The organism is Caballeronia sp. LZ035, from assembly GCF_031451175.1.
Taxonomy (GTDB): Bacteria; Pseudomonadota; Gammaproteobacteria; order Burkholderiales; family Burkholderiaceae; genus Caballeronia.
On sequence record NZ_JARUXS010000002.1, the window covers coordinates 1 to 115,343 of the forward strand.

Annotated in this window: 92 protein-coding genes; 57 read left to right on the forward strand and 35 right to left on the reverse strand. The window is 64.3% G+C overall.

All coding sequences use genetic code 11. The annotated features are described in order from the left end of the window. From QCE88_RS15580 to QCE88_RS15615, 8 genes are all read left to right on the forward strand, one after another. On the forward strand, positions 1-1,582 hold a 1,582-nt coding region (locus QCE88_RS15580; RefSeq protein WP_309903665.1), incomplete at its 5' end, for an ABC transporter permease subunit. Further along, on the forward strand, positions 1,575-1,838 hold the full coding sequence (locus QCE88_RS15585) for a hypothetical protein (RefSeq protein ID WP_309903667.1): 264 nt from the start codon (positions 1,575-1,577) through the stop codon (positions 1,836-1,838). The genes QCE88_RS15580 and QCE88_RS15585, both read left to right, overlap by 8 nt. A 206-nt stretch (positions 1,839-2,044) precedes the next feature. Then, complete coding sequence (locus QCE88_RS15590; RefSeq protein ID WP_309903669.1) at positions 2,045-2,806, forward strand: enoyl-CoA hydratase/isomerase family protein; 762 nt, start codon at positions 2,045-2,047, stop codon at positions 2,804-2,806. 40 nt (positions 2,807-2,846) lie between these two features. Then, a complete protein-coding gene (locus QCE88_RS15595; RefSeq protein WP_309903671.1) occupies positions 2,847-3,908 on the forward strand; it encodes an ABC transporter substrate-binding protein in 1,062 nt (353 codons plus the stop codon). A gap of 10 nt (positions 3,909-3,918) precedes the next feature. Then, positions 3,919-4,980 carry an ABC transporter ATP-binding protein gene (locus tag QCE88_RS15600; protein ID WP_309903674.1) on the forward strand — a complete coding sequence of 354 codons (1,062 nt, stop codon included), beginning with the start codon at positions 3,919-3,921 and terminating at the stop codon, positions 4,978-4,980. A 9-nt stretch (positions 4,981-4,989) separates the two neighbouring features. Then, positions 4,990-6,771 carry an ABC transporter permease subunit gene (locus tag QCE88_RS15605; protein ID WP_309903677.1) on the forward strand — a complete coding sequence of 594 codons (1,782 nt, stop codon included), beginning with the start codon at positions 4,990-4,992 and terminating at the stop codon, positions 6,769-6,771. A 27-nt stretch (positions 6,772-6,798) separates the two neighbouring features. Beyond that, the gene (locus QCE88_RS15610) at positions 6,799-8,340 is read left to right on the forward strand and encodes an AMP-binding protein (protein ID WP_309903678.1); all 1,542 of its coding nucleotides are present in this window, start codon (positions 6,799-6,801) and stop codon (positions 8,338-8,340) included. Between the two features lie 81 nt (positions 8,341-8,421). Continuing rightward, positions 8,422-9,264, forward strand: a complete 843-nt coding sequence (locus tag QCE88_RS15615; protein WP_309906459.1) for an IclR family transcriptional regulator — start codon at positions 8,422-8,424, stop codon at positions 9,262-9,264. Positions 9,265-9,273: 9 nt separating this feature from the next. On the opposite strand, the gene QCE88_RS15620 is transcribed toward QCE88_RS15615, so the two are convergent. Further along, positions 9,274-11,043 carry an FUSC family protein gene (locus QCE88_RS15620; RefSeq protein ID WP_309903680.1) on the reverse strand — a complete coding sequence of 590 codons (1,770 nt, stop codon included), beginning with the start codon at positions 11,041-11,043 and terminating at the stop codon, positions 9,274-9,276. Positions 11,044-11,357: 314 nt separating this feature from the next. Here QCE88_RS15620 and QCE88_RS15625 point away from each other — a divergent pair, with 314 nt between their 5' ends. The 4 genes from QCE88_RS15625 (at position 11,358) to QCE88_RS15640 (ending at position 14,536) form a co-directional block, all read left to right on the forward strand. Further along, positions 11,358-11,756 carry a VOC family protein gene (locus QCE88_RS15625; RefSeq protein WP_309903683.1) on the forward strand — a complete coding sequence of 133 codons (399 nt, stop codon included), beginning with the start codon at positions 11,358-11,360 and terminating at the stop codon, positions 11,754-11,756. 94 nt (positions 11,757-11,850) lie between these two features. Next, a complete protein-coding gene (locus QCE88_RS15630) occupies positions 11,851-12,495 on the forward strand; it encodes a twin-arginine translocation signal domain-containing protein (RefSeq protein WP_309903684.1) in 645 nt (214 codons plus the stop codon). 43 nt (positions 12,496-12,538) lie between these two features. Beyond that, complete coding sequence (locus QCE88_RS15635; protein WP_309903686.1) at positions 12,539-14,122, forward strand: GMC family oxidoreductase; 1,584 nt, start codon at positions 12,539-12,541, stop codon at positions 14,120-14,122. Positions 14,123-14,209: 87 nt separating this feature from the next. Continuing rightward, positions 14,210-14,536, forward strand: coding sequence for a ribbon-helix-helix domain-containing protein (locus QCE88_RS15640; protein WP_309903688.1), 327 nt, complete (start codon positions 14,210-14,212; stop codon positions 14,534-14,536). A gap of 43 nt (positions 14,537-14,579) precedes the next feature. Here the strand turns inward: QCE88_RS15640 and QCE88_RS15645 are convergent, their stop codons facing one another. The 7 genes from QCE88_RS15645 to QCE88_RS15675 form a co-directional block, all read right to left on the reverse strand. Then, the gene (locus QCE88_RS15645) at positions 14,580-15,800 is read right to left on the reverse strand and encodes a glycosyl hydrolase (protein WP_309903690.1); all 1,221 of its coding nucleotides are present in this window, start codon (positions 15,798-15,800) and stop codon (positions 14,580-14,582) included. Between the two features lie 116 nt (positions 15,801-15,916). Further along, the gene (locus tag QCE88_RS15650) at positions 15,917-16,813 is read right to left on the reverse strand and encodes a helix-turn-helix domain-containing protein (RefSeq protein ID WP_309903692.1); all 897 of its coding nucleotides are present in this window, start codon (positions 16,811-16,813) and stop codon (positions 15,917-15,919) included. 130 nt (positions 16,814-16,943) lie between these two features. Beyond that, positions 16,944-17,417: a MaoC family dehydratase gene (locus QCE88_RS15655; RefSeq protein ID WP_309903694.1), complete on the reverse strand. Its 474-nt coding sequence runs from the start codon at positions 17,415-17,417 to the stop codon at positions 16,944-16,946. Beyond that, positions 17,414-18,607 (reverse strand): CoA transferase, encoded by a 1,194-nt coding sequence (locus tag QCE88_RS15660; RefSeq protein WP_309903696.1) that lies wholly within the window; start codon positions 18,605-18,607, stop codon positions 17,414-17,416. Before QCE88_RS15660 ends, QCE88_RS15655 begins: the two co-directional genes overlap by 4 nt. A 27-nt stretch (positions 18,608-18,634) precedes the next feature. Further along, positions 18,635-19,798, reverse strand: coding sequence for an acyl-CoA dehydrogenase family protein (locus QCE88_RS15665; RefSeq protein WP_309903698.1), 1,164 nt, complete (start codon positions 19,796-19,798; stop codon positions 18,635-18,637). Then, positions 19,795-20,583: an enoyl-CoA hydratase/isomerase family protein gene (locus QCE88_RS15670; protein WP_309903700.1), complete on the reverse strand. Its 789-nt coding sequence runs from the start codon at positions 20,581-20,583 to the stop codon at positions 19,795-19,797. The genes QCE88_RS15665 and QCE88_RS15670 overlap by 4 nt, the downstream gene beginning before the upstream one ends. 4 nt (positions 20,584-20,587) lie before the next feature. After that, entirely contained in the window at positions 20,588-21,013 is a 426-nt protein-coding gene (locus QCE88_RS15675) for a MaoC family dehydratase (RefSeq protein WP_309811853.1), read from the reverse strand. Between the two features lie 323 nt (positions 21,014-21,336). Here QCE88_RS15675 and QCE88_RS15680 point away from each other — a divergent pair, with 323 nt between their 5' ends. The 4 genes from QCE88_RS15680 to QCE88_RS15695 all read left to right on the forward strand — a co-directional run bounded on the left by QCE88_RS15680 (position 21,337) and on the right by QCE88_RS15695 (position 26,841). After that, positions 21,337-22,371: a TRAP transporter substrate-binding protein gene (locus tag QCE88_RS15680; RefSeq protein WP_309903702.1), complete on the forward strand. Its 1,035-nt coding sequence runs from the start codon at positions 21,337-21,339 to the stop codon at positions 22,369-22,371. A 50-nt stretch (positions 22,372-22,421) separates the two neighbouring features. Beyond that, complete coding sequence (locus QCE88_RS15685) at positions 22,422-22,955, forward strand: TRAP transporter small permease (protein ID WP_309833859.1); 534 nt, start codon at positions 22,422-22,424, stop codon at positions 22,953-22,955. Between the two features lie 18 nt (positions 22,956-22,973). Continuing rightward, positions 22,974-24,245 carry a TRAP transporter large permease gene (locus QCE88_RS15690; RefSeq protein ID WP_309811861.1) on the forward strand — a complete coding sequence of 424 codons (1,272 nt, stop codon included), beginning with the start codon at positions 22,974-22,976 and terminating at the stop codon, positions 24,243-24,245. A gap of 634 nt (positions 24,246-24,879) precedes the next feature. Beyond that, the gene (locus QCE88_RS15695) at positions 24,880-26,841 is read left to right on the forward strand and encodes an ATP-binding protein (protein WP_309903704.1); all 1,962 of its coding nucleotides are present in this window, start codon (positions 24,880-24,882) and stop codon (positions 26,839-26,841) included. 21 nt (positions 26,842-26,862) lie between these two features. On the opposite strand, the gene QCE88_RS15700 is transcribed toward QCE88_RS15695, so the two are convergent. Beyond that, positions 26,863-27,909 (reverse strand): PHB depolymerase family esterase, encoded by a 1,047-nt coding sequence (locus QCE88_RS15700; protein ID WP_309903705.1) that lies wholly within the window; start codon positions 27,907-27,909, stop codon positions 26,863-26,865. A gap of 31 nt (positions 27,910-27,940) precedes the next feature. Further along, complete coding sequence (locus QCE88_RS15705) at positions 27,941-28,357, reverse strand: CopG family transcriptional regulator (RefSeq protein ID WP_309906461.1); 417 nt, start codon at positions 28,355-28,357, stop codon at positions 27,941-27,943. Between the two features lie 407 nt (positions 28,358-28,764). Between QCE88_RS15705 and QCE88_RS15710 the strand changes: the two genes are divergently transcribed. Both QCE88_RS15710 and QCE88_RS15715 read left to right on the forward strand, forming a co-directional pair. Further along, positions 28,765-30,087, forward strand: coding sequence for an autotransporter strand-loop-strand O-heptosyltransferase (locus tag QCE88_RS15710; protein ID WP_309903707.1), 1,323 nt, complete (start codon positions 28,765-28,767; stop codon positions 30,085-30,087). Between the two features lie 92 nt (positions 30,088-30,179). Further along, on the forward strand, positions 30,180-40,328 hold the full coding sequence (locus tag QCE88_RS15715; RefSeq protein WP_309903709.1) for an AIDA repeat-containing protein: 10,149 nt from the start codon (positions 30,180-30,182) through the stop codon (positions 40,326-40,328). A gap of 96 nt (positions 40,329-40,424) precedes the next feature. On the opposite strand, the gene QCE88_RS15720 is transcribed toward QCE88_RS15715, so the two are convergent. Then, the gene (locus tag QCE88_RS15720) at positions 40,425-40,766 is read right to left on the reverse strand and encodes a YciI family protein (protein WP_309903711.1); all 342 of its coding nucleotides are present in this window, start codon (positions 40,764-40,766) and stop codon (positions 40,425-40,427) included. Between the two features lie 31 nt (positions 40,767-40,797). After that, positions 40,798-41,847, reverse strand: a complete 1,050-nt coding sequence (locus tag QCE88_RS15725; RefSeq protein ID WP_309903713.1) for a LacI family DNA-binding transcriptional regulator — start codon at positions 41,845-41,847, stop codon at positions 40,798-40,800. 203 nt (positions 41,848-42,050) lie between these two features. Between QCE88_RS15725 and QCE88_RS15730 the strand changes: the two genes are divergently transcribed. The 8 genes from QCE88_RS15730 to QCE88_RS15765 all read left to right on the forward strand — a co-directional run bounded on the left by QCE88_RS15730 (position 42,051) and on the right by QCE88_RS15765 (position 51,370). Then, positions 42,051-43,061 (forward strand): TRAP transporter substrate-binding protein, encoded by a 1,011-nt coding sequence (locus tag QCE88_RS15730; protein ID WP_309903715.1) that lies wholly within the window; start codon positions 42,051-42,053, stop codon positions 43,059-43,061. 40 nt (positions 43,062-43,101) lie between these two features. Further along, positions 43,102-44,979 (forward strand): TRAP transporter large permease subunit, encoded by a 1,878-nt coding sequence (locus QCE88_RS15735; RefSeq protein WP_309903717.1) that lies wholly within the window; start codon positions 43,102-43,104, stop codon positions 44,977-44,979. Positions 44,980-45,084: 105 nt separating this feature from the next. Beyond that, on the forward strand, positions 45,085-45,624 hold the full coding sequence (locus QCE88_RS15740) for a VOC family protein (RefSeq protein WP_309903719.1): 540 nt from the start codon (positions 45,085-45,087) through the stop codon (positions 45,622-45,624). Further along, positions 45,621-46,895 (forward strand): ribulose-bisphosphate carboxylase large subunit family protein, encoded by a 1,275-nt coding sequence (locus QCE88_RS15745; protein WP_309903721.1) that lies wholly within the window; start codon positions 45,621-45,623, stop codon positions 46,893-46,895. Before QCE88_RS15740 ends, QCE88_RS15745 begins: the two co-directional genes overlap by 4 nt. Beyond that, a complete protein-coding gene (locus QCE88_RS15750) occupies positions 46,892-48,172 on the forward strand; it encodes a four-carbon acid sugar kinase family protein (protein WP_309903724.1) in 1,281 nt (426 codons plus the stop codon). The genes QCE88_RS15745 and QCE88_RS15750 overlap by 4 nt, the downstream gene beginning before the upstream one ends. Positions 48,173-48,310: 138 nt before the next feature. Then, positions 48,311-48,997 carry an isochorismatase family protein gene (locus QCE88_RS15755; protein ID WP_309903726.1) on the forward strand — a complete coding sequence of 229 codons (687 nt, stop codon included), beginning with the start codon at positions 48,311-48,313 and terminating at the stop codon, positions 48,995-48,997. A gap of 84 nt (positions 48,998-49,081) precedes the next feature. Further along, positions 49,082-50,416, forward strand: coding sequence for an MFS transporter (locus tag QCE88_RS15760; RefSeq protein ID WP_309903728.1), 1,335 nt, complete (start codon positions 49,082-49,084; stop codon positions 50,414-50,416). Positions 50,417-50,452: 36 nt separating this feature from the next. Further along, complete coding sequence (locus tag QCE88_RS15765; RefSeq protein WP_309903730.1) at positions 50,453-51,370, forward strand: LysR family transcriptional regulator; 918 nt, start codon at positions 50,453-50,455, stop codon at positions 51,368-51,370. Here the strand turns inward: QCE88_RS15765 and QCE88_RS15770 are convergent. Next, positions 51,367-52,620 (reverse strand): cation:proton antiporter, encoded by a 1,254-nt coding sequence (locus tag QCE88_RS15770; RefSeq protein WP_309903732.1) that lies wholly within the window; start codon positions 52,618-52,620, stop codon positions 51,367-51,369. The two genes, QCE88_RS15765 and QCE88_RS15770, sit on opposite strands and share 4 nt — an antisense overlap. 67 nt (positions 52,621-52,687) lie before the next feature. Then, positions 52,688-53,596, reverse strand: a complete 909-nt coding sequence (locus QCE88_RS15775; RefSeq protein WP_309903735.1) for a LysR family transcriptional regulator — start codon at positions 53,594-53,596, stop codon at positions 52,688-52,690. Positions 53,597-53,756: 160 nt separating this feature from the next. Between QCE88_RS15775 and QCE88_RS15780 the strand changes: the two genes are divergently transcribed. The 4 genes from QCE88_RS15780 (at position 53,757) to QCE88_RS15795 (ending at position 58,260) form a co-directional block, all read left to right on the forward strand. Continuing rightward, on the forward strand, positions 53,757-55,082 hold the full coding sequence (locus QCE88_RS15780; protein ID WP_309903737.1) for a cation:dicarboxylate symporter family transporter: 1,326 nt from the start codon (positions 53,757-53,759) through the stop codon (positions 55,080-55,082). Between the two features lie 47 nt (positions 55,083-55,129). Then, positions 55,130-56,407: an aminotransferase class V-fold PLP-dependent enzyme gene (locus QCE88_RS15785; RefSeq protein ID WP_309903739.1), complete on the forward strand. Its 1,278-nt coding sequence runs from the start codon at positions 55,130-55,132 to the stop codon at positions 56,405-56,407. Between the two features lie 261 nt (positions 56,408-56,668). After that, a complete protein-coding gene (locus QCE88_RS15790; RefSeq protein WP_309903741.1) occupies positions 56,669-57,730 on the forward strand; it encodes a catalase family peroxidase in 1,062 nt (353 codons plus the stop codon). Continuing rightward, complete coding sequence (locus QCE88_RS15795; protein ID WP_309903743.1) at positions 57,727-58,260, forward strand: cytochrome b; 534 nt, start codon at positions 57,727-57,729, stop codon at positions 58,258-58,260. Before QCE88_RS15790 ends, QCE88_RS15795 begins: the two co-directional genes overlap by 4 nt. A 10-nt stretch (positions 58,261-58,270) precedes the next feature. Here QCE88_RS15795 and QCE88_RS15800 read toward each other — a convergent pair whose 3' ends face one another. The 8 genes from QCE88_RS15800 to QCE88_RS15835 all read right to left on the reverse strand — a co-directional run bounded on the left by QCE88_RS15800 (position 58,271) and on the right by QCE88_RS15835 (position 68,849). Further along, positions 58,271-59,788: a PLP-dependent aminotransferase family protein gene (locus QCE88_RS15800; protein ID WP_309903744.1), complete on the reverse strand. Its 1,518-nt coding sequence runs from the start codon at positions 59,786-59,788 to the stop codon at positions 58,271-58,273. 132 nt (positions 59,789-59,920) lie between these two features. Then, positions 59,921-61,234: an MFS transporter gene (locus QCE88_RS15805; RefSeq protein ID WP_309903746.1), complete on the reverse strand. Its 1,314-nt coding sequence runs from the start codon at positions 61,232-61,234 to the stop codon at positions 59,921-59,923. Positions 61,235-61,273: 39 nt separating this feature from the next. Further along, positions 61,274-62,947, reverse strand: coding sequence for a choline dehydrogenase (locus QCE88_RS15810; RefSeq protein WP_309903748.1), 1,674 nt, complete (start codon positions 62,945-62,947; stop codon positions 61,274-61,276). A gap of 218 nt (positions 62,948-63,165) precedes the next feature. After that, a complete protein-coding gene (locus QCE88_RS15815; RefSeq protein ID WP_309903750.1) occupies positions 63,166-63,996 on the reverse strand; it encodes an IclR family transcriptional regulator in 831 nt (276 codons plus the stop codon). Positions 63,997-64,002: 6 nt separating this feature from the next. Further along, positions 64,003-65,016, reverse strand: coding sequence for a phosphate acetyltransferase (gene pta / locus QCE88_RS15820; RefSeq protein ID WP_309903752.1), 1,014 nt, complete (start codon positions 65,014-65,016; stop codon positions 64,003-64,005). 67 nt (positions 65,017-65,083) lie between these two features. Continuing rightward, entirely contained in the window at positions 65,084-66,919 is a 1,836-nt protein-coding gene (gene xsc / locus QCE88_RS15825) for a sulfoacetaldehyde acetyltransferase (RefSeq protein ID WP_309903754.1), read from the reverse strand. A gap of 213 nt (positions 66,920-67,132) precedes the next feature. Next, complete coding sequence (locus tag QCE88_RS15830; protein WP_309903756.1) at positions 67,133-67,981, reverse strand: IclR family transcriptional regulator; 849 nt, start codon at positions 67,979-67,981, stop codon at positions 67,133-67,135. Positions 67,982-68,096: 115 nt separating this feature from the next. Further along, positions 68,097-68,849, reverse strand: a complete 753-nt coding sequence (locus QCE88_RS15835; RefSeq protein WP_309903758.1) for an IclR family transcriptional regulator — start codon at positions 68,847-68,849, stop codon at positions 68,097-68,099. A 161-nt stretch (positions 68,850-69,010) separates the two neighbouring features. Between QCE88_RS15835 and QCE88_RS15840 the strand changes: the two genes are divergently transcribed. Further along, positions 69,011-69,997, forward strand: a complete 987-nt coding sequence (locus QCE88_RS15840; RefSeq protein WP_309903760.1) for an AAA family ATPase — start codon at positions 69,011-69,013, stop codon at positions 69,995-69,997. Further along, positions 69,994-71,739 carry a cobaltochelatase CobT-related protein gene (locus QCE88_RS15845; protein WP_309903762.1) on the forward strand — a complete coding sequence of 582 codons (1,746 nt, stop codon included), beginning with the start codon at positions 69,994-69,996 and terminating at the stop codon, positions 71,737-71,739. The genes QCE88_RS15840 and QCE88_RS15845 overlap by 4 nt, the downstream gene beginning before the upstream one ends. On the opposite strand, the gene QCE88_RS15850 is transcribed toward QCE88_RS15845, so the two are convergent. From QCE88_RS15850 to QCE88_RS15865, 4 genes are read right to left on the reverse strand one after another with little or no spacing between them, the layout of a single operon-like run. Continuing rightward, entirely contained in the window at positions 71,662-72,630 is a 969-nt protein-coding gene (locus QCE88_RS15850; RefSeq protein ID WP_309903764.1) for a GTP-binding protein, read from the reverse strand. The genes QCE88_RS15845 and QCE88_RS15850 overlap by 78 nt on opposite strands. Beyond that, a complete protein-coding gene (locus QCE88_RS15855; RefSeq protein WP_309903766.1) occupies positions 72,627-74,285 on the reverse strand; it encodes an amidohydrolase in 1,659 nt (552 codons plus the stop codon). Before QCE88_RS15855 ends, QCE88_RS15850 begins: the two co-directional genes overlap by 4 nt. After that, on the reverse strand, positions 74,282-75,685 hold the full coding sequence (locus QCE88_RS15860; RefSeq protein ID WP_309903769.1) for a sodium:solute symporter family protein: 1,404 nt from the start codon (positions 75,683-75,685) through the stop codon (positions 74,282-74,284). Before QCE88_RS15860 ends, QCE88_RS15855 begins: the two co-directional genes overlap by 4 nt. A 14-nt stretch (positions 75,686-75,699) precedes the next feature. Further along, positions 75,700-75,909, reverse strand: coding sequence for a DUF3311 domain-containing protein (locus tag QCE88_RS15865; protein WP_309833905.1), 210 nt, complete (start codon positions 75,907-75,909; stop codon positions 75,700-75,702). A 319-nt stretch (positions 75,910-76,228) separates the two neighbouring features. Here QCE88_RS15865 and QCE88_RS15870 point away from each other — a divergent pair, with 319 nt between their 5' ends. The 3 genes from QCE88_RS15870 to QCE88_RS15880 all read left to right on the forward strand — a co-directional run bounded on the left by QCE88_RS15870 (position 76,229) and on the right by QCE88_RS15880 (position 79,547). Then, positions 76,229-77,578: an FAD-binding oxidoreductase gene (locus tag QCE88_RS15870; protein WP_309906463.1), complete on the forward strand. Its 1,350-nt coding sequence runs from the start codon at positions 76,229-76,231 to the stop codon at positions 77,576-77,578. Positions 77,579-77,608: 30 nt separating this feature from the next. Beyond that, complete coding sequence (locus tag QCE88_RS15875) at positions 77,609-77,998, forward strand: nuclear transport factor 2 family protein (RefSeq protein WP_309903771.1); 390 nt, start codon at positions 77,609-77,611, stop codon at positions 77,996-77,998. 115 nt (positions 77,999-78,113) lie between these two features. Further along, complete coding sequence (locus QCE88_RS15880; RefSeq protein WP_309903773.1) at positions 78,114-79,547, forward strand: amino acid permease; 1,434 nt, start codon at positions 78,114-78,116, stop codon at positions 79,545-79,547. Between the two features lie 13 nt (positions 79,548-79,560). Here QCE88_RS15880 and QCE88_RS15885 read toward each other — a convergent pair whose 3' ends face one another. After that, a complete protein-coding gene (locus QCE88_RS15885) occupies positions 79,561-80,325 on the reverse strand; it encodes an IclR family transcriptional regulator (RefSeq protein WP_309811956.1) in 765 nt (254 codons plus the stop codon). A gap of 212 nt (positions 80,326-80,537) precedes the next feature. On the opposite strand from QCE88_RS15885, the gene sauS reads away from it, so the two are divergent. The 7 genes from sauS to QCE88_RS15920 all read left to right on the forward strand — a co-directional run bounded on the left by sauS (position 80,538) and on the right by QCE88_RS15920 (position 89,255). After that, positions 80,538-82,013, forward strand: a complete 1,476-nt coding sequence (sauS, locus tag QCE88_RS15890) for an acylating sulfoacetaldehyde dehydrogenase (protein WP_309903775.1) — start codon at positions 80,538-80,540, stop codon at positions 82,011-82,013. Beyond that, positions 82,010-83,620 (forward strand): AMP-binding protein, encoded by a 1,611-nt coding sequence (locus tag QCE88_RS15895; RefSeq protein WP_309903777.1) that lies wholly within the window; start codon positions 82,010-82,012, stop codon positions 83,618-83,620. Before sauS ends, QCE88_RS15895 begins: the two co-directional genes overlap by 4 nt. 61 nt (positions 83,621-83,681) lie before the next feature. After that, positions 83,682-85,025 carry an MFS transporter gene (locus QCE88_RS15900; RefSeq protein ID WP_309903779.1) on the forward strand — a complete coding sequence of 448 codons (1,344 nt, stop codon included), beginning with the start codon at positions 83,682-83,684 and terminating at the stop codon, positions 85,023-85,025. A 104-nt stretch (positions 85,026-85,129) separates the two neighbouring features. Next, positions 85,130-86,239, forward strand: coding sequence for a nucleoside hydrolase (locus QCE88_RS15905; protein WP_309903782.1), 1,110 nt, complete (start codon positions 85,130-85,132; stop codon positions 86,237-86,239). A 102-nt stretch (positions 86,240-86,341) separates the two neighbouring features. Next, the gene (locus QCE88_RS15910; RefSeq protein WP_309903784.1) at positions 86,342-87,205 is read left to right on the forward strand and encodes a sulfite exporter TauE/SafE family protein; all 864 of its coding nucleotides are present in this window, start codon (positions 86,342-86,344) and stop codon (positions 87,203-87,205) included. Continuing rightward, positions 87,202-87,513: a DUF1634 domain-containing protein gene (locus QCE88_RS15915; RefSeq protein ID WP_309903786.1), complete on the forward strand. Its 312-nt coding sequence runs from the start codon at positions 87,202-87,204 to the stop codon at positions 87,511-87,513. Before QCE88_RS15910 ends, QCE88_RS15915 begins: the two co-directional genes overlap by 4 nt. A 119-nt stretch (positions 87,514-87,632) precedes the next feature. Next, complete coding sequence (locus tag QCE88_RS15920; RefSeq protein WP_309903787.1) at positions 87,633-89,255, forward strand: FAD-dependent monooxygenase; 1,623 nt, start codon at positions 87,633-87,635, stop codon at positions 89,253-89,255. Between the two features lie 4 nt (positions 89,256-89,259). Here QCE88_RS15920 and QCE88_RS15925 read toward each other — a convergent pair whose 3' ends face one another. Continuing rightward, a complete protein-coding gene (locus tag QCE88_RS15925) occupies positions 89,260-90,078 on the reverse strand; it encodes a methyltransferase domain-containing protein (protein WP_309903789.1) in 819 nt (272 codons plus the stop codon). A gap of 190 nt (positions 90,079-90,268) precedes the next feature. Here QCE88_RS15925 and QCE88_RS15930 point away from each other — a divergent pair, with 190 nt between their 5' ends. Next, on the forward strand, positions 90,269-91,015 hold the full coding sequence (locus QCE88_RS15930; protein WP_309903790.1) for a glucose 1-dehydrogenase: 747 nt from the start codon (positions 90,269-90,271) through the stop codon (positions 91,013-91,015). On the opposite strand, the gene QCE88_RS15935 is transcribed toward QCE88_RS15930, so the two are convergent. After that, positions 91,012-92,487 carry an MmgE/PrpD family protein gene (locus tag QCE88_RS15935; RefSeq protein ID WP_309903792.1) on the reverse strand — a complete coding sequence of 492 codons (1,476 nt, stop codon included), beginning with the start codon at positions 92,485-92,487 and terminating at the stop codon, positions 91,012-91,014. The genes QCE88_RS15930 and QCE88_RS15935 overlap by 4 nt on opposite strands. Before the next feature lie 29 nt (positions 92,488-92,516). Beyond that, positions 92,517-93,995, reverse strand: coding sequence for an MmgE/PrpD family protein (locus tag QCE88_RS15940; RefSeq protein ID WP_309903794.1), 1,479 nt, complete (start codon positions 93,993-93,995; stop codon positions 92,517-92,519). A 130-nt stretch (positions 93,996-94,125) separates the two neighbouring features. On the opposite strand from QCE88_RS15940, the gene QCE88_RS15945 reads away from it, so the two are divergent. After that, on the forward strand, positions 94,126-94,797 hold the full coding sequence (locus tag QCE88_RS15945; RefSeq protein ID WP_309903796.1) for a GntR family transcriptional regulator: 672 nt from the start codon (positions 94,126-94,128) through the stop codon (positions 94,795-94,797). A gap of 206 nt (positions 94,798-95,003) precedes the next feature. Continuing rightward, positions 95,004-97,589: a bifunctional aconitate hydratase 2/2-methylisocitrate dehydratase gene (gene acnB, locus QCE88_RS15950; protein ID WP_309903798.1), complete on the forward strand. Its 2,586-nt coding sequence runs from the start codon at positions 95,004-95,006 to the stop codon at positions 97,587-97,589. Positions 97,590-97,682: 93 nt separating this feature from the next. On the opposite strand, the gene QCE88_RS15955 is transcribed toward acnB, so the two are convergent. Then, positions 97,683-98,081: an FKBP-type peptidyl-prolyl cis-trans isomerase gene (locus QCE88_RS15955; RefSeq protein WP_309903799.1), complete on the reverse strand. Its 399-nt coding sequence runs from the start codon at positions 98,079-98,081 to the stop codon at positions 97,683-97,685. A 189-nt stretch (positions 98,082-98,270) separates the two neighbouring features. Here QCE88_RS15955 and QCE88_RS15960 point away from each other — a divergent pair, with 189 nt between their 5' ends. Together QCE88_RS15960 and QCE88_RS15965 are read left to right on the forward strand one after the other, a co-directional pair. After that, the gene (locus QCE88_RS15960) at positions 98,271-99,440 is read left to right on the forward strand and encodes an ATP-binding protein (protein WP_309903801.1); all 1,170 of its coding nucleotides are present in this window, start codon (positions 98,271-98,273) and stop codon (positions 99,438-99,440) included. A gap of 284 nt (positions 99,441-99,724) precedes the next feature. Beyond that, the gene (locus tag QCE88_RS15965) at positions 99,725-100,357 is read left to right on the forward strand and encodes a LysE family translocator (RefSeq protein WP_309811988.1); all 633 of its coding nucleotides are present in this window, start codon (positions 99,725-99,727) and stop codon (positions 100,355-100,357) included. Between the two features lie 6 nt (positions 100,358-100,363). On the opposite strand, the gene QCE88_RS15970 is transcribed toward QCE88_RS15965, so the two are convergent. Next, positions 100,364-101,326: a 3-hydroxyacyl-CoA dehydrogenase gene (locus tag QCE88_RS15970; protein ID WP_309903803.1), complete on the reverse strand. Its 963-nt coding sequence runs from the start codon at positions 101,324-101,326 to the stop codon at positions 100,364-100,366. Between the two features lie 30 nt (positions 101,327-101,356). Further along, positions 101,357-102,118 carry an SDR family NAD(P)-dependent oxidoreductase gene (locus tag QCE88_RS15975; protein WP_309903805.1) on the reverse strand — a complete coding sequence of 254 codons (762 nt, stop codon included), beginning with the start codon at positions 102,116-102,118 and terminating at the stop codon, positions 101,357-101,359. A 132-nt stretch (positions 102,119-102,250) separates the two neighbouring features. Here QCE88_RS15975 and QCE88_RS15980 point away from each other — a divergent pair, with 132 nt between their 5' ends. Continuing rightward, the gene (locus tag QCE88_RS15980) at positions 102,251-103,186 is read left to right on the forward strand and encodes a LysR family transcriptional regulator (protein ID WP_309903807.1); all 936 of its coding nucleotides are present in this window, start codon (positions 102,251-102,253) and stop codon (positions 103,184-103,186) included. A 6-nt stretch (positions 103,187-103,192) separates the two neighbouring features. On the opposite strand, the gene QCE88_RS15985 is transcribed toward QCE88_RS15980, so the two are convergent. Continuing rightward, positions 103,193-104,587, reverse strand: coding sequence for an MFS transporter (locus QCE88_RS15985; protein WP_309903809.1), 1,395 nt, complete (start codon positions 104,585-104,587; stop codon positions 103,193-103,195). A 352-nt stretch (positions 104,588-104,939) separates the two neighbouring features. On the opposite strand from QCE88_RS15985, the gene QCE88_RS15990 reads away from it, so the two are divergent. The 5 genes from QCE88_RS15990 (at position 104,940) to QCE88_RS16010 (ending at position 110,200) form a co-directional block, all read left to right on the forward strand. Next, entirely contained in the window at positions 104,940-105,797 is an 858-nt protein-coding gene (locus QCE88_RS15990; RefSeq protein ID WP_309903812.1) for a CoA ester lyase, read from the forward strand. Beyond that, positions 105,794-107,224, forward strand: coding sequence for an MFS transporter (locus tag QCE88_RS15995; protein WP_309903814.1), 1,431 nt, complete (start codon positions 105,794-105,796; stop codon positions 107,222-107,224). The genes QCE88_RS15990 and QCE88_RS15995 overlap by 4 nt, the downstream gene beginning before the upstream one ends. A gap of 11 nt (positions 107,225-107,235) precedes the next feature. Then, positions 107,236-108,117 (forward strand): CoA ester lyase, encoded by an 882-nt coding sequence (locus QCE88_RS16000; protein WP_309903816.1) that lies wholly within the window; start codon positions 107,236-107,238, stop codon positions 108,115-108,117. A gap of 28 nt (positions 108,118-108,145) precedes the next feature. Continuing rightward, complete coding sequence (locus QCE88_RS16005) at positions 108,146-109,369, forward strand: CoA transferase (protein ID WP_309903818.1); 1,224 nt, start codon at positions 108,146-108,148, stop codon at positions 109,367-109,369. A 90-nt stretch (positions 109,370-109,459) separates the two neighbouring features. Further along, a complete protein-coding gene (locus tag QCE88_RS16010; protein ID WP_309903820.1) occupies positions 109,460-110,200 on the forward strand; it encodes a GntR family transcriptional regulator in 741 nt (246 codons plus the stop codon). Here the strand turns inward: QCE88_RS16010 and QCE88_RS16015 are convergent, their stop codons facing one another. Beyond that, positions 110,201-111,163, reverse strand: a complete 963-nt coding sequence (locus QCE88_RS16015) for a LysR family transcriptional regulator (RefSeq protein WP_309903821.1) — start codon at positions 111,161-111,163, stop codon at positions 110,201-110,203. A gap of 163 nt (positions 111,164-111,326) precedes the next feature. Between QCE88_RS16015 and QCE88_RS16020 the strand changes: the two genes are divergently transcribed. From QCE88_RS16020 to QCE88_RS16035, 4 genes are read left to right on the forward strand one after another with little or no spacing between them, the layout of a single operon-like run. Beyond that, entirely contained in the window at positions 111,327-112,694 is a 1,368-nt protein-coding gene (locus QCE88_RS16020; protein ID WP_309903823.1) for an acyclic terpene utilization AtuA family protein, read from the forward strand. After that, positions 112,691-113,029 carry a DUF4387 domain-containing protein gene (locus QCE88_RS16025; RefSeq protein WP_309903825.1) on the forward strand — a complete coding sequence of 113 codons (339 nt, stop codon included), beginning with the start codon at positions 112,691-112,693 and terminating at the stop codon, positions 113,027-113,029. Before QCE88_RS16020 ends, QCE88_RS16025 begins: the two co-directional genes overlap by 4 nt. Before the next feature lie 52 nt (positions 113,030-113,081). Continuing rightward, positions 113,082-114,440, forward strand: coding sequence for an MFS transporter (locus QCE88_RS16030; protein WP_309903827.1), 1,359 nt, complete (start codon positions 113,082-113,084; stop codon positions 114,438-114,440). Beyond that, positions 114,437-115,315, forward strand: coding sequence for an MBL fold metallo-hydrolase (locus QCE88_RS16035; protein WP_309903829.1), 879 nt, complete (start codon positions 114,437-114,439; stop codon positions 115,313-115,315). The genes QCE88_RS16030 and QCE88_RS16035 overlap by 4 nt, the downstream gene beginning before the upstream one ends. Positions 115,316-115,343: the final 28 nt, after the last annotated feature.

Genomic DNA, 115,343 nt, shown 5'->3' on the forward strand with positions numbered 1-115,343 from the left:
GGTGTATGTGGAAGTGCTGTGGGTAACGATGAAGATATCGCTGCTCACGACCTTCTTCTCGGTGCTGGTGGGCTATCCGGTCGCGTACCTGATCTCGGCGGCTACACGCGAGCGCAAGAACCGGTTGCTGTACTGGGTGCTGCTGTCGTTCTGGACGAGCTTTCTGGTGCGTACGTTTGCCTGGGTCGTGCTGCTCGGTCGCAACGGCGTGCTCAACTGGGTGCTGAAGCACCTCGGTCTGGTCGATTCGCCGCTCGGGCTGCTGTACAACCTGCCGGCCGTGATCGTGGGCATGACGCACGCGCTGATGCCGATTGCCATCATGACGATGCTCTCGGTGATGGAGAACATCGACCGGCGTCTGCCGAGTGCAGCATCGACACTGGGTGCGCGTCCGGGCATGGCGTTCTGGAAGGTGTATTTCCCGCTGTCGTTGCCGGGCGTGTTTGCCTCTGCGTTGATGGTGTTCGTGACGGCAATCGGCTTCTTCATCACGCCGACGCTCCTGGGCGGACGTCACGAGACGATGATTACGCAGCTGATCATCGATCAGGTGTTGCAGGCGCTGAACTGGGGCTTTGCGGGTGCGATCTCGGTGCTGCTGCTGGCGGTGGTGCTGGTGGTGTTCGTGGTGTATGACCGGATGGTGGGTCTCTCGACGATGACCGGTGGAAGCAGTGCGGCTCGTGGCCCGCAGAAGAGCGATGGCTTGGGCCGCAAGTTCGGCGACGCGCTTCTCACGCTGCTGGCCAACGCAACGGACGCTTTGCTTGCCTTGCTTCCGAAGCGCAAGAAACGCGCAGGCGACGGCAACGGCATGACGCTGCGCACCGTCGTCACGCTGATCCTGGTGTTCCTGAGCGCGCCTGCGTTCCTGATGATCCCGCTGTCGTTCGATTCAGCTTCGGGCCTCGCCTGGCCGCCGCACGGCGTGTCGCTCCAGTGGTACCAGCAGGTGATGGACTCGCCCCTGTGGATCCAGGCCGCGACCCGTTCGCTGGTAGTAGGCGTGGGCACGGGTGTGCTGTCGATGGCGATCGGCACGCCCGCGGCCTTCCTGCTGGTGCGGGGCGGCTTGCGCTGGAATGCAACGATGCTGGCGTTCGTGCTGGCGCCGATCGTGGTGCCGCGCATGATCCTGGCGGTGGGCGTGTTCTATTTCTTCGCGAAGATTGGCTTGGTGGGTTCGTCGCTGGGACTGGTGCTGGCACACACGGTGGTCGCAGTGCCGTACGTGGTGATCACCATGATGGCGGTGCTGCGCAACTACGACACGCGTCTGGACCTCGCCGCGCAGAGCATGGGCGCACGCACCTTCACGACCCTCAGACGCGTAACGTTCCCGATCCTGAGCGCAGGCATGCTTTCGTCGTTCCTGTTCGCGTTCGCGACTTCGTTCGATGAATTGACCATCGCGCTGTTCTCCTCAGGCGGACTGAGCACGACCTTACCCAAGCAGTTCTGGGACGAAACCACGATGCAGATCTCACCGGTCATTGCAGCTGTCTCGACGCTGCTGTTCGTGTTCATCTCGATTCTGATCTCGCTGGCGGACCGTCTGCGGCGCAGGAGCCTTGCCTAGACCCACGGCCATGCATCTGAACGTAAGGGACCGCGCCGTGGCTGCCGCCGGCGCGAACGCCGAGGACGCGGAAGTCTGGCGCTGGTTCTCGCTGCTCATGCAGGACCGGCGCGTGCGCTGGTGCCAGGCGGATGAACGATGGTTCGTCAGCGTCGACAACCGCCACGTGGCGACCGAACCGTCCTTCGACGAAGCCATCCGGCGCGCGAAAGAACGCGTTGAACAGCAGGGCGCCCTGAAGCGGCGTCTTCGCTGAACTCGATGTTCGACTGAAGCGAACGCGTCGAATCGATTAAAACCCGCATTCTCAAGACCTCGTTGCCTCTTCCGGCACGAGGTCTTTTTTCTTTTCGCCGCAGCTTTTCCTGCCGAATCGCAGCGACTTCGCGTAAACCCGCTTGCAACACATTTTTGACAGTCTTATATTAAATTTCACCATTAACTATCTCTATGCGATAAAACATGAGCGAAGACGTCCTGTTCTCGAACCACGGCCGCGTGGCGGTCATTACGCTGAATCGTCCTGAACGCCTGAATGCGTGGACCACGCCGATGCGCAACAAGATCATCGAGGCGCTGGACCGCTACAACGCCGACGACGGAGTCGCGGCGATCATCATGACGGGGGCGGGCAATCGCGCGTTCTCGGCGGGACAGGATCTGTCGGAAGCACATGACTTCGACGGCGAACGCGCGGTCGCATGGGTCAAGGAATGGCAGATCTATTACGCGGCGCTGCGCAACCTCTCCAAGCCGCTCGTGATGGCGCTCAACGGCACGGCGGCAGGCTCCGCGTTCCAGGTCGCGCTGCTGGGCGACATCCGCGTGGGACATCCGGGCGTGCGCATGGGTCAGCCGGAAATCAATGCGGGCATCGCCAGCACGACCGGCCCGTGGATCATGAATTCGATGCTCGGCATGTCGCGCACCATCGAACTGACGCTGACGGGCCGTCTGATGGACGCGGACGAATGCCATCGCATCGGGCTGATTCATCACCTCGTCGATGAAAGCCGAGTCTTCGAAAAGGCGCTGGAGATCGCGACCGAACTCGCCGCGAAGCCGTCCGTCGCCATGCGCCTGGACAAGCAGCGCTTCCGTGAGATGACCGAGCCGGGCTTCGTGGATTGCATCGAGGCGGGCATGCGCATTCAGCGCGAGGCGTACGACTCCGGTGAACCCGCACGCATGATGGAAGAGTTTTTCAAAAAGCGCGCGAAGTAAGCACTCTTCATCCACCTACCCAGTGCGGGAGACCTGAATCATGACCCAAGAATTCAACCCGGCGCGACGCCGGATTCTTCACGGCGCGGGTGCGCTGGCCGTCGCTGGCGCCATGCCATTGGTGGCGCGTGCGCAGAGCAAGCAAATCGTCGTCTCGGACCCGGGCGGTCCTTACACGACGGCGTATCGCGAGGCCTTCTACGATCCCTTCGAGAAAGCGACGGGCATCAAGGTGGTAAGCGTCGCGCGCGAATCGCAACCGGTCGCGCAGTTCGCGGCGATGGTGCAGACCAAGAACTACGTGTGGGACGTGACCACGCTGACGCTGTCCGCCGACATTCCCTACCTCGAATCGAAAGGCTTGCTCGAACCCATCGGCCTGAAGGCGAGCGACTATCCCGACATCATGCCGGAAGCGATCACGCCGAACTGGCTGGGCGTGGACGTATATTCGACGGTGCTCGCCTATCGCACGGACAAGTTCAAGGACAACGGGCCGAAGTCGTGGGCCGACTTCTGGGACGTAAAGAAGTATCCGGGCCGTCGCTGTCTGCGCCGCAGTCCGCTCGACACGCTCGAACAGGCCCTGCTCGCCGATGGCGTGCCGCTCGACAAGCTCTATCCGCTCGACGTGGACCGCGCATTCAAGAGCCTCGACAAGATCAAGCCGCACATCAACATCTGGTGGACCTCAGGCGCACAGGCGATGCAGGCGATCCAGAGCGGCGATGTCGACATGATCTCGGCCTGGAACGGGCGTGCGCAAGCAGCGAAGGACGGTGGCGCGCCGGTGCAGATCGTGTGGAACCAGGGCTTGTATTCGATCGAAGGCTGGGGCATTCCGAAGGGCACGCCGCGTGCGGATGCCGCGAAGCAGTTCGTCAAGTTCTGCGCCGACGCGAAACGGCAGGCGCTGCTCACGCGCACGCTGGCCTACGGTCCGACCAACAAGAAGTCGTTCGAGAGCATCACGAAGGAGCGCGCGACGCTGCTGCCGACGGCCCCGGACAACATCAAGGACATGAAGCTGCCGAGCCCGCAATGGTGGGAAGAGAATCGCCAGAAGGTCACCGAGCGCTTCAATTCGTGGATCATCTCCTGAGGACGACATCATGAGCTCGAAACTCGAGGCGATCGGCATCGCCAAGCGCTATGGCGATGCGGTTGCGCTGGAACCGACGGATCTCGCCGTGCAGGCGGGCGAATTCCTGACGTTGCTCGGTCCCTCGGGTTCGGGCAAGACCACGTTGTTGCAGATGATCTCCGGGCTGGTTGCGCCGAGCGCGGGGCGCATCGAGATCGATGGCCGCGACGTCACGCATGTGGAGCCGGGCAAGCGCGGCATCGGCATGGTGTTCCAGAGCTATGCGCTGTTTCCGCACATGAGCGTGTGGGACAACGTGGCCTATGGCCTGCGCATGCGCCGCAAGTCCCGCGATGAAGTGCGTGCAGCGGTGGACGATGCCCTCGCGATGGTGCGCATGGGCGAGTACGCGAAGCGCTTTCCGAAGGAACTCTCGGGCGGGCAGCAGCAGCGCATCGCTCTGGCACGCTGCTTCGCGTACCGGCCCTCGGTGATTCTGCTCGACGAACCGCTCGGCGCGCTCGACAAGAAACTGCGCGAGCACATGCAGTCGGAGATTCGTCGCCTGCACAAGGAACTCGGCGCGACCTTCGTGTATGTCACGCACGATCAGGACGAAGCATTGACCTTGTCCGACCGCATCTGCCTGATGAACCAGGCGCGCATCGAACAGGTGGGTACGCCCGCCGATCTCTACGACCGGCCTGCCACGCGCTTCGCGGCCGGCTTCATCGGTCATTCGAACCTGCTCGAAGGCGAACTCGATGCCACTCGTGGCGCCAGCGGTGAACCCATCCTGCTGGCGGCGGGCGGGCGCATTCCGTTGCCGGTGGGCGCATCGATTGCGCCTGCCGCGCGTCATACGTTGCTGGTGCGGCCCGAGGCGCCGCGTCTTGTCGAACCGCAGGGCGGCTATGTCGACGGCACGATTTCGGATGTCGTGTTCTTCGGCAGCGACACGCGCGTACAACTCTCGATGAACGACGGCAGCGAACTCACCGTGCGTTGCGAGCGCAGCCTGTCGCCGCGCATCGGCGACAAGGTGGGCCTGACGTGGGACCCGTATCGCACGACCTTGCTGCACGCCTGAGGAATCGTCATGACTCTTGCACTACACGCCCAGCGCGAGCATGAAGGCGCGCGCCGCGGCTGGTCCGTCGCGCTGGCGCGCTGCGCCCGCTTCCTGCCGGTCGTGCCCACGCTGCTGTTCCTGCTGGTGTTCTTCATCGTGCCGGTGGGCGAGATCCTGCAAGGCGGTCTCGTCAGCGCCGACGGCCAGTTCGGCTTCGCGCAGTTCGAGCGCATCGCGCGCACGCCGGTGTACGCGAAGGTGCTATGGATTACCTTCGCCATCTCGTTCCTGACCGCTGCGCTTTCCATCCTGCTCGGCTATCCGGTGGCGTACATGCTGAGCCGCCTGTCCGAACGCGTGCGCGAACGCTGGCTACTGTGGATCATGCTGCCGTTCTGGACGAGCTATCTCGTCAAGACCTATGCATGGATGCTGCTGCTTTCGAAGACCGGCGTGCTGTCGACCATCGCGCTTGCGCTCGGACTAGTGCGTGAGACTTCAGGCACGATTCCCTCGCTGACGGGCGTGCTCATCGGCATGGTGCATTCGATGCTCCCGCTCGCCGTGATGACCATGCTGCCCGTGATGCGCGGCATCGACGACCGTCTTGCGCAAGCGGCCGAAACGCTCGGCGCGGAACGCAGCACCAGTTTCTTCACAGTGTTCCTGCCGCTGTCTTCGCCGGGCGTGGCGGCGGCGGGACTGCTGGTGTTCATCTCCAGTCTCGGCTTCTTCATCGTGCCCGCGCTGCTCGGCTCGCCGAAGGAAACGATGATCGCGCAACTCGTGATCTCGTCGGTGCTCGAACTGTTCGACATGCGCTTCGCGGGCGCGCTGTCCACGGTGCTGCTCATCTGCTCCATCTTCATCTTCTTCGTCTATGACCGCATGGTGGGCCTGACCTCGCTGACCGGCGAGACCAGCGAGAAGACGCGCGGTTCGCGTGCGGCGGGCGTCAGGCTGGCGTTGCTGATGACGGCGGGCCGCGTGTGCGCGCCGTTCGTGATGCGGCGCCGGACGCATGCCGAGCCGGTGGCGCGCGCGGCCAGTCCGCTCGGGCTGTACACCTGCATCATCATGGCGCTGCTGGTCCTGCCGGTGCTCTCGGTGATTCCGTACGCGTTCACGAAGAGCGATTACATCGGCTTTCCGCCGAAGCTTTTCAGCATGAAGTGGTTCGGCACCTTCATGGATTCGCCGGTGTGGCACAGCGCGGTGATCCGGTCTTTCGAAGTGGGTTTCGGCACGGCGGTGCTCTCGCTGCTGCTCGGCTTCGGCGCCACGCTCGCGATGACGCGCATGCCGCGCCGCGCAAGCAAGCCTTTGTTCGCGCTGCTGGTGGCGCCGCTGATCGTGCCGCGTATCGTCGTGGCGGTCGGGTTGCTGTATCTGTTCGGGCGCTTTGGCCTGACGGGCACGAACCTGGGCCTCGTCATCGGTCATACGGTGCTGGCGATTCCCTATGTGGTCGTCACGCTTGCTGCGGGCTTCCAGCGTTTCGACTGGCGTCTCGACGATGCCGCGCGCGTCATGGGCGCGTCGCCGCTGCGGCGCATCACGTCGATTGTCCTGCCCCTGCTGATGGCCAGCGTGACGGCAGCGTTCCTGTTCGCGTTCCTCGTCTCTTTCGACGATCTGACCATCGCCATCTTCGTGAGCGGCGGCATCAACTCGACCTTGCCGAAACAAATGTGGGACGACATCCAGCTGGCGATCACGCCGACGCTTGCTGCCGTTTCCACCACGCTCATCATCCTGATCGCGCTCGTCGTCGCGGTTTCCTCCTGGCTCAAGCGCCGTGCGCGCTGAACCCCGGGCTCTCAAATCGGTTGAACCATGCATCGCTACTCGGAATACTTTGCCCATCGCCACGCAGAAGATGAACTCGACTGCGTTCCCCTGCTCGCGGCAGGACTGCGCCGCGATCCCGCGCGCATTGTTGCGGACTTCGACGGTCACGCCATCACCTGCGGCGACGTCGCGCGGCGCGTCGTGCAATTGCAGCGCTGGTTCGCACAGGAAGGCCTCGTGCCGGGCGACCGTGTTGCCGTCATGCTCGGCAACAGCGCGGAACACGTTCACCTCATCTATGCGCTGGTGCTGAGCGGCCTGGTATGGGTGCCCGTGAACACGAAGCTGCGCGCGGCGGGCCTCGAATACCTGCTGCGCCACGCCGAACCGAAGCGCTTCATCATCGAAGACGAGTTCGATGCAGTGACGGCGAACATCGATTGCGGCGAGTCGCAGCGCGTGCGTCTGCCCGCCTTCGATCCGCGCGACGACGCGACCGCTTTCACGACGCCGGCCATCGGCATTCATGATCCGCTGTGCGTCATCTACACGTCGGGCACCACGGGCGCGCCGAAGGGCGTCGTCTTCACGCAGCGGATGATGCGCATTGCAAGCGAGGCGGCGTTGCGCGTCGCGGACGTGCGCGAGGGCGATCGTCTGTTCCTGTGGGAGCCGCTGTGTCATATCGGCGGCGCGCAGATGTTGCTGCTGCCGTTCCTCGAAGCGATCACGCTGCACGCGGTGCCGCGTTTCTCGGCATCGCAGTTCTGGTCGCAGGTGGAACGCGCGGGCGCGACGCAACTGCATTATCTCGGCGGCGTGCTCGACATCCTGATGCAACTGCCGCTCGATGCCCAGCCCAACGCGCACACATTGCGCGTCGCCTGGGGCGCGGGCGTGAGCGCCGCCGCATGGGAGCCGATTCAGGACCGCCTCAAGGTGCGGCTGCGCGAGTGCTACGGCATGACGGAGTGTTCGAGCTTCGCCACCGCCAATGCCACGGGCAAGCCGGGCTCGATTGGCCGCGCGTTGCCGTGGATCGAGATCGAACTGCTGGATGAACATGCGCAGCCGGTGAAAGAGGGCGAAGCGGGCGAGATCGTGTTGTCGAGCAAGGTGGAGGGCGCGTTCCTGCCGACCTATCTCAAGAATCCCGAGGCGACGGCTTCCGCGCTGCGCAACGGCAAGCTGCATACCGGCGACCGCGCGCGCCGCGATGCCGATGGCGATCTCTACTTCATCGGCCGCCAGACGGACAGCATGCGGGTGCGTGGCGAGAATGTGTCGGCATGGGAGATCGAACGGATCTTCGCGGCGCATCCGGCCGTGCGCCTGAGTGCGGCGATTGGCGTGGCATCGCCGATCGGCGAACAGGACATCCTGCTCAACGTGCAGTTCAAGGATGCGCCGGTGGAGTGGGAAAGCATGCACGCGTGGGCGCGCGAGCGTCTGGCGAGCTTCCAGTTGCCGCGCTATTACCGGGCGGTGGAAGGCTTCGAGCTGACGGCGAGCGAACGGATCAAGAAGCATCTTCTGCCGCGCAGCACCGGCGATGCATGGGACCGGCTCGAGAAGGCGCAAGCGTGATGACACCATGAATATCGCCTAAAGATAGCGTGTTAGGGCTATGCGATAATTCGTCGACAATCGAAAACGATGAACCACGTGATGATCGAAGAGCCCAAAGTGCCGCGCAAGCGCAAGAGCCCCGCAGCGAAGGCGCGCGGCGAGGCGGCGGACCCGAGCGCGTCTTCGCTGTATGTGCAGTCGGTCGAGAAGGCGATGAAAGTGCTCACCGCCTTCGACGGCAGCAAGCGCCAGCTCTCGCTCTCCGAAATCGCCGCGCTGACCGGCTTCGACATGAGCGCGACGCAGCGTTTCGCCTATACGCTCGCGGCGCTCGGCTATCTCTTCAAGGACCCCGACAGCCGCAAGTACGAACTGTCGCCTCGGCTGCTGGACTTCACGTACCACTATCTGACGTCGAACGACCTCGTCAGCCGCGCCACGCCTTATCTCCAGCAACTCGGCTCGGAGACCGAGGAGGCAACCAACCTCACCGTGCTCGACGATACCGACATCGTCTTCGTCCTGCGTATCGTGAGCCGCAACGTGTTCAATGCGCATGTGATCGTCGGCTCGCGTCTGCCGGCCTACTGCACGGCGCCCGGACTCGCGATTCTCGCCACGCTGGCCGACGGCGAACTCGACGATATCCTCGCGCGCACGAACCTTGTTCCCTATACGGGATCGACCGTCTATCAGCCGCGCAAGATCAAGGAGCGCATTGCGCAGATCCGCAAGCAAGGCTATGCGCATACGGAAGACGAGTACTTCGTCAGCGATATCTCCACGGCGGCGGCCATCACGAATGCGCATGGACGCGGCATCGGCGCGGTGAACATCGCGGTGGCGCGTTCGCGCTGGCACGCGGACCGCGACGAAAAACGCTTCGCCGATCTCGTGATCTCCACCGCGTCGGCCATCTCGACGCGGCGGCGGATCGAATAGCCGGTCTGTTCAAGCTGCACGCTCGCGCAACGGAGAAGGTGCATCGCTGAACCCGCCGATGCGCTGCGCGAGCAACGCAACGGCGCCGTCGAGCGAGGCGGCCATGCCTGTGGCCGCCGGCATGCCCTTCATGCCTCTCATGTTTGTACGCGTGCAGCCCGCGCGAATCGCTTCCAGACGTTCGAGAATGCTTTCGATACCGCTTCGATCCTGCATGGCGTGAGGCTGCCGCAGCAAGGTGCGTACGTTGTGAACGCAGCACGACAGCGCACCGGCAACGAGGTCATCATGGGTTGCCCACACAAACACGCGCCGCGGCCGCAATGCCAGCCGGAATGCTTGCCAATGACTGTCCAGTGAGCGCACCGCCGCGCCGGCTTGTGCGTTATCCGCGCTGCGCACGCCCGCGATCATCGCGTCGATGACTTCCACGAAGCGCGCCTCAATATGCCGGCTCGTTTCGAGCGGCTTGATCGTGAACGCGGCCACCAGCGACGCGATACAACCGATCGCGACTTCGCCGATACGCAGTTCGACGAGCGGTTGGACCGCATGACCGAGCATGCCGTACACGAGGCTCACCAGCACGGTGATGCAGAACACGCCCGGCCCATAGGCGCTCAGGATGAAATACGCCCAGCCGAAGACGCACAGCAGCATGGCGCAGGCAATCGCGACCGGTTCGCTGTGCAGCGAAGTCACGAGCAGCGCGCCCACGATTGCACCGGCCAGCGTCCCAGCAATCCGTTGCATCGCGCGATGCACGGTATCGCCACGGGAACGTGTTCCGAGCAACACGACGAAGGTGGTGATGACGGCCCAGAACCATCGTTCGGAGGAGAGCCAGTGACCGGCGAACAGCGCCATCGACGCTGCCGCCGCCATGCGCGCGGCGGGCCACCATGAAAGGCTTGCAGGTCCGCTTTGCTGCGAAGCGCGGGCAGCATGAACACGCTTCGTTGCCCATTGCCTCGACGCCATCCATTCCAGCGTCGCAATGGCGCTGCGTAAGCGCGCTTTGCGATCCGGACGCGCGGTTTCATCGAACACATATTGATTCGCCGCCACTTCCAGCGCGATGAGCGCGTCGCGAACATCGTCCGTATCGCCGGATTCGAGTAGCGCGAGGCGGTCTTCCAACGAGATCGCGGCTTCGTTCAGCGCAGTGAGCGCCGTATGCAAGGAGGCCGCGCGGGGCGCATTACCAAGCAGCCTTCGCGCGCGCACGGTCACCGTCCGCACTGCAAGCCGCAGCGCCGCGTCATGACGCGGCGGAATGATCCAGCGCGCGACGCACACGGTCACGCATGGCGCAATCAAGGACATCGCCATCGTGAGCTGCGTCATCGGCATGGTCGGATGAAGATAGGAGCCGAGATAGAACGCCACGAGCGCAAGCAGCGCGCTGCCGAGCGCACGCGGACCGCACGCCTGGATCAGCATGCCGCCGCACAGCAGCGCGATGAACGCGGCATCGGCGAGCGCGGGCCACGCGGACAGTGCGCTCGCCAGCGCGAAGGAAGCCAGCGCGACGACATAGAGCAATAGCAGGGATGCAAGCCAGCCTCGCAGCGTGCCGTCGCGCAGGAACAAAGGCGCGACCATCACGAACAGGATGCCGAGCCCGGCGACGGTCGGCGGCGCATCGAGCCGCGCGGCCAGCGGAAGGCAGATTGCCGCGGTGAGCAACGTGGCGAGCGTCGCGCGCAGGGCCGTGACGAAGCGCGCGAGTCCGGGGTCCGCGACGAGCAGGCGATCGGCCGCTCGCGTGAAGAGCATTGCAATCATCGGGGCGACATTCAGGCGGTGACGGACGCGGCTTGTGGCCGGAGTCCATCGAGGGAAGTTGCCGTGCACTGCCATTCACGCAGGATCGCCGGCGAATGGAAGCTACGGGTTTTCCCGGATCTTAGCGTGTCAAAAAAACCATGGCGATTGAAGCGCGTGCGTGCCCTTCAATTGGCCTTCAGTGCACGGACAGGGTTAACGCCCGGATTTAACGAGCTATTACCTCGGCCTGCGCACCGGTCGCTAAATTCACGATGAACGCTGGAGCGCGGCGGCTCGCAGCGATATTCAGCACAGGAGGATCGATGGCCAAACTGATTCATACCATGATTCGCGTGAAGGACCTGGACCGGTCGCTCGGGTTCTACGCGTCCGCGCTCGGCCTGACGCCGAGTCACCGGCTCGATTTCGATGACTTCTCGCTCGTCTATCTGCGCAACGAAGAAACCGAAGCCGAGATCGAATTGACCTGGAACAAGGGACGCGATATCCCCTATACCCATGGAGACGGCTATGGACATTTCGCCGTCGTCGTCGATGACGTTCATGCGGAGCGTGAACGGCTTGTCGGCCTCGGCCTGACGCCGAAGGACGTGAAGGAATTCAAGGACGGCAAAGGCGAACTGATTGCGCGCTTCTTCTTTATCGAAGACCCGGACGGGTACAAGATCGAAGTGCTGGAGAAGCATGGACATTATCGCTAGCGCGTCCCGAAGCACCCGAGCGTCACGCAGATGACGCACCGGCAATCCCTGAGTACGACCATAAGCTGTTGCAGCACCCCACAAGGAGACAGACATGCGAGACACGATCATCCCGATCGTCGCGCCACGGCGCGCGCACGACGACGGACATCCACACGAGCACGCCGGGCCTGACGCCGCTCCACCCCGGATCGCGCTGACGCGGCGCGAGTTTCTGCGCGGCACCGGCGTATTGGTGGGCACGATCGCCGCCTCGTCCATCTTTGCGAGCCTCGCGCCGAGCCGCGTCTGGGCGCTCGAAATGCAAGGGCTCAGTACACATCAGGGCGAAGTGCTGCTGCAGGTCACCCGGCAAATCTATCCGCATGCGACGCTCGATGACGCCGTGTATGCGCTCGTCGTGAAAGATCTCGACGCAAAGGCGAAGGCCGATCCCGCCGTGCGCCAGCAACTCGCCGACGGCGTCGCGCAACTCGACGCCCAGGCCGGTTCCGACTGGACCAAGCGCGGCCCCGCCGACAAGGCGCACGACATCGCCGCGCTGGCCGGCACGCCGTTCTTCAACACGGTACGCAGCACGGCCGTGGTGTCCCTGTACAGCAACGCGATGGCCTACGAGCATTTCGGCTATGGCGCGGGGCAGGGCGACGGCGGTTATCTCTATCAGGGCTTCAACAACCTTTCATGGCTGCCCGATCCGCCCGCGGCCGACAGCGGCCCGATTCCGAAAGACGGCTGATCCAGTCGGTTTGAAATCGGTCGAAGGGATAACGGAGACAGACATGTACACAGAGAACAAGGTGCAGTTCAAGCATAACGACGACCACGTGGTGGTGGTCATCGGTTCGGGTGCGGGCGGCGGCACGCTGGCGAACGAACTCGCGCAGAAGGGTATCGACGTGGTGGTGCTGGAGGCAGGCGCATTGCATACGCAAGGCGATTTCTCCACCGAAGAATGGAACGCGTTCAAGCAACTCTCGTGGCTCGACAATCGCACGACGTCCGGTTCGTGGCGCGTCGCGAAGGACTTTCCGAACCTGCCCGCGTGGATCTGCAAGACAGTCGGCGGCACGACGGTTCACTGGGCGGGTGCGAGCCTGCGCATCCAGCCGTACGAGTTCAAGGCGAGGACCACGTACGGCGACATCAAGGATGCCAACCTGCTCGACTGGCCGGTGACGCGCGCGGACCTCGATCCGTACTACAGCCGCGCGGAGAAGAAGATGGGCGTGACGCGCACCAATGGCTTGCCTGGTCTGCCCGGCAACAACAACTTCAAGGTGATGTCCGCCGGGGCCATGAAGGTCGGCTACAAGGAATGCAACACCGGTCACATGGCGATCAACAGTACCGTGCGCGACGACCGCACGCACTGCTTCCAGCGCGGCTTCTGCTTTCAGGGCTGCCGCATGGGCGCGAAGTGGTCGACCCTGTACACCGAGATTCCGCATGCGCAGTTGACCGGTCACATGGAATTGCGGCCGCAGGCGCATGTGGTGAAGATCGAGCACGATTCACGCGGCAAGGTGTCGGGCGTCGTCTACTACGACAAGGACGGCAAGATCCAGCGCCAGAAGGCGCGTGCCGTAGCCGTGGCGGGCAATGCGATCGAAACGCCGCGCCTGTTGCTGAACTCGCAGTCGAGCAAGTTCCCCGATGGCCTCGCGAACGGCTCCGGTCAGGTGGGCCGCAACTACATGCGGCATACCACGGGCTCGGTGTACGGCGTGTTCGACGACAAGGTCGAGATGTACAAGGGCACGACGATGGCGGGCATCATCGAGGACGAGGCGAAGTTCGACCCGAAGCGCGGCTTCGCGGGCGGCTATCACATGGAGACGATCTCGCTCGGCCTGCCGTTCTATGCGGCGTTTCTCGATCCGGGCGCATGGGGCCCGAACTTCACCGAGGCGCTGGACCGCTATCAGTACACGGCGGGCATGTGGATCGTCGGCGAGGACATGCCGCGCGAGTCGAACCGCATCACGCTCAACAGCGACGTGAAGGACCAGTACGGCATGCCGGTGCCGAACGTCCACTTCGACGATCATCCGAACGACGAAGCCATGCGCGAACACGCGTTCAAGCAGGGCAGCGCCGTGTACGAGGCGGCGGGCGCGAAGGCGACGTATATCGTGCCGCCCTATCCGTCGACGCACAATCTGGGCACGGCGCGCATGAGCGCGAAGGCCGATGACGGTGTCTGCAACGCGCACGGCCAGGCGCACGAGGTGTCGAACCTGTTCATCTCTGATGGCAGCCAGTTCACGACGGGCGCGGCGGAAAACCCGACGCTCACCATCGTCACGCTGGCGATCCGTCAGGCCGACTTCATTGCGGGCCAGATGAAGCAGCGCAGGGTTTGACGCCATTGCCGGCGTGAGGGTGGAGGGGTAGCTTGAGCCATGGCCGTCGTGCGAGCGCGCGGCGGCCGCATATTGGAGGATGACGTCATGTGCAGGGTGTATATCAACGCCGATCCGATCCTCTATGAATCGCGCACGCGTTCGCTGCGTATTCATGGCGTGATTACCACGGTGAGGCTCGAAAACCTCTTCTGGGACGTGCTGCAGGAAATTGCCGGGCGCGAGAACCTGACGACCAGTCAGTTTGCCGTCAAGCTCTACGATGAACTGATCGCGCTGCGCGGCGAAGTGCCGACCAATTTCGCATCGTTCCTGCGGGTGTGCTGTCTGCGCTATCTGTCGATGCGCGAGGCGAAGCAGCCCGTGGAAAGCGAGGCGGCGGGGGTGGCGCTGAGGGTGTTGAAGACGGGGTGAACGGCGATAGGCCGGTATCGCGCGACACCGGCCCTTACATGATTCACCCCAACGCGATACGCGCCTCATCCAGCGGCCGCAGCTTGCCCGGATGCACGACGCGGCACAGCGCTTCCACAAAGAAGAAATCACCGAACATGGTCGCGCCGTCGACGCCAATGTTATGCGGCTTCGAATAGCACGAGTTGTGCAATAAGCCGTGCTCGCCTTCCTTCGTGAACTCTTCGCGGCACAAGGCTTCCAGCATCGCGACGCCATGACGCTGCCACTTCGCGGCGGCCTGTGCATCCGGATGCAGACGCGCCAGTTCCAGCAGCGCCGACGCGACGATCGCCGCTGCCGCCGTGTCCTTGATCTCGGCGTCGCGGCCGGTGGCGTCGAAGTCCCAGGGCGGCACCTGACGTCCGTCGAGACGGCGCAGATAGTATTCAGCGAGCCGTTCCGCGAGATCGAGATACCCGCGCTTGCCGGTCTCGCGCGCCGAGTTCACGTAACCATAGATCGCCCACGCCTGGCCACGACTCCATGCGGATTCATCGAATGCGCCCTGGAAGGTATAGCCGCGCACGCGCGCTCCGCTTGCCACGTCGTATTCAACCGCGTGATACGTCGAGTCGTCATCGCGCACGAAGGCGCGCGCGGTCATTTCGGCGTGGGCATCGGCGGCGTGGCGGTAGCTGCCGTCGTCGGCGTGATTCGCGGCCCAATAGAGCAGCGAGAGATTGGCCATCGTGTCGATCGCGGATGCGCTGCGGCCGCGCGGATCGGAGAGCGGCCCCCATGACGCGAGATAGGCGCCGTCGCGCGTCGTGACGAGCCGCGCGCGCAGCTTGTCGGCCGCTTCCAGTGCGATGTTCGCGAACCACTCGTCACCGGTGATGTGATGCGCAGGCACCGCGCTGCTGTCGAAGATGAAGCCGATGTCATGCGTGTTCGGATCCTCCGCGCGCTGTTCGACCAGACGCATGCGGGCACGCGCCCATTCCATGAAGCGCGTCTCACCGGTATGCAGATAAGAGGTCAGCAACAGCCCGATCCAGAAGCCGCAGAACCAGTTGCCGTGGCTCCAGGCGTCGCCGTCATAACCGGCTGACAGCGAGGCGGGCAGCCGCACCCATTGACCATCGGGGCCGGTGACTTGCGGAAATTCGACGCCGAAGGTCAGCTCGTCAGCGGCGACCTTTCGCGCGGTCTTGTCGAGCGTTTCGCGGAACAGCCTGATCTGTTCGTCGGAAAGCGCCAGCGGGTTGTTTGCGTTCGACACGGTGTCTCCTTGAGTTCGTCATGCGCAGGACGATTCTAAGAAGCGCCCGCATGGCGGCGTTAGGATGAAACGCGTGAACAGTTGGACATTCCCACGCCGGCGCGTGGTTCTTCGCATCAGATGTGCAGCTTCTCGAGACTGCGGCGATAGTCGATCGGCGAACGGCCCGTGTGCTTGCGAAAGCAGCGGCTGAAATAGGCGGGATCGTCGAAGGACAACATCGCTGCGATCTCGGCGATGTTCACCTCCGAGTGCAGCAGCAGACGCTTCGCCTCCAGCATCACGCGTTCGCGTATCAGCTTGGGCGCCGTGCTGCCGAGTGCCTGGCGCGTCGCCTCGTTGAGCGCGCGTTCCGTCACGTTGAGCAGGCGCGCATAGTCCGCCGCTTCGTTGACGGAGCGAAAGTGCTTCTCCAGCAAGCTCTTGAAACGGCGTGACAGCAACACGCTGCGCGAGGCGGCGGCGTCGCGCATCGCGGCGGCGTCGCACATGCGCGCCACCTTGATGAGAAACACATGCAGCCAGGCCCAGATCGCGTCCGTATAACCGATCTGCTCTTCCTGATACTCCTGGCGGATGCCTTCCATCACGCGGCTCAGGTCGCGCACCTGGGCATCGGTCAGATGAAGACACGCGTCGAGCTGTTCGAAGTTATAGACCGGCACTTCGGTTTCGGTGTGACGGTTCTGCACCCGGAACGCGAAAAACTCGGAAGAGAAGCTGATGCTGTATCCGAGCGTGTCGGCGGACAGATCGAGATCGTGGATCTGTCCCGGCGTCATGAAGTAGAGCGTGTTCGGCCGGACGTCGTAACGAACCGAGTCGATCACATGCGAGCCGCTGCCTGCAAGAACCCACATCACATGATAGAAGTCATGCCGATGCGGATACACCAGCGTCGATTTCAGCGCTTCGATCGGTGCGAGATGAAAGTCGGGCGTCTTGACGTGAGCGCCGTATTCGTAGTCCTCGATGCGGATGACCGGGACATGACAACAACAAGCGGTATCCAACTGTCTCCTCCGGTTGGCGGCGCTTGTGTTTCGCGCCTGCCAGCAAGCCCGGCACGTCCGGGTCCCTGAGCGAGTTTAGCCGCGCAGGAGCCCGCACGTTACTGGCATTTACACCATGCGATGCGGTGACTCATGCTGCGACATGGCGCGCCATCATCTCCTCGTCGAAACGCAGTTCCTTCAGCGCGGACAGCCCGCTCAGCACCACGCGCCCTTGCTGGTTGCGCACGGTGGTATCCATGACCAGGATGCGCTTGGCGGGCTTCTTTTCGACGACGCAAACGTTGATCGTCACCGTATCGCCGATATACACCGGCCCAAGGAAGCGCAGCTCCTGCCCGACATACGCGAAGCCCGGACCCGTCAGTTGCGTGTGCGCCGCCGAGACCAGCGCGGCCGTCAGCAGCCCGTGCACCACGCGTCGTCCGAAGGGCGAGCAGCCGGCGAAGGCATCGCTCATGTGCAGCGGGTTCAGGTCGCCCGAGAGATGACCGAAGGCGTTCACTTCGGCTTCGGTGACCGTATGCTCGATGACCTGTGTGCGGCCGATCTCGGCATCGTCGAAGCGCAGCAGCGCCGGCCAATTGTTCGGTTCTGCGCTCATGCTTCTCTCCTCGATGTCAATGCAATGCCGCCTTCGACATAAGCGTCGATCTCTTGCGGCGTGTAGCCCAGTTCCGCGAGCACCTCGCGGGTGTGTTGTCCCTGCTTCGGCGGATGACGGCGCAGCGCCGGCGCCGCGCCGTCGTAGCGCACCGGATGCGCCAGCACGCGCACGGGTCCCGCTTCCTCATGCTCGAACGACAGGATCATCTGGTTGTGCGCGACTTGGGCGTCGTGCTCGACCTGCTCGTAATCGTTGACCGGCGCGAACCAGATGTCGTGTTCTTCGAAGGTCTGCATCCACTCGGCGGTGGTGCGGGTCTTCAAGGTGTCGTACACGAGACGATTGATTTCCTCGCGCCGCGTCACGTTGTCTTTCGGATGCTGGAATTCGGCGAGCGCGGGACACGACAGCGCACCCGCAAGCTTTTGCGTTGGCGTGAGCGACATGGCGATATAGCCATCGCTCGTCTGATACACCCCATACGGTGCGGGATGAAAGCGGCTGCCGGTGGGCGGATGCGTGCGCGCCCAGAGCGGCCCTTTGTTCATGTAATACGTGAACGGTTCGATCTGGAGATCGAGCGCGGCATTGAGCAGATTGCTCTCGACGCGCGTGCCCTGGCCCGTGCGTTCGCGCGCCTGCAACGCGGCCACGACGCCGAAGGCAGCCAGCACGGCCGCGTGCTGATCGACGATGGCGGAGCCGACCGGCGTCGGCGGCGACTCAGCATCACCCGACAGCATGGTCATGCCGCTCATCGCCTGCAACAGCAGATCCTGACCCGGCCGCTTCAGATAGGGGCCGGACGAGCCATAGCCGGTGCAGGAGCAGTAGACCAGACGCGGATTCACCTCATGAACCTGCGCATAGCCGAAGCCCATCTTGTCGAGCACGCCGGGCCGATAGTTCTCGATCAGCACATCGGCTTCGCGAATCAGCTTCCAGACAATCTCGCGCGCGGCTTCTTCGCGCAGATCGAGCGAGATGCTGCGCTGATTGCGGTTGCCGAGCAGAAAGAACACGCTCACGCCTTCAACGAATGCATCTGCGCCGGTCCAGCTCCGTTCGAACGCGCCGCCGGGCGGCTCGATCTTGATGACATCCGCGCCGACATCGGCGAGCATCTGCACGGCGGCCGGGCCTTGCAGAAAGTGCGTGAAGCTCAATACCTTGATGCCTTCCAGCATAAACACTCCCCTCGGTTTCGCGCGCGTTCAGGCAAGCAAGGTGCGCGCGATGATCATGCGTTGGATTTCCGATGTGCCTTCCACGATCTCGAGCACCTTGGCATCGCCGAACGCGCGGGCGACGGGAAACTCCGCCATCACGCCGTAGCCGCCGTGAATCTGCAACGCCTGGTGCGCGGCCTGCATCGCGCGTTCGCTGGCGAAGAGCTTGGCTTGCGATGCCTGCGTGTCGAACGGTGCGCCCGCATCCTTGAGCGCGGCGGCGTCATACAGCATGAGACGGGCAGCATGCGCGTCGGTGGCCATGTCGGCGATCTTGAATTGCAGACCCTGGAATTCGGCGATCGCGCGTCCGAACGCGCGGCGCTCCTTCATATAGGCGATGGAGCGGTCGAGCGAACCTTGCAGGATGCCCAGCGCGAGCGCGCCAATCAGGATGCGCCCCGTGCTGATCTGCGCGAGCGTCTGGCGCAGGCCCGCACCGCGTTCACCGAGCAGATGATCGGCGGGAATGGCGCAGCGCTCGAAGAACAGTTCGTGCGTGATCGACGCGCGCCAGCCGATCTTGCGCAGCTTGCGTCCACGGTGATAACCCGGCGTCTCCTGCGGCACGATGAAGCTGGAGATCTCCTTGCGGCCGTCGGGACGCGTGCCGGTCACGGCGGCAATCACCGTGGGTCCGCCGATCTCCGTGCCCGAATTGCTGATGAAGGTCTTGGCGCCGTCAATGATCCAGTGCTCGCCATCGAACACCGCGCGCGTGCTGATGTTCGCCGCATCCGATCCGGCATCCGGCTCCGAGAGCCCGATGGAGCCGATCTGCGCACCTTCGAGAATGGGCCGGAGGAAGCGGGCTTTCTGTTCGGGCGTGCCGTAGTTGTTGAGCAGGCTGGCGACCGTCGAGTTGGCCATGAGTGCGTTCGCGACCGCGCAATCCACGCGCGCGAGTTCTTCCAGCACGATCACGAACGACAGCCAGTCGCCGCCGCCACCGCCGAATGCTTCGGGATAGGGCAGGCCGGTGAAGCCGAGTTCGCCTGCCTGACGCCAGAGCGCGTAGGGAAAAGCCTCTTGTTCCCAGAGCGTCTCCGACTGCGGCGCGACTTCCTTCTCTGCAAAGCGTCGTACCGCTTCGCGAATCATCGCGTGCTGTTCGCCGAGCCAGTGAGGTTGCCTGAGCGTCGTCGTCATGACGTCACCGTTGCGGCGGATCTGCGCGCCATGAAGTGCCGCAGCCCGGCGCGCGCGCCTTCGCTTGCGAAGTTGACCGCATAGTGCGCGGCTTCGAAATCGAGTCCTGCCGCAAGCGGCAATTCGCCGGCGCGGTTCAGTGCACGCTTGGCCATTTCGACCGCGAAGGGATCGAAGGCCGCGAGCGTCTTGGCGAGTTGCTGCACTTCGTCGAACAGCGCTTCGGGTGCCGCGAGCGCATGAATGAAGCCGAACGCCTCGCATTCTTGCGCCGAGAAGCGCTTGCCGCTCATGACGAAACGCTTGGCACACGCCAGCCCCATCTTGGCGACGGCGAGTTGCGTGCCGCCCCAGCCGGGCATCGTGTTCAGCGTGATCTCCGGGAACGCGAAGCTCGCACTCGTCGATGCCACGATGAAGTCGCACGCCAGCGCCAGTTCAAAGCCGCCGCCGAGTGCATAGCCGTTGACCATTGCGATGGTCGGCTTGGCGCACTCGTGCAGGCGCAGCATGGTGCGCTGACCGGCCAGCATGTCGCGATACGCGGCGGGGCTGTCCATCGAGACAAGGCGTTCGATGTCGTTGCCGGCCGCAAAGGCCTTCGCCCCGCTGCCGGTGATGGCGATCACGCGGGTGGCGTCGTCGGCGAGGGCGTCATCGAGACCGGCGTCGAGCGAGGCGAGCATCTCCGGCGTGAAGGCATTGAGCTTGTCGGGGCGATTGAGCGTCAGGACACGCAGTGCGCCATGCTGCGTTGCAAGAACGGGAGGCGGAGCTTTCTGCATGGCGTTACAGCACTTTCAGGTAGGTCTTGCCCGAGGCGACCACCACGCCGTCCTGACGCGTGACGTCGGCGGCGAAGATGCACACGTTGCGCTCCTCGTCCTTCTCTTCGAGCGTGAGACGCGCGGTCACGGTATCGCCGATGAACACCGGCGCATTGAAGGTGATGTCATAGCGATACGACACCGCGCCCGGGCTGGGCGCCTTCTGGGCCATGAGGCCCATCACGGTGGAGAGAAAGCCTACCGACAGACAACCCTGCGCGATGCGCTTCTCGAAGCGCGTGCCCTTCGCGTATTCCTCGTTGAGATGCACGGCATAGAAATCGCCGACGATGCCGGCAAAGCCATAGATGTCGTACTCGGAGACGGTCTTGGCGAAGTCGGCGGTGTCGCCGATCGCATAGCAATCCATATGGGGGCGTTTGGCCATGTCGATGGGTCTTCTTGAATGGTTGGCTGAACGCGGCGCGTTGTGTTGCGGTACGGTGCCGTCAGCGTGGAAGTCACTTTAAAGAGGCGCCTCATTCAACGGGTAGGACGGTTCGCGCGATCTTTTGGACTTTTTTGCAGCACGCCGCGCGAACGGCCGGGGTGCCGTTAAAAAGTCCAAGAAATCCGAAGACTGGTCCTAACGCACCCTTGCAGCGATCACAAATACTTGCGTCAACCCGCCAGCCTGCTCGCACTTTGGGAATCCCATCGGGCGATGCGAGGCACACGCAAGGCGGTGCCCATATCGAGCAAGGAGACAACATGAGTTCGCTTTTCAAGGCGCAGGGCATGCTGCGCACAGCGATGAGCGCGGCGTTCGCCGCACTGTGCGTGGCGGCATCGTCGGGTGCAATGGCACAGGACAAGGTCGTGATGAAGCTCGGTCACACCCTGGCCCCCGACAATCACTATCAGCTCACGGCGCAGGTGTTCGCGAAGGAAGTCGCGGCGCGCACGCATGGTCATGTGGAAGTCCAGTTGTTTCCGCAGTCGCAGCTCGGCGGCGAAGTGCAGATGGCGCAAGCCTTGCGCACCGGCACACAGGATCTGATGATCTCGGCGCAGGCGCCGATCGACAACACGATCAAGCAATGGCAGATCTTCGATTTGCCGTATCTCTTCTCCAGCATGGACGAAGCGAACAACGTGCTGCAAGGACCGGTCGGCCGCAAATACCTCGACATGATGAAGCCGGTGAACATGGTCGGTCTCACGTGGCTCGCGGTGGGCGAGCGCAATCTCTTCACGACCAAGCGGCCCGTGACGTCGCTGGCGGACATGAAGGACCTCAAGGTGCGGGTGATGCAGAGTCCGGGCTATATCGCCGGTTATAAGGCGCTGGGCGCGAATCCGACGCCGCTGGCCTATAACCAGTTGTTCCTCGCCCTGTCGCAAGGGCTCGTGGATGGCGCGGATACCTCGCCGGAGCAGTTCGTGCAGGACAAGTTCTCCGATGTCGCCAAGCACTTTTACGTGACGCACGTGAACTATCTGCCGGTGGTGCTGGCGATGAGTAAGGCATCGTGGGACAAGCTCTCGCCTGCTGATCAGAAGGCCTTCCAGGAATCGGCGAAAGTGGCCGCCGACTTCGACCTGAAGGAATACAAGCGTGAGTACGATGCCGCCATCGCCACGATGAAAGCCAAGGGCATCCAGGTGACGGTCGTCGACACCGCGCCGTGGCAGCAAGCCACCAAGGCCGCGCGCGACGAACTGGTCGCGAAGATTCCCGACGGCCCCGCGCTCTATCAGGAAATCAACGCGGCCAAGCAGGCTTCGGCGGTTGCATCGAAATGACGGATGCGAACGGCGGCCGTGGTTCCAACCCGGCATCGGAGGCGACACCCATGGAGAAGCTCGCGCGCGGCCTGATGTGGATCGACGACATCGTGCTTAAGATCAATCTGTTCGTCTGTAGCTGCCTGCTGCTCGGGGCGGTGATCGTGGCCGGTCTCGGCGTGATCTTCCGCTTCGTGCTGCACGATTCCTTGTCATGGTCCGATGAGGTCTCGGCTTACCTGTTCGTGTGGCTCACCTGTCTGGGCGCGGCGGCCGGTGTGAAGCTGCGCGCGCATCCGGAAGTGCGCGTGCTGGCGGACCGCGTTCCGGCTGTGGTCGCGCCCTTGCTCAAGGACTTCACGGACTGCGCGATCCTCGCGCTCGGCGCGGTGTTCGTGCTGTACGGCACCGACATGCTCGAACTGATGGGCACCGAAACGGCCACGTCCATTCCGATTTCGATGGTCTATCCGTATCTCTCGATCCCGCTATGCGGCGCGCTGCTCGCGTTTCATTCGCTGGTGCGCATCGTGGTGTCGCATCTGGCGCCGCAGGCGCAGTCCGATGCGACGCTGGTCGAAGGCGTGTCCGATCATCTCTAGATCTCGAGGATAACCATCATGTGGGCAATCGCTTTTGGAGCAGGGCTGCTCGGGCTGGGGGTGCCGGTGGCCATCTGCATCGGCATCGCGGCGACCATCGCGCTTTCGGTGAACGGCACGCCGTTGCTCGTGATTCCGCAGCAGCTGTTTTCCAACCTCAACAACGTGGGGCTGCTGGCTATTCCGTTCTTCATGCTCACCGGCGCGATCATGGATTCGGGCGGCGTGTCGAAGCGCATCATCGAGTTTTCGCAGGCGCTCGTGGGGTTCATGCGCGGCGGGATCGGGCAGGTGACCATTGTGGCCAGCATGTTCTTCGCGGATCTCTCCGGATCGGCTACGGCGGATACGGCGGCCATCGGTTCGGTAATGATTCCGGGGATGGTGAAGAAGGGCTATAACCGGGCGTTCGCGGTGGCGTTGCAGTCGGCTGCGGGATCGCTCGGGCTGCTGTCGCCCGTGTCGATGAGCATGCTCGTCTATGCCTACACCGCGAACGTCTCGGTGGGCACGATGTTCATCGCGGGCATCATCCCGATGCTGCTTGTGGTCGCGTCGTTCATGATCGTCAACTATGTGACGGCGGTGAGGAACGACTACAGCGCGGTCGAGCCGTTCGATGCGCGCAAGCTCTGGACCACGTTCCGCGAGGCGTTCTGGGCGCTGCTCACGCCGGTCATCATTCTGGGCGGGATTCTTGGCGGGATCTTTACGCCTGTCGAAGCGGGGGTGGTGGCGGCGGTCTATGTCACGCTGGTGAGCGCTTTCGTGTTTCGCACGCTCAAGCTGTCGCACTTCAAGGACATCCTCGTGCGGACGTCGGTGAATACGACGCGGGTGTCGTTTCTGCTGGGGCTGGCGTTCGTGCTCGGGCGCTATCTCATCGAAGCGCAGATTCCGCTGCATGTCGCGAACAGCTTTCTCGCGGTGACGACCAGTGCGATCGTTCTGCTCATCCTGATCAATCTCTTTTTGATCGCGGCGCATACGGTGCTGGAGACGATATCGAGTATCGCCGTGGTGATCCCGGTGTTTCTACCGCTCGTCGTGCAGATGCATATCGATCCGATCGTGTTCGGCGTCATCGTGCTGATCAACTCGGCTATCGGCATCAACCTGCCGCCGATCGGCTTCTGTCTGTTCACGGCGGCTTCGATTGGCGGCGTGTCGGTCGAGAAGGCGACCAAGGCCATCTTGCCCTTTATCCTTGCGCTGGTCATCGACTTGCTGTTGATCATCTTCTTCCCGCATATTCCGCAGTTCCTGCCGCATCTGGTGGGGGCGAAGTAAGCGGGAGAAAGCGGCGCGGGGCATGGCATGTCCCGCTGCCCGCTGTCTTCAGGCGGCGAACGCACCTTCGAGTTGCGCGCCGTTCGACTCGATATAGCTACGCGCCCAAAGCACGGCTTCGTACTCGGCAGCCCGACTGGTCTCCATGATTGACGGGCTGATCTTCACCACTCTGGGGACCATGCCTCCGGCTCTGTGATCCCTCATTCGCGAAAAGCGCACGATACATCGCCATCCGTAGTCATCATCCCGGGTGGCAATGCATTCGACGAAATAGTCGCCAGCCTTATACATCGTCTCGTCCTCAACGCGTCATGACCTTGCGCGCGTTTCAATCAATCCACATTCGGCGGCCGTTGGATACCTTAGCAGGTGTAAGGCGATCCCGAAGCGGCAGGCGACGTCCGCATGGCGTGCCCGGCTATCGGGGCCAGCGATTGAGGCACGCTGACTTCCACGACTATCGCAACGTCCGGAATGCACCGCTTGATGACTGCCGCAAAGGCCGGTTCTGGCATGGGTGAACTGCTAAGCTAGATTGTCGGAAAGAGAATTAAAGCGCCTATAGGCGTGGCTGTTTCGAACCACGCCGTCGGCTCCGGTGCGTACGCCCAATACGTGAGGACTGGCTGACATGGTCGACGGCTTCGATAGGGACGCAGAGCCGGATGCAGATCCCGAACAGATCAGGCTTCGCGACACCGATAGCGCCAAAGGTATTTTCGAGTCGCTGCCGGTGCCGTTGCTGATCTTGCTTCCGGATAAGGACTTCACGGTAGCAGCGGCGAGCGAAGGCTATCTCAGCGAAACGCGGAGTCACCGCGACGACGTTGTCGGGCAATCGATTCTGGATGTCTACCCGCACAGTGCGTTTCCCTTCAACTCGGCGGAGACGGCGGATCTTCACGCAGCGTTGACCTCGATGGCGACGTGGAAGTCAGCCAGCGACAAGGCTGATCAACGCTTCAAGATCTCAGCGCGAGAAGGTGAAGCAGCCTCGAGATGGCGGGCCGTACAAAGGCCGGTCTTGACCGACGAAGGCGAACTTCTCTGTATCGTGCACTGGCTCGAAAAGCTGTCCAGCGCGCAACGGCTCTCTCTCGACGCGGCCCGCGAGCCGAACTACAGACGCATCGTCGACTCGCTTCCGCAATGCATATGGACTGCCCGTCCGGACGGATACATCGACTACTACAATGCGCGGTTCCGCGAGTTCATGGGAGCAGAACCGGAAGCGGCGAAAGACGGACTGTGGATCAACTTCGTTCATCCCGACGACGTAAGCCGTGCCAAACGCGAGTGGCAGGAAAGCGTGCAAAGAGGCACGCCACACGAGTCCACCTTCCGCGTGCGCTACCACACCGGCGATTACCAATGGACGCTTGTCCGCGCGATGCCGGTTCGGCAAGGAGCTGACATCGTCGAGTGGGTCGGCAGCAACACGGACATCGACGCACGCATGCTTGCCGAGGTGGAAGCGCACGTGTCGAACCGACGCAAGGATGAATTCCTCGCGATGCTCGCACACGAACTGCGCAATCCACTCGTGCCGATCAGGGCCGGCGCGGAGATGATGGCACGGCTCGGCAAGGACGACGACCGCATCGCTCACGTCGGGGACATGATCCGTCGCCAGGTGGCGCATGTGTCGACACTCATCGACGACTTGCTGGAAGCGTCGCGCGTGAACCAGAATCGTGTTTCGCTCGAAACCCATACCGTCGACTTAAAACGAGTCGTGCATGAGTCGTCCGAGCAGGTGCGCCCGCTTGTCGAAGCGCACAAGCATCGATTGACCGTCCATCTGCCGATGGAGCCGGTCTGCGTGTGCGGTGACCACAATCGCCTCGTGCAAGTGTTCAGCAATCTGCTCACGAACGCCGCGAAATACACGCCGGACGGCGGAAGCATCTCGGTCTCGGCATCGCGGGAAGACGGAGAGGCAGTCCTCAAGGTGAAAGACAATGGCAACGGCATGGAGCCGGACCTGCTGAGACGTGCATTCGATCTCTTCGAGCAGGGCGCACGAAGCGCCGCGCGCACCGAAGGCGGTTTGGGACTGGGACTCGCGCTGGTGAAAGGACTCGTCGAGCGCCAGCATGGCACGGTGACGGCGGCGAGCGAAGGACCGGGCAAGGGCAGCGAGATCACCGTGCGACTTCCGCTCGTCGCTTCCCGGGCCGACCGGATGACACCGTCCGCGCCGCCTGAGCCAATGCACGACGTCCGTCGACATCGCATTCTCCTGGTTGAGGACAATGTCGACGTTGCAGATTCGGTGGGCATGGTGCTGGAGATCCTTGGGCACGATGTCGCCATCGAGCACAACTCTCACAGTGCGATCGAGCGTGCCAGACGGGAGTCGTTCGACCGCTGCGTGCTCGATATCGGACTGCCCGATATGGATGGCTATCATCTCGCGCGCGAACTGCGCGCGCTTCCGGGCACGCGCAACGCCGTCTTCATCGCGCACACGGGCTATGGGCAGCAGGACGATAAAAAACTGTCGGCCGAGGCGGGCTTCAAACATCATCTCGTCAAGCCGGCAGCGATCCCCGACCTCGAACGCGTGCTCGCGGATGAAACGGTGACCTAGCGCGCCCTCAACCCACGAGCGTCACTCAGCCTGCCGAGGATGATTGAGAAAGAATCGAATCATCTCGGCGCTGGCGTCGGGGCCGGACGGATCCGTGTAGCTGCCGCTCGACGAGCCTCCGGCCCATGCATGCGGCGCCCCGTGAATCACCCATAGTTCGGCATCGGCGCCCGTTTGTGACGTCATGATTCGCACCGTGTGCTTTCTCGCGCTCGACGCTCCATCGGTGATGACTTCGCTTGCCGAGAACTCGCGTACCAGTTCGTTGGCGTTGGCGAGATGCACGGTTGCGTCGGCATCGCCGTGAAAGACAATCAGCGGGCATGGATGGCTGTCCGCTCGTGCGCTTCTGCGTGCATGGGACCGGGGCTGTCCACCGCGCATCGCCGCCAGCGCCGACGGCAAGTCGTGCGCGCAACCCACCGGCAGGCCCGAGTGAACGCCTGCTGCCGCGTACAGGTCGGGATAGGTTTGCGCGAGAACCGCGGCCATCGCGCCACCGGCGGAGAGGCCCGCCACGTAGACCCGTTTCGGATCGATGTTGTGGTTCGCCATGATCTCGCGCGTGATGCCCGCAATCAGTGACGGCTCTCCCTGATCGCGCTGCTGATCGGAGGGCTTGAACCAGTTCCAGCATTTCGATGCGTTCGCGCTTTGCGGCTGAACCGGATAAGCGACGATGAAGCCGTGCGTGTCGGCAAGCGCGTTCATCCGGGTGCCGGCGGCGAAGTCGTCGGCGTCCTGGGTGCAGCCGTGCAGCATGATCACCAGAGGTAAGGGTTCACTGCGAGGTAATGTCGGAACGTAGATTTTGTAATCACGTTGACCGACGGCGCTGACATGACGTTGCGTGCTGAACTGCCCTTGCTGTCCGGTTTGCTCGTTGGTGGCGCGCCGCCGGGGCTGCAAAAGGTCTGCGAAGCCGGTCTTGTCACGCGGGTCTGCCGCGTCCGTCTTTTCGCCATGCATGGCGCGTTTGACGACCTCCGCGGCCGCCGCAGGGTCATTGCTGCGAAAGAGGGCGAAGGCCTCTTTCATCGAATCCAGAAATCCGTCGTTGAGTTTCATTTTTCTTCCATGAGCGGGAAACACGAGAGCATTAGCGGATGCGATCCGCCAATGCCGCCTTGACCGCAGGTGACGCATGAAGCGCGCCGCGAACCAGGATGGAGTCGATCGCGGCCAGCGCGAGTTCGGGCGAGACATCGGAAGCGATGCTCGCGAGGCCCAGCACCTGAATCCTGAGTCGCTGATTGGCTGCGCACGCTGCTTCGAGGTCTTGCCTCGAAAAATGCTGAAGGCCCAGGACCAGTTCGCGACGGGTCACGGTCTCCTTCACGGCCGGCGCGTGGACGGCGAGCTGGTTGCGGATGGCCGTGCGGATCAAGTCCGTACGGTTCGAGTAAAAGCCTTCTTCGACCAGCAGATCGATCTGACCCAGGTCGACCGGGCCGAGATTGATCGTGATTTTTTCGCTTTCGCTGCCGCGCGAGCGTTCCAGCGTCTCTTTGGTCATCTTGGAAAGTTCTCCGGTTACCATCCATGTGGATGGTATCGGGCTGGTTTCAAGAGGGTTTGGCGAGAATTTTGAGATGAAATGCAGATGTCCTTCAGGCTGCCTATTCATGACCAAGCATGACCAAGCCTTAGGCAATAATTACCGTCCCTGAAAGTAATATTAAATAAAACCAGAAAACATTCTTCAGGACCTAAATTACCGGCCGTTAAGGAACTGGCCTAGCGTTCCAAGCCGGTGTAAGGCGTCGCGAGGCGGTCACGAATCCCCGAGTTCTCCCTTTGCGACGCCGTTGCAAGCCAGGCCCAGACATCTCGCATCTCGTGTTGTACCGCTGCGCTTTGAATCGACGCGTTGTACCGGTCAGGAGCCATCGTCCCGAAGGTCTTTGAAGAGGCCTGCGGTTCATGTCCGACTCCTTGCCTTCGATGACCGCCTCGATCCCCCACGACATCCTCGCCGTCCCCGCAGCGGGCGATACGCCGCCCGTCGCCGCCGTGCCCGTGCGCCTCGTCTCCACCAACGGCACGCCGAAGCCGCCCTTTCCGCTGCCCGCCCCCACGCCGACCCAGGACGCGGGCCAGGGCGTGCGCTTCGACTTTAACGACGGCTGTCGCGTGACGCTGCCGGAAGGCGAATGGCATGTGGTCCTGCGCGACACGGAAACCGGCAACGTGCTGTTCGAGACGGACATCGGCGCGGGCGCGGTGACGAGCGGCAAGAAATATTTCGTGCCCTTCGAACTGGAAGTGCAGAAGCGCGGCAAGGACGCGGACGCGGCCATCCTGCATCGCTACGACGCGAAGGACCGTGAGGTGCTGATCCAGTTTCCGGTCGGCACGCTCGGCGACCTGGTGGGCTGGTTTCCCTACGCCGTCAAGTTCCAGCGCAAGCATGGCTGCCGCCTGACGTGCTCGATGTCCGCGCTGATCGCGCCGCTGTTTCGCCGCGCCTACCCTGAAATCGAATTCATCACGCCGGAGGAAGTCGATCCGGCGCGCTACTACGCGACCTACAACATCGGCCTGTTCTTCGACGACGAAGCGCACACCCATCAGCCGGTCGACTTTCGGCATGTCGGCCTGCATCGCACGGCGGGACATATCCTCGGTGTCGATCCCGAAGAGATGCGCCCCGAGATGGTCCTCGCCGACGATTCGCGTCCGATTGAAGAGCGCTATGTCTGCATCGCCGTGCAAAGCTCGACGCAGTGCAAGTACTGGAATCACCCGACCGGCTGGCGCGAGATCGTCACGTTCCTGAAGGAAGCGGGTTATCGCGTGATCTGCATCGACCAGAAGGCGACGCACGGCTCCGGACTCGTGTGGAACCACATCCCGCACGGCGCGGAAGACCAGACCGGCGACCGTTCGCTTGAAGAGCGCGCGCGCTGGCTGAAGCATGCGGACTTCTTCGTCGGCCTGTCGAGCGGACTGGCGTGGCTCGCGTGGGCCTGCGGCATTCCGGTCGCGATGATCAGCGGCTTCACCCATGAGAACAACGAATTCGCGACACCTTTCCGCGTGATCAATTACCACGCCTGCAACGGCTGCTGGAACGACGTTCGTCAACGCTTCGACCACCAGGATTTCTTCTGGTGTCCGCGCCACAAGGACACGCCGCGGCAGTTCGAATGCACGCGCCTCATCACACCCGAACAGGTCCGACGCACGCTGCGCCGCATCCCGGGCTTCGGCGTGGGCCTCGAGCCTGTCGCGCCGCAAGCCTGATCGCGTCCACCGGTCACGCCCGAGCACACATCGATTTTTGACGCGCGTCCCGCTCACGTGGGCGCGCGACACGCACATACCAATACGAATAAATGAAGCCGCTTACTTTTCGCCGTAAATTCTGCCTGCACATGTTCGGCAACCGCGGACAGCGCGCCTCGCGCCTGCTCGCCGGTCTGTTCTCGCTGCTGGGCTTGCAGGCGCTCGTCGCCGCGCCGGCGCACGCCGTGCCTGTCACGCCGCAGCCGACCGATTACACCGCAACGGTCTCCAGCGGCTCGACGGTCTCCGGCGAGTCGGTGACGTCCGGTTTGCAGACGGTTGCCGCGGGCGGCCGCACGTCGAGCGTGACGGTCAGCGACGGCGGCGAGCAGCATCTCGCGTCGGGCGGCACGTCGATGCAGACGACGGTCAACGCAGCGGGCTTGCAGAGCGTCGCGGGCACGGCCACGTCGACGATCATCAACGCCAATGGCACCCAGACCGTCCAGACAGGCGGCACGGCGGCGTCGACGACCATCAATGCGGACGGCACGCAGAACGTGACGGGCGGAACGGCGAGTGCATCGACCGTGTACGGCACGCAGAACGTGAGTTCGGGTGTCGCCAGTGCATCGACGATCCAGAGCGGCGGCACGCAGAACCTGTCGGGCGGCGCGGCAATCGCATCGACTGTCTACGGCACGCAGAACGTGAGCTCGGGTGTCGCCGGTTTATCGAAGATCCAGAGCGGCGGCACGCAAAACGTGCTGAGTGGCGGTGTTGCGTCGAGCACCTCGGTGCTCAACGGCGGCACGCAGGACGTCAAGGCCGGCGGCACCGCCAGGGGCGTGACGGTATCGGCGGGCGGCAGCGCCGTGTTCGAAGCAGGCGCGACGGCGAGCGGCATCGTGCTGTCCTCGGGTTCGGTGATCTCGGCGACGACGTCCGGCTCGATCAGCGGCATCGATGCCGGCAACCGCGCCTTCAATGTGACGGGCGGTAACGCCAACGGATTCGTGCTGAGCTCCGGCAGCCAGCTCGACGTGCTCGCCATGCAGCATTCCACGGGTACCGTGGTCAGCGCGGGCGGCGTGGAGAACGTGTCCGCCGGCGGCTTCAGCACGGCCACGAGCGTCCTGGGCGGCACGCAGAACGTCAACGGCGGGGTGGCAACCTCGTCGCTCATCACGAGCGGCGGCGCGCAGAACGTCGATGGCGGCCTCGCCACCAGCACGACGATCACGAGCGGCGGCACGCAAACCATCTCCGATCGCGGTTACGCCAACATCGCGACCGTCACCTCGGGCGGCAGTCAGATCGTGTCGGCAGGCGGCAGCGCGATTGCGGCGACCATCGGCTATGGCGGCAACCAGATCGTCGCGGGCGGGGCGGCCGACGGCACCATCGTCAACTCCGGCGGTGGCGTAACCGTGTCGGCAGGCGGCACGTTGACGGGCGCGCAGATCAACAGCGGCGCGAGCGCAAGCGTGCTCGCGGGCGGCAGCGCGAACGGTTCGATGCTGAGCGGCACCGTCTCCTACTTTGCAACACAATCCGTGGCAGGCGTCGAGAGCGGCACGACGGTCGGCTTCGCGGCGCAGGACACGGTGCTCTCGGGCGGCGTGGCCGATGCCACGCTGGTCAGCGGCACCTACGCCACGCAGACTGTCAATTCGGGCGGCGCGACCAATAACGCGGTGGTCTCGGCGGGCGGCCGGATCGACGTGAACTCGGGCGCCAGCGCGACCTCGGGCACCATCAACGCGGGCGGCACGTTCGAAGTGGAATCGGGCGCCACGGCTGTGGGCATCGTGCAGAACTCGGGCGGCGGGCTGGTCGCGACGACATCCTCGACCGTGCTCTCCGGCACCAACACGCGCACGGGCGGCACGGACTTCTCGATCGCCGACAACCTCGCGACGCACACGCAGATCACCGACACGGGTCATCTCACCGTGCTGGCGGGCGGCTCGGCGCACGACACGGTGTACTCGGCGGGCGGCATCTTCCAGGTCGATGCGAACGGCAAGGCCGATATGGTCGTGCAGGGCGCGGGCGGCCAGATCATCACGAATACGTCGGCGACCATCACGAGTGCGCAGACGGCGGACGGCCGTATGTTCTGGGTGCAGAGCAACGTTGCCTCGGGCGTGATGCTCGATGGCAGCGCGGCCAAGCTCACGGTCAACGAAGGCGGCTTCGCGAACGACACGCTGCTTTCGGCTGGCACGTTGCAGGTGGATGCGGGCGGCTCGGCCAATCTCGTGAACCAGAGCGCGGGCGCGGGACTGATCACCAACACCTCGGCAACGATCTCGAACGGCTCGAACACGCACGGCAACTTCAGCGTGGCGAACAACGTCGCGACGAATCTGGTGATCGAATACACCGGCGATCTCACAGTGTTGAGCAACGGCTCCGCCGTCTCGACGACGGTCGGCTCGGGCGGCCGCGTGACGGTCAACAGCGGCGGCATCGCCACCTCCACGACGGTCGCGAACAACGGCACCTTCGCGGTGGATGCGGGCGGCAACGCGCAAACCGTGACGATGGACGCGGGCGGCGCGCTCATCACCAACACGTCGGCGACGATCACGGACGCACACAACTCGATCGGCGGCTTCATCGTCAGCGGGAACTACGCATCGAACGTGATCGCCGAGAACGGCGGCCAGTTCACCGTGCTCTCCGGCGGCCTCGCAAGCGCGACGACCGTCAACAGCCGCGGCAGCCTGATCGTCTCGGGCGGCGAGGCACGGGGTGCGACGATCAACAGCGGGGGTAACGCCGTGGTGAGCGGCGGCACGCTCAACAATGCGACCGTCACCAACTCGGGCATGCTCACGACCTCGGGCGGCGTGACCAACGACACGACCGTCACCGCAGGCGGCGACGTCTACGTGCGCGGCGGCGTCACCAACAACACGCAGTTGCAGAGCGGCGCATTCGAGAGCGTGAACGGCGGCGAGTCGGTGGGCACGACGGTCGGCGCGGGCGCGAGGCAGGAAGTGTGGGGCGGCCAGACGAGCGGCACGGTGCTTCAAGGCGGCGCGCAGACGATCTACGGCGGCACGACCTTCGACACGCAGTTCAACAACGGCACGCTGACCGTATCGGGCGGCACCGCGAGCGGCACGGTGGCGGCGAACGGCACGGTCGTCAATGTGGTCGGCGGCGCGACGGCAGGCACGCAACTTCAGGCAGGCGCGAGCCAGGTGGTCACGAGCGGCCATGCGAACGGCACGGTCATCTCGGCGGGCGCGAGCCAGACGATTGCCGTCTCGGGCTATGCGTCGGGCACGCAGATCCAGGGCGGCGTCGAAGACGTGAGCGGATCGAGCGTGGCGGCGACGGTGTCGGCGGGCGGCCGCCAGACGGTTCACGGCAGCGGCGCCAGCACCACCTCGGCGACGGTCCTGACGGGCGGCACGATCACGCTGACCAACAGCGCATCGGCCAATGGCGCGCAGGTGGACGGCGGCACGTTGACCGTGTCGGCGGGCACTTCCGCGACGCGCACCGAAGTCTCGTCGGGCGGCACGCTTGCCGTGCTGGGCGGCGGCTCGGCGAGCTACAGCACGATCGGCGTAAGTGGCACGCAAACCGTCGCGAACGGCGGCGTGACCTCGCAAGACACCATTTCCGGCGGCACCCAGACGATCTCGGGCGGCGGCATTGCGAACGGCGCGACCGTTCTCGCGGGCGGCTCGCAAACCGTCGCGGCGTCCGCGGTCGCCAGCGGCACCATCGTCTCGTCGGGCGGTACGCAAAACGTGAGCGGCGGCGTGGCGCAAGGCACCTCGATCGCAGGCGGCACGCAGGTGTTGTCCAGCGGCGGCACCGCCAGCGGCACGACCATCACCGCCGGCACGCAGCAAGTCGGCGTGGGCGGCGTGGCGAACAGCACGATCGTCGCGGGCGGACAGCAAGAAGTGATGTCGGGTGGGCGCGCGAGTGCCGGCACGGTTCGGAGCGGCGGCACGGTCGCAGTCGATGCGGGCGGCGCGGTCGGTGGCCTGACGATGAACTCAGGCGGCGCGCTCACGCTGAGCGCGGGCGGTTCGGCGCTCAACGTCACTCAACAGGACGGCGCGATCCTCACCGCCGATACCGCCGGTCTGCTCTCGGGCACCGGTCCGAACGGCTCGTCGTTCCGCATCAGCGGCAATATCGCCTCGGGCGCGCCGGTCATGACCGGCGGCCGGCTCCCCGGGCTCGCGGGCGGGTCGTCGACTGGCTCGAGCGTCGGCAGCGCCGGGCAGGAAGCGGTGCAGAGCGGCGGCGTGACCACCGGCGCGCAGGTCCGGACGTCCGGTCTTCAGACGGTCGCGGCGGGTGCATCGTCGATCAGTGCGACGGTCGCGGGCGAGCAGGAGGTCGATGGCGTCGCGAGCGGCACGGTCGTCGCGGCGGGCGGCGCGCAGACGGTGAATTCGGGCGGCGCGGCGTCGGGCACGATCGTCAAGGCGCAGGGCTCGATGACAATTGCCGATGGCGCCACGGCCACGAGCGCCGTCATTTCGGGCGGCACGCAGACGGTGGAAGCAGGCGGCAACGCGAACGGCACGACGATCTTCGCCGGCGCGCAGAACGTGTCCGGCTCGGCGAGCAACACCGTGGTCAGCGGCGGCGTGCAGAACGTCGCGGCGGACGGCAACGCCAGCGGCACGCAGGTCTACGCGAACGGCGCGCAGAACGTGTCGGGCGGCGCGGCGGTCTCGACCGAGATTCACTCCGGCGGCGTGCAGACCGTCAGCAACAGCGGTCATGCCGACGGCACGCAAGTGGGCGCGGGCGGTCTCGTCAGCGCATCGACGGGCGGCACGCTCAATAGCGCGACGATCGCTTCCGGCGGTTCGGCAGTGCTCGACGCGGGCGGCGTCTCGATGGCCGCTTCCGTGCTCTCGGGCGGCGCGCAGTCGGTGTTGTCGGGCGGCGTGGCGAGCGTGACGACCGTCGCGAACGGCGGCTCGCTCGACGTGGGCGCGGGCGGCAGCGCGTCGTCGGCTTCGGTATTGAGCGGCGGCACGATTGCGGTGTCCTCGGGCGCGACCGCGACGCATCTCGATCAGCAAAGCGGCGCCGCGTTCATCGCGGATACCGGTGCGACGGTCAGCGGCCACAACGCGAACGGCGCTTTCTCGATCATCGATAACCACGCGTCCAACGTGTTGGTCGAGAACGGCGGACAGCTCACGGTGTCGTCGAACGGTAGCGCAAGCGGTACGCAGGTCGGCTTGGGCGGTGTCGAGCAAGTAACGGAAGGCGGTGTGGCGAGCGGCACGTCGGTGGCTGGCGGCGGCGCACAGAACGTGGCTTCCGGCGGCAGCGCCAGCGGCACGACGGTGTTCACGGGCGGCTCGCAGACGGTCAGCGCAGGCGGTTTCGCGAGCGGCTCGGTGCTCTCGGGCGGCGCGCAATCGGTCGCGGGCAGCGCGACGGGCACGATGGTTTCGGCAGGCGGCGATCAATTCGTTCTGGACGGCGCGAGCGTGACTGCCACGAACGTCGGCTCGGGCGGCGTGCAGCATGTGCTGGGCGGCGTCGCGAGCGGCACGACGGTCACGACCAGCGGCGTGCAGGACGTGCAAATCGGCACTGCGCTGGGCACGGTGCTCTCGGGCGGTGTGCAGGTCGTTCAGATAGCAGGCGTCGCGAGCGGCACGCAGATCGGCGATGGCGGACAGCAGGTCGTGGCCTTCGGCGGCACGTCGAACGATACCGAAGTGCAGGCGGGCGGCTTGCAGGAAGTCGCTACTGACGGCACGGTCTCGGGCACGCACGTCGCGAGCGGCGGCCAGCAGTCGGTCGATGCGGGCGGCTACGCATCGGGCGGCACGATCGACGCCGGCGGTACGCAGGTCGTCAGCGGCAACGTGAGCGGTACGGCGGTGTCCGGTGCGCAGACGGTCGCTTCGGGCGGCACGGCGGAAGGCACGACGCTCACCGGCGCGAATGCCACGCAAATGATCTCGAGCGGTGGCACGGCATCGGCCGGCAGCGTGGCGAGCGGCGCGGTCCAGACCGTGGCGTCGGGCGGTGTTGCCGAAGGCGTCACGGTGGGGGCGTCGGGCACGCAGAGCGTGTCGGGCTGGGCGCTCGGTTCGGTGATCTCGGGCGGCACGCAGGAAATCGCGGCGGGCGGCTCGGCGACGAGCGCGACCATCGAAAGCGGCGGTGCGCAGAACGTGCAGTCGGGCGGCATCGCGGGCTTCACGACGATCAGCAGCGGCGGCACGCAGACTGTCGCGTCGTCGGGCGTTGCGGGCTTCACCTTGATCGGCGAGGGCGGCGCGCAGACCGTTCAGTCGGGTGGCAGCGCTTTCATTTCGCTCATCGATGGCGGCGGCAAGCTGACGGTATCCGGCGGCGCCTATGCCAGCGCAGTGATGCAACAGGCAGGCGGCGCGCTCGTCGCGGACACGTCCGCGACCATCCTCAACGGCTCGAACACGCTCGGCAGCTTCGGCGTGGTGAGCGGCGTCGCGTCGGGCTTGCTCGTCGAGAACGGCGGCAGCTTCACGGTGCTGTCGGGCGGTCAGTCGCTCGATACGCATGTCGGCAGCGCGGGTCTTGAAACCGTGGCGTCGGGCGGCGTCGCGTCGGGCACGATGGTGTCCGGCGGCACGCAGACCGTGCGCGGCACGGCCAGCGGCACGACGGTGCTGGCAAGCGGCACGCAGACGGTCGCGGCGGGCGGCGTCTCTGACGCGACCGTGGTAGCCGGCGGCACGCAGGTCGTGAACGGCACCGCGAACGCCACGCAAGTCAGCTCGGCGGGCAAGGTGTCGGTCGGTTCCGGCGGACAGGCGCTCGATACGCAGATTGGCGCGGGCGGCGCGGTGACAGTGGCATCGGCGGGCGTTGCAAGCGGCAGCGTGATCAGCGCGGGCGGCTCGCAAGTCGTGAGCGTCGGCGGCCAGGCAAGCGGCACGACGATTGGCGCGGGCGGTGTCGAAACCGTGGCGTCGGGCGGACGGTCGACGCAGGCAACCGTGACGAGCGGCGGCACGCAAAGCGTTGCATCCGGCGGCACGGCGAGCGGCACGGCGGTGTCGGGCGGCGGCGTGCAACTGGTGCAGTCGGGCGGCGTGGCCTCGGCGACGTCGATTCTGTCAGGCGGCGTGCAGAACCTCGCGGCCGGCGGCAGCGCGGTATCGACGCTGGTGCAAGGCGGCGGCCTGCAAACCGTGCAGACCGGCGCGACCGCGCTGGCCACGACGGTCGCGAGCGGCGGCGTGCAGGACGTGGCGTCCGGCGGCATGGCTACCGGCACGGTCGTCAGCGCGGGCGGCGTGCAGCGCGTGTCGTCGGGCGGCAATGCGGGCTCGGTGACGCTCGGCAGCGGCGGCAACCAGTATGTGAGCTCGGGCGGCGCGGCCAACGGCGTCTCGGTGACGGACGGCGGCACGCAGACCGTGCTCGCGGGCGGCAACGTCAGCGGCACGAACGTGTCGAGCGGCGGCACGCAAGCCGTGTCGTCGGGCGGCAGCTCGACGCAGGCCGTGGTGTCGAACGGCGGCCAGCAGACGGTCGCCTCGGGCGGCACGGCCAGCGGCACCGTGGTTCACAGCGGCGGCGCGCTGACCGTATCGAGCGGCGGCGCGGCGGGCAGCGTGATCGTCGAAGGTGGCGGCAAGACCACGGTCAACAGCGCGGGCAGCGCGACGCTCAGCCAGGCCTCCGGCGCGGCGCTCGTCACCAACACCTCGGCGACGCTCAGCGGCACCAATGCAAGCGGCGCGTTCCAGGTCGCGGGCAATGTCGGGTCGAACGTGCTGGTCGAGAACGGCGGCGTGTTCGACGTGTTGGCGGGCGGTGTCGCGAGCGGCACGCAAGTGGGCTCGGGCGGCACGGAGCAGGTGTCGTCGGGCGGCAGGTCGATGCGCTCGGTCATCGTCGGCGGCATGCAGCGCGTGTCGGCGGGCGGCTCGGCGACCGGTGCGAGCATCGGCGCGGCCGGCGTGCAGCAAGTCGCGTCGGGCGCCAATGCGCTCGACACGACGATCGCCGCAGGCGGCAGCCAGACGGTCGCGGGCGTGGCCAGCAACACGACGATCTCGGGCGGCACGCAGACGGTGACGTCAGGCGGTGCGGCCCTGGGCGCGACCGTGTCGAACGGCGGCGCGCAGAACGTGAGTTCGGGCGGCCTCGCGATCGTGACGACGCTGACTTCCGGCGGCACGCAGACCTTGAGCGCAGGCGGCTCCGCACGCTGGACGACCGTCGAAGGCGGCACGCAGAACATCCTCGCGGGCGGCGTGGCGAACGACACGACCGTCAACGCGGGCGGCCTGCAATACGTCGATGGCGCGATCGAAGGCTATGCCTACAACACCGTGGTCAACAGCGGCGGCGTGCAGCAGGTGGCATTCGGCGGCTATGCGGGCGGCGCGACGATCAACAGCGGCGCGTTGCAGGAAGTGCAGGCGGACGGCATCGCGAGCGGCACGACGGTGAACGGCGGCACGCAGGTGGTCAGCTCGGGCGGCACGGCGCAGGACACCACGCTGAATGCGGGCGGTATGCAGCGCGTGAACGCGGGCGCGATTGTCAGCAGCACGCTGGTGAACAGCGGCGGCACGCTGACCGGCGACGGCGACGTGGCCGGCGTGCACGTGACGGCCGGCGGCCTGGTGCAGAACCTGGCGAGCGCGAGCCTCGGCATCGTCGATGACGGCGGCACCGTGCAGGTCGATACGGTCACGGCGGCGAACGTCGCGGTGAACAGCGGCGGCGTGCTGAAGGGCAGCGGCACGCTGACCGGCAATGCGTCGATCAACGCGGGCGGCACGCTCGCCGCGACGACGCCGGGCCAGACGCTGCATGTGAACGGCAACCTCGCGCTCAACGATGGTTCGGTGTTCGCGGTCGGTGCGAACGCGGCGGGCCAGACGGGCAGCGTCGCGGTGACGGGCGATGTCAGCATTGCGCAGAGCGGCGCGAACGGCGGCGCGACGGTCGTCGTGAACGCCGTGCCGGATGCGTGGAAGGCCAACACGAAGTACACGATCCTGACCTACACGGGCGCGCTCAACGGTTCGTTCGCGGGCGTCTCGATGGACTACGCGTACCTCGTGCCGACGCTCAGCTACGCGCCGCAGGAAGTGGATCTGACCTTGAAGATCGCGTCGATTTTCTATCAGACGGGCGAGTTCGCGGGCTTCGGCATGGTGGGTCAGAACCGCAACCAGTTGCAGGTGGCGAGCGCGTTGAACCGCATTCTCGCTGCGGGCGGCAATGCGGTGACCGACAAGCTGCTGTTCGCGACGAAGGCGGGCGCGCAGTCGGCGCTGTCGCAGCTGACCGGCGACGAAGCCACCGGCCTGTTGCGCATCGCGCGGCAGAGCACGGAGGCGTTCGGCAACACGGTGGGCGAGCGTCTGACGCAGGCGGGGCTGGAGCGTCCGTCGAACGATGTATGGGCGACGGTGCGTTATGGCCAGTCGCACGCATCGGGCGATGCAGCGCTCGGCAGTCATGCGCTGGATGCGCGTACGAGTTCGCTTGCGATCGGCTTCGACCGCGAAGTGCTGCGTGATGTGCGCGCGGGCGTGGCTGTCGATGCGGACTACAGCGATCTCGGCTTCAACACGCCGGGTTCGAGCGGTCATGCAAACGGCTGGCAGGCGCTGATCTACGGCGCATGGCAACCGGCGGCGCAGCCGTTCTTTGCGCGCGGCATGGCGGGCATCGGTCGCTGGAGCAACTCGGTGAACCGCGTGGTCGCGCTGGATGGCATGTCGGGCACGCCGCAAGGCAGCGTCGAGACGCGTTCGACGACGGCTTATGCGGAAGGCGGTCTGAACCTCCATCTGCGTGACGACATGATGCTGCAACCGTATCTCGGCATGCGTGTGGGCCGTTATAGCCAGGACGGTTTTGGCGAAGGCAAGGGCAACGACTTCGATCTCGTCTATCAGGGCAGCAGCCAGGCCGCGACGACAGGCATTGCGGGCGTGCGTTACTTGCTGAAGCAGAAGCGGGCGAGCGGCGCGAGCAACACGTGGGAAGTGGATGTCAACGTGCAGCAGCGTTTTGGCAGTCTGGACCAGCAGCTCAATGCCGCGTTCGCGACGGCGCCGGGGTCGGTGTACCAGGTGTCGGGTACGCCGCTGGCGCGCACCGTCGGGCATGTGGCGACGGGCGGCTCGTGGGAGATCGGGAAGCATGCTTCGGTGTTTGCGCGCGCTGCCGTGGATTTCGGCAAGCATGAGCAGGACTACAGCGGGGTCGCGGGGGTGAACTGGAAGTGGTAAGTAGGGCGGCGCGTGCGCCGCTTTGTGAAGTGTGTTGATTCGATCAGAGCCCGCCTTTTTGGCGGGCTCTTTCGCTATGGGCGGTGACTGCGCCCCTCAACTCTCACTGTCATACCCGAACTCCCGAAGCTCCTGCGAACAGCGACAAGCAGTAGCGATCTTCGCGGCCCATTGCACGGCGGCTTCGCGAGACGGCAGTTCAAGTACGCAGAAGCCGCCGTCGAACTCCTTGGTCTGCGGGTAGGTCTCGTTCGTGACCGTGCCGTCAGCCGCGACCATGAGCGGAGAGGCTTTAGCATTGATCCCGCCGCCAAACACATAAACGCCGGCGCTTTTCGCGTCCCTGATGACCGAGCGCGCCGCTTCACCGACTGCCGCCATGTCTTCATCGTCAATCACCATCGCGGATGCGGGAAAGGAGATCAGGTACTTCGTCATCTTCAAGTCCTCCGAATGTGAGCACCGCCCCTCAAGGCAAATTCTCCCTCAGCACGATACTGAACATCACCGGCTTGACTCCATCCAGCGCATCCTGCGCCTGCCGGACATTGTCGAAGATCCTGAGGCAATTCCCCACCATGGCCTGCGGCGTCTGCGTAATCAGCGCGTCCATGGTCCCATCGATCAAAAGCGCCCGGGTATCCGGCGTCAGCCCATGCCCGACAAACAGAATCTTCTGCTCGGTCCTCGCTTCGACGATCGCCCGCGCCACCCCATCCGACCCGCCGCCGCTGTTATAAACCCCCGCCAGATCCGGATGCTGCTGCAACAGATTTCGCGTCTGCAAGTAATTGCGTTCGCTATCGTCATGACCTTCCCGCAAGCCGATCACCCGCAGCAGAGGAAACGTCGACTCGATCAAATGCAGGAACCCGATCTCGCGTTCCTCATGCCCACGATAGTTAAGACTTCCAGCAAGCATCGCAATCTTCCCCGCTGGCCGAGGCCCCATGAAGCGCCCGAGCAACAAACCTGCCGTGCGTCCGGCTGACCGGTTATCGATCCCGACATAAGCGAGCCTTCGCGAATTCGACAGATCCGAGATCAAGGTAATAGCCGGCACGCCTTCGTCGGCGAGCGCATTGACCGCGTCCCGCACCACCGGATGCTCCAGCGCCATGAACACGATGCCATCCGCTTTCCGCCCGTACTGCAACAGCCTCGCTGCCAGTTCATCCGGGTTGAAGCTTTCGACATAATGCACGCGGCACTTCATGCCTTGCGCGGTCCACTGGTTGTGCGCGAACTCGATGTAATCCCCGAGCATCCGCAGATAGCGGTTCGTTCCGGAAGGCAACAGGAACGCGATTCGCATCGGCTTCCCTGTTGCAACGCTTTCCGACGCCTCAACCGAATACCCCAATCGCGCAGCGGCCTGCATCACCCGCGCGGCGGTATGAGCCCGCACGCCGGGCCGCCCGTTCAACACGCGATCGACGGTCGCGCTGGACACACCGGCAGCCTGTGCAATGTCGGCCACGCGGGCGCGTGGTGGAAACAACGGCGTAACCGCACTCACTCCAAGCTCCTCAAGAAAACTGCAAAACCATCAGAAACCATCAAGTTATGAGTTTGACGCCACCACCCCTCACCCGTAGTCTTCGTTCACCAACGGTGCGAAGCTAACGCCAGACAGCAAACCACGGCGATCAGTACAAACCCGCGTTCTGACGGTTTCTGATGGACCCGGAAATCGCATCAAATAAAAGCAAGGAGACGAGCATGATCGATTCACGCCGACGCACGCTGTTGCGTGCAGCCGCCGCAGGTGCACTGAGTTTTCCCGTCATCACGCGTGCCGCGTCCGCCGAATACGTCTTCAAATATGGCAATAACCTGCCGATGACCCATCCGCTGAACATCCGCGCAAAGGAAGCGGCGGATCAGGTGAAGGAAGCGTCGAAGGGCCGCATGGAAATCCGCATCTTTCCGAACAACCAGCTCGGCGGCGACACCGACATGCTCGCGCAAGTGCGCAGCGGCGGCATCGAGATGTTCACGCCATCGGCGCTCGTCGTCTCGACGCTCGTGCCCGTGGCCGCCATCAACGCCACGGGCTTTGCCTTCGCCGACTACAACCAGGTCTGGAGCGCGATGGACGGCAAGCTCGGCGCGTTCGTGCGCGCATCGATGCAGAAGGCCGGACTCGAATCGTTCGACAAGATGTGGGACAACGGCTTTCGCGAGACGACCTCCAGCGCGCGTCCCATCGCCAGCGCCGCCGACATGCGCGGCCTCAAGATCCGCGTGCCGGTGAGTCCGCTGTCCGTCGACATGTTCAAGGGCCTCGGCGCCGCGCCCACGAGCCTGCAATTCAGCGAGGTGTATTCGTCGCTGCAGACGCGCATCGTCGATGCACAGGAAAACCCGCTGCCCATCGTCCAGGTCGCGAAGCTCTATGAAGTGCAGAAGTACTGCTCGCTCACGAATCACATGTGGGACGGTTACTGGTTCGTGCTGAACCAGCGCGCATGGGCGCGTTTGCCGAAGGACCTGCAAGGCATCGTCGCGGATGCCTTCAATCAGGCCGCCATCCGTCAACGCGAGGACGTGCGCAAGCTCAACGACGCCGCCGTGGCCGATCTCCAGTCAAAGGGTCTCGCCATCAACCGCCCCGCACCGGACACCTTCCGCGACGCGTTGCGCCAGGCGAACTTCTACGGTCAGTGGAAGGGCAAGTTCGGCAACGAGGCGTGGAGCCTGCTCGAAGGCTATACGGGCAAGCTGGCCTGACACCGAACCCGATCATGCCGCCCGTTTCGGAGACATCTTCATGGCGAACCCGGCCTTGAGTTCCACGCAAGGACATCTCGAACCCGTTGGAGCGCGCCGTCTGCTGCGTGCCTGCGACCGCGCGTTGATCGCACTCGTCGAGGGCGCCTGCGCGCTGTTGCTGACGGCGGAAATCGTCGTGCTGCTGGCGGGCGTGATCAGCCGCTACGTGATGCACGCGCCGCTCGTCTGGTCCGACGAACTCGCCGGCATGATGTTCCTGTGGCTGTCGATGCTTGGCGCGGTGCTCGCGTTGCGACGCGGCGAGCACATGCGCATGACGGCGCTCGTCAGCCGCCTCTCGCCGGCGCGCCGTGCGTTCATCGATACGCTCGCCATCGTGCTCTCGCTCGGCTGTCTTGGTCTGGTGCTCGTGCCCGCATACGGCTACGCGTCCGGCGAAATGGCGATCGTCACGCCCGCGCTCGAAATAAGCGGGGCGTGGCGCGCGCTGGCCTTGCCGGTCGGCGCGGCGCTGATGCTGCTGGTCGGCTTCATCCGGCTCGCCAGTGTGGCTCGCTTGCGCGATGTGCTCGTTGCGATCCTGATGACGGCTGTCGTCGCCGGTGTGTTCGTGTGGCTCGCGCCGTGGTTCGAAAGCATCGGCAAGGCGAACCTGATCGTGTTCTTCGTGGGCGTCGTGGCGATCGGCATCTTCTCCGGCGTGCCCATCTGTTTCTCCTTCGCCCTGGCCACCTTCGGCTATCTCGGGCTGACGACCTTCACGCCGCTGGAAGTCATCGTCGGACGCATGGACGAAGGCATGTCGCATCTCGTGCTGCTCGCCGTGCCGCTGTTCGTGTTCCTTGGCCTCATGATCGAAATGACCGGCATGGCCCGCGCGATGATCCACTTCCTCGCGAGCCTCGTCGGACACGTGCGCGGCGGGCTGTCGTACGTGCTGATCGGCACGATGTATCTGGTCTCCGGCATCTCCGGTTCGAAAGTCGCCGACATGGCCGCCATCGCGCCCGTGCTGTTCCCCGAAATGAAGGCGCGCGGCGCGCAGGAAGGCGATCTCGTGGCCTTGCTTGCGACGGCCGGCGCGCAAACCGAGACCGTGCCGCCGAGCATCGTGCTGATCACCATCGGCTCGGTAACGGGGCTCTCCATTTCCGCGCTGTTCACGGCGGGTCTGCTGCCCGCCGCCGTGCTCGCCGCGATGCTGTGCTTCGTCGTGTGGCTGCGCTATCGCAAGGAGAGCGTGAGCCATGTTCCGCGTCTCGGCCGCAAGCAGATCGGCCGGCTTTTTGTGATCGCGTTGCCCGCGCTGGCGCTGCCCTTCGTGATTCGCGCGGCCGTTGTGGAAGGCATCGCGACTGCGACGGAAGTCTCGACCATCGGCATCGTCTACTCGATGATCGTCGGCCTGCTCGTGTACCGGCGTTTCGAGTGGTCGCGTCTTGGCCGCATGCTCGTGGAAGCGGCAACCCTCTCCGGCGCGATCATCTTCATCATCGGCTGCGCGACGGCCATGGCCTGGGCGCTCACGCAATCCGGCTTCTCGCAGGATCTCGCGCAACTGATGACCGCGCTGCCCGGCGGCGCGTATGCGTTCCTCGGCATCTCGATCATTGTGTTCATCCTGCTCGGCAGCGTGCTGGAAGGCATCCCGGCCATCGTGCTGTTCGGCCCCTTGCTTTTTCCCATTGCGCGCATGGCGGGCGTCAACGAGATTCACTATGCGATCGTCGTGATTCTCTCGATGGGCGTCGGCCTGTTCTCCCCGCCGTTCGGCGTCGGCTATTACTCGGCGTGCGCGGTCGCGAAGGTCGATCCCGACAAGGGCATCCGCCCGATCGCAGGCTATATGGCCGCGCTGGTCATCGGTTTGATCGTGATCGCTGCGGTGCCCTGGATCTCCACCGGTTTTCTCTGAAGCACAAGTTGCATCGACAACTATTGGTGGCGCTGGCGCGCGTTGCGCGCCAGCGGGAGCGTTCGCGCGCCATCGCCGCCGCATCATCAAAAAGGAAACAACACAATGAGCCGATTCTTTGGCGAGATCCGCCAGGCCGGATACGTCGTGCGCGACATCGAGGCCGCCATGGACTACTGGAGCCGCGTGCTCGGCGTCGGGCCCTGGTTCTATAACGAACGCGTGCCTATCGAGGATTATCGCTATCGCGGGCAATCGTACGAGGTGCATAACTCGGTTGCGCTCGCGAACTCGGGCAGCCTGCAAGTCGAGTTGATCCAGACACGCAACGACGCGCCTTCGATGTATCGCGACTTCCTCGCGGCGGGTCACACCGGCCTGCAACACAATGCCTACTGGACGACCGATTTCGACGCCGATCTCGAACGCCTCACCCAGCAAGGTTTCGAAGTGGCGATGAGCGGCAAGGTGGGCGAGAACGGCCGCTTCGTCTACTTCGACACCGAAACCCATCCGGGCACGGTGATCGAGTTGTCGGAGATCGCGGGGCCGAAGGGCAAGCTGTTCGACCTGATCCGTCAGGCCTCGTTCGACTGGGACGGCAAGCAGGCCGTGCGTCCGTTTCCCGCCCTGAGCAGCCTATGAACGCGGATGAATTCATCGAGGCCGATTACCTCGTCGAGACGCCGCTCGACCCCGCGAAGGTCGCGGACATCATGGCGGGCGAGCAGTCGAGCGGCACCTTCGTGCGCGTGGCGGGCGAGAGCGATGCGTTGCGGGCGCGCAGTCGCGCAGTGGTGGTGAGCATCCGTGAAGACGAGCCGCTCGCGCTTCCTTCGCTGCGCAGTGCGTGGCTGGAACGTCAGCAGATCGGCGGGCCTTACAGAAGGGCGCGTGTCACGTTGCGCTTTCCTGTAGCGAACATCGGCGTGAATCTGCCGACGCTGGCGGCGACCGTCGCCGGCAATCTCTACGATCTCGGCGAAACCACGGGCCTGCGCTTGCTCGACGTGCGCGTGCCGGCCGGATATCGCACGCAATTCCCGCAGCCGTCGCATGGCGTTGGTGGCACGCGCAAGCTGACCGGCGTGGCAAGCGGACCGATGATCGGCACCATCATCAAGCCGAACGTCGGCCTCACGGCGGACGAGACGGCGCAACTCGTGCGCAGTCTGTGCGAAGCGGGTGTGGACTTCATCAAGGACGACGAGATCAGCGCGAATCCGCTGCATGCGCCGATCGACGCACGCGTGCGCGCGGTGATGGCGGAAGTGCGCGCGTACCGCGAGAAGAGCGGCAGGAACGTGATGATCGCGTTCAACATCACCGACGAAGTCGATGCAATGCGCCGTCATGCGGATCTCGTCGAACGCGAGGGCGGGTCTTGCGTGATGGCGAGCATCAATTGGTGCGGCTTCTCGGCAATCGAGACCTTGCGGCGCTCAACGCCGCTCGTGCTGCACGCGCATCGCAATGGCTACGGAATGATGTCGCGCGATCCTGCGCTCGGCATGTCCTTCGCCGCGTATCAGACGCTGTGGCGTCTCGCGGGCGTTGATCATATGCACGTGCATGGGCTCGCAGGCAAGTTCGCGCAACCCGATGCGGAAGTCATCGCCTCGGCGCGGGCGTGTGCCCAGCCGCTCGCCCAAGGCCTCGACGATGCCGTGCTGCCTGCATTCTCATCGGGACAATGGGCGGGTACTGCACCCGTTACGTTCGATGCCATGCGCAGCGACGATCTGCTCTTCATGTCGGGCGGCGGCATGCTTGGGCATCCGGGCGGTGTCGCGGCCGGCGTGGCGAGCGTGCGGCAGGCATGGGACGCAGTGCGGCAGGGCATATCGCTGGACGACTACGCGCGGCATGCGCCCGAACTCGCAGCGGCGCTCGCTTTCTTCGGCAAGCGCGCATGAGCTTCGCGCCCTATGGTTTCTATGGCGACGACTTCACCGGCGCCACGGATACGCTCGCCACGCTGCACCGCGCCGGGATGCGCGCGATGCTTTTCGTCGAGCCGCCCACGCCCGAACGTCTTGAGAAGCTCGGGCCACTGGATGCGATCGGTCTCGCGGGCGCGGCCCGAACGCTTGCGCCGTCGCCGCTGCGCGCGCAATTGCGGGAAGTCGCTGAAGTCTTCTCTTCGCTCAGCGTGCGCGTCATGCACTACAAGGTCTGTTCGACCTTCGACAGTGCGCCGGACACCGGCAATATCGCGGTCGCGATGGCATGTCTGCGCGAGCGCTTCATGAATCCTTTCGTGCCGATCGTCGGCGGGCAGCCGAATCTCGGGCGCTATTGCGCGTTCGGCACGCTCTTCGCGGCGGCGGGTGGCGCAGAGGTGCATCGCATCGATCGTCATCCGGCCATGAGCCGTCATCCGGTCACGCCGATGCACGAAGCGGATCTGCGCCTGCATTTCGAGCGACTGGGCGTGCGCGTCGGTGCAATCGACTGGCGCGCTTACTCGCTGCCCGATGCAGCGCTGAAAGAAGCCATCGACAGGTACGCCGGCACGCCTGTGCTCTTCGACGTGCTCGACGACACGCATCTGCGCCGCATCGGTATGGAGATGCATGAACAGGCGACGCGTGAACCTCTGCTGGCAGTGGGCGCGAGCAGCGTCGCGCAGGCGTGGACGCTTGCATCGGCTTCAGGCCGCGACGCGGAAGCCGCAGCCGCCTTCGGTCCCGCCCATGCTCCGGTGTTCGTTCTGGCAGGCAGTCTCTCGCCGATGACGGCAGCACAGATCGATGCCGCCCATTCGTTTCATCGCATCGAACTGGATCCGCGCGAGATGGCTTCGTCATCGTATCGAAGCGAACGTTGCGAGCGCGTGGTGGAAGCGCTGCACGAGGGCATGCACGTGCTGGCCTTCACCTGCCGCACGCCGAACCACGAACACGCCGAGCGCGAGCCGCTCGCTGAATCCTGCGCGGCACTGCTGCGCGCAGTGGTTGAACGCGCGGCTCCGCGGCGCATCGGCATTGCGGGCGGCGATACGTCGAGCCTCGGCGTGCATGCGTTGAAACCGTGGGGCTTGTCGTGTCTGGCGACACTGGCCTCAGGCGTCACGGTGTGCCGTGTGCATTCGGATGATCCGGCGACGCATGGTATCGAGTTGATGCTGAAGGGCGGACAGATGGGCGGCGCAGAACTCTTCGAGGATTTCATCGCAGGCATCGTGCGCTAAGGCATGCTCCAATTCATACCAGAAGAGGTAATAAACCCAGCAAAACAGTAAATAGACTCGTAATAATGTCGCTCCTATAGTTTTTCTGCCGACACACATGGCACACGCGTCACAGAGAAACTTTCGGAGATTGAAGACATGAATGCAGGATTGAACGAGATGCTGGCGCAAGCCTTTGCGGAAGCCACCGAACTCTATCAACAGCGCGGCTTTCAGCGGCGCGTGGGATTCGGCAAAAAGCCCGCGCTGGTCAACGTCGATCTCGCGAACGCATGGACCCGCCCGGGTAATCCATTCACGTGCGAAAACATCGATGAGCAGATCATTCCGGGCGTGCAGCGCCTCCTCGCTGCATGCCGCGCGAACGGTCATCCGGTGATCCACGTCACCACGTGCTACCAGGTCACCGACCGCAACAACCCGCATACCGACATGGGGTTGTGGCACAACAAGATTCCCGTCGACGTCGTCTCGCAAGCAGACGAAAACCTCTGGGCCATCGACTCGCGCATCGCACCCATCGAAGGCGAACAGGTGCTGGTGAAGAAGCGCGCAAGTTCGTTCCACGGTACCTATCTCGCCGGCTTCCTGCGTGCGGCGGGCGTCGACACGATTCTCGTCACCGGCGTCACCGCCTCCGCATGCGTGCGCACCACGCTGTGCGATGGCCTCGCCGAAGGTTTCCGCACGATCGCGGTGCGCGAATGCATCGGCGACCGCGTGCCGGGCGCGGTCGAATGGAATCTGTTCGACATCGACGCGAAGTTCGCGGATGTCGAGTCGGTGGACCGCTGCGTGGACTATCTGCACTCGGTGAAGGGCTGAGCATCGCGCGGGCGCGGACCGGTGCGCCGGCCGCGTCCGCGTGCGAACGCTCGGTTTGACGCGACTCACACTGGAGAACGGGCAATGAACGAAAGTGCTTTACCGGGCGCAGTCCTGACCGACGATACCGCGCCGCATTCCTCCGCCCTGGTGAACGCCACCTATCGGCGGATCACATGGCGGCTGATTCCGTTTCTATTCATCTGCTACGTGGCGGCCTATCTGGACCGCATCAACATCGGCTTTGCGCAGATCCAGATGCGCACTGACCTCGGCTTCAGCGACGCGGTATATGGGCTCGGCGCGGGCATCTTCTTCGCGGGGTACTTCCTGTTTGAAGTGCCCAGCAATCTCATACTCGAACGTATCGGCGCGCGCAAGACGCTGATCCGGATCATGCTGCTGTGGGGCCTGACATCGGCCGGCATGATGTTCGTGAAGTCGCCCACGGCGTTCTATGTCATGCGCTTCATGCTTGGCGTCTTCGAAGCGGGCTTCTTTCCGGGCATGATCTATTACCTGACCTTCTGGTATCCGGCCGAACGTCGCGGACGCGTGATGGCGCTGTTCCTGACCGCCGTCGCGATGGCAGGCGTACTCGGCGGTCCGGTATCGGGCTGGGCCTTGAACCGTCTCGACGGCCTGCACGGTCTGCAAGGCTGGCAGTGGCTGTTCCTGGTGGAAGGCCTGCCGTCGTGCCTGCTCGGCATTGCCGCGTTCTTCTATCTCGATGACAAGCCCCGCGACGCACGCTGGCTCAGCGACACCGAAAAGGCACTCGTGCAACATCAACTCGACGGCGAACGCGACACGTCGTCGATGTTCGAGCGGCATGGCTTCGGCGGCGCACTGAAGAACGCGCGCATCTACGCGCTGGCCTTCGTGTGGTTCACGTTCATCTGCGGCGTCTATGCGATCAGCTTCTGGCTGCCTTCGCTGATTCGCGGCGCGGGCGTCACGGATGCCTGGTCGATCGGCCTGCTGTCGGCGATTCCTTACGGCATCGCGGCCGTCACGATGGTGCTGGTGAGCCGGAGTTCGGATCGCACCCGCGAGCGCCGCTGGCACACGGCCGGCTGCGCGTTGATCGGTGCGGCGGCGTTGTCGGCCATCAGCGGCACGGGCGCGGACCTGACCCTCGCGCTGGCTTGCATCAGCGTGGCGACCGCGTGCATCTTCACATTGCAGCCGCTCTTCTGGGCCATCACCACCGACTTTCTTGCAGGCACACGCGCGGCGGCGGGCACCATCGCGTTCATCAACAGTCTCGGGCTGCTCGGCGGCTTTGCGAGCCCGAGCATGCTGGGCTTCGTCAAGAGCATGACGGGCAGTCTCAACAACGGCTTGTTCGTGGTTTCGGCCTTGCTCGTGATCGGCGCGCTGGTTACGCTGCGTTCGGTGGGCCGACCGGTAAGATAGGGCGCTCGTTCAGCGCACAGGGAGGCCCGACGCAGCATGCGTATCGATGTCCATCACATCCGGGCCTTTCTCGCGGTCGCGGACGCGCTTCAGTTCAGTGTCGCCGCCGAACGGCTGCACATGACCCAGCCAGCGCTGAGCCGCATCATCAAGGCGCTGGAGGAGTCCGTGGGCGCGGCGCTGCTGGCGCGCACCACGCGGCGCGTCGAGCTCACCAATGCGGGCCGCGTGTTCGCCGAGCACTGCCAGCTGGCGCTCACGCACATTGATCAGGCCGTGACGCTTGCACGCCGCGCGGAGGCGGGCAACATCGGGCATCTGCGCATCGCGTACATGGATTTTGCGATCAACGGCACCCTGCCGGCCATCATCGAGGCCTTCGGCAAGAAGTTTCCGTCGATCAGCATCGATCTCGTCCATATGCCGAGCACGTTGCAGAAGGAAGCGATGCTCGATTCGACCATCGACGTGGGCTTCATGATCGGACCGTTCGCGGCGCCCGGTGTAGAGACCCGGGTGTTCGGCCGGGAGCCGATGGTCGCGCTGCTGCCGGCGGCGCATCCGTTGAACGACAAGAAGACACTGCGGCTCGCCGATCTCGCGCATGAGCGTTTCGTGCTCGGCACACCGCATTCGTGGGAGGCCTTCCGCCACCACTTCTTTTCCATCTGCCACCGCGCGGGATTCGCGCCTGCCATCGCACAGGAGGCATCGACGAGCGACGGCATCATCGGTCTGGTCGCGGCGAATACCGGCGTGAGCATCTATCCGGAATGCATTCGCAATGTTCAACGCAGCGGCCTGCGTGTGCGGCCGCTCGCGGACAAGGACACGGAGATCGACATGGTCGTGTGCTGGCGGGCCGATACGCGCAACCCGTCGGTGGAGACCTTCGTCAGCGAGCTGCCGGCCGCCACGCCGCAGCGAGCGACGCGCGTTCGCGTACGCCGCTAGCGCGCCACCGCGGAGCGCATGCCTTCTTGCCGCCGCACGATCCAGTTGAACAGCGGCGTGGCCATCAGCGTGCTGAGCACGGCCATCAACACGAGAATGGAGAACAGGCCCGGCAGGATCACGCCGGCCGCCAGGCCGATGTTGATGATGATGAGTTCCATCAGACCGCGCGCGTTCATCAAGGCGCCGATGGCCATGGCGTCGCCGGAAGGCTCGCCGTTCAGACGCGCCGCTGCCCAGCACGCAATGCCCTTGCCGCCGAACGAGGCCAGCAGGATGGCTATCGCGGCGAGCATGATGGCGGGGTCCATCAACATGTCGAGCCGCGTATTGAGGCCTGAATAGGTGAAGAACATCGGCAGCAGGAACACGACGACGAACGGTTCGAGCATGTCGCGCAGTTTCTCCGTCAACGGGCCGCGCGGCAGCGCGACGCCGAGCAGGAAGCCGCCGAACACTGCATGAATGCCGATGGCGTCCATGGCGAACGCGCACAGCGAGAACAGCACGAGCACGATGGCGAGCACACTGGAAGGCAAGGGCGCGTCCGGACTGAGGCCTGCGGCGAGACGGCGCAGCAGCTTGTTGCCGGCGAAAATCATGAACAGCGCGAAGCAGACGCCGCCGCCGATGGCGGCATACGCGCCCATCCACGAGCCGCCGAAGCTCGCGAGCACGATGGCGAGGATGCACCATGCGGCGGCGTCGTCGCATGCGCCGGCGGTCAGCGCCAGCGTGCCGAGCGAGGTGCCGGCGAGTCCGCGTTCATGGATGATGCGGGCGAGCATCGGGAAAGCCGTAATGGCGATGGCCGCGCCCAGGAACAACGAAGCTTCGAACAGCCGCGCCTTGACGGCGAACAGGCCGGGGATCGTGAGCAGCCAGGGCGCGAGCGCGAAGGCCAGCGCGAACGGTACGACGATGCCGGCGAGCGACACGCTCAGCGCACTCCTGGCGCGTGCGCGGAAATGATCTGCACGAAAGCCGGTGCCGACGAGAAACATATAGAGCCCGACACCGAGTTGCGCCGCCACGTAGAGCATGCCCATGGTGGCCTTCGGAAACAGCGCCTGTTGCCAGTGCGGCAGCAGCAGCCCGAACAGCGACGGCCCGAGCAGCACGCCCGCAATCATCTCGCCGACGACCTGCGGCTGTCCGACGCGCCCCGCGAGTCGTCCCACCAGCTGGCTTGCAGCGACGATCACGGCGGCCTGCGCGAAGAAGTACACGGATAGCTGGAAGACGGGCATTGATGATCAGGTGTGTGATTGAACGACCGCAGTCTGATGGTGGTGCGGATGGTCTGTCAATGTTCGGCTAGTCGGCGGAATCGAGCAGATTGGCGCGGAAATCGCACGAACGGGCGGCGAGGCGCGCGACGGCCGCGCTGAGCGAATGCGCCTGATCGGCACGGTGCATCGCGACGTAGCGGACCGGCGGCAGCGCCGGGCGCGTCTGCACGACCACCAGCGCGCGCCGGTCGAGCATACGCGAAAGACACGCCTTCGGCAGATAGCTGACGCCGAGTCCTGAAAGCGTCAGACCAATCTGCGCAATCAGACTGTTGCTCGCCAGGGTCTTCTGCGGCGCGACGCCCTGTTCCTGAAGAAAGCGGCTGTACACATAGCCCGTGCCGGACAGTCCGCCTTGCAGAATCAGCGGAAATTGTGCGATTTCAGTGAGCGGGATCGCGCGCTTGCGCGGCGCTAGAGCGGGCGCGCACATCCAGGCGTTGTCGACCTGACCGACCGGCGTGCTCGCATGGCTCTCGACCTCATGCGTGCGCGGCACGATGATGACGTCCATCGTGCCCGCCGCGAGCCGCTCGCGCAAGGTTGCGTTGAGATCCACCTCGGCTTCTACGCTGACCTTCGGATACTCGGCCTGGATCGCCGCAATCAGGCTCGGCAACCAGGTCAACGCGGTGAGTTCCGTCACGCCGATGCGGATCTGCCGCACGAGTGACGTTTTCGAGCTGATGCGCTCGACAATCTGGTCACGCCTTTCGAGCAGTTCCCGCGCGTATTCGAAGAACTCGGTGCCTTTCTCGGTAAGGCGCGCGCTTCGATTCGCGCGATCGAACACGGCGACGTCGAAGGCGCGTTCCAGCTCCTGCACGCGCTTCGACACCGCGGACTGCGTGGTGTTCAGGCGCACGGCCGCGGCCTCGAAGGAGCCGAGCTGAACGATCCAGTACAACGCTTCCATCTGTTTGAAGGTCAGCATCGGTGCGCTGCAAAATATGAATTAAAGCGATAGTTTCTCATAGAAAAAAATCGCTTTTTTCGTTTGTTTTGGCTGGATATGGTGGCGTGACTGAATACACGAAGAGCGTGCTCGAGTGAGCTTGCGCCCCCTACACACCGGTCCGTCCTCTGGAGAACGCATGGAATCCGCGATTGAAACACCATCCGCCGCACGCGAGGAACGCAAGCCGCGCATCGGGCTTGCCTGGCAAATCCTGATCGGGCTTGTCATCGGCATCGGCGTAGGTCTCGTGCTGAATCACTATCCGCAGGAACGGGACGCGGTGGTCGCGGGCTTTTTGCAACCGGCGGGCGACATCTTCATCCGGCTCATCAAGATGGTCGTCGTGCCGATCGTATTCACGAGCATGGTGATCGGCATCGCGGGCGTGGGCGACGGGCGCTCGCTCGGGCGCATCGGCCTCAAGACGCTGGTGTACTTCGAGGTGGTCACGACCATCGCCATCGTGCTCGGCCTGGTGCTCGGCAACCTGCTGCAACCGGGCACCGGCACCGACATGTCGCAACTCGGGCACACGGACATCTCGCATTTCGCGCAGGCCTCGCAGCAGACGCAGGGTCATCACGGCTTCATGGCGCTGCTGCTCAACATCATTCCCGACAACATCATCTCCGCGATGGGACGAGGCGATCTGCTGCCGGTGATCTTCTTCTCCGTGCTGTTCGGGCTTGGCCTGCAATCGGTGCCTTTGGAGTACAGGAAGCCGGTGCTCGCCACGTTCAAGGGCATCGGCGACGCGATGTTCAAGGTCACCGGCATGGTGATGTGCTATGCGCCCATCGGCGTGTGTGCGCTGATTGCGGTGACGGTCGCGAGCTTCGGCTTCGGCTCGTTGCTGCCGCTCGTGAAACTCGTCGCGGTGACGTATCTCGCCATCATCCTCTTTGCCGTGGGGGTGCTCGGCCTGACCGCGCGGCTCTTCGGCTTCCGGTTTTTCACGCTGCTGAGAGTGATCCGCGACGAACTGGTCATTGCATTCTCCACGTGCAGTTCGGCCACGGTGTTGCCGCAGTTGATGAAGAAGATGGAAGACTTCGGCGTGCCCAAGAGCATCACCACCTTCGTCGTGCCGACCGGCTATACCTTCAATCTCGATGGCGCGTCCATCTATCTCGGCATTGGCACGCTGTTCGTGGCGCAGCTTTATGGCGTGCATCTCGGCGTGCAGGAACAGATCGTCCTGGTGCTGACGATGGTCGTCACCTCCAAGGGCGCGGCGGGCGTGCCCGGCTTCATGTTCGTGATTCTGCTGACGACGCTGGCGAGCGCCGGATTGCCGCTCGAAGGCCTCGCGTTCATCGCCGGCGTCGATCGCATCATGGACATGGGACGCACCGCGCTGAACGTGGTGGGCAACGCGCTCGCGCCGCTGGTCATCGCGAAGTGGGAAGGGCAATACGACGCCGAGAAGGGTCGTGCCTATATCGCATCGCTCGACGCATGAAAGCGCACCGAAGCAATCTATCGAAGCAATATCGAGGAGCAAGTCAGATGAGCAGCAATCAGGGGCAATTGTTTTCCGATTCGGTCATGGCGCAAATCAAGGAGCGCTTTCATTTCGTCGATCGCGATATCGACGGGCGAGAGCGGCTGTTCTTCGATAACGCGGGCGGCTCGTTCCGTCTCAAGGCGGCGAGTGCAGCGTTCGCCAACATCGACGCCTTGCCCGACTGCCCCGAGCGCATCCACGAACGCGCGCTCTATTTGCAGGACATTCAGGACCGCGGCGAGGCGGACGTGCGTCACATGCTCAATGCACGCGGCGGCAGTGTCTACTTCTCGCTGACGGCGTCGGCGGCGATGTTCGAGATGGTGCGCGCGGTGATGGAGCACGTGCCCGGCGGCAACGCGGTGACGACGATCCTCGAACATCCGTCTTCGTTCGACGCGCTGAGCCTCTATTGCGAGCGCACCGGCCGGGCGCTGCGGGTGGCGCCCAGCAACCCTGAGACGGGCGGCGTGGATGCCGACGCGATCATCGCGCTGATCGACGAGGACACCACCTTGCTGAGCGTGATGTACGCGTCGAACATTTCAGGCGCGAAGCTGGATATCGCCGCTATTGTCGAGCGGGCACGGGCGAAGAAGCCGGATCTCTTCATCATCGTGGATGCGGTTCAACATGCGCCGCACGCGGTCATCGACTTGCAGAAGACGCCGGTGGACGGCATCAACTTCGCACCGTACAAGTTCTTCGGCTGCCGGGGCTCGGGGGTGTCGTGGCTCTCGCAGCGGCTTGCCGAACTGCCGCATCACCGGCTGCAGGCGAAGGAGAAGGGCGTGTGGGAACTGGGCAGTCCGGCGCCGGCGCAGTTCGCCGTGGTGAGCGCGATCCTGGACTACGTTGCGTGGGTGGGCGCGCAGTTCAGCGACGCGGAAGACCGGCGTGAACGCTTCGTGCAGGGCATGCAGCGGATCGAGAGTCATGAGCGCGCACTGCTCACGCTGATGCTGGATGGTGTGGGCACGCAGCGCGGCCTGCGTGCGATGAACGGCGTGCAGGTCTACTGGGATCACGATGATCTGGCGCAGCGCGATCTGATTGTCGGCATCGGCTTCGATGGGCTCGAACCCACGGCGGCGGTGCGTGAATACGAGCAGCGCGGCGTGATCGTGTATGAACGCATCGGCGCGAGTCTTTATTCAGGGCGCATGCTGCGATCGTTCAATCTGGAAGGCGCCGTGCGTATCTCGCCGCTGCATTGCCACTCGCCAGACGATATCGCACGCTTTCTGGCGGTGACCGAGGAAGTGGCGGCCATCCGCTGACTTCGGCCTGCTGCGAAGCGGTGAGTCCTATGCGGAGGTCGGGAGGTTCAAATTACCGAATTGCTCGCGCATTATTAGTAATAATTGCCGGTCCGGGTGTGAAGGGCGCTGTCGAATGGTGCCGCTCGATGAGCCCTTCTGCGAGCAACGTCTTATCGCCATGAACGGTGGGTATCTGAGAAATTAATGCGTCTCTGGCACGATCTGCCTGACGCTGCTAGATTACCCCTGCTGCCGAATCGTTGATCTCGTGAGACTTCGATGACCGATAAAGACGCATCCCCACGCTCCCCAGTGCCTTCGCTGATTCTCATCGCGGCCATCGTGGCCGTGCTGGTCGCGGCCTTCGCGTACACGGCGGGCTGGCTGTCGCCGAAGCGCCTCACGCCCGCGAAGATAGTCGGCAGTCTCGCGCCCCCCGGCGGCGCGGTGCCCGGCTTCAGGCGCAATCACGCGAAAGGCATCTGCTTCACCGGCGACTTCGAATCCAACGGCTCGGGCGCAACGCTCTCGAAAGCAAAGATGTTCGCGCCGGGCACCTACGCCGTTACCGGCCGCTTCAATCTCGCGACACCCGACCCGAAAGCCTCCGATGCAATGGCGCGTGTGCGCGGTCTTGGCCTGCGCATCGTCACGCCTGACGGCAGCGAGTGGCGTTCCGCGATGATCGATGCACCCGTGTTTCCGGTCGCCACGCCGCAAGCCTTCTACGCGCTGCAACTCGCACTCGCGAACAAGGACGATCCTCAATCGATGCAGAAGTTCTCCGCCGCGCATCCCGAGATCGCGGCGTTCGGCGCGTGGGCGGGCAGCGCGCCCTGGACGCCTTCGTATGCGGAGGAACGCTTCAACAGTCTCAACAGCTTCGTGTTCTCGAATGCGGATGGGCAGGATCAGGTCGTGCGCTGGTCCTTCATTCCAGCGGCCAAGGTCGAGAACATCAGCGGAGAACAACTCAAGGAGAAGGGCGCCAACTTCCTCGATGCCGAGATCACCCAGCGCGTGCAAAGCGCGCCGCAACGCTGGGCCTTGGTCGTGACCGTCGCGAACCCCGGCGATCCCACTGCGGACCCGAGCAAGGCCTGGCCCGAGGATCGCCATACGGTAGAAGTGGGCACGCTCGTCGTGAAGGCGATCGAACCCGAGCCCGACGGCGCGTGCCGCGATCTCAACTTCGATCCCACCGTGCTGCCTGCGGGCATGCGCGTGTCCGACGATCCGTTCCCCGCCGCGCGCTCGGCTGCGTACTCGGTGTCGTTCAACCGGCGCACCGCCGAGGACAAGGACTATCCGCACACGCCCGCCGAAGGAGCCCGGCAATGAACGCGATCAACGAGCGGTTCTCGCCGCTGCAACGCGCCTTGCACTGGGTCATGGCGATCTGCATTCTCGCGATGCTGTTCATCGGCGTCGGCATGGTGTCCACCGTGAAGCCCGAGTATCTGACGCTCGTGTCCATTCACAAGCCGCTCGGCATCACGATACTCATCCTCGCGCTGATCCGTCTGGTCGTGCGCATCACGCGCGGCGCGCCGCCCTTGCCCGCCGACATGCCCGCGCCGATGAAGCTCGCGGCCCAGCTCTCGCACTATGTGTTCTATGCGCTGATGATCGCGTTGCCGCTGCTGGGTTATGGCATGTTGTCGGCGGCGGATTATCCGGTCGTCGTGGCGGGCCTGCGCATTCCGTCGCTGCTGCCGCATAGCAATTCATTGCATACGCTGCTATGGAACGCGCATCGCTTTCTGGCCTTGTGCTTCTTTGCGTTGATCGTCGTGCATCTGGCGGCGGCGCTGTTCCATGCGCTCGTGCGGCGCGACGGTGTCTTCCACGCGATGGCGCCATGGAAGTGAGCCGCGCGCATCACGGCTTCTGCTGCTTGACCACTTCGGCCAGCGCGCGCACGCCGGGTTCGATCAGTTCCGCGCGGATCGCCGAGAAGCCCATGCGAAAGCAGCGCTGACCATCGGCGAGATCGGCGAAGAAGACGTTGCCCGGTTCGATCAACACGCCCAGCGCCAGCGCGTCTTTTGCGAGGCGCGTGGCATCGAGCCAGGGCGGACCTTCGACCCAGCACGACGCGCCGCCTGTCACCTTCGACGCGCGCAACTCGGGAAGATGCGTGGCGAGCGCACGCATCAGCACTTCGGCGCGTTCCTTGTAGACCGGCGCGAGCTTGCGCAGCAGGGTGTCGTGATGACCCAGCGCGAGGAACGTGGCGAACGCGCGTTGAATATAAGCGGCAGGATGCCGGATCATCAGCCGGCGCAGTGCGCGCAATTCACGGATCAAAGCGCGGGGCGCGACGATATAACCGAGACGCAAGCCGGGCGCAAAGGTCTTCGACAGCGAGCCGATGTACACCACGCGTTCCGCGGTATCGAGGCTCTTCAGCGCCGGATGTGGCGTGCCCGAGAAGGTGTTCTCGCTTTCGTAATCGTCTTCGATGATGATGAAGTCATGCCGCACCGAAAGATCCAGCAACGCACGCCGCCGTTCGATCGGCATGGTCACGGTGGTGGGGCATTGGTGGCTCGGCGTGACACACACGTAGTCGCATGACGCCATCAACTCTTCGTCGTCGATGACGGCGCCGTCGCCATCCACGGCCAGCGGCACGATCTGCGCGTTGCGGTGCTGGAAGATGTTGCGCGCGTCGGGATAGCCGGGGTCCTCCATGCCCACCTTGGTCTGCGGTCCGCACATCAGGTCGGCAATCAGATACAGCGCCTGCTGGCAGCCGTTGGTCACGACGATCTCATCCGGCATCGCGAACACGCCGCGCCTCGGCAGCACACGCGTGCGGATCTGCTCGACGAGCGTTTCATCGTCGCGCTCGATGAGATCCGGCGCCCAGTTGCGTATCTCCAGCACCGAGAGGCCATGCATGCAGCTCTCGCGCCAGTCGCTGGTGGGGAAGAGTTCGGTATCGAATTGCCCGTAAATGAAGGGATATTCGTAGCTTTGCCAGTTCGACGGCTTGACGATGTTGCGTTGATTGGAAGGCGCATGACGGATGCGCGCGCTCCAGTCGGGATGACCGTGCTGGGTTTGCACGGCGGGCGTCGCGCGCGTGCCCGTGGCGGTGAAGCCGCGTTGCAGTTCTTCCGTTGCGGGATTGACGAAGTGTCCGCTGCGTTCGCGCGAGACGAGATAGCCTTCCTCGATCAACTGCTGATAAGCGAGCACGACCGTATTGCGCGACACGTTCAGTTGATCCGCAAGCTCGCGGCTCGAAGGCAAGGCGCTGTCGGGTGCAATGTGTCCGCTCAGGATCGCATTGACGATCATCTGGCGGATCTGGTTTTGCAGGCTCATTCCCGAGACCCGTGAACGCTCGAAGAGCTGCGCCCAAAGCGTGGCGGTCGGGCGGGTGGGCATTGCCTGTCTCCTGCGAAGTCATTGTGATGCAGCGATCTTACGTGCGCCTTGCACGCTTGGCCAGCAGGTGAACAAAACCGCCGCGCGGGTGGACCGGCGCGGCGGCGTGCGAGATGCTTCGATACAGCGCGTTCAGGTCGCGGAGAATGCCAGCGAACGGCGCTGCCGCATGCCGACCCACGCGGCCGACAACGCGCTGACAATGCCGGCGGCGAGGCAATAGCACGCGATCATCCACGGGTCGCCGCCATTGCGTTGCAGGAGCCATGTCGCGATGATCGGGCTGATGCCGCTCGCGAAGATGCCCGAGAACTGATAGACGAAGGAGATGCCCGAGTAGCGCACGTTGGCGTCGAACAGTTCCGAGAAGAGCGCGGCTTCGGGACCGTAGATGGATGCATACACGACGCCCAGCGGGATCACCACGGCCAGCCACGCGATCATCACGTTGCCGCCGCTGTTCTTCATCAGCCAGAAGCCGAGGAACGCAGACAGGCCGGTGGCGAGCGAACCCCAGAAGTAGATGCGCGCGCGGCCTACGCGGTCCGAGAGCCGTCCGAACAGCGGTATCGTGAAGATCATCACGAAGGCGGCGACCATCACGCCGAGCAGGGCATCCGTGCGCTGAAGATGCAGCGTGCCGGTGAGATACGAGATCGAGAACACGCCGAACACGTTGAAGAACACACCGTCGATGAAACGCGCGCCCATGCCGGCAAGCGTGTTGCCGGGATACTTCGTGAGCACTTCGATGATGGGCATACGCGCTTCGCCGCCGGTCTTCTGGATGCGCGCAAACTCGGGCGTTTCCATCACGTTCAGGCGGATATACATGCCGATCAAAACGAGCGCGAACGACAGGAAGAACGCAAGACGCCAGCCCCACGCGAGGAACTGCGCATCGGTGAGCGTGAGCGAGAGGAGCGCGACCACACCGGATGAAATGCACAGCCCGAGCGCGAGACCGATCTGTGGAATGCTCGCATAGAAGCCGCGCTTGTTTTCAGGGGCATACTCGAAGGCCATCAGCACCGCGCCGCCCCATTCGCCGCCGAGCCCGATGCCTTGCAGCACGCGCAACAGCAGCAGCAACGTGGGCGCCCAGATGCCGATTTGCGCGTACGTGGGCACCATGCCGATCAGCACGGTCGCGACGCCCATGATCGTCAGCGTCATCACCAGCATGCTCTTTCTGCCGATGCGGTCGCCGAAGTGCCCGAAGATCACGCCGCCCAGCGGACGGCTCAGGAAGCCGACCGCGAAGGTGCCATAGGCGAGCATCGTGGAGATGAGCGGATCGCCGCTCGGGAAGTACAGCTTGTTGAAGACGATGCCGGCGACGACACCGTATAGAAAGAAGTCGTACCACTCGATCGTCGCGCCGATAAGACTGGCGACGACGACTTTCCTCATCTGCTTGCCATCGGTTCGGGGCAGTGCATTCATGGTTGTCTCCGTATGTCTGCGTGTGTTCGAGACTTGTGTTCAGTCTCTCTGTCCTGCATGGGCCATCGGCGTCTCGACGACGCCGCCGGGTGCTTCCTCCACGTGCGTGACGCGCTGATAACGCTGATCTTCGAGAATCATGTCGGCCGCTTTCTCCGCGATCATGATGACGGGCGCATTCGTGTTGCCCGATACCAGTTCCGGCATGATCGACGCATCCACCACGCGCAGCCGGCCGATGCCGCGCACCTTCAGGCGTTCGTCGACCACGGCCTGCGCATCGCTGCCCATCTTGCAGGTGCCTGCGGGGTGATAGATAGACTGGCTGAACTTGCGCGCGACTTCGAGCAGGTCGGCATCGGTCTGATAGGCGGCGCCAGGAATGAACTCCGACACGATGTGTTTGGCGAGCGCGGGCGCGGCCGCAATCCGGCGCGCCACCTTGATGCCGCCGATGACCACCGGATGATCGCGTTCGTCCGAGAGGTAGTTGGCATGAATGGCCGGATACTGCAGCGGATCGTTCGAACGAATCTCGACGCTGCCCCGGCTATGAGGCCGCAACTGACATACCGACGACGTGAACGCCGAGAACGGATGCGCGCCTTCGCCGGGTTTGTCGGCGGAGAGCGGCTGCATGTGGAATTGAATGTCGGGACGCGTGAGCTCGGGCGAGGTGCGCGTGAAGATCACGACCTGACTGGCGGCGAGCGTCAGCGGACCGGTGCGCGAGAACGCGTATTGCAGACCGATGAGCGCTTTCTTCAGCGGGTTGTTGACTTCGTCGTTGAGGGTGCGTTCACGGGTCTTGAAGACGAGCCGTACTTGCAGATGATCCTGCAGGTTCTGGCCGACACCCGGCAGCGCATGACGTACCTGTACGCCGGCGCGGTCCAGTACGTCGGCGGGACCGACGCCGGAGTTCTGCAGGATCTGCGGCGTACCGATGGCCCCGGCGGCGAGGATCACCTCGACGCGCGCGCGTACCGTCTTCACCGCGCCTTCATGAAGATATTCGATGCCGACCGCTTCACGATCTTTGAAGAGCACCTTGCGGGTTTGCGCCCGCGTCTGGACGATCAGGTTCTGCCGGTCGCGCACAGGCTTGAGAAAGCCTTTGGCCGTGCTCCAGCGCAAGCCTCTGTAGGCCGTCTGCTGGAAGTAGCCGACGCCTTCCTGTGTGGCGCCGTTGTAGTCGTCGTTGAACGGGATGCCGGTTTCTTGCGCGGCCGCGATGAAGTGATCGGCGATAGGACGGCGCAGGCGCAAGTCCGAGACCTTCAGCGGGCCGCCCACCCCGTGATACTCATTCACGCCGTGCTCCTGATCCTCTGATTTCCTGAAGTAGGGCAGGACGTCGCGATAGCTCCAGCCGGCGTTGCCGAGCTCCGCCCAGCGGTCGTAGTCCTCGCGCTGGCCGCGTACATACAGCAAGCCATTCAGCGAACTGCATCCGCCCAGCACCTTGCCGCGCGGCCAGTCGATGCTGCGCCCCGCAACGGCGTCGTCCGGCTCGGTGCGGTAGCACCAGTCCAGCTCGGGGTCGTGCATCGTCTTGAAGTAGCCGACGGGGATATGAATCCACGGGTTCGTATCGGGACCGCCGGCTTCGAGCAACAGCACGGTGTTGGACGGATCAGCGCTCAGGCGATTGGCGAGTACGCAGCCTGCCGAGCCCGCTCCGACGATGACGTAATCGACTTCCTGCTGCATGAGACTTGTCTCCTGGAGTCTTCTTCTGGAACAAAGCGTTTCGTTTCTGTACGTTCAATGTGGAAGAAGCAGCGGGCGATGCCAAGAGAAATGCGCGCGAGATCGCGAAAGTGAAACGGAAAGTGCCGAATCCGATTCAGAAACAAGAGGCTCTTCGGGTTGTCCCGGAGCCGTTTTTTATCGTTTTGAATTCCGAAAAAAAGCGATGATGCGGCGCATCAGAAAGTAGCGGACAGCTCGCTTGCGGCTTCCCGGAGACGCGGCACGAAAGTGAGTGCGCGCGACAGGCTCATGCGCGACACGGGACCATGCACCGCGATCGCAGCGATGCTCTTGCCACGCGAATCGAGGACCGGCACGGCCACGCAGGCGATGCCGAGCACGAATTCCTCGTTATCCACGGCAATGCCCTTGTGCGCGATGCGATCCAGCTCGGCTTCGAGCAGATTGGGTTCGTCGAGCGTGTTCGGCGTGAAGCGTTCCAGTCGCATCGCGCGGATGAGCGCGGCGCGTTCTTCGCGCGGCATCGTGGCAAGCAGCAGCTTGCCGCTCGCGCTGCAATGCGCGGGCACATGCGAGCCGGGCTTGAGTTCGAGCCGCAGCGCCCAGGTGGACTCGCAGCGGTCGAGATAGAGGACTTCGGTGTCGTGCAGCATGCTCAGGTTGCAGGTCTCGCCGAGATCGGCGACGAGACGTTGCAGGATCGCGTGGCGCTGGCGGCGCGCGCCGCTGTGCATCATCACATCGACGCCCAGTTGTTCGAGCCGCGGCCCGACCACATAGGCGTTCTTCTGACCCGGCTCGCGCGCGACGAAGCCGCCCGCTTCAAGCGATTGCAACATGCGGTGCAGCGAAGCCTTGGGCTGATCGAGTGCGCTCGCCAGGTCCGCGAGCGACAGCGCGCCGCGTGCGGCGACGAGATGTTCGAGCACGCTGAATGCGCGCAGCGTCGGCGTCTCGGCGCGTGCGTGTGGCGTGGTGTCGTTGAGCGCGGCGTTGTCCGTCGCTTCAGACAGGCCGGGCGTGGCGGTGTCGACTCGGGTATCCATGCGGCCTCACGTCGTCGGGTGCCGCGCGGCCTGTGCCTGCACGCAGGTCACGGCGATCACGTAGTAGATGTCGTCGGCGCTGCAGCCGCGCGAGAGGTCGTTGGCGGGCTTCGCAAGCCCTTGCAGCAGCGGACCGATGGCCTTCGCGCCGCCAATCCGTTCAGCCAGCTTGTAGCCGATGTTGCCCGCCTCGAGACTCGGGAAGATCAGCGTGTTCGCATGTCCCTCGACGCGCGAGTGATGCACCTTGCGCAGGGCGATCTCGGCGACGATGGCAGCGTCGAGCTGTACGTCGCCGTCGATGGCGAGGCCGGGGCGCGCTTCCTGCACGCGTCGCGTCGCCTCGATGACTTTGTCCACAGCCGCATGATGCGCGCTGCCGCTGGTGGAGAACGACAGCATGGCGACGCGCGGGTCTTCCATCAGCAGGCTGCGCGCGCTGTCGGCGGCGGCCATGGCGATCTCGGCGAGCTGCTCCGCGTCCGGCTGCACGACGAGCGCGCAATCCGAAAAGATCAGGCCGCCTTTCATCGTATGGAAGGGCTCGCACAGCATCATCAGGAAGAAGCTCGACACGAGCTTGAACGAAGGCCGCACGCCGATGATCTGTATGGCGTTGCGCACCACGTCGGCGGTCGTGTTGACCGCGCCGGACACGGAACCGTCGGCTTCGCCCAGCCGCACCATGAGGTTGGCGAAGCACAGCGGATCGAACACGGCGGCGCGCGCCGCATCGGCCGTCATGCCTTTCTTTTCGCGCAGGGCGAACAACGCTTCTGCAAAGCGCTGCGTCAGCGGCGATTCGCGTGGATCGATCAACTCGATGCCGTCGAGGTCGATGTTCGCTTCATCGGCGACCTGATGCGCGCGCGTTCTCGCACCGACCAGCACGATGCGCGCGATGCCTTCCCGATGCGCGCGCTGGGCGGCCTGCAGCACGCGCGGGTCCTCGGCTTCGGAGAGCACGATGCGCATCGGCAGGTTGCGAGCCTGATCGATGATGCGATGCATGGCTTTCATGGGGGCGCTCGGTGAGATGCAAAAGAAAAACGCCGCCCCGTGGGCGCGGGGCGGCGTGGCGAAGGACTTAGACGTAGTCCTTGTACTTGTCGAGCATGCGCACGGGCTTCGAGAGCGCATCGCGACGGAACGGGTCACCGAGTTCGCGCGTACACATGATCTCGATGATCGTCGTCTTGCCGTGATTCATCTGCAGGTCGATGGCCTTCTTCAGCGCCGGGCCCACGTCCTCCAGCTTGTCGACGACGATGCCTTCCGCGCCCATCGCCTTCGCGATCTCGGCGAAGCTCTGGTTGTCGAGTTCGCCCGCCACGAAGCGGCGGTTGTAGAAGTCGACCTGATTCTTCTTCTCCGCGCCCCACTGACGGTTATGGAACACCACGGCCGTCACCGGAATGTTATGGCGCACGCAGGTCATGGTTTCCATCAGGCTCATGCCCCATGCACCATCGCCCGCATACGACACAGCCGGACGATGCGGCGCCGCGACCTTCGCACCGATGATCGTGGGGAACGCATAGCCGCAGTTGCCCCAGCTCATCGCCGCGAAGAAGCTGCGCGGCTTGTTGAAGCGCAGATAGCTGTTGGCCACCGAGTTGATGTTGCCGATGTCGGTCGAGACCATCACGTCATCCGGCATGGCCTTCTCGAGCTCGCGCAGCACCTGGCGCGGATGCAGGAACTGACCGCCGCTGAACGGCTTCTCGCCTTTCTGTTCCTCGATCATGTCGAGGCTGTAGGCATCGCGTTCATGGGTCCAGTCGTCGAGCTCCTTCTCCCAGGCGGCCTTTTCATCGGCGATGGTCTTCGCGCGGGCTTCCTTCGTCGCGTCCGAAGCGAGCTTGCGATCCGCGAGTCGCTGCGTGAGTGCAATGGCGCTGGCCTTCGCATCGCCACAGATGCCGACGGAAATCTTCTTCACGAGACCGAGCATCTTGTGGTCGGCATCGATCTGGATGACCTTTGCTTCCTTCGGCCAGTAGTCGAGACCGTGCTGCGGCAGCGTGCCGAACGGTCCCAGGCGCGAGCCCAGCGCGATCACGACATCGGCCTGGCTCAGCAGCTTCATTGCGGCCTTGGAACCTTGATAACCGAGCGGGCCGCACCACAGCGGATGCTTCGCCGGGAACGAGTCGTTGTGCAGGTAGCTGTTCACCACCGGTGCGCCGAGACGTTCCGCGAGCGCCTTGCATTCCTCGATAGCGTCGGACATCACCACGCCGCCCCCCGAAATGATGACCGGGAATTTGGCATCGGCCAGCAGGTCCGCCGCTTCGTTGAGGCTCTGGTCGCCGCCGGGGCCGCGATCGAGGCGCTGCGGCTTCGGGATCTCGACCTTCACTTCGCCATAGAAGTAGTCACGCGGAATGTTGAGCTGGGTCGGTCCCATCTCGGACATCGCGCGATCGAAGCAGCGCGCGGTGTATTCGGCCATGCGCGCCGGATGCGTCACGTGGCCCTGATACTTGGTGAATTCCTGGAACATCGGCAGTTGCTTGGCTTCCTGGAAGCCGCCGAGACCGATACCCATCGTTCCGGCTTCCGGCGTGACGATCACAACCGGGCTATGCGCCCAGTAGGCCGCCGCGATGGCCGTCACGCAGTTGCTGATGCCCGGCCCGTTCTGGCCGATCACGACGCCGTGACGGCCCGACACGCGCGAATAGCCGTCGGCCATGTGACCCGCGCCCTGCTCGTGCACAACCGGAATCAGGCGAATGCCAGCCGGCGCGAAGATGTCCATCGCGTCCATGAAGGCCGATCCCATGATGCCGAACATTTCCGTCACGCCATTGGCGGCGAGCGTTTCGACAAAGGCTTCCGAAGGGGTCATCGCCTGCGGGCCGCTCGGGGTCGCGGCAGGGGTGGTCTTGGAAGGACGGGCTTGGTCGTGCTCGCTCATGAGATGTCTCCGAATGAAAAACGGAACGTTTGGTTCCGGAATGTGTATCGTGAAGACATCGTAGAACTGGCCGATCCCAGCGTCAACCAGTTTTTAAAATAAATGGAATGATTCGTCTCTAAAAAAATCTGAACGAGTTGCGACGAAAAAGTGTCTTCAGCGCCATGCGCCTTGTGCGGCGGGTCTCGAGGAGAACGAAAACGCGGGGATCGACTATCGCGCAGCCTGGCGCTGCCGCGCCATGAGCGTCAGACCTTCCGACGTATCGATCAGCGTCGCGAGCTTCTCGGCCGTCTCGCGAAGTTGCGGCACGGCTTTCAGCAGATCGTCGAGATTGGCGCGCGCGGTCGGCGCATGAGCGGCGAGGCACGCCAGCACGCGCCCCGTGGCAGCGTCCGTGATGGGTACCGCCACGGCCACCATGCCGAGCACGAACTCCTCGTTGTCGATACCGAGGCGGCGCGCGGCCAGCCGGTCGAGTTCGGCCTCGAGCAGCGCCGGGTCCGTGAGCGTGCGATGGGTCCTGCGTGTCAGCGTGAGGCGGCCGAGTATCTGGCGGCGCTCGGCGAGCGGCATGTGCGACAGGAACAGCTTGCCGCTGGCGGTGCAGTGCAGCGGCACGCGCATGCCGGCCTGCATGTGCAGGCGCAGTGGCTCGGGCGTTTCGACGCGCTCGATGTAGAGCACGGTATCCCCGTCCAGCGCAGTGAGGTTGCAACTCTCGCCGATCACATCGACGAGCGAGCGCAGCAGTGAACGGCACGCACGCGTGAACGAATTGTTGGCGAGCGTGGCCAGTGCGAGCTGGGCGGCGCGCGGGCCGAGCGCGATGCCGCGGTCGGTGCCGCGCGAATCAGGCATGTGGGTGACATAGCCCTGCGACTCCAGCGCCTCGACGAGACGCAGCAGGGTTGCCTTGGGGATCCGCACGCGGGCGGCAAGCTGGGACAGCGTGTACGGCTGGCCAGCGGAAGCGAGTTGTTCGAGCACCGCGAGCGGACGAAGCGTCCGTGCTTCGTCGCCGGCGAGGTCGGAGGGATCGAGATGAGTGACGTCGCGCATGAACCGGAATCGGAACGAATGGTTTCGGATTACGGGTACTTTACGCCGGATCTTGCGTCACGCGCTACATTTTTCGGAACGTACGGTTGCGTTTTTATTCGGAACTTCATAGAAGTTAAAACGTCTTTTTCAGATCCTCGGCGGCTTCTTTCAGGCGCGGCAGCATCTCCAGCACGCGCGACAGCGGCGAGCGCGACACCGGCGCATGAACCGCGATAGCCGCAATACACGACCCATACGTGTCGACGATCGGTGCCGCCGCGCACACGATGCCCTGCACGAACTCCTCGTTGTCTATGGCGACGCCCTTCCTCGCGGTGCGGTCGAGTTCCGCTTCGAGCATCTCGGTATCCGTGATGGTGTTGGCCGTGAAGCGGTCGAGTTTCATCGCGCGCACCAGCGCGTTGCGCTCCTCGCGCGGCAGCATCGCGAGAAGCAGCTTGCCGCTGGCGCTGCACCACACCGGCACGTGCGATCCCGGCCGGAGATCCAGCCGCAGCGGCCAGGGCGCCTCGACGCGGTCCAGATACAGCACCTCGTTCTCGTGCAGCATCGTGAGATTGCAGGTTTCGCCGAGATCGGCAACGAGCCGCGTGAGAATGGCGTGGCGCAGCCGCCGCGCGCCCGCGTGCGTCATCACGCTGAGACCCAGTTGCGCCAGACGCGGGCCCACGACATAGGCATTCCGGTCGCCCGGCTCGCGGATCACGAGACCGCCGGCCTCGAGCGAAGCCAGCATGCGGTGCAGCGAAGGCTTGGGCATGCCTATGTCCTCTGCCATGTCCGTGAGCGACACGGGATTGCCCGCCTGCACGAGATATTCGAGCAGCGCGAAGGCGCGCAGCGTGGGCGTGTCGGGCTTGTCCATCGGCGTTTTCCGTTTGATTTCGTTCGACATTATTGTAATTGGGGCCTCTGTCCCGCCGCCATCGGCCAAATGGCTATAAATAAACGAAATGATTTGTTCCGAAAAACAATTGAAGCTATGATGGTCGCTCGAAAACGGCGGCAAGCACGGAGGCAGGCACCATGATGCGCGATACGTGGATGGAAGAACCGGATCAGCGCGTGCCGGTGCGCACGCTGTTCGGCATCGATTCGGACCTGCTGGTGCCCGCTTTCAGCGCCCGTGATCCGCACGTTCCGGAAATCGATCACGCGTACCGGTTCAATCCCGAGGTCACGCTTGCGATTCTCGCGGGGTTCGCGTTCAACCGGCGCGTGATGGTGCAGGGTCTGCACGGCACGGGCAAGTCGACCCATATCGAACAAGTCGCGGCACGTCTCAACTGGCCGTGCATGCGCGTCAATCTCGACGGTCACGTGAGCCGGCTCGACCTGGTCGGCAAGGATGCGATCGTGGTCCGCGACGACGTGCAGATCACCGAGTTTCAGGAAGGCATCGTGCCGTGGGCGTTGCAGCGGCCTGTGGCGCTGGTCTTCGACGAATACGATGCGGGCCGTCCCGACGTGATGTTCGTGATCCAGCGGATTCTGGAGCGCGAAGGCAGCTTCACGCTGCTCGATCAGAATCGCGTGATTCAGCCGCATCCTTTTTTTCGTCTGTTCGCGACGACCAATACTGTGGGTCTCGGAAACCTGAACGGGATGTACCACGGCACCCAGATGCTCAACCACGCGCAGATCGACCGCTGGAACGTGGTCGCAACACTCGACTATCTGTCGCGTGATGAAGAAACGCGCATCGTGCTGGCGCGCGTGCCGCAACTCGATAACGACCGGGGCCACGCGCTCGTCGCGTCGATGGTGAGCATGGCGGGTCTGACGCGGCGCGGCTTCCAGGCCGGCGACCTGTCCACGCTGATGTCGCCGCGCACCGTCATCAACTGGGCGGAGAACTGCGAGCTGTTTCACGACGTGAAGCTCGCGTTGCGTCTCACTTTCCTGAACAAATGCGACGAAGCGGAACGGCCGGTTGTCGCGGAATATTTTCAGCGCGCGTTCGGCGAGGAACTGGAAACGCCGTCGCAGTGGCACGACGAGCGCAGCAAATGAACGCGGTGCGAAACGACGCGCGCGAACTCACGCGGCGTGACGCGCTGTGCGCGGCGACCGTGCGTGCGCTGACCGGCGACGGCACGCTGCACTATCGCGGCGGACGTCTGTTCAGGCATCTGCGGCCGGTAGCGCTGCACGCGCCGCATCTGCGTGCTGATGCCAGGGAAGCGGACGATCTCGATTCCACACGCGGCGCGGCGGACGCCTCTGCGCTGCGCATCGTGTATTCGGATGCGGAGCTGCATGACCGCCTCGCACCGGAAGAACCCGTCGCGCGCATGGTCTTCGACCTGCTCGAACAACTGCGCTGCGAAGCGCGCGTGCCGGACGGCATGACGGGCGTGCGTCGCAACGTGCGGCATCGTTTCGAAACGTGGTCGCTGGCGTGCTACGAAGGCGGCTTGCTGGACAGCGATATCGGTCTGTTGATCTATACGGTCGCGCAAATCGCCGAGTCGCGACTGTCGGGCTGCGCGGTGCTCGAACAGACCGAAGGGCTGATCGAGGTGACGCGTGGTGCCCTCGCGCCTTTGCTTGGCGTCGCATTGGCGGGACTGCGCCGTGACTGCGCCGATCAGCGTGCCTATGCGATCCATGCGCTTGCCATTGCGAACCGCATCGGCGAGATGGTGCGCGACGTGCGTCATGCGTTCGTCGAGAATCATGCTTCGGCCGATGAAACCGAAGAAGAAGCGGCGCGCACGATGCTCGGCACCTGGTTCGACATCGACGACGAAGAAGGCGAGGCGGAACGGCTCGCGCTTGCCGCAAGCGGCGCGAGCAGCGCGCGCGATGCGTCGGGCGACGGCTATCGCATCTTCACGACGCGTTACGACAAGACCATCCGGCCCGCCGCGCTGATCCGCGCCGCGTTGCTGCGCGAATACCGCGAGCGTCTCGACGACCTGATCGCTGCACGCCACATCAACGTGGCACGTCTTGCGCGCATGTTGCAGGCGTCCATTGCCGTGCCGCATCGCGACGGCTGGTCGTTCGGCGAGGAAGAAGGACGCATCGACGGCAGGCGTCTGGCGCAAGTGATTGCTTCACCCGATGAACGCCGCGTGTTCAGGCGCGAACGTGACACGCCCACGGCGAATTGCGCAGTGAGCTTCCTGATCGACTGCTCGGGCTCGATGAAGGCGAGTATCGAACCGGTCGCGGTGATGATCGACGTGCTCGTGCGTGCGCTCGGCATGGCGGGCGTCACGACCGAAGTGCTGGGCTTCACGACAGGCGCATGGAACGGCGGACGCGCGAAGCTCGACTGGCTGGCGCAAGGACGTCCACGCACGCCGGGACGGCTCAACGAAGCGTGCCACATGATCTTCAAGGAAGGCGATGCGGGATGGCGTGCCGCGCGCGGTGACATCGCCGCGCTGTTCAAGGCGGATCTGTTTCGCGAAGGCATCGACGGCGAAGCGGTGGACTGGGCGTGCGGGCGCTTGCTCGCGCGTAACGAGCCACGGCGCATCCTGGTCGTCGTATCCGATGGCAGCCCGATGGACAGTGCGACCGCGCAAGCCAACGACGCTCATTACCTCGACCAGCACCTGCGCGAAGTGGTCGAGCGTCATGAGGCGTTGCAAGGCGTGGAGGTGCTGGGCCTCGGTGTCGGACTCGATCTGAGCCCGTACTATCGGCACAGTTTCGGCGTGGATCTATCCGTGGCGCCCGACATGACGCTCTTCGCGAAGCTGGCAGGCTGGCTCGGTGCGCGACGCAGGCGCAGCAGCTAACGCGCGCTGGACGTCTTCGTCCTCGATCATGCCGATGAAGACGATCTCCGTATGCGCAATGTCGCGGCATGGCGTGGCATGCCAGCGCGGGCCGACGACATGAAGCTCGATGCAAGAGCCATCGACGAGGCGGGCGAAGCCCTTGGCGCGCAGTAGCCTGTCGGAAAAGGACATACACGCGGACTTCAGTGCGCGCTTGTCGAAGCGCTCATCTGAACGGAGCGTCACGCTCCGCAGGCCAGTGGGGAGTACATGCAGCGGCGCGATGGACCTCGAAAATCCACGCGGCGCCGATGCCGCCGTATCGCTGAAAAACAGCGCGCCAGGTACCTTGCCCTGATCGCCCTCAAACACAATGCGCGTGTGCGCCATCTCCAGCACCCGCGCTCGCGCATGCTGCGCGCTAACGTCATCGAGCAGGTCGGTCCTGGTCAGCACGATGGCCGTCGCCGTCGCGATCTGCTGCCGCGCCATCTCGCCCACATACGCATTGACCAGCGTCTCATCGATGCGCTGCGCATCCACCGCCACCACGATGCCTTGCAGACGAAACGCGCGATCCAGCATGCCGACCTGCGCGATGCGCAACGGGTCCGACACGCCGCTCGCTTCGATCACGAGCAGATCGGGCCGTGTCTCGCGCGCGCTGATCTCGATCAAGGTCTCCATCAGCTTGCCGCCGATCGAACAGCATACGCAGCCGTTCTCCAGTCCGATGACGTCGTCGCTGCGCTCGCGGATCAATGCGGCGTCGATGTTGATCGCGCCGAAGTCGTTGACGAGCACCGTGATGCGCCGGCCTTCGGTATTGGTCAGCAGCGCGTTGATCATCGTGGTCTTGCCCGCGCCGAGATAGCCGCCGATGACGGCCAGCGGAATGGGCGGCTTCATGCCGGCGCCTCGAACACGCGGCCGCCGAGAATCGTGCCCCACACGCGCAACTGACCGAGCCGTTCAGCGGGCACCTCGTGCGGATCTTCTTCGAGCACCGCGAAGTCCGCGAACTTGCCCACCTCGATACTGCCGACCACGTCGTCCATGCCGATGGTATGCGCCGCGCCAAGCGTGATCGCGCGCAATGCATCAGGCACGCTCAGCCGTTCCGCTTCGCCCAGCACGCGCCCCGACGCCGTCTTGCGCTGCACCGCGCACCATGCGGTGAACAGCGGGTTGAGCTGCGTGATCGGCGCATCCGAATGCATGCCGAAGGTGATGCCAAGTGATTGCGCCGTGGCGGCCGCGTTCATGCGGTTCGCGCGATCGGCGCCCATGGTCTGGGCGTAATGCGCGTCGCCCCAATAGTAGAGATGGTTCGAGAAAAAATTCACGCACATGCCGAGACGCGCGGCGCGTGCAAGCTGCCGCGCATCGGCCATCTGGCAATGCTGCAACGTGTGCCGGTGATCCAAGCGCGGATGCCGCGCCAGAATGGTTTCGATGGCATCGAGCACGAGCTCGGTGGCCTCGTCGCCGTTCGTGTGGATATGCAGTTGCAGGCCGGCGAGATGGTAGGGCAGGAAGGTCTCGACGAACTGCTCGGGCGGAATCAGCCACAGGCCGTTGGCATGGCCGTTCACATAGCCCGGCCAGCGCAGGCGCGCGGTATAGCCTTGTATCGAACCATCGACGATGAATTTCACCGGACCGAAACGCAGCTTGTCCTCGTTGAGTTTCATCGCTTCGAGCACGCGGTCAGGGCCGCCTTCGGGATTGCGTTGCGGACCGAACGCGGGCACCAGACGGATCGGGAAGCGCGCATCGTGCGTCACTTCAACGAGATTGCGCATGCCCGTATCGGAGAGGTCGTTGAGCAGGTCGGTGGCCGTCGTCACCCCCGCGAGCTGGGCGACCTTGCCGAAGGCGCGGATCGCCTCAGGATTGTCGCTGGCCGAGATCGAAAGCTTTGGCCCGATCACGCGATACACCGGGAACATCGCCGCAAACTCCTGCAGTTCGCCGGTCGGGCGGCCGTCCTTGTCCTTCACGATGCCGTCGACATCCGTGTCTTCGTCGATGCCCGCGAGTTCGAGCATCGGCGAATTTACGTTCATCAGGTGCACGCTCGCATGCAGGACAGCGACGGGCCGCGTGGCCGATACCCGGTCGAGCTGCGTCACCGTCAGCCGCTCGCTGCCGAAGAAGATCGGATCGAAGCCCCAGGCGAGCAGCGGCGCGTCCGTCCTGTCGAGCGCGCGTTCCGCTTCCTGCAAGCGCGCGATCACCGCATCGAGCGATTGCAGGCCCGGCCAGCGCGTGCCGTCGGGACCGCGCCGCTCGTAGTAGCCGACATAGACCGCGCTCCACATCGCGCCTTCCATCAGGTGCGAATGGCCTTCGACGAGACCCGGCATGAGCACCTTGTCGGCGAAGGTCGTGTCGGGCTCGGCGTCGGTCCACTGGCGGATCTCGTCGAGGGTGCCGACCGAGAGAATCCTGCCCTCGCGGATTGCAACGTGCGTCGCAACCGGCTGGCGCGGATTCATGGTCAGGATCTTGCGGGCGGCGAACACCTTCACCGCGTGGGTATCGATTGAGTTCTGGGTCATGAGTCGTTCGAGTGGATCAGATCAGCATGTACGTGTTTGCGGCCCGCGCTCGGATTCGCGAGGAACACGACCAGCACGTTGACGGCCAGGCAGATGAGGCCGAGATTCAGGCCCGCGATATCGACTTGCAGCACATACAGGACGACCGCGAGCACCTGTCCCACGAGCATGCCTGACGCGATCGCGCGCGCGCCGACTCGCAGGCCGAAGATGATCGCGATCACGCCGGGAAAGAACTGCGTGACGCCGTAGTAGGTCATGTTGATGAGGGTGAGCATCAGGTTCGGCGTGGCAAGCGTCATGCCGATGGACAGCAGCAGATACAGGCCAATCACCACCTTGGCGCTCGCCTTCTGGCGCGTCTCGGGCATGCTGGGCAGCAGGTTGCGCGTGACCACCGGGCCGATGGCGAGACAGATGCCCGCGAGCACGAGCAGCCCCGACAATGAAGCCCCCGCCGCGACCAGCCCCACGAGCCATGACGGCAGCAGATGCACGACTGCGGTGAAGAACGCTTCGTTCGGCGAGCCGAGCGGCACGTTCTGCGCAATCGCGTAGTACGACGCGATCACGAGAAACGGATACATCAGCATGTACAGCGGCATGACCACTTGCGAGCGACGAATGGTGTTGCTGCTCTTCGCGGTGAAGAAGTTCTGAATCGCGAAGGGCATCACGTAGAAGCCGAGCGACTGGAACAGCATGGTGCTCATCGAGAAGGTCAGCTGATGCGCGTTCATTGCATTCGACACATGCTGGCTGGCCGCCCTGAACACGGGTTCGACGCCGGCTTCCCAGGCCACGGCCAGACCCGTAATGACGATGGCAGCCACCATCAGCAGGTCTTTCAGGATCGCAATGTAAGCCGACGCCCGCACGCCCGCGATGGCGATATACGTGAACGCGAGCAGCGCCGAGATCATGATGAGGAAGACCGGATTCAGGTTCCATCCCAGCCCTTTCAGCGCCGCGACGAGACCCGTGAATTGCAGCTGTCCCCAGGGCAGCAGGAAGATCAGCGATGAAACGGCGACGATCAGTTCGAGCGCGCGGCTGCTGAAATGGCCTTTGAAGAGATCGGGCAGGGTAATGGCGTTGTGACGCTGGCCCGCTTCCCAGATCTTCGGGCCGATGAAATAGCCGATCGGGTACGCGAGCAGGATGTAGCCCAGGAACCAGACGCCATACGTCGGTCCCTTGGCGTAGATGCCGCCCGGGAAGCCGACCATCGTGCCGATGCTGTAGATCTCGCCCGCAGCGAGAAAGAACACCAGCCAGGCGCCGAATTGCCGCGACGCGACGAAGAAGTCATGCACGCTTTGCGAGCCGCGTCCCTTGCCTGCACGCAGGGCGAGCCAGATCGACAGTGCGATGAAACCGAGAAATACGGTGGAAGCCATGTCGGTTCTCTCCTTTATGCGCCGTGCGCTTCGCGCCGTTCCGTTTTTTTGTCGAACAGGACCCAGCAGAGTTGCAGGCAGACCGAAGTCGCTACAAACCAGCCGAAAATCCATGCATAAATAAACGGAATGCCGAACACATAAATATCGTTCGATGCTGCCCATGGCAGCATGCCGATCACGCCGACGAACGGCAAAACGAGTCCGATCAAGACTTTGAGCATGGTCCACTCCGTATGATCATTGGCCCGCGCAGGACGTGCAGCGCGCGGAAGAGAAAGGAATTCGGTGCAGTATGACCAGACAAAAATGGCTCCTCGTAGTGCCAGAGCGGGGCAATCGCTTGGTCCAGCAAGCCCGCTGGACAAGCCGCCCCTGGCACCAACGAAGTTTTTTGGCTGGCACTAAGCCGCGCAGGACGTTCGGTGCAACATGAAGCCACTTTCCAAGGAGTTATCGGTGGCTACTCTCGAATTCGTTGCGCCGGCCCAGGGTGGTGCGTGCGCCCCATACGATCCGCTCTACGACCCGCTCGTCTCGCCGATGAAGCGCGAGGCCATGGACTATGCGCCGACCTACTGGGTCGCCACGGCGGGCACGCCGCCCGAAGACGACGGACCCTTGCCCGGCGATGCAGACGTGGACGTGCTGATCGTCGGCGCGGGCTTCACCGGACTATCCACCGCGCTATTCCTCGCGCGTGAGCACGGCATCCGCGCCACCGTCGTCGATGCGAACCGCACCGCGTGGGGCTGCACGAGCCGCAATGGCGGCCAAGGCCAGAACGCAAGCGGGCGGCTGTATCGCTCGCAGTGGATCGAGCGCTGGGGCAAGCAGACGGCGCTCAAGCTCGATGCGGAGATCCGCGAAGGTTTCGACACGTTCCGCAATCTGGTGAGTGAATTTGCGTGCGATCCGCAGCCGGGCGGCCATCTGTACATCGCGCATCGCGAGCGCAAGCTGGAGTTTCTCAGCAACGAATGCAAGGTGATGCGCGATGTGTTCGGCTACGACGCGCACATGCTGAGCGCGCAGGACGTAGCGCAATCCTATGTCGACGACCAGGAGAGCTGCGGCGCGCTCCATGAACCGGATGGCATCGGCGTGCATCCGCTCAAGCTGGCGTTCGGCTATCTGCGCATGGCGCGCTCGCTCGGCGTGAAGGTGCATCCGGGCACGCCGGTGCTGGACGTCGAGACCATCCGCGGCGTGCATCACGTGCGCACCCCGCGCGGCGTGATCCGGGCCAAGGCTGTGGCGTTCGCGACCGGCGGTTATACGCGCAACGACATGCATCGCGCGTTGAACGCGAAGATCATGCCGATCCTGTCGAACTCGCTGGTCACACGTCCGCTGACGCAGCAGGAACTCGCGGCGACCGGCTTCAAGACACGCGAAGTCATCACCGACACGCGCACGCTGCGCTTCTACTATCGACTGTTGCCGGATGATCGTTTGCAGATCGGCAGCCGCAGTGCCATCACGGGTGCCGATGCCGCCAATCCCCGGCATATGGAAGTGCTCGTGGAAGGGCTGCATCGCAAGTTCCCGGCCTTGCGCGGGATACGTGTCGATTATTCGTGGTGGGGCTGGGTGGACGTGAGCCACGACATGATGCCGCGCGTCGCGCAGCCCGATCCGCAGCAGAGCCTGTTCTATGCGGTGGGCTATGGCGGCAATGGCGTGTCGTTCTCGGCGCACGCGGGCCGTCGCCTGGCGGAGCGCGTGGCCGGCAAGTGGCAGCACAGCCGCGACAACCTGCCGATCTACGAATCCGCGCTCGAATACCCGAACGTGCTGAACATGGTGCGCTGGAAGGGCTTCGCGCCGTTCCGCCGGGTCGGGCAACGCTTTCTGTATCACAAGTACCTGGCGCAGGACGAGAAGCGCTAACCCTTTCGAAACCCTGGACACGAACGACACATGAGCACTGAGACGAAGCACGACTATCTTCACCTGCTGGAGACTTTCAACGATGCCTGGAACCGCCACGACATCGACGCGCTGATGGACTGCATGGCGGAGCGCTGCGAATTTCACGGCGTCGCCGGGCCGGATCTTCTGGGCCGCACCTTCAGCGGCCGCGATGAAGTACGCAAGGGCTTCACACTGGCCTGGGAAACCTGCCCCGATGCCTCATGGAAGGAAGGCGAGCATTTTGTCAGCGGCGAGCGCGGCGTGTCGGAATCGACGTTTCGCGGCACGAAGGCGGATGGCTCGCGCATCGAAGCGCGCATGGTGGATGTCTTCACCTTCAGCGACGGCAAGATCGCAGTGAAGAACGCGTTCCGCAAGGACCGCCCCGCGCTCTGAAACATGACGGAGACCGGTATCGCGTGACGCAGGGAGAGGCCTCGACCGTTCGGCAACGTACCGGCCGGCGAGGCGCGATTTGATGCAGGCAGATCACAGCAAATCAGGAGACGGAATGCATTCGAGCACGGACAAAGGCGATCTCAAGTGTGGCCTCAAGCAGCGCCACATGACGATGATCGCGTTGGGAGGCGTCATTGGCGCTGGACTATTCGTCGGCGTAGTGATCCAGCAGGCCGGACCGGCCGCCATTCTTTCTTTTCTCATCACGGGCGTGCTCGTGGTGCTCGTCATGCGCATGCTCGGCGAGATGGCCTGCGCGATGCCGACCGTCGGCTCGTTCTATGAGTACGCACGGCTTGCCTTCAAGACGCAGCGCGGGCCGGGCCGCATGGCCGGCTTCCTCACCGGCTGGATGTACTGGTACTTCTGGGTCATCGTGATCGCACTGGAAGCGGTGGCCGGGGCCAAGCTCGTGCAGTTCTGGATCCCCGACGTGCCCGCATGGATCATCAGTCTCGTGCTGCTGGTCGTCCTCACGCTGACCAATCTCATCTCGGTCGGCAGCTACGGTGAGTTCGAGTTCTGGTTCTCGTCGATCAAGGTCGGCGCGATTATCGTGTTCCTGTTCCTCGGCGGCCTCTACGTGTGCGGCCTCTGGCCCGCCTCGATGCATACGACCGACGTCGCCGCCACGTTCCTCGGGCACGGCGGCTTCATGCCCAACGGCATCGGACCCGTGATGACAGGTGCGGTTGCCGCGACAGGTTTCTACTTCGGCGCGGAGATCGTGACGATTGCGGCGGCGGAAGCGAAGGAACCGGCCAAGGCAGTTGCGAAAGCAACCAATTCGGTCATCACACGCGTGCTGGTGTTCTATGTGGGATCGGTGGCGCTGGTGGTCGCGCTGGTGCCGTGGAATTCGCATCAGATGGCCACGCCCTATGTCAGCGCGCTCGACGTGATGGGCATGCCCGCCGCCGCGAACGTGATGAACGCCATCGTCCTGACGGCGGTGCTGTCGGCGCTGAATTCGGGTTTGTATGCTGCATCGCGCATGCTGTTCGCGCTGACGCGCCATGGCGACGCGCCGCTCGGACTCGCGAAGGTCAACAAGCGCGGCGTGCCGACGCGCGCCATCCTGCTGGGCACGGTGTTCGGTTATGTATCGGTGGTGATGTCGTATGTGTCGCCGGATACGGTGTTTGCGTTCCTCGTCAACTCCTACGGCACGGTCGCGATTTTCGTGTACCTGCTGATCGCGTTCTCGCAACTGCGCCTGCGCGGCCGCATGACGAGCCTCGAGGCCAACGACCTGCGCGTGCGCATGTGGGGATTTCCCTATCTCACCTGGCTCGCCATCGTCGGCATGCTCGCGATTCTCATCGCCATGGCGTTCATTCCGGATCAACGCAAGCCGCTGTGGCTCGGCGTCGCGAGCCTGGGCATCCTGTTCGTCGCCTACGTCGTGTTCAAGCGCGGGCGCGAGGAGATCGAGGTGGATACCGACGAGCACGCGGCGCAGCATTTGCAGACCGTCGAGCGTTGAGCGTTGAGCCGCTTTACTCTTCCCTGAAAGTCCGCGCGGTTTCTTCGGCCGTGCGGCGCAAGTCGGGCTCGAAAGCAAGCAGCTGATCGAGCGCGACGCGTCCCACCGGCGCCTGGATCGCAATGGCGGCACATGCGCGATTGCGATCCAGCATCACCGGCACCGCAATCGCGACAAGCCCCTGCAAATGCTCCTGATTGTTGATGGCCAACATGCGGCGGCGCGTCAACGCGAGCTCACGGCGCAGCACGTCGCGGTCGGTGATGGTGCGCTCGGAGTAGGACCGCAACGGCAGGCGCTCGATCATGCGCTCGCGCCGTTCCTTCGGCAGGAAGCTCAGCAGCAGCTTGCCGCTTGCCGAGCAATGCAGCGGCACGTGTGAACCCGGCTGCAAGTGCATGCGCAGCGGCCAGCCGGTCTCCACGCGATCCACGTACACGACGTCGTTTCCCGCCAGCATCGTCAGGTTGCAGGTTTCGCCGACCCGCGTGACGAGTTGTTCGAGCAACGCATGCCGCGCCGCAGCAGGCCCCGCATGCATCAGCACGTTGATGGCGAGCGTGCGCACGCGCGGCGAGCATTCATAGAGCCTGTCGCTTGCGCCGCGCGTGACGAGCCACGCGTCCATCAGTTGCACGAGGATGCGATGCACGGTCTGCTTCGGCAGGCCGAGCGCATCGACGAGTTCGGTCATCGACAAGGGACGGTTTGCTTCCGCCAGCGTCTCCAGTACGCGGAACGCGCGCACGGCGGCGGCATTCGATTGATTCGATGTCACGCTGTCTCCTGCTTTATATGTGTCGCTTGCGTTTTTATTTCATTGTGCGTCGAAAACATTGTTTTTCGGGACTCTGGAAAGTCCCGAAATCCACACTTTCCGATGCACGCGCCGTCGCTGCATGCGTTACTCCGGAAAACGGGACCGCGCGACGAACAGAGCTGACTAGATTGGATAGCACCTCTCATCCTTCATCAGCCGAGGTTCATCGCATGAATGACATGGCAAGCGGCGCAACACTCGGGCGTCCCCGCGCACACGCGCCGGACTCCCCTCAAGCCGCGCAACAGGCGGAAGCGGAACGTGTGGTGGGTGCGCTCGTCGAGCGGGCGCGTGCAGCGCAGCAACGCTTCGAACACGCGGGACAGGACACCCTCGACACGGCCGTGGCCGCGGCCGCGTGGGCCATCATGGAGCCCGCGCGCAACCGGCAACTGGCGGATCTGTCGGTGCGCGACACGGGTCTCGGCAATGCCGACGACAAGTTTCGCAAGAACCATCGCAAGACGCTCGGTCTGTTGCGCGACCTTCACGGTGTCGCGACGACGGGCGTGATCGCGCGGGACGAGGCGCATGGCGTCGTCGAGATCGCGCGCGCGGTGGGCGTGGTCGCGGCCATCACGCCGTCGACCAATCCGGGCGCGACGCCTGCCAACAAGATCATCAATGCGCTCAAGTGCGGCAACGCGATCATCGTCGCGCCTTCGCCGAAGGGCTATTCGTCGTGCGCGTTGCTGATCGGCTTCATTCACGCCGAGTTCGCGAAGGCCGGTCTCGATCCCGATCTTGTGCAGATGCTGCCGCCGCCCGCCAGCAAGGCAACGACGGCCGCCTTGATGCGCCTAGCAGACCTGGTGGTCGCCACCGGTTCGCAAGCCAATGTGCGCATGGCCTATACGAGCGGCACACCGGCCTTCGGCGTGGGCGCGGGCAACGTGGCGTCCATCGTCACCGCGCAGGCCGATGCCGATGACGCGGCGCGCAAGATCGCCGTCTCGAAGACCTTCGACAACGCGACGAGCTGCTCGTCGGAGAACAGCGTCGTGATCGAGGATGCGATTCATGCGCGCATGCTCGATGCGCTGCGCAAGCAGGGCGGCGTGCTGCTGGACGCGGCGCAGAAGGCGCGCTTGCAGGCGGTGCTGTGGCAGGACGGCAAGTTGTCGGCGCGTTGCACGGCGCGTTCCGCTGCGGCGATTGCCCGTGAAGCCGGCCTCGACGACATCGCCGCACGCGAGCCCCGGTTCCTGATGGTCGAGGAGACTGGCTATGGGGCAGACCATCCGTTCTCGGGAGAGAAGCTCTCGCCGGTGCTGACGGTGTACCGCGCGCGCGATACCGCGCATGCGATGGACATCGTGCGCGGCATCTATGGCTACATGGGCGCGGGTCATTCGGTGGGCGTGCATGGCGCGGACGATGCGCTGGCTGTCTTGCTCGGCACACAGTTGCCGGTGGCGCGCGTGATCGTGAATCAGGCGCATTGCCTTGCGACCGGCGGCAACTTCGACAACGGCCTGCCGTTCTCGCTCTCGATGGGCTGCGGAACCTGGGGCGGCAACAACTTCTCGGCGAACCTCGGCTACCGGCAGTACATGAACGTGACGCGCGTGGCGTATCCGATCGCCGAAAGCGTGCCGGAAGTCGACACGTTGCTCGGCGATTACTTCCGGAGGATCGGACGATGAGCACGCTTGCCGATCGCATGGCTTCTTCAAGGCATGCGCCGCTCGATGCAACGACCTTGCGCGCATTGATCGACGCGCGCGCCGAGCATGCTCCCGACAAGCCCTTCCTGCTCGATGCCGAGGGCGGTGCGGTACTTTCGTTCCGCGCGCTGCGCGACGACTGCCGTGCGCTCGCGGCGCGCTTCGAGGCGGCGGGACTGAAGCCCGGCGACGTAGTCTCGGTGTTCATGGGGAACGGCATCCAGACAGCGCGTCTGCTGCTCGCGGCGATGTACAGCGGGCTCGTCGCCAATCCGCTGAACCTGCTGTGCCAGCCGTCGCAGGTGCGTTACATCGTCGAGCATTCGGATACGCGCCTGATCTTCGTGTCCGACGAGACGCATGACACCGTCTCGGAAGCACTGAAGGGCATGGCGCGCGATATCGCGGTGGTGCGCACGTCGCCCGATGCAGCGACCTTGCCCGTCATTCCCGCGCTCGCGCCGCGCACCCTGCCGACACCCAGCGACGATGCCACACAGATCGTCGCGAAAGGGAAAGGCGCCGATCCCGCCGATACCGCGTTGCTCATGTACACCTCGGGCACGACCGGCGCGCCGAAAGGCGTGTTGCTGAGTCATCGCAGCCTGCTGGCGAACATGCGCAACATCAGCGCCGAACATCGCTTGTGCGAGGACGACCGCGTGCTCGTGTCGCTGCCGCTGTATCACATCAACGGCCTCGTCGTGGCGTTGCTCACGCCGCTGCATCACGGCGGCTCGGCCGTGATGACGCCGCGCTTCTCCGCGCGCACCTTCTGGCGCGAGGCGTCGCAGCACGGCTGCACGTGGATCAACGTGGTGCCCACCATCGTCGCCTATCTGCTCAACGGGGAGAGCGCGCAAGGCTTCGATCTGTCGGCGCTCAAGTTCTGCCGCAGTGCGTCGGCGGCGCTGCCTGCCGATCATCATCGCGCGTTCGAGGCGCGCTTCGGCATCGGCGTCATCGAGACGATGGGCATGACCGAGACCGCCGCGCCCGCGTTCAGCAACCCGTACGACCCGGCACTGCGCAGGATCGGCAGCATCGGTTTGCCGTCGGGCGGCGAGGCGAAGATCGTCGATCTCGAAGGACGCGAATGCGCGCCCAACGAGACCGGCGAACTCGTGCTGCGCGGCGGGCAACTGATGAGCGGCTATTACAAGCGGCCCGAGGAGACCCGTAACGCCTTCACCGCCGATGGCTGGCTGCACAGCGGTGACCTCGGCTATCGCGACGAAGCCGGCTTCTTCTACATCAACGGGCGCGCGAAGGAACTGATCATCAAGGGCGGCGAGAACATCGCGCCGCGCGAGATCGACGAAGCGCTGCTGCGTCATCCCGGCGTGCTGGAAGCGGCCGCTGTGGGCGTGCCCGATCCGGCCTACGGGCAGGACATCGTCGCGTTCATCGTGCCGCATGACAGCGCGCACGCACCCGATCCCGCCGACCTGCGCGAGCACTGTCTGCGCGAACTCGGCCGCTACAAGACACCGCGCGAATTCCGCTTTACCGATGCCCTGCCGCGGGGCCCGTCGGGCAAGGTGCAGCGTCTGAAGCTGCTGGACAAGCCGCAGCCCGCGGGATAAGCGGGCGCGCGCCTCGAAGCAGGACTTGCACATTCCACATCAGATGGACATGGGAGACACAATGAACCAGCATCGTCAGCGCGTGAAGACGCGCCATATCATCCTGGGCGTGATGTGCCTGATGTACTTCATCTCGTACATCGACCGGGTGAACATTGCAGTAGCGGGTCCGCTGATCCGTCAGGAAATGGGTCTGAGTTCCGTGCAGCTCGGACTCGTGTTCTCGGCTTTTGCGTATCCGTATGCGGTCATGCAGGTCGTCGGCGGATGGCTCGCCGACAAGTTCGGTCCCAAGCTCGTGCTGATCGTGCTCTCGCTGATCTGGGGCGCGGCCACGCTGGCGACGGGCTTCGCCGGCAGCATCGGCATGCTCGTGGTGCTGCGCCTGGCGCTCGGCATCGGCGAAGGCGGCGCGTTCCCGACCGCCACGCGCGCCTTCACGTACTGGATGCCGGTGCATGAACGCGGCTTCGCGCAAGGCATCACGCACAGCTTCTCGCGGCTGGGCGGCGCGCTCACGCCGCCGCTCGTGCTGGCCGTGGTGGCCGCGAGCGGCTGGCGCGAGGCGTTCATCCTGCTGGGCATCGCGAGCCTCGCATGGACGGTGCTCTACTTCTTCGTGTTCACCAATTCGCCGGATGAGAACCGCCGCATCACGCCGGAAGAGACCGCCGAGATCGGTTATCGCGCGGGCGATTGCGCGCGGGCCCGAACCAGCGTGACACCGTGGCGCAAGCTGATTCACCGCATGTGGCTCGTGACCTTCGTCGACTTCTGCTACGGCTGGCTGCTGTGGGTCTATCTGACCTGGCTGCCGTCCTATCTGAAGGAGTCGCGCGGTTTCGACCTCAAGCATCTCGCGCTGTTCACCGCGTTGCCCTTGCTGGCGGGCGTCGTCGGCGACACGCTTGGCGGCGTCATCTCGGACCGCATCTACAAGATGACCGGCCGTCTGCGGCTCGCGCGTTGCAGCATTCTCGTGGTGGGCATGGGCGGCTCGCTGGCCTTCCTCCTGCCGATGGTCAACGCACCCAGCCCCGTGGCCGCCGTGTGGTTCCTGACCGGCTCGTTCTTCTTCCTCGAGATCACGAATCCGGTCCTGTGGACACTGCCGCTCGACATCGCGGGCAAGTACGCGGGCACGGCCGGCGGCATGATGAACACGGGCTTCGGCATTGCGGGGATGACTTCGCCGGTCGTGTTCGGCTATCTGATCCAGCAGACCGGCAGCTACAACGTGCCGTTCACGATCTCGGCGGCCTTGCTTGGCGTGGGCGCGGTGGCGGCGCTGTTCATCGACACGAGCAAGACCGTGGAGGCGGACGAGGCGCGTGAAGCGCAGCAGCAGCGCGACCAGCTGGGCGTGCCGGCCTTTGCGGGCGGCGCGGGGCACTGGAACGAGTAGGGCGCGGTCCATGCTGATCCCGGATCGATCGTAGAATGAGTGGCGCTTTGCCTGCGTTGCAGCGGCGCGCCCACTCTACTTAGATCGATTCGGGAGACACGACCATGCAGCGTAGCAAAGCGGTAATCCTGATCATTCCCTGCGTTGTCGCACTTGCCGCTTGCGGTGGGTCCGACAACAATCAACCAGCGTATTCGAACGCACCGAAGATCATCATCGACTCGGACTTCAACACGATGGGCGACGATGGCCAGCTCTTCGCGATGACCACGCAGTTGATGGGACAGGGCAAGGTCAATCTGCTTGGCTTGTGTGTGGTGACGGGCAACGACTGGCTGTTGCAGGAAGAGGCCGACGCGCTGAAGGCCGTCGAGCGCATGGGCGTGCAGGACAAGGTCGGCGTTTATGCGGGCGCGAATTATCCGCTGCAATACGATGTCGCGAGCATTCGCGCGCAGCAGGCCGCCAATCCCAATGGATATTTCGGTGCGTGGACGCGTCCCGAGCCCACTCAGCAATCGCAACTGACCGCGCCGCCCGACGGCTTCGCGACGTCCACCAAGCTGCAAGCCCAGGCCGCCGCCGACTTCATGATCGACACCATCAAGCGGTATCCGAACCAGGTGACGATCATCGAAGTGGGGCCGCCCACCAATCTTGCGACCGCCGTGAAAAAGGCGCCGGAGATCGTGCCGCTCATCAAGCAGATCGTCTATATGGGCGGCGCGATGAACGTGCCGGGCAACGCGAACGCAGTGGGCGAGCTGAACTGGTGGTTCGATCCTCTGGCGGTGCGCACGCTGTTGCAGACCACGATCCCGCAGAAGGTGATCCCGCTCGATGTCACCAACACCGTTCCGCTGACCGAGACCGTCTATAACCAGATCGTCAATCCGCCGACAGGGCAGACCGCCGTGACGAAGGTCTATGCCACTGTGAATGCAGGCGCATTCGCCAACAACACCGACATCTACGACACGCTGACGATCGGATATTTTCTCGATCCCACCTATGCGACGCAGACACAAAGCGCGTATCTCGACATCGACACGACGCCCGGTGAAGATCAGGGCCATGTAATGGTCTATCCGGATATGCCTGCGGCCGGCGCTTCCCCGCAGAAGATCACGTATGTCACGCGCTACGACAACAGCCGTTTCTTCGCCTTTTATGTCGATCTGCTCACGCGGCCCGTGCCAGTGAAGTTCCAGTGAAGTTCTTGTAGCCGGACGCATGGCAGATCGTCTGTCATGCATTTTCGCACTTGTTATGACATGTTATAGTTTTGGCTCACTGTTCTCCTCAGAGCGGACTCAATGAGCTTGCAAACAACGCTGTGGCTGTTCTGCGCAGGGCTCGGCGCAAGTGCGGCGGGCGGCATGCTCGGCATGGCGAGCGGTCTGTTCATCGTGCCTATCCTGACCATGTTCTTTCACGTCGACATGCACGCGGCCATCGGCACCAGCATCGTGTCGGTGATTGCGTGTTCGTGCGGCGGCGCGGCCGCATTCCTGCGCGGCGGGCTGACCAACGTGCGGCTGGCCCTCGTGCTCGAAACCGGCACGACGCTGGGCGCGCTGTGCGGCGTGCTGCTGGCGGGGATCGTGCCCGTCCCGGCGCTGGACTTCCTGTTTGCAGGCGTGCTGCTCGTATCGGCCTGGCAGATGTTCGTGCGGCGCGAAGATCCGGCGTCGGCCGCATCCAATGCGCCTTCGCATGGGCTCGCCGCCGTGCTCGAACTGCATTCGAGCTATCCCGACCATCGGCTGCGTCGCGACGTGGCGTATCGCGTGCAGCGCGTGCCGCTCGGCCTGATGCTGATGCTGGTGGCCGGGCTGGTGTCGGCGTTGCTCGGCATCGGCAGCGGCATCCTCAAGATTCCCGCCATGGACAATGCCTTGCGCCTGCCTATCAAGGTTTCCACGGCGACCTCCAACTTCATGATCGGCGTCACGGCTGCCGCCAGCGGATGCGCGTACTTCCTGCGCGGGGAGATCGTCAGCGCGCTGGCGGCGCCGGTGGCGCTCGGCTCGGTGCTCGGCGCCGTGCTCGGCGCACGCGTGCTGATGAAGGTGCGCAGCGAACGCCTGCGCGTGCTGTTTCTCTCCGTGCTCGTGATCGTCGCGGGGCAGATGGTGCTGCAAGGCATGGGCATCAACCTCGCGGAGCTCGCCGGATGACGAAGCCTGCCGCGCATGTGTCGCTCGACCGCTTGCTCGCGGTTTTTCTACAGGCCGGAACGTGGATCGCGTGCGGGTTGATCGGCGCAGGTCTGGTGTTTCAGGCGTGGCCGGTGCCGTGGGCCGCGCATGCCATGACGGCGGGCGTCGCGCTGTTCGTCCTGCTGCCCGTCATGCGGGTCGCGCTGTTGCTCGCGGTGTTTGCCCGGCAGCGCAACACGCTCTACGCCGCGATCGCCACCGCCGTGCTCGCCGTGATCGCGGCCGGCTGCGTGCTCGGCGTGCGGCTCGGCCCGCTCGCCGGCTGACGGATCGGGCGATCGAATGGCGGCACAAGCAGTGGCACAACGGTTATTCTCCCTTTCGCCGGACGACGATCTCGCGCGTCACACGCGCACGCATCGCATTCCTCGGGAGAAATCGCATCATGAACGATACGACCGATGTGTTGATAGCCGGCGCGGGGCCCGTTGGCCTGCTGCTCGCCGCGGAACTGAAGCGCGACGGGCTGGATGTCTGCCTGATCGATGCGCACGAGGCGCGCACCTTCTTCGTCAAGGCACTGGGTGTCACGGCGCGCACGCTGGAGATTTTCGAGGACCTGGGCATCGCGCGCGATGCGATCGACACGGGCGTCTGGCTCACCGGCGCCGAAACCTTTCAGGACGGCGATCCCGTCTTCAGCGCGCAGTTTCCGCGTGAAGGCATGCCCTACGGCGCGCTTTCGCTGGCGCAGTTCGAAACGGAGCGGCTACTCGAGACAGCGCTCGCGGTGCATGGCGGGCACGTGGATTATGGCGTGACGCTGCTGGACTTCACCGAGTCGGACGATGCCGTCGATGCCCGCGTGCAGATGGCGGGCGGCGAGATCCGCACCGTGCGCTGCCGCTGGCTGGTGGGTTGCGACGGCGCGCGCAGCACGGTGCGGCATCAGTTGAACGTGCCTTTCGAAGGCGATCAATATCCGCAGACCTTCATGCTCGCGGATGTCGACGTGGACTGGAATCTGCCGCGCGGACCGATGTACCGCTTCAATCTTTCCGGCAAGGTTCAAGGTACGACCGAAAGCGCCGCGCCGCAGTCCACCACGCTGGCCGCGTTGCCGGTGCGCGGGTCGAAGCGCCGCTATCGTCTCTCGATGGTGCTGCTTCCCGACGATGCCGCACAGCACGCGTTGAACTCGGCGCCCGAGTTCGATGAAATCGAGCGCATCATGCTGCCGATCCTGCCGCGCGATACGCGCTTGTCGTCGATGCGCTGGTCGTCGGTGTATCGCGTGAGTCACCGCATTGCGCAGCACTATGCGCGCGGTCGTGTGTTTCTTGCCGGCGATGCCGCGCATATCCATCCGCCAGTGGGCGGGCAGGGCATGAACACGGGCTTGCAGGATGCGCACAATCTTGCCTGGAAGATCGGGCTGGCGGCGCGCGGAATGGCCGGCCCGAAACTGCTCGACAGTTATGAAGCGGAACGGCGGCCTGTCGGGCTCGATGTGGTCGAGTCGACGAGCCGCGCCATGCACACCGTGCTCGCGCATGGCGAGATGCGGCCCGGCATGCGCGAGACGCAATTGCTGGTGGGGTATCGCGGCAGTCCCGCTGTCGCCGACGAGTGCAGTGACATGGCATCTGAACTGCCCGCGCCCGGCGACCGCGTACCGCAAGTGGGCGGTCTGGTGCAGGCGTTCGTCGGCCAGGTGCAGCGCTTGCAGGATCATATCGGGCGCGGCAGGCATACGCTGCTCGGCTATATCGACGAAGACGAGGACGGTGCGCGCGGGGCCGCGTTCGATGAGGCCGTCGATGCATGGCGCGGCGCGCTCGGTCTTACGGGCGGCGTGGTATTGATCATGTCCCCTTCGATCATGAACGGCGCGAACGAACGCTATCGCACGCTGGGCGATTTCCAGGGCGAGTTCGCGGCGCAGTTCGGGGCGCGCAACGGCATGGTGTGGGCGGTGCGGCCGGATGGTCATCTCGGCTATCGCAGCGGGTCGTGCGATGGGCAGGCGCTGATTGCATGGCTTACGCGGGTGCTGGGGCGGGCGTGAAGCTTCAGCGGCGCACGATGATCACGTGCGCCTGCATCCCGGCCTGCACCGGACCTGTACCGAAGCGATCCTTGATCGCTGTTTCGCAGGCAATTGTGGCTTCATCGAGCGTCGCGCCTTTGCGTGCTTCGATCTCATTGCGCAAGGGCGTTCCCTGACAATACGCGACGGCAACGGCCCGTGCGGATGGCGCATGGCTTAGCGCCGTCACCGTTTCGATGCGCGGCGGTGCATCGAAACCTGCGTGGGCGAGGTCCGCCGAGATCGTGCTCGTATCGAAATAAGCGTGCGGCGTGCGCTTCATGAACAGCGGCGGATCGTCGGGAAACACGCGGCCGAGTGCGGTCGTGATCGTGTCGGCGAAAGCATTCTCCTCGATGCGATCCCACACGTTGAACAACAGCGTGCCACCCGGCCGCAGCACGCGACGCGCTTCCGCGAAGGCGGCCGATTTGTCGGGAAAGAACATCGCGCCGAACTGGCAGGCGACGACATCGAAGCGTGCATCGGCGAATGGCAGGCTTTGTGCATTGGCCTGTTGCCACGTGACGTTTGCGGGCGTTCCTGTCGCTTCGGCGCGATCGAGCATGGCCTGGTTCAAGTCCGTCGCGACGATGGCGGCCTGCGGACGCAGCATGCGCGACATCGCGCGTGTCAGCGCTCCAGTGCCCGCAGCGGTTTCCAGCACGTGTGACGGGTCCAGTGCGGCGATACGGCGGGCGAGGTCGTTGGCGTAGTGCGCGAAAAGCATCGGCACGAGTAATTGTTCATACAGCCCGGCAATCGGTCCGGCGAAGTTCGTATCGCTGCGAAGCGTAGTCATGCGGTCTCCCTCCACGGAGCGAACGAGTGTCTGCAAGGCTTCGGTTCATTATTCGCGTTTGCCTGCATGTCAATTCACTTTAGTCCGCTTTATCGGTGGTGACGGCCCAACTACATTGTCACCATGGCAGGGCCGACCCAGCAAAGCAGCCGGTCCTCTACCGTCCAGTCAACTTTTCAGGGAAGACATCATGAGCAAACTCGCAGGCAAGGTCGCAGTGGTCACGGGTGCATCGAAGGGCATCGGCGCAGGCATTGCCAAGGCGCTCGCGGCCGAAGGCGCGGCGGTGGTCGTGAACTATGCGAGCAGCAAGGAAGGCGCCGATGCCGTCGTCGCTGCGATCACTGCGGCGAACGGCCGTGCGGTTGCGGTGGGCGGCGATGTATCAAAGGCAGCGGATGCGCAAGGCATCGTGAACGCGGCAATCGAAACCTTCGGCCGGCTCGATATTCTCGTGAACAATTCCGGCGTCTATGAGTTCGCGGCGCTCGAAGAGATCACCGAAGAGCACTTCCACAAGCAGTTCAACGTCAACGTGCTAGGCACGCTGCTGACCGCGCAGGCCGCCGTCAAGCATATGGGCGAAGGCGCGAGCATCGTCAATGTGAGTTCGGTCGTGAGCCGCATCACGCCGGCGACCACTGCCGTTTATAGCGGCACCAAAGGCGCTGTCGATGCCATCACCGGCTCGCTGGCGCGCGAACTCGGTCCGAGGAAGATTCGTGTCAACTCGATCAATCCCGGCGTCGTGGTGACGGAAGGCACGCATACGGCGGGCGTCATCGGTTCGGAATTCGAAGCGGCGGCGCTGGCGCAAACGCCGCTTGGCAGGCTCGGGCAACCGGATGACATCGCGGCGATTGCGGTGTTCCTCGCGTCGGATGACGCACGGTGGCTGACGGGCGAGAGTCTGATTGCGAGTGGTGGAATGCGCTAACGCCGCACCGCCGCCACCGCAATATCCCCCGCGTTATCGAGCTTCTCGACACGCCAACACGTGTCGATCAGCGCGCGCGTCTGGTCCGCCGGCAGAATACCGTCGGCGAGATCGGAGAATTTCTTCTCCAGTTGCTGGTCGGTCATCGGCACCTCCGTACTGCCGATCGCATGCTCGATGAACTTGTGCAGCTTGCGGCCATCCTTCAGCGTGATGGTCATGTCCACCTGCTCGGGCTTGATCGAAGGATCGACGATCGTATTGACCTTCTCGCGCAGCGCGATAGTCTGCGGGTCGCGCACCTTGGCGTCGCTGAACTGCTTTTCGCCTGCCGCACCGTCGATGATCGCGATCGCCACCGCGTGATAAATGCTGAACTTGCCTTCGAGGCCGATCTGCGGCGTCTTCTTGCCCGTCAGCTCGATGACGAGCGGATGCACGCGCAAGTCGATCCGTTCGATCTGGTCTGCGCTGAGATGGTTCTGGTTGCGTAGCTGGATGGCGGCGTCCAGCGCCGGATGAATCACGATGCCGCACGCAAACGGCTTGTACGTATTGAGCGTGGACTCGTAGTGCGTGCCAAGACCGTCCGTGATCTCGCGGTAATCCTGCTTCGTGCTGATTGCGTTCGCCCAGCCGCGCTTTGCCTCGATCATGCCGTCCGAACTCGTGTAGTCCTTGCTTGCCAGGATCGCCGCGAACATGCCATTGGCGGCGGCGCGGCCAGGATTAAAGCTCTTGTTCATTGAACCGAACGACTCGCGCAGGCCCACTGGCTGCGACGCCGCCAGTCCCAGCGCCCAGACTGTCTGCTGCACGGTGAGGCCCATGAGCTTCGACATCGCCGCAGCCGAACCGAACACGCCACATGTCCCGGTAATGTGCCAGCCGACATCGTAATGATTCGGGTACACCGCATTGCCGATGCGCAACTCGGTTTCCACCCCCAGCACCAGTGCATTGAGGAAGTCCTTGCCCGACACGGGATGGTATTGCGCATACGCGAGAATCGCGGAGACCACCGGCCCGGCCGGATGAATGATGGTCTTGAGATGCGTATCGTCGTAATCGAAGATATGACTGCTGACGCCGTTGATGAACGCCGCGTTCATGATGTCGAAACGCTCCGTGCGTCCGAGCAGGTTGGCTTGCGGCGGCCCCGAGAAAGGCGTGAGTGCGGCCACGGCGCGATCGACCGTCGTGTCGTGCGAACCACCCACCGCGACGCCGACCCAGTTCATCAGCGTGCGCACGCCTTCACGGCGCACCGGCGCGGGCAGGTCTTCGTAGCGCGTCTTGCCGATGAACTCGGCAAGGATGCGCGTGACCTTCGGCGGGCGCGCATTCGTGGCGCCCGGCTGCGAGGCCGCGCTGTTGCTGCCTTGCGCCAGCGCGCTCGTGCCCACGGTTGCGGACGCGAGTGCGCCCGCCGCGCCGGTCTTCAGGAAATAGCGCCGGTCGATGCTGGCCATGGGGTTGTCTCCTTTTCGTGTGTCGGATGTCAGGCGGTAATCAGCGGGCGCAGTTCGCGCACATCCCTGAGCGTTTCCAGATGCTCGATCTTCTCGATGAGCGCGTCCGTGCGCGCAGTGCCCAGCACCGGCGCCATCAGGTCGCGCGCCTTCGCCGCCACGGCTTCGCTCGACAGCGGGTTCTCCTTCGTGCCGGGCGCAAAGCGCGTGAAGTGCTCGACCGTGCGGCCATCCGTCAGCGTGACCTCAACTTTCGCGCCGCGCGGCGCGGCGGGATCATGCAGCGCGGGGTCCGGCTGCACCGTCACTTTCGCGCGTTCCTTGAGAATGGCGGGATCGCGCATCAGGGCGACATCGTGACTGTCGCGGAACGACACCGCGCCTTTCACCAGCGCGAGCGCCACGAGATGCTGGCAGTTGACGTCGGGCATCGCGCTATCGCCGACAATGCCTTCCGCATCCGGCGGAATCCGCACGACGATACGGCTCACGTTGTCCGGCGTCAGGTTGTATTGCTTGCGCAGGGCGAGCAGCGCGTCGAGCGGAGACTGGATCGGATAACCCACCGAGTACGTCTTGATCGCCGTCTCGCTGACATAGAAACGCGAGCCGAGCCCGTCGATCATCGCGTGCGGATCGGGTTGCGTGGAGAGCGCGATGAACAGATTGTGCGTGCCGTCGAGCACGTCACGCACGCCCGTCATGCCGGACTGCACCATGCTCACCGCCATGACGCCGTTGCGCGCGCCCATGCCGGCAAAGTCGAAGGCTTTCTCGATGTGGTCCTTGTCCTTGACCCAGCTCCAGAGGCCGGACACCTGCTGCGCCGAATAGGAGATCGCATAGCGCATGGCGGTTTCGTCGAGGCCCGCGAGGGCGGACGCCGCACCAAGCGAGCCGAAGGTCGAGGCCGTGCCTTCCGCGCTGCGATGCGAGCCGCGCACGAGATCGGGGCCGAGCGCCATCAGCAGGCGGCAGGCAAGGTCGTAGCCGAGCGTGACCGCGCGGATCATCGTCTCGCCGCTTTGCGCGCCGTGCTCGGCCATGGCCAGCGCCGACGGCACCACCGAACTTCCCGGATGCGCCTTCGTCACGGGTTCGAAGTCGTCGGTCTCATCGGAATGCGCGCACATGGCGTTGGCCAGCGCCGCATTGACGATGCTCGTGCGCGCGTGCGTGCCGATGACCGTCGCCTGTGGCGCGCCGCCCAGCGTGCCGACGTATTTCGCGGCGAGCATGCCGGGGCGCATGCGCGATCCGGAGACCATCGCGCCGAAGGTGTCCAGAATCCGGTGCTTGCAGGCGAGCACGACGGGAGCGGGGAGCGGCATCGTGCGGGCCTGCGCCATGTAGCGGGCGAGTTGCGCGGTGATGTGTTCATGGTCTGCGCTTGCGTTTTCCGCTCCGTCAGCAGCGAGGACGAGGCGCGAACCGCCCAGGGACAGCGCGGCGAGTGCTCCAGCAGATTGCAACAGCCTGCGACGTTGAGGCCGATGGCGCTCGGACATGCATTGTCTCCTCGTGGCGAGAATTTTGCGAAGTGTCGACAGATGGAGCGTCGGGAAACGAACTCCATCGCGGCAGAGGTAGAATTGTTAGTGCCTTGTTGCACCTTACCAGACATCTGGAATGACCGTCATGACCGAAAGTGTCGACACATCAGAGCCCGCATCGAGCGACGATCAAATCATCGACTGGGTGGCGCGCGGGATCATCGAAGGTCGGCTCGCGCCTGGCGACGATCTGAACTCCGTCGAACTCGCCAGACGCTTCAAGGTCAGCCGCACGCCGGTGCGTGAAGCGTTGTTCGTCCTGAGCCGCGAAGGACTGGTTGACTGGCCGCCGCGCAAGCGTCCGAGAGTCTCCGCGATCAGGCTCGAAGACGTGCGCGAGTTGTATCAGCTGCGCGCGCTGCTGTATGCGCAGATCTCCGTGGGCGTCGTCGAGCGGGCGACGCCGCAGGACATCGAACGACTCTGGACCGCGCACCGGCAGCTCGCCGAGGCCGCCGCGCGGGGTGACGTCGATGCCTACTTCTGGGCCAACGTCGCGTTCCGCGATGAAGAGCTGCGCGTGTGCGGCAACGGCATCTTCAAGGAGGTGCTGGATTCCATGCGCATGCGCATTAATCGCCTGCGCCGCCTGAGCACGTCGCTGCCCGGACGCCTGCAACGCTCGTGTTCGGATCATCAGCGCCTGTGCGAAGCCTATGAAGAACGCGACGGCGTGCTGGCGGCGGCGCTGAACCGCTCCATCGTGACGAGCGCGTTGCAGGCGATCGAGGCGTCGTGGCCGTCGACTTCGGTGTGAGCGCAGGGCGCCTGACAGTCATGCCGTCAAACCATGAAAACCGACAGTGACAACAGGCTTTGACAGCAGGTCTTGTATAAGACATAAGACATAAGATAATTGACGCGACGCGGTCAAAACGATAAAATTGCGCTCGAAGCAATGCCGGAAGCAGCCTCGGCGCGACTGAAAAGTCGTCCTCTGAAACGCAAACGAACGGTCCCCTCATGCTTGAAAATTTTCGCGCTCATGTCGCCGAACGCGCCGCGCTCGGTATTCCGCCTCTGCCTTTGAATGCTCAGCAGACCGCCGAGCTGGTGGAGTTGCTGAACAACCCGCCCGCGGGCGAAGAGCAGATCCTGCTCGACCTCATCACGAACCGCGTGCCGGCCGGCGTGGACGAGGCCGCGCGCGTCAAGGCGGGCTTCCTGGCCGCCGTCGCCAAAGGCGAAACCGCCTGCCCGCTGATCTCGCGCCAGCGCGCCACTGAACTGCTCGGCACGATGCTGGGCGGCTACAACATCGCGCCGCTGATCGACCTGCTGTCGGACGCCGAAGTGGCCGCCGTGGCCGCGGACGCGCTGAAGAAAACCCTGCTGATGTTCGACCAGTTCCACGACGTCAAGGAACTCGCGGACAAGGGCAACGCCCACGCGCGCGCCGTGCTGCAAAGCTGGGCGGACGCCGAGTGGTTCACGAGCCGTCCGGAAGTGCCTGAAAGCCTGACCGTCACGGTCTTCAAGGTAACGGGCGAAACCAACACGGACGACCTGTCGCCGGCACCGGACGCCACCACGCGCCCGGACATCCCGCTGCACGCGCTGGCCATGCTGAAGAACGCGCGTCCCGGCATCACGCCGGAAGAAGACGGCAAGCGCGGCCCGGTGCGGTTCATCGAGTCGCTGAAGGAGAAGGGCCACCTGGTCGCCTACGTGGGCGACGTCGTCGGCACGGGTTCCTCGCGCAAGTCGGCCACCAACTCGGTGCTGTGGTTCACGGGCGAAGACATTCCCTTCATCCCGAACAAGCGTTTCGGCGGCGTGTGCCTCGGCTCGAAAATCGCGCCGATCTTCTACAACACGATGGAAGACGCGGGCGCGCTGCCCATCGAAGTCGACGTGTCGCAGATGGAAATGGGCGACGTCGTCGAACTGCGTCCGTACGAAGGCAAAGCGCTGAAGAACGGCGCGGTGATCGCGGAATTCCAGGTCAAGTCGGAAGTGTTGTTCGACGAAGTGCGCGCCGGCGGCCGCATTCCGCTGATCATCGGTCGCGGGCTGACGGCCAAGGCGCGTGAAGCGCTGGGACTGGCGCCGTCGGACCTGTTCCGCCTGCCGCAGCAGCCGGCCGGCACGGCCAAGGGCTTTTCGCTGGCGCAGAAGATGGTCGGCCGCGCCTGCGGCCTGCCGGAAGGCCAGGGCATGCGCCCCGGCACGTACTGCGAACCCAGAATGACCTCGGTCGGCTCGCAGGACACCACGGGCCCCATGACCCGCGACGAACTGAAAGACCTGGCGTGCCTCGGCTTCTCTGCCGATCTGGTGATGCAGTCGTTCTGCCACACCGCCGCGTACCCGAAGCCGGTCGACGTCAAGACGCACCAGACGCTGCCGAACTTCATCAGCAACCGTGGCGGCATCGCGCTGCGTCCCGGCGACGGCGTGATCCACTCGTGGCTCAACCGCATGCTGTTGCCCGACACCGTCGGCACCGGCGGCGACTCGCACACGCGCTTCCCGATCGGCATCAGCTTTCCGGCGGGTTCCGGGCTGGTGGCCTTCGCGGCCGCTACCGGCACCATGCCGCTGGACATGCCGGAATCGGTGCTGGTGCGCTTCAAGGGCAAGATGCAGCCGGGCGTCACGCTGCGCGACCTCGTCAACGCCATTCCGCTGTACGCCATCAAGCAGGGCATGCTGACGGTCGCCAAGCAAGGCAAGAAGAACATCTTCTCGGGCCGCATTCTCGAAATCGAAGGGCTGCCGGATCTGAAGGTGGAGCAGGCGTTCGAACTGTCGGATGCCTCGGCCGAGCGTTCGGCGGCTGGCTGTTCGGTGCATCTGAACAAGGAGCCGATCATCGAATACCTCACCAGCAACATCACGCTGCTGAAGTGGATGATCGCCGAGGGCTACCAGGACCCGCGCAGCCTCCAGCGCCGCATCAAGGCCATGGAAGAATGGCTCGCCAATCCGGAACTGCTCTCGCCGGATGCGGACGCCGACTATGCGGCGGTCATCGAGATCGATCTGGCCGACGTGCATGAGCCCATCGTGGCCTGCCCGAACGACCCGGACGACGTGAAGACGCTGTCGGATGTCGCCGGCGCGAAGATCGACGAAGTGTTCATTGGTTCGTGCATGACGAACATCGGTCACTTCCGTGCGGCGTCGAAGCTGCTGGAAGGCAAGCGCGATATTCCGGTCAAACTGTGGGTCGCGCCGCCGACCAAGATGGACCAGAAGCAGCTGACGGAAGAAGGCCATTACGGCGTCTTCGGCACGGCTGGCGCGCGTACCGAAATGCCGGGCTGCTCGCTGTGCATGGGTAACCAGGCGCAAGTGCGCGAGGGCGCCACGGTGATGTCGACGTCGACTCGCAACTTCCCCAACCGTCTGGGCAAGAACACGAACGTGTATCTCGGCTCGGCGGAACTGGCGGCCATCTGCTCGCGTCTGGGCCGGATTCCGACCAAGGACGAGTACATGAGCGACATCGGCGTGATCAACGCCAATGGCGACAAGATCTATCAGTACCTGAACTTCGACCGTATCGACGACTTCAAGCAAGTGGCCGACACCGTGACGATGTAATTCGCTGACGCGCCACGGCGCGAAAGAAAGGGCGCCGCAGGATGAACTCCTGCGGCGCCCTTTTTATTTGCGCGACGGTTACAGCGCGATTGCTTACTGCCCGATGCCGAGCAACTCGATTTCGAAGGTCAGGTCGCTGTTCGGCGGAATGGGGCCGACACCCTGGCTGCCGTAGGCGGTGGCGGCGGGGCACGTCAGCTTGGCCTTGCCGCCTACTTTCATTTTCTGCACGCCTTGGGTCCAGCACGGAATCACGCGGCCGAGCGGGAACGTGGCGGGGCCGCCGTGCTTCGCGGAACTGTCAAATTCGGTGCCGTTGGCGAGCGTGCCGCGATAGTTGACGCGGACGACGTCGCTGGCCGTGGGCTGTGCGCCGGTGCCTTGCTTCAGATGCTCGACCACGACGCCGGAGGGCAGCTTTTCGGTGGTGTTGGCGGCGAACGCGGTGCTCGACAGGGCCAGGGCGGTGCTCAGGGCGACAAGAATTTTCATGCGCGGATCCTCGTGGAATGGTCCGGCGATTATATCGGGCCGACGTTGAGGGGTCGGCGAGGGCACTTTCTTTGACAGGGAACACAGGCTGGCGAGCTTTACGGAAAATTATTTGGATGGGATAATTATCCCCGTTGAATAATTTTTATAATTGCCATGGCCTACCACCGTACGGAGCTGGCTGACGAGATGGCCCGCCAGATCCTTCATCCCCGGGCGCTTGATCCACAGTTCGAGGCGGGTGTATTCCTGTCCGGGCCGCGGCGTATCGGCAAGACGACCTTCATCCGGCAGGATCTGATGCCCGCGCTGCAGCGTCAGGACGCCATCGTCATGTATGCCGATTTGTGGAGTCAGGTACAGGCCAATCCTGCGGATCTGGTCACGGGCGCCATCGAACAGACCTTGGCGGATCTGCAAAAACCGGCGTCCGACCTGTTCGGCCGAATTTCCCGGCAGCTCAGGCGTGTTTCGGAGATTGACATAGGGGGTGGCGGTTTCAAATTCGGCTTCAAGCTGGATCAGCTGGGCAAGAAAACGGGTCCGACTCTGGCAGCCGTGTTCACCGAAGTCGTCGAGAAAACGCGCGCCAACGTCGTGCTGATCATCGACGAAATCCAGCACGCGATGGGCAGCGCCGCCGGCAACGAACTGTTGTTGGCGCTGAAGGCTGCTCGGGACGCGGTTAATCTGGAGCCGGGCATGCCGGGGAAGCTGTTCATCATTGGCACCGGATCGCACCGGGCGCAGGTGCAGGAGATGGTGATGCGCGGCAATCAGGCGTTCCAGGGTGCATGGTCGCAGCCGTTCCCGCTGCTGGGCGAGGACTACGTGACGTATGTGCTGGACCAGACGCGTGAGCCACTCGGAGACCGCTTGCCCACGTTGCCTGTTGCGATCAACGCATTCCAGCAACTCGGCAGCCGCCCGGAAGAAATGTTGAAGGCCTTGATTGCTCTGCGCGACAGCCCGTCCGACCTTGCGCCCGACGCTCAGTTGCCGATCATCGTGCAGGCGCTGCGCCATTCCGCTGCCGATGTAGAAATCTCTCGAGCCGAAAGTCTGGGCGATCTCGCCACGGCCGTGTTCCATCGGATCTGCTTGAGCGATGCACCCACAGGCGGCTTCTATTCCGCTGAGACCAATCAGGCGCTGACCTGCGAAATCGGCATGCCGGTCTCGCAGAGCGCGGTCCAGAACGCGCTACTGGCGCTCACGGACGCGAATCTGGTGATGTCGACGGGCAAAGGAAGATACGACGCGACTGATCCGTTCGTGAAAATCGCCTGGCGGGAGTCGCGCGGGCTGGCTTTGGCGCTGGGTCTGAACGAAGACGCGCCTGGGGAGAGCGACGAATAACGGAGCTCACGAAAACGGTGGAACCATCGGAAGCGGCTGTCCGATCGAGCCTGGAGTGGTGTTCCTGGATGTGAGCCGGCCTCGATGCACACTTCGCATGATCGCGAACGCGGAGCAAATCCGACGTGAGAGGGCCGGTGCAGCGCACTGTCAAGTCATTGGAATGCTCACGCGACAAACGCGAACCCGCGCGCAAGTGTATCGAACGCCCACTTCCCATGTGTCCCTGTCCCGCCACCTCCTCGCACGGAACAATGTGGAACCGTCCCACAGGAGCCGCCCCCATGCCCCAGACGTCCCACCTCATTGCCTTCGCGCTGGTCGCGCTCGGCATGGCCCTGACGCCCGGGCCCAACATGGTCTATCTGATTTCCCGCTCCATCTGCCAGGGCCGCACGGCCGGCCTGATCTCACTCGGCGGCGTCGCGCTGGGTTTCGTGTTCTACATGTTGTGCGCGGCGTTCGGCATCACCGCGTTGCTGATCGCGATTCCCTTCGCTTATGACGCGCTGCGCTTCGGCGGCGCGCTGTATCTGCTCTGGCTCGCGTGGCAAGCGGTGAAGCCCGGCGGCCGCTCGCCATTCCAGGTGCGCGACCTGCCCGTCGACAGCCCGCGCAAGCTCTTCACGATGGGCTTCGTGACCAACCTGCTGAATCCGAAGATTGCCGTGCTGTATCTTTCGCTGCTGCCGCAGTTCATCGATCCGCAACATGGCAGCGTGCTTGCGCAATCGATGATGCTCGGCCTCGTGCAGATCGCGCTGAGCATCGCGGTGAATGCGTCGGTGGCGATGACGGCCGGTTCCATCGCCGTGTTTCTCGCGCGCAAGCCCGCGTGGCTGCTGATCCAGCGCTGGCTGATGGGCACCGTGCTCGCGGGACTCGCGCTGAGAATGGCGACCGAGGCCCGCCGCTAAAGTGGCTTAGCGCTCGCCGTCATCCTGCGCTCGCCGGGCCGCGAACTGCATCAGCCGTTCGTCGCGCCAGTCGCGGCGCGCGGAGAGGTCGTCGGCGGAGAGATGCTGGCGGCGGTCTTTCTCGACCTGAGCGATCAGCGCTTCATCCCACGGGCCGTCATCGACGCGCGACTTCACGATCGAGTGATACAGCGGTCCGAGCCGGTTCGCGTAATCGGCCACGCCGCCCGGCGCGTTCAGGTCGATTGTCTCGAACGGGCCCATGAAGGACCAGCGCCAGCCGAGGCCGTCGCGCACGGTCTTGTCGATATCCTCGCAACTCGCAATGCCGTCGCGCTGCAACGCCCACGCTTCGCGCAGCAGCGCCGCTTGCAGACGGTTCAGCACGAAACCCTCGATCTCCTTGCGCACATGCACGACGCTTTGCCCGATGCCGCGCATCAGTGCATCGGTGAAGTCGATCGTCTCCGGCGACGTCTGCGTCGACGGCACGAGTTCGACGACCGGCACGAGATACGGCGGATTGACCGGATGCGCGATCAGCACGCGTGGCGAGATGGCGAGGTCGCAGGCGAAGTCGGACGCCTTGATGCCCGAACTCGAACTGCCGATGATCACCTCCGCGTCCGCCACCTTCTCCAGATCCAGCATCAGTTGACGCTTCACATCGACGCGCTCGAGCACGGACTCCTGCACGTAGGCTGCACCGTCGATAGCCTGCGCGAGCGAATCGGCGAGCGTGAGACGCGCGGCGATGGTCTCCGGTGCTTCGCTGATGAGCCCGTGCTTGTGCAACGCCGCCAGCTGATTCGCGGCCCACGGAATGGCGTTCTCGGCGGTGCGCGGATTCGCGTCGTACACGCGCACGTTCAGTCCGGCGCGCGCGAAGGCAATCGCCCAGCCCGCGCCGACGAGCCCCGCGCCGACGATGGCCACGGGCTTGTCCAGTTTCATCTTCGCTACGTTCATCAATTGTCTCGCTTGAGTTGTAGGTCCATGTCACGCAGCCGTCCAGCCGCCGTCGAGCATGAGCGCGCTGCCGGTCATGAGCGTGGAGGCGTCGCTGGCGAGGAACACAATCGCGCCCATCACTTCCTCGACGCGTCCCACGCGGCCCAGCGCGATGCGCTGCGTGACCCAGTCGCGAAAACCCGGCGCATCGAACATGCTTGCCGTGAGCACGGTCTCGATGAACGTGGGGCACACCGTATTGACACGAATGGCGTGCGGCCCGAGCTCCCATGCCAGCGCCTTGGTCATGCCTTCGAGCGCATGCTTGGACGCGCAATACACCGTGCGGCCCGGGCTGCCCACGTGCCCCATCTGCGACGACACGTTGATGATCGAGCCACCGTTTCCAGCCCGCAGCATGCCTTTTGCAACGGCGCGCGATACATGGAAAACAGACTTCACATTGAGGTCGATGATCGCGTCGATGTCGTCATCGGTCACGTCGACAAGCGGCTTCGGGCGATTGGTGCCCGCGCAGTTCACGAGAATGTCGTAGGGCTCGCGCGCCTCGATGGCGGCGCTGACGGCGGCCGAATCGGTGATGTCGAGCGTGATGAAGTCGCTCTGACCGCCTTCTTCATTGATCTGGCCGGACGCGCGTTCGAGTTCATCGGCGGAACGCGCGACCAGCGTCACGCGCGCGCCCGCCTGGGCCAGCGCCGCGGCCGACGCGAGGCCGATGCCCCGTCCGCCGCCGGTGATCAACGCTGTCTTGCCGTGCAATGAAAAGCCCGGTGCTTTCGGCAGCATGCACTCTCCTGAGGGTGATCGAGTGGAACGAGGAAGCGTAGCGAGGCGGCTTTGACGCCGCTTGCATACCAGTTATGCAAAACCTGAAATTCGCCGCCGCCGACAATACCGGCAAGTCCGGAGGGTGCGCAAGTGGAACTGAGACAGTTGCGGTATTTCGAGGTCGTCGCGCGCGAAGGCAGCCTGTCGCGCGCCGCGACGCTGCTCGGCGTAAGCCAGTCCCTGCTGACGCGCCATATCCAGAGTCTCGAACAGGAGTTCGGCCTGGCGCTGCTTTACCGTAACGGTCACGGCATGTCGCTGACCGATGGCGGCAAGACCTTCCTCGCGTCCGCCAGCGACATCCTGATGCGCACCGACAGCGCCCTTAACCAGATGCAGGCGCTGCGCTCGAACCCGGGCGGCACGGTGACGATCGGCATTCCGCCGATGCTCGGCGAGTTCCTGCTGGTGCCGCTCACCAAGCGCTTTCGCGCGGAGTTTCCCGACGTGCGGCTCAAGCTGCGCGAAAGCGTGAGCGGCTATCTGTTCGAATGGCTGATGACCGGGAAGCTCGATATCGGCGTGCTGTACAACGTGACGTCGTTGAATACGATTGGCGTGGAGCCGTTGCTGTCGGACGAGATGCTGCTGATCGGCCCGCCCGATGCCGAGGTGATGAACGCCTCGGCGGATTCCATCGCGCTCGCCGAGACCGTGGACCTGCAATGGGTCCTGCCGCCGCGTCCGCATGGTCTGCGCACGCTGGCCGAAGATGCCGCGACCGCGCAAGGATTGCAGTTGAACATCGTCGTCGAACTGGACGCGATGGCGGGTATCTTCGATCTCGTCGAAGCCGGGCTGGGCTTCAGCATCGCGCCGTTCGCCGCCATCGAAAAACGCCTCGAACGCGGCACGCTGAAGGCGCGGCGCCTTCGCGAGCCATCGCTGTCCGGCGTGCTCTCGATTGCGTTCTCGCCGAAGAAGGAAGCCACGCTCGCGATGAAGGCGCTGTATCGCATCGTGCGCCAGGAAACCGAGTCGCTGGTGCGAACCGGCGTCTGGCGCGCGATCGAGGAACGGTCTTAGCGCACCTCAGGCCGGCGAGTCGGTCAGGGCATCGTTCGCGACGTTCGGCTCGGCGGGCGCCTTCCTGGCCGCGCCGCGCACGAAGGTCGCCGCGGGCATCGACAGCACGAGGATGCCGGTACAGATAAGCACGAAGCCGAGCGCATAGGTGCCGTTGTTGATGTTGCCGGTCCACTGCTTCATGAGGCTGGTGATCCACGAGCCCGCGATGCCCGAGAGGCTGCCGAACGAGTTGATCATCGCGAAGCCGGCGGCGGCGGCCGTGCCGGACAGGAGACTGCCTGGATAAGTCCACACGATCGGCGTGAGCCCGAGCACGCCCGATGCCGCGACACACAGGCAGATCATCGCGACCGGCAGGTTCCCGGCAAAGGCCGCGCTCATGATGAGCGCCGTGCCGCCGACAAAGGCGGGAATGGCGGCGTGCCAGCGGCGCTCGCCGGTCTTGCTCGAATGCCACGCGTTGAAGAGCATCGTCGCGGCGGCGCAGACGAACGGAATCGCGGTGAGCAGACCGATGTGGAACGTGTCCTTCACGCCCGACTCGCGCACGATGGACGGCAGCCAGAACGACAGCCCGTACCAGCCCGTCGCGTAGGTGAAGATGATGCCCGCGCAGAGCCACACGCGATAGTCGCGCAGCGCGGGACCGAACTTGTATTCCTTGTGCGCGTTCTCGGTGACGACGTTCTTGTCGAGCAGACGCTTCTCGGCATCGGTGAGCCACTTCGCGTGATGGATCTTGTCGGCGAGACCGAAGTAGACGAGGAAAGCGAGCGCCATCGCCGGGACGCCTTCGATCAGCAGCATCCATTGCCAGCCGCTATAGCCCATCCAGCCGTGCGAATGCTGCATCAGCCAGCCGGACAGCGGTCCGCCGAGCACGAGACTCGTCGGCAGCGCGAGCAACAGGCCGAAGGTCACCTTCGTCTGACGGTCGGAGGGGAACCAGTAATTGATGTACAGCAGCACGCCGGGATAGAAGCCCGCTTCGCAACAGCCGAGCAGCAGCCGCAGGATATAGAACATCGTCGCGTTCTCGACGCCGAACAGTTTTGCGAGTTCGGCGGTGAACATCGTGGCCGCGGAGATCAGGCCCCAGGTCAGCATGATGCGCGCGATCCAGCGTCGCGCGCCCACGCGGTGCAGCACGATGTTGCTCGGAATCTCCAGCGCGATATAGCCGATGAAGAACATGCTCGCGCCCAGTGCGAAGGCCGAGTCGCCGATCTTGAGATCGCCGAGCATCTGCAGCTTCGCGAAGCCGATATTGACGCGGTCGAGAAACGAAAACGTGTGACAGAGAAAAAGAATCGGCGCGATGCGCCACAGCAGCTTCTTGTACAGCTTGCCTTCGTCGACGGACTGCGCGGCGGCGCCGTCGATTGCGTCGATGCTCATGGGTATCTCCTCCCGGATGGTTCGTCAATGGCGGGTTGTTTCGGTGGAGCGTATTGATAGCCCGTCGCGAACGCTCGAATACCTGTTATGCAGGAAGCGCATAGCGCACGCGTGTTCATCGCCCGCAGAGCCTTGTGCTGCAAGGCTTGCAGCGAAACGTGCCGCACTGCGCCAGGAGCGGGGCTCGGCGCGTTTACCCCTATCGTCCGACTGTCGACAGATTGACAGAATGAATTGCAGACCCGCCGGCAACGACTCGGCGGGCATCTTCAGGAGACGACCGAATGCGTATGTGCATGCTCTCTCCGCGCCTTCCGGCGCTGTTGCATCAAGCTTCGACGTGGGGGCCGCAATGATGCGTATCCGCCGCTCGATGCTCATCACGCCCGCGCATCGCCCTGACCGCATGGCGGGCGCGATGAAGCTTGCCGTCGATTCCTTTGTCTTCGATCTCGAAGACGGCGTGCCGCCTGCGCGTCGCGACGAAGCACGCGCTCATCTCGCGAAGCTGATGCCGACGCTCGACTTTGGCGGCCGCGAGCGCGTGGTGCGGATCAATGCGGTGGGCACGGCGGAATGTCCGCGTGATCTCGAAGCGATTCCGCTCACGCATTGCGATGCCTTGCTCGTGCCCAAGGTGGAATCCGCGGAGCAACTGCGCTGGCTCGACGCCGAACTCACGCGACGCGATGCACAGGTCAAGCTGATCGCCACGCTGGAGACGCCGCGCGGCGTGCTGAATGCACTGAGCATCGCCGATGCCTCGCCGCGCCTCTGTGCGTTCTTCTTCGGTTCGGGCGATTACACGATGCAAACCGGCGCCGAGATCACGCCGACCGCCTTGCTATGGGCACGTTCGACGATCGTCGCGGCGGCGGGCGCCGCAGCCTGCGACGCCATCGACGCGCCTTATCTGCACGGTCTGCGCGACCCGCAAGGCACGCATGCAGACGCGTTGCGCGCGCGGGAGCTCGGCTTCAGCGGCAAGGTGGTGTTCCATCCGGCGCAAGTCGATGCAGTCAACAGCGCATTCACGCCGACCGAAGCGGAAGCGGCACGGGCGCGGCGCATCGTCGACGCGTTCGAGGCGGTGAAGGCGAGCGGCGAGGGCACGGCTATCGTCGATGGCGAATTCGTCGCGATCGATCTGGTGCCGCGCATGCAGCGGCTGCTCGACATCGCCGCGTACGCACAAGGGAGAACGGCATGAAGCCGGCCACGCTGACCTCGTACGACGATGCCGACGTGGGCGCACGGACCGACGCGCATGTCTCCGCGCTGAACATCGCCGGGCGCATGGAGCGCCTGCCGCTTTCGCGCTTTCACTGGACCTTGTTCGCGATCCTGGGCGTCGCGATGTTCTTCGATGGCTACGATCTCACCGTCACCGGCTTCGTCATCCCGGCGTTGCACAAGCACGGCTGGCTCACGCCTGCGACGACGGCCACTTTCATTTCGGTGCCGCTCATCGCGGCCGCATTCGGCTCGATCGCAGCGGGACTGCTTGGCGACCGCATCGGCCGCAGGCGTCTGTTCCAGGCGACCGTACTGGCCTACAGCCTGTCGAGCCTCGGCTGCGGCTTCGCGACGAGCTACGGCATGCTGCTCACGTTCCGCACGCTCAACCTGTTCGCGATCGGTACGGTCACCGTCACCGGCTATGCGTATCTGAACGAGTTCACGCCACGGCGTTATCGCGGGCGCTTCCAGTCGGCGGTGGCGTTGCTGCTGAACGGCGGCCTGCCGTTCGGCGCGCTGATGGCGCGGCTCATCGTGCCGAACACCGACGTGAATGTGGGCTGGCGCGTGCTGTTCCTGCTGTCGGTGATTCCGGCGCTGCTGGTCTTCGCGAACAAGCGCCTGCTGCCGGAGTCGCCGCGCTGGCTTGCGTCCGTCGGTCGCGACGAGGAAGCGGCGCGCGTGGTCGATTCGATCGAGGCCGGCATCGTGCAGCGTGAAGGCAAGACGTTGCCCGACGCCGAACTTACCCGCGAACCGGCGCGGCATCTCGGCTGGGATGCGCTGTTCTCGCCGCTCGTGCGCGGACGGTTCGCGCTGGCCGTCGTGTTCAACATCTGCCACCTGACGGGCCTGTTCGTGCTGATCAGCTGGCTGCCGACGCTGTTCGTCTCACGCGGCCTCACGCTCGGCTCCACCTTCACGTTCGCGGCGGTGAGCTTTATGGGCGGCTTTCTCGGGCCGCTGCTGGGTATCGTGCTGGCGGACCGCATCGAGCGGCGCTGGTCGCTGATGGCCGCCGCGCTGATCGCGGCGTGTGCGGGCGTCGCCTACGCGGGACAGACTTCGCCGCAGGGACTCATGATCACCGGCCTGATTCTCGTCACGGCGATATTTTTTATATCGTCGGTCGGCTTCGCGACCTATATCCCCGAGATCCTGCCGACCGGCGTGCGTCTGCGCGGCCTCGGCACGGCTGCGCTGATCGGCCGGCTTGCATCGGCGGCCACGCCGTTCGCGGTCGCGGCTGCGTTGCTCACGTTGAAGAACCCGTTCTATGTCGTGTCGTCCGTGGGCGTCGCCTATGTCGTGATGGCGCTGCTGCTTGCCGTGCTCGGTCCGAACGTGCGCGGCCGGACGCTCGAAAGTCTCGAATCCGGTCTGAACACCAAATCTTGAGGAGATGTTCGATGGCGCTGTCCCGCACCTTTCTGTTCGTCCCCGGCAATCACGCGCGCCGCGTCGAGAAGGCGCTGAACGCCGATGTCGATGCGGCGATCCTCGATCTCGAAGACGCCGTCGCGGCCAGCGAGAAGGTGGCCACGCGTGCAACGGTTGTCGAAGCGCTGCAAGCGCCGCATCGCGCGCGCGGCTATATCCGCATCAACGCGCTGGATACGGACTACGCGTTCGGCGACCTGCACGCGGTGATCGCTCGCGGCGTGGATGGCATCGTGCTGCCGAAGCTCGAATCGGTGGAACAGCTGCATACCGCCGACTGGATCATGAGCCAGCTCGAACGCGAGCGCGGCCTGGACGCGGACGCCATCGAGCTGATGCCGATCATCGAGACCGGTGCGGGCTTTGCAGTGATTCAGGCGCTGTGCGCGTCGGCGGCGCAGCGTGTGCGGCGGCTCAAGCGCTTCGCCTTCGGCGCGGGCGACTTCTGTCTCGACATGAATCTCGTCTGGAGCGACGACGAATCCGAGTTGCACGCGTATCGCAGTGCGCTGGTGCTGGCGTCGCGCGCGGCGGGACTGCAAGCGCCCGTCGATACCGTGTGGGTGCGCCTCGACGACGCCGACGGTCTCGCGCGCTCCGCAGTTCGCGCGCACGGCATGGGCTTCCAGGGCAAGTTGTGCATCCATCCGGCGCAATGCGACGCGGTGAACCGCGCGTTCTCGCCGACCGAAGCCGAAATCAACCACGCGCGCGCCGTCGTCGATGCATTCCGGCGCGCCGAAGCGGAAGGCGTTGCGTCGATCCGGCTCGACGGCGCCTTCATCGATTACCCGGTCGCGTATCGCGCGCAACGCGTGCTCGACTTTGCCGCGCAGATCGACGCGCGCTGAGAACATTTCATCCATCGGAGAAACGGCAATGACTGCAACATCGGCTGACACCCGCAACGTTCGTCCGCTCGACGGCATTCGCGTGATCGACGTATCGAGTTTTCTGGCGGGACCGTTCTGCTCGACGCAGCTGGGCGAATTCGGCGCCGAGGTCATCAAGGCGGAGCTGCCCGACGTGGGCGACGCGTTGCGCCGCTTCGGCTCGATGACGGAGGCGGGCGTCACGCTGCCGTGGCTGTCCGAATGCCGCAACAAGAAGTCGATCACGCTCGATTTGCGCAAACCCGGCGGCGCCGAAGTGCTGAAGAAGCTGGTCGCCGATGCGGACATTCTCGTCGAGAACTTCCAGCCGGGCACGCTGGAGAAGTGGGGCCTTGGCTGGGACGTGCTGCATGAAGTGAATCCGCGGCTCATCATGGTGCGCATCTCGGGCTTCGGACAGACCGGGCCGTATCGTGACCGGCCGGGCTTCGGGCGGATCGGCAATGCGTTCGGCGGGCTGTCGTTCCTCGCGGGCTATCCCGACCGGCCGCCGGTCACGCCCGGCTCCGCGACCATTCCCGACTACATGGCGGGCCTCTACGGCGCGCTCGGCGCGCTGCTGGCCATCCAGGCGCGCGAACGTACTGGGGAAGGGCAGTTCGTCGATATCGGCCTGTACGAACCCATCTTCCGCATCCTCGATGAACTCGCGCCGTCGTTCCAGAAGAATGGCTTCGTGCGGCAACGCATGGGTCCGGGCACGGTGAACGTGGTGCCGCACAGCCACTATCCGACCAGCGATGGCCGCTGGATCGCCATTGCCTGCACCAGCGACAAGATCTTCGCGCGTCTCGCCGAAGCGATGGGCACGCCGGAACTTGCGGGCGAAGGCAAGTGGGGGCACATTTCGGGCCGCGAACGTGATCGTGCGGACGTGGATCGCACTGTCGGCGAATGGACGGCGCAGTTCACGCGCGACGAAGTGCTCGCGCGCTGCGAACAGTTCCAGGTGCCGTGCGGGCCGGTGTATGGCATCGACGAAATTTTCGAAGATCCGCAATACGCGGCGCGCGAGAACATCAAGACCATGCAGGATGCGCGCATCGGCGAACTCGCGGTGCCTAATGTGGTGCCGCGTCTCTCCGCGACGCCGGGCGGCATCGACTGGCTCGGACCGGACCTGGGCCAGCACAACGACGACGTGTATCGCGGCCTGCTCGGACTCGACACCGAGCAGCTCGCGACGCTCAGGGAAGAAGGGGCCATCTGATATGATCCCGCATCCTTTTTCGGCGGCCCTGGCGTGTTGACAGACGAGCCTCGCGCCGCGCTCCGGGTCTTCACGAAACAGTCCACCGCCATGAGCGCAGACGATCAGAAATGGGCCCTGCCGCCGCAGCATTCGTTGCCGCAACTCGTCGAGGCGCGGCTGGTCAGCGCCATCCGTTCAGGCGATCTCAAGGCGGGTGAGCGCATCGTCGAAACGCAACTGGCCCGGCAGCTCAGCGTGAGCCGCGGGCCGTTGCGCGAGGCGCTCAAGTCGCTCGAAGCCAACGGGCTGGTCTTCACCGTGCGGGGCAAGGGCACCTACGTGGCCGAGGTCTCGCACGACGACTTCGTGCGCATGACCGGCATCCGCGCCGTGCTCGAAGGCTTCGCCGCGCGGCTCGTGGCAGCGCGTTGCCGTCATGAACCGGACGTCGTCGTGCAGCTGGAGCAGTCGCTCGCGGAACTGGAGCGCGCGGAAGCCGGTCATGATGCCGCCGTACTGCGCGCGGTGGACTGGGAGTTTCACGAACTCGTCTGCACGCTCGCCGACAACGATCTGCTGCAAACCACCTGGCATTCCATCAGTTCGCTCGTGCGACTCTATCAGCAGGGCAATACGAGCTACGAGGTGCGCAGCGAAAGCGTCGTGCATCATCATCACGAGTTCGTCGAGGCACTCAAGTCAGGCGACCCCGATTTCGCCGAGCAGACCTTCCGCAGCATCATCACCGACACGACCTTTCGCTCGCTGGACCTTCCCGTGCCCGAGGCAATGACGTCGATGACCGTGCCGCCTCGCGCGCCGAAGAAAACCAAGCCCGGCGCGAAATAGTCAGGTTTGACCGGCGTGCAGCGTCGTGGCGAAGTGGGCGCGCAGATGATCGAGGAACAGCGTCGAGGCCAGGTTGAGGTCCGCTCTCTCGCGCACCAGAATGCCGAAATTGCGCGACAGGTCGATCTCCGGCACGTTCAGCGTCGCGCGCGATTCGAGCGAGTAGCGCTGCGCCATGTAGCGCGGCAGGAAGGTCGCGCCGAGCCCGGCATCCACGAGTCCCAGTACGGTGCCGACATTGGTCGCGTGCTGGATGGTCGAGAGCGTGAGCCCGCGTCGGGCGAGTTCCGCCGAGAGACGCGTCTGGAGCAGCGCGTAACGGTCGAGCAGCATCAACGGCAAGTCGGCGAGTTGCTCCAGCGTGATGTCCTGCGCGCCTGCCAGCGGATGCGCCTTGGGCAGCACGACCAGCATCGGTTCGCGGGCGAGCGGTTCGAAGTGCAGCTTGCTGGACTCGCCATCGAACGCGCTGACGGCGAGATCCGCCTGTCCGGCTTCGAGCGTCGCGAGCACGGCTTCGTATTGCAGGTCGCGGACCTGGATCTGGATCGACGGATAAGCCTGGCGGAACGACTGGATGAGTTGCGGCAGCACGACCGCGGCGAGCATCGGGGTGGTGGCGATGACCGTGCGCATCTTCGACGCCGCCGCGCGCGCATGGAAGTCGGTCAGCAACTCGCGTAAACCCTGCAACGCGAGTCGTGCGCGGCGTGCGAGTTCCTCGCCGTCGGGCGTGGGTGTCACGCGGCGCGTCGTGCGTTCGACGAGCTTCGTCTTGAGCATCGCTTCGAGCCGCTGGACGCGGTTCGTTACGGAGGGTTGCGAGACGTGCATCTTCTTCGCAGCGGCGCTGAAGCTGCCGAGGTCCGCCACGGCGAGAAAGGTTTCCAGCTCGATGAGATCGAAACGCAGATTGATCCCGTCGATGCCTTCGTCCGGAACAGACTGGTCGTCCTGCTTCATGCCGCCGTGTCCTCCGTGCCTCGATTTATAACGCCATCTTATAAATCGATATTCTAATGCGAATAGAGTTTCGCGAGACCGTTCTCGATAATTGGGCCATTAGAGACTGGACCGAAAAGCGCGTTGCAACGACGCGGCCCGGCTGGTCGAGAACGGAGACTTCATGAAGGACGAAATCAAGATCCTGACGCCGAACGGCATCCTGGGCTACGGCATCCCGGTGGCCGACTTCTGGCGCGGCATCGATCAACAGCCCGACGCGATGATCGTCGATGGCGGTTCTACCGACCCCGGTCCTTATCTGCTCGGCCTGCCGAAGACGCTGGTGACACGCGAAGCGTATCTGCGCGATCTCTCGCTGATGCTCGAAGCCTGCGCCACGCGCAAGGTGCCGATCTATATCAGCTCGGCCGGCGGCCCCGGCATTCGCGCGCATGTGGATTTCATGGTCGATGTGATCGAAGAGATCGCGAAGCGTGAAGGCTATCGCTTCAAGATCGCGAAGATCTATTCGGACGTGGACCCGTCGTATGTGCGCGATGCGATGGGCGAAGGGCGCATCACGCCGTGCGCATCGGCGCCGGAGTTGCAGGTGTCGGACGTGGGCGCGTCGTCGCACATCGTCGCGCAGATGGGCGCGGAGCCTTTTGCGAAGGCACTGCGTGAGCATCCTGATCTGGACATCATCGTGGCGGGCCGTGCGTACGATCCGGCGCCGTTCGCGGGGCTGTGCATGCTGCATGGCATCGAGCCGGGCATTTACTGGCACATGGGCAAGATCGTCGAATGCGGGGCGAACTGCGCAGAGCCGAAAGGCAAGGTGATTCTGGCGACGATCCGTCGCGACAGCTTTGACCTCGAACCGATGAATCCGCGCGAGCGCTGCACGCCGGCTTCGGTGGCGGCGCATACGTTATATGAGAAGACGCGTCCGGACTTGCTGACGGGCCCGGGCGGCGTGCTGGACCTGCGCGAAGCGACCTACGAACAGCTGACGGAGCGGGCGGTGCGGGTGCGTGGCAGCCGCTTCATTCCGGCCGACGACTACACGGTGAAGCTCGAAGGTGCGGGCGTGGTGGGGATGCGCACGATCTTCATCGGCGGGATTCGCGATCCGATTCTGGTGGAACAGATCGACGCATTCCTCGAAGGCATCAGGCAGCAGGCGCACGAGACGTATCCGGAGTTGTGCTCGGGCGAGGCGACGCTGAACTTCCACGTGTACGGCAAGAACGGCGTGATGGGCAGCTTCGAGCCGCAGGTGAATGCGGTGCCGCACGAGATCGGCTTGCTGGGTGAGGTGACGGCGGCGAATCAGGAACTGGCGAATGCGATTTGCAGCAGCGTGCGCATTGATGTGCTGCACACGCCGTATCCGGGGCAAGTGGCCACAGCGGGCAACTTCGCGATTCCGTTGAACCCGCCGGAGAACCCGATTGGGCCGGTGTGCAAGTTCACGGTGTATCACGTGATGAAGATCGACTCGGCAGAGTCGCTGTTCCCGATTGAGATCGTGGAGGTGGGCGCATGAGCACGACGCAGACACAAAACAAGACGCTGCGCGAGTTGGCGAAGGTGGTGCGCAGCAAGAACTCGGGTCCGTTCGAGATTACGTTCGACGTGATCTTCGATGAAGTGGACTTGTATGAACGCGTGAAGGCCAGCGGGGTGCTGACGGAAGCGCTGATCTGCAAGCTATACAACGTGACGAAGGAGGACATCGTGACCTTGATGTTCTTCGATCCGGCGCGTGCATTCAAGCTGACGCTGAAGCGCTCGTGGGCGCAGGGCAGCGTGGGCGAGCGCGACACCTTCGGCGCGCAACAACACGCACCGTTGCTGACGATTGAAATTCCCGGCGTCTGATAACGCCACTCAAACAAAATCAACAACACACGCAACACGCAGAGGAGACACCATGGTCAACGATTCGGACATCCGGCGAGTTTCATTCGCCAGCGCCATCGGCGCAACGCTTGAGTGGTACGACTTCTTCATCTTCGGATCGGCGGCCGCGCTGATCTTCAACAAGCTGTTCTTCCCCGCCATCGATCCGGTGGCCGGCACCATTGCGGCGCTGGCGAGCTTCGCGATCGGCTTTATTGCGCGTCCGGTCGGCGGCATCGTGTTCGGCCACTACGGCGACAAGATCGGACGCAAGGCAATGCTCGTCCTGAGTCTCGTGATGATGGGCGGCGTGACCTTCCTGATCGGCCTCTTGCCGACGTATCAGAGCATCGGCCTGGGCGCGCCCATCCTGCTGACGGCGCTGCGTTTCCTGCAGGGCTTCGCGGTAGGCGGCGAATGGGGCGGCGCCACGCTGATGGTGATCGAGCACTCGCCCGCAAAGAAGCGCGGCTTCTACGGCGCGTGGCCGCAGATGGGCATCTCCGCTGCACTGATCCTCTCGACCGGCGTGATGGCGCTGACGACGGCGTTCACCACGCCCGAGCAGTTCGCTTCATGGGGCTGGCGCGTGCCGTTCCTGCTGTCGGGCATTCTGGTGGTGGTGGGCATCATCATTCGCCGTCGCGTGTCGGAGTCGCCGAGCTTCCAGAAGCTGCAACGCTCGCACACCGCCGAGAAGATGCCGATTGCCACCGTGCTCGCCACGCAGAAGAAGCGCACGCTGCAGATCGTCGCTGCACAGGCCGCCGAGAACACCAGCTTCTTCGTGATCTCCGTGTATGCGCTGGTGTATATGACGCAGAACCTGCATATCGAGAAGCCGCTCGCGATCCGCGCGCTGATGATCGGTTCGTTCTTCACGCTGCTGTCGCAGCCGTTCTTCGGCGCGCTGTCGGACCGCATCGGCCGCAAGAAGGTGTACATGGGCGGCATGATCTTCCTCGGCGCGTTCATCTTCCCGTTCTTCAAGTTGCTCGATACCGGCAGCTATCCGGTGATCGTCACGGCGATTTCCGTCGCGATGGTCTTCGGCCTCGGCAGCACGCTGTCGGCACAGCCGGCGCTCATCAGCGAGCAGTATCCGGCCGCGATCCGCTACAGCGGCGTCTCGGTGGCGTATCAACTCGCGACGGTGATCTGGAGCGGCCCGACGCCGATTCTCGCCGCGCTGTTCGTGATGTGGGCGGGCGGTTACTGGCTGCTGGCGGCGTACATCGTGTTCGCGGCGGTGGTCTCGGTGCTCGGCATCATGCCGCTGCGCGAAGCGGCCGGCGTGGAACTGTCCTCGCTGGAAGAGAACCTTCATCGGGACGCGGGCGCGGCGCGTCAGCCCCTCGCTAACGGACTGTCGGGAGAACAGGCATCGTGATTCGTTTCAGGATCGGCAATGTAACGGCAACGCTGGTCGAGGAGACCGTCGACAGGTCCTTCGACTTTCTCAAGTTCTTCCCGCTGGCGACGCCGCAGGACGTCGAAGACAATCTCTCGTGGATGGCGCCGGGTCATTACGATCCCGCCACGGGCCGCATGCTCCTCAGCATGCACTCGTGGCTGCTGGATACGGGACGACACAAGATCCTGATCGATGGCTGCGTCGGCAACGACAAGGAGCGGCCCGGCCGCCCCGACTGGTGCAACCTGCAGACGCCGTATCTCGACCGCCTCGCGAAGGCGGGCGCGACGCCCGAGCAGATCGACTATGTGCTCTGCACGCATTTGCACGCGGATCACATCGGCTGGAATACGCGCTTGATTGGCGACCGCTGGGTGCCGACCTTTCCCAACGCGAAGTATGTGTTCGGGAAGACCGAGAACGATTACTGGGCGGCGCGCTACGCGAAGGAATCGACGGGCCATCACATCCTCGGTTACAAGGACAGCGTGCTGCCGGTGATCGAGGCGGGCCAGGCGCTGATGATCGACGACTATGCGGAAATTGCCGACTGCCTGTTCATCGAACCGGCGCCGGGGCACACGCCGGGGCACGTCGCGATCTGGCTGAAGTCGAATGATGCGCATGCGGTGATGACCGGCGACATCCTGCATCACCCGGTCCAGGTGAAGTATTCGCACTGGAGCTGTTTCGGGTGCATCGACCAGAAGCAATCCGCCGAAACGCGCCGCCGGATTCTGGAGAAGACCTGCGAGCAGCGCGCGCTGCTGCTGCCGGGACACTTCATGGCGCCTTTCGCGGGCTATGTCGACGAGACGCCCGAGGGCTTCGCCTTCCGTCATCCCGAGTGACTTTGGGTCTGTTCTTGCGGCCGGGACG

Excerpts from the sequence above, each read along its gene's own strand:
- QCE88_RS15590 (WP_309903669.1), top strand. The coding sequence starts at position 2,045 with ATGAGCGAAGACGTCCTGTTCTCGAACCACGGCCGCGTGGCGGTCATT.
- QCE88_RS15595 (WP_309903671.1), top strand. The coding sequence starts at position 2,847 with ATGACCCAAGAATTCAACCCGGCGCGACGCCGGATTCTTCACGGCGCG.
- QCE88_RS15600 (WP_309903674.1), top strand. The coding sequence starts at position 3,919 with ATGAGCTCGAAACTCGAGGCGATCGGCATCGCCAAGCGCTATGGCGAT.
- QCE88_RS15605 (WP_309903677.1), top strand. The coding sequence starts at position 4,990 with ATGACTCTTGCACTACACGCCCAGCGCGAGCATGAAGGCGCGCGCCGC.
- QCE88_RS15610 (WP_309903678.1), top strand. The coding sequence starts at position 6,799 with ATGCATCGCTACTCGGAATACTTTGCCCATCGCCACGCAGAAGATGAA.
- QCE88_RS15615 (WP_309906459.1), top strand. The coding sequence starts at position 8,422 with ATGATCGAAGAGCCCAAAGTGCCGCGCAAGCGCAAGAGCCCCGCAGCG.
- QCE88_RS15620 (WP_309903680.1), bottom strand. The coding sequence starts at position 11,043 with ATGCTCTTCACGCGAGCGGCCGATCGCCTGCTCGTCGCGGACCCCGGA.
- QCE88_RS15625 (WP_309903683.1), top strand. The coding sequence starts at position 11,358 with ATGGCCAAACTGATTCATACCATGATTCGCGTGAAGGACCTGGACCGG.
- QCE88_RS15630 (WP_309903684.1), top strand. The coding sequence starts at position 11,851 with ATGCGAGACACGATCATCCCGATCGTCGCGCCACGGCGCGCGCACGAC.
- QCE88_RS15635 (WP_309903686.1), top strand. The coding sequence starts at position 12,539 with ATGTACACAGAGAACAAGGTGCAGTTCAAGCATAACGACGACCACGTG.
- QCE88_RS15640 (WP_309903688.1), top strand. The coding sequence starts at position 14,210 with ATGTGCAGGGTGTATATCAACGCCGATCCGATCCTCTATGAATCGCGC.
- QCE88_RS15655 (WP_309903694.1), bottom strand. The coding sequence starts at position 17,417 with ATGAGCGCAGAACCGAACAATTGGCCGGCGCTGCTGCGCTTCGACGAT.
- QCE88_RS15660 (WP_309903696.1), bottom strand. The coding sequence starts at position 18,607 with ATGCTGGAAGGCATCAAGGTATTGAGCTTCACGCACTTTCTGCAAGGC.
- QCE88_RS15665 (WP_309903698.1), bottom strand. The coding sequence starts at position 19,798 with ATGACGACGACGCTCAGGCAACCTCACTGGCTCGGCGAACAGCACGCG.
- QCE88_RS15670 (WP_309903700.1), bottom strand. The coding sequence starts at position 20,583 with ATGCAGAAAGCTCCGCCTCCCGTTCTTGCAACGCAGCATGGCGCACTG.
- QCE88_RS15675 (WP_309811853.1), bottom strand. The coding sequence starts at position 21,013 with ATGGCCAAACGCCCCCATATGGATTGCTATGCGATCGGCGACACCGCC.
- QCE88_RS15680 (WP_309903702.1), top strand. The coding sequence starts at position 21,337 with ATGAGTTCGCTTTTCAAGGCGCAGGGCATGCTGCGCACAGCGATGAGC.
- QCE88_RS15685 (WP_309833859.1), top strand. The coding sequence starts at position 22,422 with ATGGAGAAGCTCGCGCGCGGCCTGATGTGGATCGACGACATCGTGCTT.
- QCE88_RS15690 (WP_309811861.1), top strand. The coding sequence starts at position 22,974 with ATGTGGGCAATCGCTTTTGGAGCAGGGCTGCTCGGGCTGGGGGTGCCG.
- QCE88_RS15695 (WP_309903704.1), top strand. The coding sequence starts at position 24,880 with ATGGTCGACGGCTTCGATAGGGACGCAGAGCCGGATGCAGATCCCGAA.
- QCE88_RS15700 (WP_309903705.1), bottom strand. The coding sequence starts at position 27,909 with ATGAAACTCAACGACGGATTTCTGGATTCGATGAAAGAGGCCTTCGCC.
- QCE88_RS15705 (WP_309906461.1), bottom strand. The coding sequence starts at position 28,357 with ATGACCAAAGAGACGCTGGAACGCTCGCGCGGCAGCGAAAGCGAAAAA.
- QCE88_RS15710 (WP_309903707.1), top strand. The coding sequence starts at position 28,765 with ATGTCCGACTCCTTGCCTTCGATGACCGCCTCGATCCCCCACGACATC.
- QCE88_RS15715 (WP_309903709.1), top strand. The coding sequence starts at position 30,180 with ATGAAGCCGCTTACTTTTCGCCGTAAATTCTGCCTGCACATGTTCGGC.
- QCE88_RS15720 (WP_309903711.1), bottom strand. The coding sequence starts at position 40,766 with ATGACGAAGTACCTGATCTCCTTTCCCGCATCCGCGATGGTGATTGAC.
- QCE88_RS15730 (WP_309903715.1), top strand. The coding sequence starts at position 42,051 with ATGATCGATTCACGCCGACGCACGCTGTTGCGTGCAGCCGCCGCAGGT.
- QCE88_RS15735 (WP_309903717.1), top strand. The coding sequence starts at position 43,102 with ATGGCGAACCCGGCCTTGAGTTCCACGCAAGGACATCTCGAACCCGTT.
- QCE88_RS15740 (WP_309903719.1), top strand. The coding sequence starts at position 45,085 with ATGAGCCGATTCTTTGGCGAGATCCGCCAGGCCGGATACGTCGTGCGC.
- QCE88_RS15745 (WP_309903721.1), top strand. The coding sequence starts at position 45,621 with ATGAACGCGGATGAATTCATCGAGGCCGATTACCTCGTCGAGACGCCG.
- QCE88_RS15750 (WP_309903724.1), top strand. The coding sequence starts at position 46,892 with ATGAGCTTCGCGCCCTATGGTTTCTATGGCGACGACTTCACCGGCGCC.
- QCE88_RS15755 (WP_309903726.1), top strand. The coding sequence starts at position 48,311 with ATGAATGCAGGATTGAACGAGATGCTGGCGCAAGCCTTTGCGGAAGCC.
- QCE88_RS15760 (WP_309903728.1), top strand. The coding sequence starts at position 49,082 with ATGAACGAAAGTGCTTTACCGGGCGCAGTCCTGACCGACGATACCGCG.
- QCE88_RS15765 (WP_309903730.1), top strand. The coding sequence starts at position 50,453 with ATGCGTATCGATGTCCATCACATCCGGGCCTTTCTCGCGGTCGCGGAC.
- QCE88_RS15770 (WP_309903732.1), bottom strand. The coding sequence starts at position 52,620 with ATGCCCGTCTTCCAGCTATCCGTGTACTTCTTCGCGCAGGCCGCCGTG.
- QCE88_RS15775 (WP_309903735.1), bottom strand. The coding sequence starts at position 53,596 with ATGCTGACCTTCAAACAGATGGAAGCGTTGTACTGGATCGTTCAGCTC.
- QCE88_RS15780 (WP_309903737.1), top strand. The coding sequence starts at position 53,757 with ATGGAATCCGCGATTGAAACACCATCCGCCGCACGCGAGGAACGCAAG.
- QCE88_RS15785 (WP_309903739.1), top strand. The coding sequence starts at position 55,130 with ATGAGCAGCAATCAGGGGCAATTGTTTTCCGATTCGGTCATGGCGCAA.
- QCE88_RS15790 (WP_309903741.1), top strand. The coding sequence starts at position 56,669 with ATGACCGATAAAGACGCATCCCCACGCTCCCCAGTGCCTTCGCTGATT.
- QCE88_RS15795 (WP_309903743.1), top strand. The coding sequence starts at position 57,727 with ATGAACGCGATCAACGAGCGGTTCTCGCCGCTGCAACGCGCCTTGCAC.
- QCE88_RS15800 (WP_309903744.1), bottom strand. The coding sequence starts at position 59,788 with ATGCCCACCCGCCCGACCGCCACGCTTTGGGCGCAGCTCTTCGAGCGT.
- QCE88_RS15805 (WP_309903746.1), bottom strand. The coding sequence starts at position 61,234 with ATGAATGCACTGCCCCGAACCGATGGCAAGCAGATGAGGAAAGTCGTC.
- QCE88_RS15810 (WP_309903748.1), bottom strand. The coding sequence starts at position 62,947 with ATGCAGCAGGAAGTCGATTACGTCATCGTCGGAGCGGGCTCGGCAGGC.
- QCE88_RS15815 (WP_309903750.1), bottom strand. The coding sequence starts at position 63,996 with ATGGATACCCGAGTCGACACCGCCACGCCCGGCCTGTCTGAAGCGACG.
- pta (WP_309903752.1), bottom strand. The coding sequence starts at position 65,016 with ATGAAAGCCATGCATCGCATCATCGATCAGGCTCGCAACCTGCCGATG.
- xsc (WP_309903754.1), bottom strand. The coding sequence starts at position 66,919 with ATGAGCGAGCACGACCAAGCCCGTCCTTCCAAGACCACCCCTGCCGCG.
- QCE88_RS15830 (WP_309903756.1), bottom strand. The coding sequence starts at position 67,981 with ATGCGCGACGTCACTCATCTCGATCCCTCCGACCTCGCCGGCGACGAA.
- QCE88_RS15835 (WP_309903758.1), bottom strand. The coding sequence starts at position 68,849 with ATGGACAAGCCCGACACGCCCACGCTGCGCGCCTTCGCGCTGCTCGAA.
- QCE88_RS15840 (WP_309903760.1), top strand. The coding sequence starts at position 69,011 with ATGATGCGCGATACGTGGATGGAAGAACCGGATCAGCGCGTGCCGGTG.
- QCE88_RS15845 (WP_309903762.1), top strand. The coding sequence starts at position 69,994 with ATGAACGCGGTGCGAAACGACGCGCGCGAACTCACGCGGCGTGACGCG.
- QCE88_RS15850 (WP_309903764.1), bottom strand. The coding sequence starts at position 72,630 with ATGAAGCCGCCCATTCCGCTGGCCGTCATCGGCGGCTATCTCGGCGCG.
- QCE88_RS15855 (WP_309903766.1), bottom strand. The coding sequence starts at position 74,285 with ATGACCCAGAACTCAATCGATACCCACGCGGTGAAGGTGTTCGCCGCC.
- QCE88_RS15860 (WP_309903769.1), bottom strand. The coding sequence starts at position 75,685 with ATGGCTTCCACCGTATTTCTCGGTTTCATCGCACTGTCGATCTGGCTC.
- QCE88_RS15865 (WP_309833905.1), bottom strand. The coding sequence starts at position 75,909 with ATGCTCAAAGTCTTGATCGGACTCGTTTTGCCGTTCGTCGGCGTGATC.
- QCE88_RS15870 (WP_309906463.1), top strand. The coding sequence starts at position 76,229 with ATGAAGCGCGAGGCCATGGACTATGCGCCGACCTACTGGGTCGCCACG.
- QCE88_RS15875 (WP_309903771.1), top strand. The coding sequence starts at position 77,609 with ATGAGCACTGAGACGAAGCACGACTATCTTCACCTGCTGGAGACTTTC.
- QCE88_RS15880 (WP_309903773.1), top strand. The coding sequence starts at position 78,114 with ATGCATTCGAGCACGGACAAAGGCGATCTCAAGTGTGGCCTCAAGCAG.
- sauS (WP_309903775.1), top strand. The coding sequence starts at position 80,538 with ATGAATGACATGGCAAGCGGCGCAACACTCGGGCGTCCCCGCGCACAC.
- QCE88_RS15895 (WP_309903777.1), top strand. The coding sequence starts at position 82,010 with ATGAGCACGCTTGCCGATCGCATGGCTTCTTCAAGGCATGCGCCGCTC.
- QCE88_RS15900 (WP_309903779.1), top strand. The coding sequence starts at position 83,682 with ATGAACCAGCATCGTCAGCGCGTGAAGACGCGCCATATCATCCTGGGC.
- QCE88_RS15905 (WP_309903782.1), top strand. The coding sequence starts at position 85,130 with ATGCAGCGTAGCAAAGCGGTAATCCTGATCATTCCCTGCGTTGTCGCA.
- QCE88_RS15910 (WP_309903784.1), top strand. The coding sequence starts at position 86,342 with ATGAGCTTGCAAACAACGCTGTGGCTGTTCTGCGCAGGGCTCGGCGCA.
- QCE88_RS15915 (WP_309903786.1), top strand. The coding sequence starts at position 87,202 with ATGACGAAGCCTGCCGCGCATGTGTCGCTCGACCGCTTGCTCGCGGTT.
- QCE88_RS15920 (WP_309903787.1), top strand. The coding sequence starts at position 87,633 with ATGAACGATACGACCGATGTGTTGATAGCCGGCGCGGGGCCCGTTGGC.
- QCE88_RS15925 (WP_309903789.1), bottom strand. The coding sequence starts at position 90,078 with ATGACTACGCTTCGCAGCGATACGAACTTCGCCGGACCGATTGCCGGG.
- QCE88_RS15930 (WP_309903790.1), top strand. The coding sequence starts at position 90,269 with ATGAGCAAACTCGCAGGCAAGGTCGCAGTGGTCACGGGTGCATCGAAG.
- QCE88_RS15935 (WP_309903792.1), bottom strand. The coding sequence starts at position 92,487 with ATGGCCAGCATCGACCGGCGCTATTTCCTGAAGACCGGCGCGGCGGGC.
- QCE88_RS15940 (WP_309903794.1), bottom strand. The coding sequence starts at position 93,995 with ATGTCCGAGCGCCATCGGCCTCAACGTCGCAGGCTGTTGCAATCTGCT.
- QCE88_RS15945 (WP_309903796.1), top strand. The coding sequence starts at position 94,126 with ATGACCGAAAGTGTCGACACATCAGAGCCCGCATCGAGCGACGATCAA.
- acnB (WP_309903798.1), top strand. The coding sequence starts at position 95,004 with ATGCTTGAAAATTTTCGCGCTCATGTCGCCGAACGCGCCGCGCTCGGT.
- QCE88_RS15955 (WP_309903799.1), bottom strand. The coding sequence starts at position 98,081 with ATGAAAATTCTTGTCGCCCTGAGCACCGCCCTGGCCCTGTCGAGCACC.
- QCE88_RS15960 (WP_309903801.1), top strand. The coding sequence starts at position 98,271 with ATGGCCCGCCAGATCCTTCATCCCCGGGCGCTTGATCCACAGTTCGAG.
- QCE88_RS15965 (WP_309811988.1), top strand. The coding sequence starts at position 99,725 with ATGCCCCAGACGTCCCACCTCATTGCCTTCGCGCTGGTCGCGCTCGGC.
- QCE88_RS15970 (WP_309903803.1), bottom strand. The coding sequence starts at position 101,326 with ATGAACGTAGCGAAGATGAAACTGGACAAGCCCGTGGCCATCGTCGGC.
- QCE88_RS15975 (WP_309903805.1), bottom strand. The coding sequence starts at position 102,118 with ATGCTGCCGAAAGCACCGGGCTTTTCATTGCACGGCAAGACAGCGTTG.
- QCE88_RS15985 (WP_309903809.1), bottom strand. The coding sequence starts at position 104,587 with ATGAGCATCGACGCAATCGACGGCGCCGCCGCGCAGTCCGTCGACGAA.
- QCE88_RS15990 (WP_309903812.1), top strand. The coding sequence starts at position 104,940 with ATGATGCGTATCCGCCGCTCGATGCTCATCACGCCCGCGCATCGCCCT.
- QCE88_RS15995 (WP_309903814.1), top strand. The coding sequence starts at position 105,794 with ATGAAGCCGGCCACGCTGACCTCGTACGACGATGCCGACGTGGGCGCA.
- QCE88_RS16000 (WP_309903816.1), top strand. The coding sequence starts at position 107,236 with ATGGCGCTGTCCCGCACCTTTCTGTTCGTCCCCGGCAATCACGCGCGC.
- QCE88_RS16005 (WP_309903818.1), top strand. The coding sequence starts at position 108,146 with ATGACTGCAACATCGGCTGACACCCGCAACGTTCGTCCGCTCGACGGC.
- QCE88_RS16010 (WP_309903820.1), top strand. The coding sequence starts at position 109,460 with ATGAGCGCAGACGATCAGAAATGGGCCCTGCCGCCGCAGCATTCGTTG.
- QCE88_RS16015 (WP_309903821.1), bottom strand. The coding sequence starts at position 111,163 with ATGAAGCAGGACGACCAGTCTGTTCCGGACGAAGGCATCGACGGGATC.
- QCE88_RS16020 (WP_309903823.1), top strand. The coding sequence starts at position 111,327 with ATGAAGGACGAAATCAAGATCCTGACGCCGAACGGCATCCTGGGCTAC.
- QCE88_RS16025 (WP_309903825.1), top strand. The coding sequence starts at position 112,691 with ATGAGCACGACGCAGACACAAAACAAGACGCTGCGCGAGTTGGCGAAG.
- QCE88_RS16030 (WP_309903827.1), top strand. The coding sequence starts at position 113,082 with ATGGTCAACGATTCGGACATCCGGCGAGTTTCATTCGCCAGCGCCATC.